The organism is Micromonospora sp. 067-2, assembly GCF_046549295.1.
In the GTDB taxonomy this organism is placed as follows: Bacteria; Actinomycetota; Actinomycetes; order Mycobacteriales; family Micromonosporaceae; genus Micromonospora.
The window spans coordinates 1-113,941 of the sequence record NZ_JAJPWB010000010.1 but is presented as its reverse complement, the minus strand read 5'-3'; the positions used below and the strand labels follow the sequence as shown (position 1 = coordinate 113,941).

The window sequence follows — 113,941 nt, the reverse complement described above, 5'->3', positions numbered from 1 at the left end:
AGAGCAACTCCCTGGAGATCATCCGGTCCGCGCAGGCGTACCTCGACCAGCGGGGTGACGCCGAGCCGCTCGGCCCGGTCATCAGCGGCTACCAGCCGCTGCCGACCGACGAACGGCGCCGTCGGGCCGCGGCGTTGTTCCCGGTGCTGCGGGGCCTCGCGTCCACCGACCGACCGCAGGTCGGCCACTTCACCGACAGCGACGTGGTGCTGGACTTCGTGTCGAGGGAGAAGCACCCCGCGCTCGCCGCGCTGGGCACCTCCTGCCCGGACCACTTCCTGCGCACCAAGGTCCGCCCGATGGTGCTGGACCTGCCGCCCACCGCCCCGCTCGAAGACGTGATCGCCCGCCTCACGGAGCTGCACGCCTCCTACCGCGACGACTACCGCGCCTACTACGAGCGGCACGCCGGCCCGGACACCCCCGCCATCCGTGGCGCCGACCCGGCCGTCGTCCTGGTGCCCGGCGTGGGCATGTTCAGCTTCGGCGCCAACAAGCAGACCGCCCGGGTCGCCGGGGAGTTCTACGTCAACGCCATCAACGTCATGCGCGGCGCCGAGTCGGTGTCGGCGTACGCGCCGATCGACGAGGCCGAGAAGTTCCGGATCGAATACTGGGCCCTGGAGGAGGCGAAGCTGCAGCGCATGCCGAAGCCGAAGGCCCTCGCCACGCGGATCGCGTTCGTCACCGGCGGTGGCTCCGGTATCGGCAGGGCGATCGCCCTCCGGCTCGCCGCCGAGGGCGCCTGCGTCGTGGTCGCCGACCGCGACCCGCAGTCGGCCGCAGCCGTCGCCGCAGAGATCGGCAGCACCGATGTGGCGATCGCCGTCGCCGCCGACGTCAGCCACGGCGACGCCGTGGCCGATGCCCTGCGCGAGGCGGTGCTCACCTTCGGCGGCGTGGACCTGGTCGTCAACAACGCCGGGCTGTCGCTGTCCAAGTCGCTGGTCGAGACGACCGAGGCCGACTGGGACATCCAGCACGACGTGATGGCCAAGGGCTCCTTCCTGGTCTCCCGGGAGGCCGTGCGGGTGCTGCTGGCACAGGGCATGGGCGGGGACATCGTCTACATCTCCAGCAAGAACTCGCTCTTTGCCGGCCCGAACAACGTGGCCTACGGTTCGGCCAAGGCCGATCAGGCCCACCAGGTCCGGCTGCTCGCCGCCGAACTCGGTGGCCACGGCATCCGCGTCAACGGCGTCAACCCGGACGGGGTGGTCCGCGGCTCGGGCATCTTCGCCGGTGGTTGGGGTGCGAAGCGGGCCGCCGTCTACGGCGTGCCGGAGGAGAAGCTCGGTGAGTTCTACGCCCAACGCACGCTGCTCAAGCGCGAGGTGCTGCCCGAGCACGTCGCCAACGCGGTCCTCGTGCTCACCGGTGGGGAGCTGTCCCACACCACCGGGATGCACATTCCGGTGGACGCCGGCGTCGCCGCGGCCTTCCTGCGCTGAACGCCGTCGACCGAGGATGAGGACGAGATGAGCACCGCCGTGCAGGTCGCCGCCGTCGATGTGGGCGCGTCCAGCGGACGGGTCATGGTTGCCAGCGTCGGCGACGGCAGGCTGGAGCTCGCCGAGGCGCACCGCTTCCGCAACGAGCCGGTGCGGGTGACGGGCACCCTGCACTGGGACGTGCTGGCGCTGCACCGGGGCGTCCTCGACGGTCTGCGCGCCGCCGGCCCGGTCGCCAGCATCGGCGTCGACACCTGGGCCGTCGACTACGGGCTGCTCGACGCGACGGGCGCGCTGCTGGGCAACCCCGTGCACTACCGCGACGGGCGGACCGACGGCGTCGGTGACCGGGTCGCCAAGCAGTTGGGGCAGGAGCGGTTGTACGGCACGACCGGGCTGCAGCACCTGCCGTTCAACACTCTCTACCAGCTCGTCGCCGCCGCCGGCACGCCGCAGCTGGAGATGGCGTACCGGCTGCTGCTGATCCCGGATCTTCTCGCGTACTGGCTCACCGGCGAGATCGGCGCCGAGGTCACCAACGCCTCCACCACCCAGCTGTACGACCTGCGTTCCCGCACCTGGGCCACCGACCTGATGGCCGAGGCGGGGATCCGCAGCGACCTGTTTCCGCCGCTGCGGGAGCCGGGCAGCAGGATCGGCCCGGTCCTGCCCGACCTGGCCCTGCCCGGAGACCCCACGGTGGTGGCGGTGGGGTCACACGACACCGCCTCCGCCGTGGTGGGTGTGCCGGCGGTCGGTGAACACTTCGCCTACATCTCCTGCGGCACCTGGTCCCTCGTCGGGGTCGAGCTCGACGCCCCGGTGCTCACCGAGCAGAGCCGGCTCGCCAACTTCACCAACGAGTCCGGCGTCGACGGCACGATCCGCTTCCTGCGCAACGTGATGGGTCTGTGGCCACTGCAGGAGTCGCTGCGCAGCTGGGGCATCACCGACCTGCCCGCCCTGCTCGGGCAGGCGGCCCGGGAACCAGCGTTCCGCTCCGTCGTGGACCCGGACGACCCGGCGTTCCTGCCACCCGGCGACATGCCCGCACGCATCGCCGAGGCCTGCCGCCGTACCGGTGAGCCGGTGCCGGCAACCCCGGCGGCCACGGTCCGGTGCATCCTCGACAGCCTCGCGCTGGCGCACCGGCGCGCGGTGCGTGCGGCGCAACAGCTCGCCGGCCGGCACGTCGACGCCGTGCACGTCGTCGGCGGCGGCGCCCGCAACGAGCTGCTGTGTCAGCTCACCGCGGACGCCTGTGGGTTACCGGTGCTCGCGGGGCCGGTCGAGGCCACCGCGCTGGGCAACGTCCTCGTGCAGGCCCGTGCCCTCGGCGTGGTCGGCGGCGACCTGGCGGCGCTGCGGGCGGTGCTGCGCGAGACCCAGCAGGTCGTCCGCTACGAACCACGCGCTACCGGGACGACGTGGCGGGCGGCCGCCCGGCGTCTCGGATGGGAGGACTGAGGATGCGAATAGCCCTGTTCGTCACCTGTCTGGCCGACACCCTGTACCCCGAGGCGGCCAAGGCCACCGTGCGGCTGCTGGAACGGCTCGGTCACGAGGTCGTCTTTCCGCGGGACCAGACCTGCTGCGGGCAGATGCACATCAACACCGGCTATCCGGACGACGCGCTGCGGCTGGTACGCCGGCACGTGCGCACCTTCGCACCGTACGACGTGGTGGTCGCCCCCTCCGGCTCGTGCGTCGGTTCGGTCCGGCACCAGCACGCGGTGGTGGCCCGCAGGGCCGGGGACGAGCGTCTGGCCAGTCGCGCCGAGGACGTCGCCGGCCGCACGTACGAGCTGTCGGAGTTGCTCGTCGACGTGCTCGGGGTCACCGACGTCGGTGCCTTCTATCCGCACCGGGTGACCTACCACCCGACCTGCCACTCGCTGCGGATGATCCGGGTGGGGGACAAGCCGCTGCGGCTGCTGCGTCAGGTCCGCGGACTGGACCTGGTGGAGCTGCCGCAGGCCGAGGAGTGCTGCGGCTTCGGCGGCACGTTCGCCCTGAAGAACGCGGACACCTCGACGGCGATGCTGGCCGACAAGATGCGTCACGTGCTGGCCACCCGGGCGGACGTCTGCACCGCCGGGGACGCCTCCTGTCTGATGCACATCGGTGGTGGGCTGGCCCGCCTGCGGGCCGGGGTACGGACGGTGCACCTCGCGGAGATCCTGGCCAGCACCGAGTCCACCGGCATCCCGCTCGAAGGGGCGCAGCGGCAGGCCGACGGGGTGACGGCGTGACCCGGACCTTCCTCGGCATGCCCGCCACGGCGCCGCGTGGTGTCGGAAACCTCCGCGGTGACGAGCCCTTTCCGGTGGCGGCACGTCGCGGCCTCGCCGACGCCCAGCTGCGCCGCAACCTGGGCCACGCCACCGCGACGATCCGCGCCAAGTCGGCGGCGGTCATCGATGAGGTCCCCGACTGGCAGGAACTGCGCGAGGCCGGGCGGGCCATCAAGGCCGACACGATGGCCCGCCTGCCCGAGCTGCTCGACCAGCTGGAGAGGGCGGTCACCGCCGCGGGCGGCACCGTGCACTGGGCCGCCGACGCCGTCGAGGCCAACCGGATCGTCACCGACCTGGTCAGGGCCACCGGCAGCGACCGGGTCATGAAGGTCAAGTCGATGGCCACCCAGGAGATCGGCCTGAACGAGGCGCTGGAGGCGGCTGGCATCGAGCCGGTGGAGACCGACCTCGCCGAGCTGATCGTCCAGCTCGGGCGGGACAAGCCCAGCCACATCCTGGTACCCGCGATCCACCGTAACCGGGCGGAGATCCGCGAGATCTTCCTGCGCGAGATGCCCGGTGTCGACCCGGCGCTGACCGACGAACCCGCGATCCTGGCGGCCGCGGCCCGCCGCCACCTACGGCGAACGTTCCTCAGCACCCGGGTCGCGGTCTCCGGGGCGAACTTCGCGGTGGCCGAGACCGGCACCCTCGCGGTGGTCGAGTCCGAGGGCAACGGTCGGATGTGCCTCACCCTGCCGGACACCCTGATCACGGTCATGGGCATCGAGAAGGTCATCCCCACCTGGGCCGACCTCGAGGTGTTCCTGCAACTGCTGCCCCGGGCCTCCACCGGTGAGCGGATGAACCCGTACACCTCGATGTGGACCGGTGTGACGCGCGGCGACGGACCACAGGACTTCCACCTCGTGCTGGTGGACAACGGCCGCAGCGCGGTTCTCGCCGACGAGGTCGGCCGTCAGGCGCTGCACTGCATCCGCTGCTCGGCCTGTCTCAACGTCTGTCCCGTCTACGAGCGCACCGGTGGGCACGCCTACGGCTCGGTCTACCCCGGGCCCATCGGCGCCGTGCTGTCCCCGCAGCTGACCGGCGTGGAGGACAACGCCTCCCTGCCGTACGCCTCCTCGCTCTGCGGCGCGTGCTTCGACGCCTGCCCCGTGAAGATCGACATCCCGTCGATCCTCGTGCACCTCCGCGCCGAACACGTGACGGCGTACCGCGACGAGCATCGCCTGCCGAGCGCCGAGGCGGTCGGCATGGCGGCAGCCGCGTACACCATGGACCATCGGCCCCTGTACGAGGCCGCGCAGCGCGCCTCGCGGGCCAGCCGCCTCGCCGGCCGGCGCGGACGCGGTCTGCCGCCGCCGTTGTCCGGCTGGACCGTCGGCCGCGACCTGCCGCAGCCGCCGCCGCAGACATTCCGTGAATGGTGGGCGCAACGATGACCTCCCGTGAGTTGATCCTCGGCCGTGTCCGGGCGGCTCTGGGCGCCACGCCGTCCGCCCCCGGTACGGTGCCGCGCGACTACCGGCCCGCCGGCGGCGCCGTGGACCTCGACGTGCTGGTGCACCGGCTCAGCGACTACCGGGCCACCGTGCACCGGTGCACCGACGGTGAGGTGGCGCAGGTCGTCGACGCGATCCTCGGTGGTGGACGCGTCGTGGTGCCGCCCGGGCTGCCCCGGCACTGGCTGCCGGACACCGTCGACGTGCTGACCGACGACAACCTGCCGAGGGACCGGATCGCCGCGGCCGACGGGGTGCTCACCGCTGCGGCGGTCGCCGTAGCCGAGACCGGAACGGTCATCCTCGACGCCTCCGCCGACCAGGGGCGGCGGGTTCTCACGCTTCTGCCCGACGTGCACATCTGCGTGCTGCGCACCGATCAGGTGGTCGCGGGGGTTCCGGACGCCCTCACGCGCCTCGACCCGCACCGGCCGCTCACCTGGATCAGCGGGCCGTCCGCCACCAGCGACATCGAGCTCAACCGCGTCGAGGGCGTGCACGGCCCCCGGCACCTGCACGTGGTGCTCGTGCCCGGCTGACCCCGCGCCGGCCAGCGGCCGGTACGGGTGCGTGCGGCGTTACAGCCCGGCCTGCGCGGTGAACGTCTGCCGCAGGTAGCCCTTGGGCCTGGACCCCACGGTCGACCCGACGACCTCGCCCCGGCGGAACACCAGGAGCGTCGGCAGGGACATGACGGCGTAGCGACGGGTGACCGTCGGGTTGTCGTCGGAGTTGAGCTTGGCCACGACCATCTGGTCGCCGAACTCCCGGGCCAGCTCGGCGAGGCTCTTCTCGATGGCCTTGCAGGGCGGGCACCACTCGGCCCAGAAGTCGACCACGACGGGCCGGTCGCTGGCCAGCACCAGATCGTCGAACGTGTCGTCGGTGACGGTGACTAGCGAACCGGTCTCCGTTTGGGGCATGTTTCCTCCCGGTGTGCGATGGCGTGACTGAGCTGAGTGTGTAGCTGCTGGCGTACCGCGCCGAGCCGGTCGATCACGGCGTCGACCTCGACGAGCTTGCGTCGCAGCACCAGCACCGAATCCGGGCAGACGTCGCCGGACGCGTTGCCGGCCCGCAGACAGGCGACGAACGGGCGGACGTCGTCGAGGCCGAAGCCGACGTCGAGCAGAGCCCGGATCTCACGGACGACCCGAAGCTCCGCATCGTCGTAGATCCGGTAGCCGTTGGCGGAGCGCTGGGCGCGTACCAACCCGTGCTCCTCGTAGTAGCGCAGGGCGCGCGTACTCGTGCCGGCTCGCTCAGCCAACTCGCCGATCAGCATCCGACCCCCTCCATCAGCCCGTCGCGACCACGCTAAACCTTGTCGCCGGCGTGAAGGCAAGGCGTCCGCGTCGTCACGACCCGCCGCACCCGGCCGCCGTGGTTCCGGACGGCCGACGCGCCGTCTGTCCGGCGGTGACACGGCGGCGGAAACGGTAGCGTCGGCGGGCACGCGTGCACGGCGCGCCGTCCCGGGTCCTGCCGTGCCTGACCTCCCGAGCCACGAGACGAGGAGTGCCCGGATGAACTGGACGCTGGAAGTGGTGATCGTGCCGGTCTCCGACGTGGACCGCGCCAAGGAGTTCTATGCCGACCGGCTCGGCTTCGTCGTGGACCACGACACCGTGATCAGCGACGACGCACGGCTGGTGCAGTTGACCCCGCCGGGCTCCGGCTGCTCCGTCGTGATCGGCCGTGGGGCGGTGCCGGACATGCCGCCAGGCTCGCTCAAGGGGCTGCAGCTGGTGGTGCCCGACCTGCGGAAGGCGCGGGCGGAGCTGGTGGATCGGGGCGTCGAGGTCAGCGAGATCCAGGTGGTGGGGGTCAATCCCCGGCCGGTGCCGGATCCGCTGGACAACGTCGGGTTCGTCTTCTTCTCGGACCCGGACGGCAACGCCTGGGCGGTGCAGCAGATCTCAAGCCGGGCCTGAGCCGTTGTGGCCGGTGAGCGCATCGAGTAGATTTCCCCGTACGCCGTCGAGCCGAGAGGAGGTCAGAACAATGTCCGATGTTCTGCGCCCCCTCCGCGCTCCGGCGTTTGCGCGGATCTGATCCGGGGCGTTCGCTTTCCGGAGGATCAATCCATGACTGACCTGGTCATCCGTCCGCTCGTCGCGGGCGAGGAAAACCTGTTCGACTCCCTGCCCGATCCGCTGCCGCAACTGCGCCAGATCGGTTACGCCGACGGGATCGCCGGCGGCGGTTACCGTCCCGAGAACACCTGGGTCGCCCTCCGCGCAGGCCGTGTGGTCGGTCGGGCGGCCTGGGCTCTCCCGCCGGGCGCCGTCGGTGCGCCCTGGCTGGAGCGGTTCGACCTGGACGCCGAGCCGGAGGTGGGTGCCGCGCTGCTGCGCGCCGCCCACGAAGCGTTCGGCGGTCCTGGTCTCTACCACGCGGCCATGCCGGCGCACTGGCGGCGCCGGCCGGAGGTGCTGGCCGTCATGCGGGCGCCGATGGCGGCGGCCCGGCTCGCCGGGCTGGTCGAGCGCGGGGAGCGGGTCAGATGCTCCTGGACGGGCACGCCGCTGCCGGCCACCCCCGGCCGGTACGGCCTGCGCCCGGCCGCCGACCTGGCGGAGATCAACGCCCTGGTCGCCCGGATCGCCGAGCCGGACGTGCTGACCGGCGCGGAGACGGCGCTGGCGGTCGCGGGCGTCGACCTGGCCACCGATCCACTGGCGTGGTTGGGCGGTCCGGCCGACGACTGGCGGATCGCGGTGGACGACGGCGAACCGGTCGGTCTGGTCGGAACGGCCGGGGACGCCTGCTATCCGCTCCTGGCCTACCTCGGCGTGCTCGACGAGGCCGTTCGTCCCGAACTGGTGGCCGAGGCGGTCCGGATGCTGGCCGCCGGGGGTGCCCGGGAGGTGATCGCCGACGTCGACGCCCACCGGGTGGCGGTGGTGGCGGAGCTGGAACGGACGGGTTTCCGGCAGTTGCGCTGCCGGGTCATCTTCGGCCCGGTGGCCGCCGCGCCGTCCGACCCGGTCGGCGCGCCCGGTCCGGTCGCCGTCGCGGATCGCCAGGTCTGATCGAGCGGATGCCCGCGGCCACGACCCGGTGGAAACGGGTACGTGGCCGCGGGCACGACCGGTCAGCCGCTGACGACCTCGCTGGGCGGAACGGCGCCGTTGAACACCGGCGGAGCGTAACCGGCCGGCTTGTCGCCGATGCCCAGGCCGGGGCTCACCACCCAGGACTGGTACTGCGGGGTGAACATCACGTGGGGCATTCCGACGTGCGGCGCGCTGGCCTGCTCGAGCCGGCGACGGGCGTCCGCCGGGATCTCGAAGTCGAGCGCGGCGAGGTTGCTGTCCAACTGCTCGGGGCTGCTCGCTCCGACGATCACCGATGCGACGGCGGGTTGGGTGGCCACCCAGTTGATGGCCACCTGGGCCATGCTGCGCCCCAGGTCGGCGGCCACACTCTCGAGCGCCTCGATCACCTGCCAGTCCCGCGGGTTGATCTCCCGCCCCGGGGCGTCCGGATTGGTCAGCCGGCCGGCACCGCTCATGCCGTCCCCGGTCCGTCGGTACTTGCCGGTGAGGAGCCCGCCGCTGACCGGGCTCCACGCGGTCAGGCCCATCCCCAGGGACTGGCCCATCGGTACGAACTCCGCCTCGATGTCGCGAAAGACCAGGGAGTACGGAAGCTGCAACGTGACCATCGGCGCCAGGGCGTGGGCCTCGGCGTAGCTCTGCGCCCGGGCCGCGTACCAGGCCGGCACGTCGGAGAGCCCGGCGTACCGGATCTTGCCGACGCGTACCAGGTCGTCGAAGGTCTGCACGACCTCCTCGACCGGGGTGATCCGGTCCCAGGTGTGCAGCAGGTACAGGTCGATGTAGTCGGTGCCGAGCCGGCGCAGCGAAGCGTCCAGAGCCCGGATGATGTGCTTGCGACCGTTGCCGCTGGCGTTCGGGTCGCTCGGGTCGATGGTGTTGGTGAACTTGCTGGTGAGCACGAGCCGATCCCGGACACCGGCCCGGTCGATGAGGCGGCCGAGGATCCGCTCGCTCTCGCCGGCGGTGTAGAAGTCCGCCGTGTCGATGAGGTTCCCGCCCGCCTCCACGTACCGCCGGAAGATCGGCTCCGCCTCTTCCTCGGTCTTGCCGTACGCGGCGTGGAACCCGTCGACGCCGAAGTTCATCGTGCCCAGGGCCAGCCGGCTCACCCGCAGGCCGGACCGCCCGAGCAGGTAGTAGTCGTTCACCGTGCGTCCTTCCTCTTTCCTCGTCGGGCCCGGAGCGGGCCGCGTGGATCAGACCTTTGCTCGGCAAAAATGGACCTGCAAGTCCAAAGGACGAGCTAGGGTTGGGCTGGCAGGTCCAGACGCACGGCGGGTGACGGAGGTCCCATGACACGCTCGTTGACCCGCAAGGGCGAGGCGACCAGGGCCAGGATCGTCGCCGGGGCGGCCACCGAGATCCGTGAGCGGGGTGTCGACGAGGTACGCCTCGAGGACGTGATGGCCCGCACCGGCACCAGCAAGGGCCAGCTCTTCCACTACTTCCCGCAGGGCAAGGACGAGTTGCTGCTCGCGGTGGCCGAGCACGAGGCCGACCAGGTGCTCACCGACCAGGAGCCCATGCTCAGCAACCTCACGTCCTGGCCGGCCTGGCTGGCGTGGCGTGATCGGCTGATCGAGCGCTACCTCGCGCAGGGCGTGCAGTGCCCGCTCAGCAGTCTGCTCGGTCAGACCGGTCGGCGTGCGCCGGGCGCGCAGGCGGTGGTGACCGGCCTCATGTCGCGCTGGCAGGGCGCGATCGCCGAGGGCATCCGGCAGATGCAGTCGACCGGCGACATCGCCCCCGAGGTGGACGCAGACCGCGCCGCCGCCGCCCTGCTGGCCGGCATCCAGGGCGGCGTGCTGCTGCTGCTGTCGACCGGACGGATCGACAATCTCGAGGCGGCCCTCGACCTGACCATCGACTCCCTCCGGGCGGGCGCCCACGCCGTCTGACCGTGTCAGGAGGTGCTCGTCCGGGTGCCATGGCGCCGGGGCGGCCGGTCGGTGTCAGGTCTTTCGGGGCGTACGCCGATTGCCGAACGACTCCATGGTGGTCGCCTTCTTGGCCGGCGCCCTGGTGGCGGTCGTGGTGCGGGCCCGGGCCGGCGCGGCCTTGCGCGCGGGTGCCTTCTTCGCCGCGGCCCTCGTCGCGGGCGCCTTCTTCGGCGGCGCGTTCTTGGCGGCGGCCGCCTTCGCCGTCGGCCTGCGGGTGGGCGTGGCCGTGGTGGCGGAGGTCTCCGTCTTCCGGGCCACGCGCGACGTGGTCGGCGTGGGCTTTCCGCCGGTCGTCTTGGCCGTGCTCGCGCCGGAGGCCCGCTTCGTGGCGGTCGCGACCTTCTTGGCCGCCACCTTCCGGCTCGGCGGAATCGTCTTCGCCTCGGTGCCCTTCGCCGGTCCGGGTGACCTACGCGCCGGGGCGAACGTCCTGCGTGGGCTCATCCTCGCTCCTCCTCGGGTGGTCGCCGGCATCGTCAGCGCTGCCGGATGACGGACGTGGCGGGTCGCCTTGGCCCTATCGGCGGGGTCTTCCCGTGCCTCCGGCCGCCAAACGCCGCACGAGGGGCCGCGTCCGGCACTCCGGACCGACATGGCCAGGTGGGGCAGCCCGCGAACATCGGACTACCCCACCCGTTCGGGACCGTGACATCAGAACCCGAGTACGGCCCGACCCCCGACGACCGGCAGACGCAGTTCGCTGCCGTTCGGCGCGACCCGCAGCTCGGTGCCGCCCAGCGGCAGCAGGGTGTATTCCTGGTCGCTGGAGAAGACGACCACCCCGATCCGGTGGCCCGCCGGGAAGATGTAGTCCTTCGGCTCCAGGGTCCACCGGTAGTCGTACAGCTTGCCCTGTTTCACCGGCTCGGTGCGGGCCGGGCCCTTGCGGTTCTGCGGGTCCATCCAGCCCCGCGTGACCACCGTCGGCGCGGCGGTCGAGCCGTCCGGACCGTAGTCGACCAGGTACGCGGTGAGGTTCGCGTCGGGCTTGTTGTCGATCGCCATCCGCAGCCGCATCTCGGGACGCCCGGAGATACGGACGTTCTGTGTCAGGGCGGGGGAGCGGTAGGCGAGTCGGTTCTCACTCGCCGTGTCCGGATTGGCCACCAGAGCGTCCGGGTGGATGGTCCGTCCCTCGTCGACGAAGCTCTGCTCGACCCTGGCCTTCGGCGACCTACCCGAGGTGAGCGCGCCCGGGGCGGTGGCGTCGGTGGCGGCGAACGTCAGCCCGACCGTACGGGCGGCCGGGTCGGGCCAGTTGGCGTAGGTGGTGTAGGCCCGGTCCTCCCGCTGTAGCACGGCCGTCGGCTCGTCCATGATTCCGTTCTGGACGTTCCACAGCCAGAAGTCGAACCAGCGGTTCTCGGTCTGCTTGTACGTCCACGTCCGGCCGTCCGGCAGGGTCACCGACGCGCTGCTGCCCGGCCCGCCGTGCCCGCCCTGGTGCAGCCAGATCTTGCGTGGTACGTCGCGCCTGGCCAGCTCATCCCACCAGCCGGCGAAGTGCTCGGTCTTCACGTTCCAGTCGTTGAGGCCGTGCACCACGAAGACGCTCGCTCGTACGTTCCGGGCGTCGAGATAGTCGCGATCCCGCCAGAAGTTCGAGTAGTCGCCGGTGACCCGGTCCTGCTTCTCGGTGATCTCGGCGATCTCGTCGGCGCAGCGACCCTCGGCCCGCGCCTGCCCGGCGGTGAACCGGGCCAGGATGTCGAGGTCCTCGCCCTGGAACGTTCCGGGAGCGACGACCAGGCCGTTGGCCCGGTAGTAGTCGTACCAGCTGCTGATCGCGGAGACCGGCACGATGGTCTTGAGTCCCCTGACCCCGGTGGTGGCCACCTGGTTGGGCAGCGTGCCGTTGTAGGAGACGCCGGTCATGCCGACCGCGCCGGTGGTCCAGCCGGCGGTGATCGGGGCGCCGTTGACGTCGTACGCCTTGGCCCGTCCGTTGAGCCAGTCGATCACGGCCTTGGTGCCGAGCGTCTCGGCCTGGTCGCCGCTGGTCGGGCAGCCGTCCGAGTCGCCGGTGCCCACGCTCTGACCGAGCACCACCGCGTACCCCCGCGGCACGTAGTAGTCGTCCAGCGAGCCGGGCAGGTTGGCCTTCGCCGTCGCCCGCTGGGCTTGCCCGTCGGGCGTCCGCAGGCCGGAGCGGTTCGTCGCGCCGTTCTGCGGCAGGTCGTCGACCAGCACGCTCGGGTACGGCACGTCGCCCCAGGTGCCCTTGCGGTACGGACTGTGCTCGAAGATGACCGGCACCTTGAAGCCCTGGGTGGCTGTCTCCCGGGGCCGGGAGATGTCGATCGCCACCCGGTCGCGGCGACCGTCATGGTCGGTGTCCAACGGCGTCTGGACGAACACCCGCTCCTCGATCGCGTCGGCGAGCGAGAACACCGGTTGGGTCATGCCATCGCTGACCACGATGCCGGTCGGTGATGTCGCCGCAGGTGGGGCGGCCGCTGCCACCGGGGCTGCGCTCAGCAGCAGTGCGCCGGACACGCCGACGCCGAGTAGTGCCAAGGGGGTTCGACGCACGCGCGTCTCCCTTCGGTCGGGCCGGCCGCCGGGGCGGCCGGGGGTCGGATCCAAAGATCCATTCGTCGCCATGCTAGGTCGGTACAGGCACTCCCGTCGATCCCTCGGTCGGCAGCGACAGCGGCTGCATCGGCAGGGTCTAGGCTGCGACCGTGCTGAAGGGACTGCTGCTCGACTTCTACGGCACCGTCGTCGAGGACGACGACGCCGTGATGGCCGACATCGCCGAGCAGGTGGCCGCCCGAGCATCGGTGCCCGTATCCGGGCACGCCGTCCTGGCAGCGTGGGCGCGGGAGTTCGAGGCGGTCGCGTCCGGGCCGCGGTTCCGATCGTTGCGGGACAGCGCGATGTCGAGCCTGACGTCGGTGATGGCCGAGGTCGGCTGTGCCGGCGACGCGGCCGCCCTGTGCGCGGCGCAGCTCACCTACTGGCGATCACCGCCGCTGCGCCCGGGCACCCGCGACTTCCTAGCCGGTGTGACCGTGCCGATCTGTCTGGTGTCCGATGTGGACAACGCCGATCTGGAGGCGGCGTTGGCTCATCACGGTCTGGCCTTTCACGCCGTGGTGACCAGTGAGATGGTCGGCGCGTACAAACCGGACCGGGCCATGTTCGACCGAGCGCTCGCCACGCTGGGGCTGACGGCGCACGAGGTCCTACACATCGGCGACTCGCTCACCGCCGATGTGGGCGGGGCACACGCGGCGGGCATCCGCACGGCGTGGGTCAACCGCCGGAAGCAGGCCCCGCCGGCGGACGCGCCGTTCACGTACGAGATCGCCGATCTGTCCGGCCTCGCCGGGATCATCCCTTAGTTCAGCCGGCCGGCGACCGCGCCGGGGCAGGACGGCACCCGGGCGGCCGGCGCCGTCAGCTGCGGGAGCGCGGCAGGCAGTCCTTCTTGTACTTGAGGCCCGAGCCGCACCAGCAGGCGTCGTTGCGCTCGGGCGGCCAGGCAATCCGCGCGGCAGGCCGAGCCGCCAGCTCACGCGCGTAGCCGGCCCGGGTCTCCCGGTCGGACGGATCACCGTCGCGTCGGCCGGCGAACCCGTCCAACCCGGCCACCGTCGCGCTGAGCACACCCAGTCCCACCTGGCCGGTGGCGGCCAGTCGGACCAGTTCCTTCTCCAGCCGGGCCCGGTGCGCATCCCAGTCCGGCCCGTACGTCCCGGTCAGCTCCGCGTGCGCAGCGAGCAGGCGGTCGAACTCGGCTCGGGGCCAGAAGAGCAGGTCCGGCTCACCGCCGTTGCGATCCCCGGCTCGGCGGACGAGTTGCGTTTCCAGCCGATCCGCCAGATCGTCGTGTCGGTCGTGCGGCAGGTTGAGATTCCGGCGTACCCGGTGGCGCTGTTGCAGCAGGAAGAACAGGACCCCGGGTGATTCCGCAGGGCCGACCTCCACCGCCGGCACGGCGGTGATGGCCTGAGTCGACGCTCCGGCGGCGGTGGCGCGCCCGCCGAGCAGGGTGTCGACCGCCTCACTCAGCCATGTCTCGGCGACCGACGAGCGACCAGCGGCGTCGAGCGCCGCGCTCACGTAGGCGGGCGCGTCGGGCTGCACGAGCAGGAACGGGCGTAGCGCCGTCAGCTCGGCCAGCGCGTCGTCCTCCCGGCCGCCGGCCTGGAACAGGGCCCGGGCCCGCAGCGCTCGGGCGAACCCGGCCAGGGGGTCCTCCCCGGACGGGTACGCCGCCAGGGCCCGTTCCGCGTACCGGAGGGCGGCGTCTGGCTTCCCCCTGATCTCGGCGATCTCGGCGGCCAGGGTCAGCGCACCGCCGGCGTCGTCCGGGTCCGCCAACCGGTTCTGCTCCACCGCGTCGGCCAACTCGGCCGCGACACCGAGCGGATCGGCCATCCCGAGTGCCGAGCGGCGGAGTTCGGCGATGTCTGCGCTGGTGAGTACGTCCTTCGTCGGCACGATCTCACGGTACGTCGGGGTGCTCCCGGTGTGCCGGCAGTTCCCGTGTAACGCCGATCTCACGTCGCGGGAAATGACGGCGGCTACCGCAACGCGGTAGCCGCCGTCGGGCCGTCAGGCGTACGGCGTCAGGAAGTCCTTCGGGCGTAGCGCCTTCGCGGTGACCCGGACGTCCCCGATCCAGCCGTAGAAGCCCTGGCCGTACTTGAGGTCGAACGAGGTCGCGCCGATCACGAACGGGAGGCCGAGGGTGGCGATGCCGGTCGACGGCTGGGTGGGATTACGGGCGATCTTCGAGCCGTCGATGTAGACGACGGTCTTCCGGCCGTCGTTCACCACGGCGATGTGTGCCCACCGGCCGGTCGGCAGGGCGTGACTCCACGAGGTCGGGTCGGCGTCCTGCTTGTCGGCGTACACGACGTACTGGAGGAAACGTTCGGAGGAGACGTTGAGGCTGCAGGTGGACTCCAGAGGAGACCAGCCGGTCGTCTTTCCGGCGTCGCCGCTGCGCCCCTCCCAACTCAGGATCCCCATCCAGGCGTGGTCTCCGTCGAACGGATCGGGCAGTTTGATGAACGCCTCAATGGTGTATCCGCTGATGAACTTCATGCTGTTGATCGGCGCGTTGGCGCCGGCCCGCAGGATGGCGCCGCGATCCGGACCCTTGCCGCCGTCGAAGCGGAGGCTGGCGTGTGCCGGCTGCCCGGGGTGGTGCTCGGCCGAGTAGGTCAGCGCCTCGGGCGTGCCCGCCCCGATCCGCTGCACCCTCAAATCGTTGCCGTTTCCGCTGAGGTCCCGTACGACCGTCCCGTCCGCCACCGGCTTGCCGGCCGCACCCGACGAGAGCCCGTACGAGTCGAACCGCCAGTATCCGACCGTGCCGCGCGGCAGCACCGCGACCGGAGGACGGGGCGCGGGCGGCGTCACCGGAGCGAACCCGTGGAACCGCTCGGCGAAGTCGATCTCCATGCTGAACCGGTCGACCGGCCCGGTCAGCTCGATCGTCTCGGCCTCCAGGGGCGTGCGCTTCTCCGGGTCCCGGGCGAGGAACCAGGGCGAGAAGGTCTCGACGTCGATGACGTTGCGCGCCAGGTCGACGTGGTAGAGGCGGATCATCGCCGCGCCACCGTAGTAACGGTCCTGGTAGTTGGTGATGTGCACCTGCACGTCGTTGCCGGCGGCGTTCTTGAGCGTGGTGCGGCCCGGCGGCCAGTAGTGGCCGTTGAGGGTGAGGAAGATCTGATCGTTGTCCCGGATCAGCCGGTCCCAGAGCCGCTGGCCGTTGTCCGAGAGTTGCGCCGCGCCAGCGTCGTCGGCCCAGGCGAGGTCGTGGGTGGTGAGGATGACCGGCAGGGTACGGTGCTCGTTGATCACGCTCTGTGCCCAGGTCAGGCCCTTGTCCGAGATCCGCCAGTCCAGTGCGAGCACCAACCAGTCGCGTCCACCGGCACGCAGCACGTGGTAGCTGTTGTAGCCGTCCGGCGAGGCGCCACCGAAGGTCGGCATCTTGGCGAACCGCTGCGGCCCGAAGGCGCGCAGGTAGACGCTGTCGCCGCGCTGGTCGTCACCGCCACGGATGTCGTGGTTACCGGCCAGGACGCTGTATGGCAGTTTGCCGTCGAGGGTGCGGAACGTCTCGCCGGCGAGCGCGATCTCGTGTTCACTGCCGTGCTCGGTCACGTCACCGAGGTGGGTCATGAACACGATGTTCGCGTCCTTGCGCTCCCGGTTGAGGTAGCGAAAGGTCGCCTTCAACGGCTCCGGGTCGGAGCTGTCCTCGTCGAAGAGATACTGCGTGTCCGGCAGCACCGCGAGCGCGAAGCGCGGGCTCTGCGCGTCGAACGAGCCCGCGGCCGCGGCCGCCGGGGTTGCGGGGCCGCCGAGCATCGCCACGGCGGCGCCGGCTGCGGGTGCCGCCACCATCGCCTGCAGGAGGCTCCGCCGCTCCACGTTTCGTTGGTCGCCGATGTCGGCCATCTGGTCTCCCCACAGGTGATGACGGGTTGAACGACGAACACTGTTCCGGCAGGCAGTGAGCATCCCCCGACGTCGGTCTGAACGGCGTCCGACAGCCAGCCAAAGATCAAATATGGCGAACGTGCTGCTCACGGGCTCGACGCCGGACGTCGAGAGGTTGCGGAAACAGCCAACGACGGCCACCTGCTGTCAACCCGCCGTCGGTATCGTCCGGTCGCCGGTTTCTCGAACAGGCCACCCGGAGGGGGAGCTATGGGCACGGTGGATCGCCGTACATTCCTCAAGGCGATGGGGGTTCCCGCGATCGGCGCGGCGCTTCCGCTGGACCTCAGCAAGGCGCTCGCCATCCCGGCGAACAACCGGACGGGCTCGATCAACGACGTCGAGCACGTCATCATCCTGATGCAGGAGAACCGCTCCTTCGACCACTACTTCGGCACGTTGCGCGGCGTCCGCGGCTTCGGGGACCCACACCCGGTGACGCTGCCGTCCGGCAACGACGTGTGGCACCAGCCGGACGGCGCCGACGAGCTGTTGCCGTTCCGTCCCGAGGTGAAGGATCTCGGCCAGACCTTCCTGCCGGATCCGCCGCACGGCTGGAACGACGGGCACGCCGCCTGGAACGACGGCCGGTTCGACAAGTGGGTGCCGAACAAGGGCGTTCCGGCAATGACCTACCACACCCGCCAGGACCTGCCCTACCACTTCGCGCTCGCCGACGCCTTCACGGTCTGCGACAGCTACCACTGTTCGCTGATGGGGCCGACGGACCCCAACCGCTACCACATGTGGAGCGGCTGGGTCGGCAACGACGGCACGGCGGGTGGTCCGGTCATCACCAACGCGGAGGCGGGCTACGACTGGTCGACGTACCCGGAGCGGCTGGAGCGCAACGGCATCTCCTGGAAGATCTACCAGGACATCGGCACCGGCCTCAACGCCGCCGGTTCCTGGGGCTGGACGAACGACCCGTACATCGGCAACTACGGCGACAACTCGCTGCTCTACTTCCATCAGTACCAGAACGCGCAGCCCGGAACGCCCCTGGCCGACAGGGCCAAGACCGGCACCGAGGTCAGGACCCAGGGCCGTGACCCCGAGTCGCTGCTGGCCGACTTCCGGGCCGACGTCGAGAATGGACGCCTGCCGGAGGTCTCCTGGATCACCGCGCCCGAGGCGTACACCGAGCACCCGAACTGGGAACCTGCCTACGGCTCGTGGTACATCTCCCAGGTCATCGACATCCTCGCCTCGAACCCCGAGGTGTGGAGCAAGATGGCGCTCTTCATCACGTACGACGAGGAGGGCGGCTTCTTCGACCACGTGGTCCCGCCGACGCCCCCGTTGACGCGCGCCCACGGGCAGTCGACCGTACCGACCACCAACGAGATCTTCCCGGGCGACGCCGACCACCCGGCCGGGCCGTACGGCCTCGGCATCCGGGTACCGATGATCATCGTCTCGCCATGGACCCGGGGCGGCTGGGTCAACTCACAGGTGTTCGACCACACCTCGCTGATCAAATTCCTTGAGGCGCGGTTCGGGCACGGCCGGAAGGACCTGGTCGAGTCGAACATCACCCCGTGGCGGCGAGCCGTCGTCGGTGACCTGACCACGGCCTTCGACTTCCGGCACCCCAACCGCTCGCAGCACCCCACCCTGCCGGACACCGACGACTTGAAGCCCGAGGACCTGGTCCGGCACCCCGACGAGGTGCCGGTCCCGCCGGTGGACCAGCGGATCCCGAAGCAGGAGCGCGGAGTACGCCCGGCGCGGGCGATTCCGTACACCCTGCACGCGGACGGTCGTCGCAGCGACGGCTCGTTCCGCATCGACTTCCGCAACTCCGGCGGTGCCGCCGCGGTCTTCCAGGTGCGCCAGGCCGGCAGCGCGGACGCCCCGCGCAGCTACACCGTCGAGCCGGGCAAGCGACTGACGGACACCTGGGCGGTCGAGTCCGACTACGACCTGTCGGTGCACGGGCCGAACGGGTTCTTCCGCCGGTTCACGGGCGGCCGGTCGCACCTCGACGTCACACCCTCATACGACGAGCGGGACTACAAGGTAGCCCTCGCGCTCACGAACCGCGGGTCGAAGCGGGTCGAGGTGACCGTCCGGGACGGGTACAACGCTCGTCCGGTCAAGCTGTCGCTGCGTCCCGGCGAGACCGAACGCGCGACGTGGGCGCTCGCCCGCACCCACGGCTGGTACGACCTGACGCTGCGCGTCGCCGGTGACGCCGACTTCGCGTACCGCTACGCAGGTCACGCCGAGAACGGCAGGGACAGCATCAGCGACCCGGCCCTCGGCGGGCTCGTCTGACCGACGTCGCCGTCACCCGGGCCGTTCTGGCCCGGGTGACGCGGCTCGGTGCCGCGGCGGCGGGTCTGCCCGGTCGGCGGCGAATGCGCCGACGAGCGTGATGACTCACCGGCATCTTGATGCCTCACAGTCATCACGCTCGTCACGGAGTCCTCAACTCGGGCCGGTCAGAACTCCTCGTACACCGCCGGGTCCTGGTCCGCGAGGCGCCCGTCCGGGCGGCCGAGCGCGGTGATGGCCTCGACCTCCGCGTCGGTGAGTTTGATGCCGAAGACGTCCAGGTTCTCGGCCTGCCGCTGCGGGGCGGCGGCCTTGGGCAGTGGGATCACCTGGCGGGTCACGTGCCAGGCGAGGATCGTCTGCGCCGGGCTGACGCCGTGGGCGGCCGCGATCTCCATGATGACCGGATGCTGCTGCAGGTCGTTGCCGCGGCCGAGTGGGCTCCAGGCCTGCACGAGGATCCCGTGTTCCCGGTGGTAGTCGATCGCTTCCTGCTGTGGGAAGTAGGGGTGCACCTCGATCTGGTTGACCACCGGGGCGACCCCGGTCTCGGCCACCAGCCGGTCGATGTGCTCGGGCAGGAAGTTGGAGAGGCCGAGGTGCGTGACCAGGCCACGTTCCCGGGCCTCGATCAGCGCCCGCCACGCCTGGACGTACAGGTCGACCCTGGGGTTCGGCCAGTGGATCAGGTACAGGTCGACCCGGTCGAGGCCGGTGCGGAACACGCTCTCCTCGATCGTGGTCAGCGCCTCGTCGTAGCGGTGGTGCCGCCCCGGCAGTTTCGAGGTGACGACCAGCTCGCCGCGTACGGCGTCCGCCGAACGGGCGGCCCGGCCCACCGCGCCCTCGTTCTCGTAGTTGACCGCGGAGTCGATCAACCGGTAGCCCGCCCGGATCGCCTGCCCGATCGCGTCGACGCCCGCCGAGCCGTTCAGCCGGTACGTGCCGAGCCCGATCGCCGGCAGCGTCGTGCCGTCGCGGGCCGTCAGGTGGGGGATCTCTTGAGTCACCGCAACATCCTGCCTGACAACTGGTCGTCACACCGGGACCAGTGCGGAACGTGTTCATGGAATCACGGTGGATACGGGGTCTTGACGTGCGCGAAACATCGGTCCACCATCTGACAACGTTGTCACGATGACCAAGGCTGACAACGTTGTCACGTCTGGAGGCACAGTGTCCGAGCTATCGCCCGTGTCGCGGCGCACGTTCCTCTCCGCCGGAGCCACGCTGCTCGCGTCCGTCGGGGTGACCGCGGTCCTACCGGACGCCGCGCTCGCCGCCGCGACGCCCGCCACCCCCGGCACGACCGCGAATCCGCAGGCCACCGACCTCGCCCGGTACCGCCCGGTGGCGGTCTCCTCGACCGACTACGCGCCGACCCCCGGGAGGTTCGCCGTGGACGGCCTTCAGCAGATCGGCGTGCGGGGCAGCGGATGGCGGGCCGCCACCGGCGATCCGCAGTGGATCTCGGTGGATCTGCAGGCGCCGTCTCGTATCGAGGCGGTCACCCTGGTCTTCGAAGCCACGCTCGCCGACGGGCCGTTCGACGGTAACTACACCGACACCGACGGCGACGAGATCCTCTCCAGCGCCGCGACGGCGTACCGGATCGAGGTCTCCACCAACGGCCAGGACTGGCGGGCGGTGTACGAGACGACCGAGGGTCAGGGTGGCGTCCAGGCCATCAAGCTGCCGGAGCCGGTCACCGCGCGGTGGATCCGCATGACGTCCACCAAACGCTCGAACGGCAATCCGGTGGGCCTCAACGGCTTCCAGGTCTATGGCAGGTCGCTGGCGGGCCGGCCGGCGGCCGAGGGCTGGACCAGCTGGGAGGGCGGCAACACCGCCTCGGTTCCGGAGCTGCGGGTGGCCGCCGACGGCACTGTCGCGTTGGAGTCCGGCTGGTCGTTGACGATGGACGACTTCGCCGGAACCGCCGACGGCGCCGAGCTGTCCCGCGCTGGCGTCGACGTCCGGTCCTGGCTGCCGGCGACCGTACCCGGCACGGTGCTGGGGACCCTGGTCGAGCAGGGACACCTGCCCGACCCCGTCTCCGGCTTCAACAACCTGCGCATCCCGGAGGCGCTGTCCCGGCACACGTGGTGGTACCGGCGCGCGCTGCGGCTGCCCCGCGACCTGGACGCCTCGGCCGGTCGCCGGATCTGGCTCGAGTTCGACGGCATCAACCACGAGGCCACGGCCTGGGTCAACGGCGTGCAGGTCGGCAGCGTCTCGCACCCGTTCGCCCGCGCGGCCTTCGACATCACCGCCGCCCTGGCCGGCCACCGCGGCGAGCACGTCCTCGCCGTCCGGGTCGACCCGATGCCGCACCCGGGCACCCCCGGCGACAAGGGCACCGACGGGCGTACGTTCCTCCAGTCGGCCCACCACTACCTCGACGCGCCGACCTACCTGGCGGTGTCCGGCTGGGACTGGATGCCCGCAGTCCGGGACCGGGTCACCGGCCTGTGGGACCACGTCCGCCTGCGCAGCACCGGCGCCGTGGTCATCGGCGACCCGCACGTCCAGACCACGCTGCCCGACCTGCCCGGCACCGACACCGCCGAGGTCACCATCCGCGTGCCGGTCCGCAACGCGGCGGCCACCGCCACCACCGTCACCGTGCGCGCCGAGTTCGACAGGGTACGGGTCGAGTCGACGGTGACCGTCCCCGCCGGCGGGAGCACCACTGTCACCTTCGCGCCGGAGCGTTTCCCCGCGTTGCGCCTGCGTAAGCCGCGGCTGTGGTGGCCCAACGGCTACGGCGAGCCGCACCTGTACGACCTCAAGCTCACCGCCACCGTGAAGCGATCGGTCAGTGACCGGCGCGAGCTCCGGTTCGGTGTCCGCCAGTTCGCCTACGACTGGCACCAGCCGATCGTGATCTCGCCGCCCGGCAAGCCCCCGCTGGATTTCGTCGACGGCGCCGCGACCCAGACGGTCCCGTTCGACCGGCAGCACGCGCGGTACGTACGGATCCAGACCGGTCAGCGCGCCACCGGGTGGGGCATCTCGATGTTCTCGCTGTCGGTGGCCGACGGCACCGGCGCAGATCTCGCCCGGGGTCGGGACGCGACCGCGTCGTCATCGGAGAACGACAGCAACGGACCCGGCAGGGTCGTCGACGGCGACGGAAAGACCCGCTGGGCGTCGGCGGCCGAGGACAACCAGTGGATCCAGGTGGACCTCGGCGCGGCGGCCGACTTCGACCGGGTCACGATTGTCTGGGAGCAGGCGTACGCCCTGGACTACCGCGTCCAGGTCTCCACCGACGGGGGCTCCTGGGCCGACGTCACGTCGGTCAGCAACGACACTCCGCTCGGCAGCCGCGCCACCCAGGTCGAGACGTTCGCGAGCCAGACCGCCCGGTATCTGCGCATCCAGACCGGCGCGCGGGTGACGTCGTGGGGGGTGTCGATGTGGGCGCTCTCCGTGCAGCGGCAGGCCGAACCGGGCGTCGACCTGGCCCTGCACGCCACCGCCACCGCCTCGTCGTCCGACGGCGACTCGAACGGCCCGGACCGGGCCGTCGACGGTAACCCCCGGACCCGGTGGTCCTCGCAGTTCGAGGACAACCAGTGGATCCAGGTCGACCTGGGCAAGCCGGTCAGCTTCGACCAGGTCACCCTGGTGTGGGAGCAGGCGTACGCCCGCGACTTCGTCGTCCAGGTCTCGGACGACGGGCAGCGGTGGGCCGACGTGAAGTCGGTGAGCAACGCCGTCACCCAACTCAAGATCAGTGTGAACGGTGTGCCGGTGTTCGCCCGGGGCGGCAACTGGGGCTGGGACGAGCTGCTGCGCCGGGTGCTGCCCGACCGGCTGGCCGACACGGTCGAGATGCACCGCGACATGAACTTCACGATGATCCGCAACTGGCTCGGCAGCAGCAACCGCGAGGAGCTGTACCAGGCCTGCGACGAGCAGGGCATCCTGGTGTGGAACGACTTCTGGCAGGCCGGCCAGTTCCTGCCCAACCCGCCCGGCTACGTGGACATCGCCGCCGACACCATCCGGCGGTTCCGCCACCACCCCAGCATCGTGGTCTGGTGCGGCGCCAACGAGGGCGACCCGCCGCCGATCGTCGACGCCGGTCTCAAGCAGGCCGCCGCCAGCGAGGACCCGGAGATCCTCTACATCCCCAACTCCGCTGGCGGCATCGTGAGCGGCCACGGCCCGTACCACTGGGTGGAGCCGGCGACGTACAACAACAGGAACTCGTACGACACCGGTGCGTTCGGCTTTCACACCGAGATCGGTATGCCGGTGATTCCGGTGGTCGAGAGCATGCGCAACCTCGTCGGCGACGCACCGCAGTGGCCGATCAGTGAGGTGTGGAACTACCACGACTGGTCGACGATCGGTAACCAGCGCGTCGGCACGTACCAGGCCGCGATCGACGCGCGGCTCGGCGAGTCCGACTCGCTCGACGAGTTCGCCACCCGGGCGCAGTTCGTCAACTACGAGAGCCACCGCGCCATGTTCGAGGCGTGGAACGCCAACCTGTGGCAGGACGCCACCGGCCTGCTGCTGTGGATGTCGCACCCCGCGTGGCACAGCACGGTCTGGCAGACCTACGACTACGACCTCGACGTGAACGGTGCCTACTTCGGAGCCCGCAAGGGCTGCGAGCCGCTGCACGTCCAGGCCGACCCCGGCACCTGGCAGGTGCGGGCCGTCAACCACACCGCCGCGGCGCTCAGCGGCGTCACCGTCACGGCCCGGCTCTACGACCTGAACGGCCGGTCGCTGGGTACGCCCCGGCGTCAGCGGGTGGATGTCGCCCGCTCGTCGACGACGGCGGTCTTTGCGCTCGCCGCGCCGGACGGCGTCGGCCTGCACCTGATCCGACTGGAGTTGCGGGACAGCCGGGACCGGCTTCTCGCGGAGAACACCTACTGGCGCTACGACAAGGCCGAGCAGATGCGGGCGCTCAACGACCTGCCGAGCACCCGACTGTCGACGTCGTCCAGCACCGTACGCGTCGTCGACGGCCGGTCCACCCTCACCACGACCGTCCGCAACCAGGGTCGGTCCGTCGCCGCGCTGGTCCGGCTGGCGGTGCGCGACCAGCGCGGTAACCGTGTCCTGCCTGCCCGCTACGACGACAACTACTTCTGGCTCCTGCCCGGAGAGACGCGCGAGGTGCGCATCTCCTGGCCCGCGCGGCCGGGCCTCGACCGCCAGGTCCGGGTGACGGCCCAGGCGTACAACTCGGCAGTCAGCTAGGAGATCCGGTGGGAAGCGCTCCCGCGGGAGTCGCTTCCCACCGGCGGGTGCCGGTGACGCTGCTCAGTACGCTCCTCGAATCGCACATCCGAGGAGCACCCCATGACGTTCACGACCCGACCGACGCTGCAGGGCACCTTCGGCATGGTGTCCTCGACGCACTGGCTCGCCAGCCAGGCCGCCATGGGGATCCTCGAACGTGGCGGTAATGCCTTCGACGCGGCGGTCACCGCCGGGTTCGTGCTGCACGTCGTCGAACCACACCTCAACGGCCCCGGCGGCGAGGTGCCGGCCATCGTGGCGACCGCCCAGGAGCCGGCCCCGAAGGTGCTGTGCGGCCAGGGGCCGGCACCGGCCGGCGCCACCATCGCGCACTTCCGGTCCCTCGGGATGGACCTCATCCCCGGATCCGGGCCACTCGCTGCCGCCGTGCCCGGCGCCGTGGACGCCTGGCTCCTCCTGCTACGTGAGCACGGCACGCTCTCCCTCGACGAGGTGCTGGAACCGGCCATCGGCTACGCCGGCGCCGGCCACCCGCTGGTGGGCCGGGTCGGCGACACCGTGGCGGCCGTACGGTCCCTGTTCGAGGAGCACTGGCCCACCTCCGCGCAGCTCTGGCTGCGCGGCGGCAGGCCACCGGCGGCGGGGGAGATGTTCGCCAATCCGGCGTACGCGCGGACCCTGCGGAGACTCGTCGACGCCGGCCGGTCAGCCGGCACCGACCGGGAGGCGCAGATCGAGGCCGCCCGGCGGGCCTGGAGTACGGGGTTCGTCGCCGAGGCGATCGACCAGTTCAGCAGGCAGCCATTCCGGGACTCCAGCGGGCGTCGGAACGCCGGGCTGGTCACCGGCGCCGACCTGGCCGCCTACTCTGCGAGCTGGGAGGTCCCGACCACGCTCGACTGGCACGGCTACTCGGTGGCCAAGACGGGCTTCTGGGGGCAGGGCCCGGTGCTCCTGCAGACCCTGGCCGCCCTCGACGCGCTCGACGACCCCGGCGCGTACGATCCGGCGACCGCGGCCGGCGTCCACGCCCAGGTCGAGGCGCTCAAGCTCGCCTTCGCCGACCGTGAGGCCTGGTACGGCGACGGCGACGGCGTCCCCGCCGAGGCGCTGCTCTCCAGGGAGTACGCGCGGGAGCGGGCCGCCCTGATCGGCACGGAAGCGTCGACGCGGCTGCGACCGGGGCGTCCGCACGGGTTCGAGCCCCGCCTGCCGGCTCACGTCCAACACGGTGCCGGACGTGGTGCCGCCCCGACGGATCCCACGACGGGGGAGCCGACGGTGCGGTCGGACGGGGTGACCCGCGGTGACACCTGCCACGTCGACGTGGTCGACCGCTGGGGCAACATGATCTCCGCTACGCCGAGTGGCGGCTGGTTGCAGAGTTCGCCCACCATTGCGGAACTGGGTTTTCCGCTGGGCAGCCGGCTGCAGATGTTCTGGCTGGAGGAGGGTCTCGCCTCGTCCCTCGCCCCGGGTCGGCGGCCACGCACCACGCTGAGCCCGACCATGGTGCACCGCGACGGGGTGCCGGTGCTGGCGTGCGGCACCCCCGGCGGCGACCAGCAGGACCAGTGGCAGCTGCCGTTCCTGCTTCGCCACCTCGTCGGCGGTCAGCCGTTGCAGGAGGCCATCGACGCGCCCGCGTGGCACACCCTGGGCCTGCCGGGCTCGTTCTATCCGCGCGACATGGAGCCGGGTGTCCTGGTGGTGGAGGACCGGTTCGGCGACGAGACGCTGGCGGCGCTGCGGGCGTACGGGCACGAGGTGCGACTGTCCGACGCGTGGAGCCTCGGCCGGCTCTGTGCCGTGACCCGTGAGCCGGGCACGGGTGTGCTCGCCGCCGGAGCGAACCCGCGGGGCATGCAGGGCTACGCCTGCGGCCGTTGACGGGCGCCGGCCGGGGACACCCGCAGGTCAGGCGCCGCGGGCGAACAGGGCCAGGCGTACGCGATTGGGGCTGTCGGTCTTGGCCATCAGGCTGGTGATGTGCGTCTTCACCGTGGTGACGCCGATGTGCAGCCGATCGGCGATCTCGGTGTTGGACAACCCCTCGGCCACCAGGTTCAGCACGTCCTGCTCGCGGGCGGTCAGCCCGCGCACCGGCCGGGGTGTCTCGGCGCGGGCGTGCACCGCGCGCTGGACCAGGCGTTGCAGCACCTCCGGGCTGAACGGGCTGTCACCCACGGCGGCCTTACGGATGCCGTCGAGCAGGTCGGCGGGGGGCGCGTCCTTGAGCAGGAACCCGCAGGCGCCGGCGGTCAGGGCGGGATAGAGGTGGTCGTCGTCGCCGAACGTGGTCAGCACCAACACGCGGGTGGCGGGACGCTCGGCGAGGATCCGGGTCGTCGCGGTGATCCCGTCGACGCCGGGCATGCGCAGGTCCATGACGACGACGTCGGGGAGGAGCCGCGCGGCGAGGGAGACCGCGTCGCGGCCGTTCTCGGCCTCGCCGACCACCTCGACGTCGGGCTGGGCGTCGCAGAGCATGCGCAGGCCCGCGCGGATGAGGTGCTGGTCGTCGACCAGCAGGACGCGGATCACGCCCGCTCCGGCGCGGGCGACCCGGCGGGGGCCTGGCGGCTACGGGCAACCGACCCGACCGGCGGGCCGCCGTCGGACGCGGCAGGAACGGCCGGTAGAACTGTGCGTACCCGCCATCCCGTGCCGGTCGGGCCTGCCTCCAACTGCCCTCCGAGGACGTTGACGCGCTCGCGCATGCCGGTGACGCCGTGACCGCCGCCGGACGGCAGCACCGCCGGCACCGCGTCGTTTCCGTTGTCCGAGACCTCCCAGTGGACGGCTCCGCCGCGAACGGCGACCACGAGATGAGCCAGCGCGGACGGCCCGGCGTGTTTGGCCACGTTGGTCAGTGCCTCCTGGGTCAGTCGCAATACGGCCAGGCCCCGTACCGCGTCGAGCGCACCGATGGCCGGATCGATGTCGGCCTCCACGGTGACACCGGCCTGGCGGGCCCGGTCGACCGTCGCACCGAGCGCCGCCGGAAGCGCCGCCGGCTCGATCGCGGTCAGCGCCGCGTCGCCGCGGACCCCGTCGGGGTTGCGAAGGACGGCGACCAGTTGACGCAGCTCTGCCAGAGCGGCGGTCCCCGTGCCGTGCACGTCGTCGAACACCTCGCTCACCCGGGGGTCCAGGTCGGTGAGCACGTGCCGCGCCACACCGACGCGCAGCACCATCGACGCCACGTGATGCGCGACGACATCGTGCAACTCCCGGGCGATGGCGCTGCGCTCGTCGGCGCGCGCCGCGCGGCTCTCCGACTCGTGCTGGCGCTGCTCGGCCGCCGCCCGTTCTTCGGCCTGCCGCGCGAGTTCCCAGTTGGTCCGGATGACGAGACCGAGCAGCAGCGGCACGCCGACCTCCAGGGTCAGCCCGAAGACACCGGAGGCGACGCGGCCGATCGGGTCACCGATCGAGTCGGTCAGATCGACCACGGCCAGCAGCGCGGCGCCCAGCCAGATGGTCCGCGCCCGACGCGTCCGCAGGGTCACCTCGAGCAGCGCCCAGCTGGCGCCAATCTGGTTGATCGTGATGTCGCCGACCAGGCAGATCGCGACCGCCAACAGTGCGGTCTGCACCACCAGGTTGACCACCGGTCGACGGTGGAACACCAGCGCCACGGCGAACGCGACCACCGCGAGGACCCACTGCGTCGCCGTCGGCGCGCGATCGACATGAGGGCCGAAGATCAGGTAACCGAACCCGCTGAGGTCGAGCAGCACCATCCGCACGAGGGTGTCCCGCGTGTCGAACAGTCGTCCCGACCACCTCACGGGAGTCAGCCTAGGCGTTGCGGCTCGGGGGAACGAACCACCGCCGGCCGCGACCACCTGGTCCGGACCCCGAGGTAGGCGGCCAGGCCGAGCGGCCCGAGCAGGATCGTCAGCACCAGCACCGGAGCGATGACCAGCGCCGGCACCCCCCGTTCCCGGCTGTCGAGCCACGCCCACCGTCCCACGAAGAGATCGAACGCGATCATGTGCGCCCAGCCCGCCGTCGCGCCGTCGGCGGTGCCGAGCAGGTCGCGCACGCCGTCCAGAGTCGGCGACGTCACGGCCGGCAGCACCTCGCCGAACGCCGGGATCACCAGCAGGCCGTAGATCACCACGACCGGCAGCACGATCAGCGGCGAGGCGATGATCCGAGCGGTCCACGACCAGTTGGGCAGCAGGATCATCAGTGCCCAGAATGGCGCGGCCACCGCGAACGTCAGCGAAAACAGCGTCGCGGTCATGCGGCCAGCGCCAGTTCCGCGCGGCGTCGGCGAGCCAGCACCAGGCCCGTGGCGGTCGCCGTCGCGACCACCAGAGCCGCGACGGCGACCAGCGTGAGCGCGTCCGGGCGCAGCAGCGGCTGACCGCGCAGAGCCTGCCAGGTCAACAACACCGTGAGTACGCCGTACGCCCCGCCGGCGACGACCACCAGCCGGGCCCGGGTGTGCTCGTCCAGCCGCGTCCCGAGGAACCGGGTCAGCAGGATCGCCAGGATCGGCAGCGCCTGCAACGCGTGCAGCCCCACGAAATGCCCGATCCGCAGGTCCCCGCCGGTGGTGCTCCAGCCGAGCAGCGGCAGACCCGGCCCGCCGTCCGCGACGCCGACACTGTGCGCCCCGCTGATCCCCTCGATCCCCGGGTCCTGCATCGGTAGCGCCATCGGCACCGCCGCCAGCATGCCCAGCAGCGACAGGCCGAGCCCCCACCCAACCGCGCGGGCGGCCACCCGGTCGGGGATCCGCCGGATCAACACCACGATCCCGATGGCGACGTGCGCGAAGAACAGGACCATGATCGCCAGGCCCATCGCCGCGAAGAGGGCGCCGTCCAGGGCCGTGTTGCCGTTGAAGTGGCTGGTCCGCCCGCGCAGCACCTGCCCGACGATCACCACCATCTCGATCAGCGCCATCGCGACGATGACCGTGGCCGCGCGCTCCGCTGCCCGACTGCGGCGCGGCAGCAGGGAGAGCATCCAGGCGATGGTGGTGCCGTACAGCACGAACGACACGGCGAACTTCAACGGCTTGGCCCAGATCGGTGATCCCGTGAGGACGCGGGAGTCGACGACTGTGCCAACGGCCGAGACGACGGCGAGAGCCGCCATCGCGGCGACGAAAATCATCAGTGGACGGTGCCAGGAAGCCGCCCGGCGCAGCGTGATAGCCATGCCTGTAGATACTTCTGGCCGCTCCTCGCTACTGCGTCCGACCGGAAGCCCCGGCCGCGGCCAACGGTCGGAGCGGACCTCCTCCCAGGGTAGGAGGCGAGACGGGTCGGATCTGATCGTCGGCGCTGGCACAATGGCCGGCCTGTCCAGGAGACCGGGGGTGGCGATGACGACCAACGAGGACCGTGTCCGACCGAACGAGACCGCCGTGCCGCTACTGCACTGCGTGTCGCCGGAGGCGACGCTGGCGTTCTGGCGTGCGCTCGGGTTCGAGGTGACCTACGAGCAGATCAAGCCGTACGTCTATCTGGCCTTGCACTTCAGCGGCTTCGACCTGCACTACGGTCACGCGCCGGTCGGCGTGGACCCGTCGGCGGAAGCAACCGGCGGCTGCCTGGTGATGGTCGACGCCGTCGCGCCGTACCACGCGGTGTTCACCGAGGCGATGCGCCGCACCTACGGCAAGGTGCTCGTCAGGGAGCAGCCCCGGATGACCCGCTACCGAGCCGGTGCGTCGCGGTTCAGCATCGTCGACCCGTCGGGCAACACGATCATCTTCATCCAGCGCGACGAGCCGGCGGACCTGGAGTACGGCGGCTCGACGGCGTTGTCAGGGCTGGCCCGGGTGCTCGACAACGCGCGGATCCTGCGTGAGTTCAAGATGGACGACCGGGCGGCGTTCCGGGCGCTCAACTCGGGGCTGCGCCGGCACGGCGACGACGCGCCGACGGTCGAACAGGCGCTGGCGCTCGCCGGGCTGATCGAGCTGTCGGTCGCACTGGGTGAGCCGGAGCGTACCCCCGACTGGGGGAGTCGCCTCCGGGAGCTTCCGCTGACCGCCGAGGAGCGGAAACGGGTGCGGGACGCGGTCGCCGATCCCGCCGTGCTGGAGCCGTGGCTTCCCGACGGGAGCTGATCAGGGCGTCCTTCGGCCGGTCGGGACACCGGCACTCGCGGCGCGCCATGGTCCCGTAGCCTCCCGGCATGGACCTCGATGATCTCCCGCTCGCCGAGTTCGGCTTCCCCGGGCCGCTGCGGGACAGTCTGGTGGCCGCGATCCTCTCCGGTGCGAAGACCTCCACCTCAGGTCTCCTGGTCGGTTACGAGCGCGCGGGCGAGTCGTTGCCCGAGGTCGGCGAGTTGTCCGCGGTGGTGGACTCCGAGGGTCGGCGGGTCGCGGTTATCGAGCTGACCGAGGTGCGGGTGGTCCGGCTGGTCGACGTCGAGCTGGGACATGCCCTCGCCGAGGGTGAGGGTGACGAGTCGGTGGCACAGTGGCGAGCGGGGCACGAGTCGTTCTGGCACAGCCCGGACGTGCGCGCCGAGCTGGGCGATCCCGATTTCACGGTCGACGACGACACGCTGGTGGTCACCAAGCGCTTCCGGCTGGTGGACCTCAGCTGAGCAGCCCTGCTCGCGATTCACCAGTCCAGGACGCCGACGATCTCACCCCCACTCTGCTCGCCGGTCGGTCGGAAGCCCAACGTCAGGTAGAACTTCTCCGGCCCTCCGGCCCGGGGTTCCCAGGTGACATATGCCCGGCTGCCGCCGCGCTCACTGATCTCCGCGCACAGGGCCTCGACAGCGAACCGACCGTAGCCGCTTCCCTGGGCATCGGCTGCGATGTTCAGCCGCCAGAGGCCGGAGCGCCGGTCGTCGGGATGGCGGTCGGGATCCCAGGGTAGGTCGAAGAACCCCATCAGGAAGCCGACGAGCCGGTCGCGGTCGTAGATCAGCCTCGGCCAGGCATGGTCCGGAAAGACGTACGCCTCGGCCAGCGACTTGACCACCGGTGCGACCAGGTCATTCTGATCCGGACGCACGGACAGCGCGAGCGCCGACTCGTAGTTCTTCGGGGTGACCCTCTCCAGTCGCACCGGGAAACCATAGCGAGCACGTGCTCATCTTCCGGAACCGATCAACCGATCCAGGCCACCACCGCCACGCCGACCATTCCGAGTGCCAGAGCCCCTAACATGACGACCAGCACCCGGTGACGCCACCCGTGTCGTGCTGGGTCGTTCGCAGGAGGGCGTGGCCCGGGCCGGTCGGGGCTCCGGGCGATGGCGCTGGCCAGCCGCTCAAGATCTGCGACCTGACCAGCCGCCGTCAATCCCACGGTTTCCTGCGCCTCCGGCAGCGGTGGCGGCGGGGAGACGTCGTGCGTCTCGTACAGAGGCTCGATGCGTGGCGGCAGCCGCCGGAAGCGATCGTTCACCGGACCAGAGTCGCAGACGCAGCCCAGATGCTCCGACAGTCAGCTCCGCCCTGCTGGGGGCAGCGCCGGGGCGCAGCGGTGTCCTAGTCTCGCAGTCATGGGAGCGATCAAGCCGTGGCACCTGTCCATCCTGGCCCTGTGCTGTCTCGTGTCGACGGCGGTGGCGATCGCTGCGGGGATCTGGGCGGTGCGCCGAGGGCGTAACCGCCGCTGAACGTCGCCGTGGTCCGGCTGGGGTCCGTCAACAGCCCGCCACGCGGTCGCCGAATCGGCACGGGGGAGCTGAGCGTGGAGAGCACTTGCTAGAGATTTCTTTCTAAAGCATTCTCTAGGATGTGACCGACGGGATGCCTGAGCGTTCGATCAAGCTCACCGACCCACGAAGCCTGCGGGCATACGCGCATCCGCTGCGGATGCGTCTGATCGGGCTGCTGCGCAGCGACGGCCCGATGACCGCGACCCAGGCTGCCACCCGGCTCGACGACAACGTACCGAACTGCTCGTTCCACCTGCGACAGCTCGCCAGGTACGGGTTCGCCGAACGCGTTCCGGGCGCGGACGGCCGGGAACGGCCGTGGCGGGCCACCGCGCGAAGCACGTCCTGGGACGACGACTCGGACGACCCGGCCATGAAGGCCGCCACGGACCAGTTGAACAGCGTGTTGCTCGCGCTGTTCGTGCAACGCGCGCAGGACTATCTCGCGGTCCGTAGCGACGAGCCTGTCGAATGGCGGGCCGCCGCCGGCTTCGGTGACGCGATGCTCCACGTCACCGCCACTGAGCTGCGCGAACTCACGGAGGAGATCGACGCGCTGCTGGCCCGGTACGACGATCGCGCTGGCGACCCGACGAGACGCCCTGTCGGGTCCCGCCCGGTGCAGATCATCCAGATGGCGGTGCCGCGTGGACCCGTACCACTCGGGGATGAGCAAGCGGGCACGGACCGTGACTGAACCCCTCGTCCTGGCCGACCCGGCACCGCCGCGCCGGCCGCGCATCCCGCGGCTGCTCCAGCAGCGGGCCTTCCGCCGCTACTGGTCCGCGCAGACCGTCTCGCTCTTCGGCGACCAGATCACCATGCTCGCCGTGCCGCTGCTGGCCGTGCTCGCGATCGGTGCCGGGCCTGCCGAGATGGGTTACCTGACCGCCGCCGCACTGCTGCCGAACCTGTTCTTCTCCCTGCCGGCCGGCGCGTGGGTGGACCGGTACCCGCGTCGACGCCAGATAATGATCGTCGCCGACCTTGGCCGGGCGGGCCTCCTGCTCGCCGTGCCGCTGCTGTGGTGGGCGGGCGCACTGAACCTGCCGCTGCTCTGTGGCGTGGTGTTCCTGATCGGGACCCTCTCGGTGTTCTTCGAGGTGGCGCACAGCAGCCTGTTCGTCGCCCTGGTCCGGCGACCCGACTATGTGGACGCCAACAGTCTGATCAACGGCAGCAGAGCCATGTCGTACGTGGCCGGCCCGAGCGTCGGTGGCGTGCTCGTACAGGTGCTCAGCGCTCCGGTCGCACTGGTCGCCGACGTGCTCACCTACGTGGCGTCGGCTGTCCTCCTGACCCGGACGAAGGTCGCCGAGCGTCCCGTACCAAGTGGATCCGGCCTGGGCATGGCCGGTGGCGTACGGTACGTGGCCCGCTCCGCGGTGCTACGGGCGATCCTGCTCGGCACCACCACGCTCAACCTGTTCAACTACATGTTCGCCGCGCTCTTCGTGCTGTACGTGACCACCGAACTGGGCGTCTCCGCCGGCCTGTTGGGCCTGATCATCGGGGCCGGCGCGTTCGGCGGACTACTCGGCGCGGCGATCAGCGGCCCGCTCAGTCGCCGGATGGGCATCGGCCCCGCGCTCATCCTCGGCCTCGTCGTCTTTCCGGCCCCGCTGGTCCTCGTGCCGCTGGCTGAGGGACCTCGGCCGCTGGTGCTCGCCCTGCTGTTCGCCGCCGACTTCGTCTCCGCGCTGGGCGTCATGGTCCTCGACATCGCGGCCGGATCGGTGCAGATCGCGGCCACACCGCAGGAGATGCTCGCCGTCGTCTCCGGCTTCAAACGCGCCGTCAACTACGGCATCCGGCCGATCGGTGCCCTGATCGGCGGGGCACTCGGCGCCGCGATCGGGGTACGTCCCGCCCTCTGGATCGCCAGCCTCGGTGCCCTGCTCGGAGTGTTCTGGGTCGTCTTCTCCCCGGTGAGCACGATGCGGAAGCTGCCCGAGGAGTGATGTCGTTACGACGGGCAGAGGACACCGAGACCGTGCCGTGCCGCCGCTAGCTTCTCGACCGCGGTCCCTGGGCGCTTCAAGGTGTGCCTCTATGTCTGCGGAGGGGGCGGTGCCAGCCAGGCGAGTGGTTGCCCCGCGAGAGCGGCGTCGGCGAGGCGGTGCGCCGAGGCCGTCTTGAGGCCAGCACGCGAGCTGTCGATCCAGCGTTGAACGTTGTCGATGCCCTGGTGGCGGTACTCGACGGCTTGAACGAGGCATTCGAGTTTGTCGGCGTCGCGAGCGACGACGGCCTCCAGCGTGTCCTGGGCTTCGTACTCGTTCACGGCGCCGGCGATGGCGTCGGCGACAGCGGGTGGACACGCGGCAACCTGATCGGCGGTGACAGCGGTGTTTGGCACGGCCGTGAGGTACCGCCGAGCGATGTGCGGGATGTCGGTGATGCGGGACTCTTGGGTGTCGTGCAGGACGCACATCATCGACACTCGGGCGGGGTCCGCGCCTTCCATGGCGGCGAGCATCATCCCGATGAGGGCGGTGCGAAACGAGTGCTCGGCAATGGATTCGGGGTGCTTGACGCCAGCGAACCACCAGCCGGTGCGAGCCGCGCGCTTGAGGACACCGGCTTCGAAGATGAAGTTCATGGCGCCGGTGGCGTCGTCGTGATCGTCGCTCATCTGCCCGTCCCTGTGCCGGTGATTCCTTCGGTGCGCAGGCTGTAGAGGATAGACGTCAGTTCGCGCCGGGACTGCGCCGAGACTGCGTCGCCGTCGAGGAGAGCGGTGCCGCGTTCAACGAGTTTCCGTCCGACCGTGGGGTCTTCAAGCGTGAGGTGACGCCGGGCGGCGAGTAGTGCCCAGGTGTTGTGGATGTTGAGGTCCACGAAGGGGTGGCCGTCATTGAGGCGTTCGACCAGGTGTCGGAGGAGTCGAAAGCCGCGCCACTCCGAGAGGTGTGCCGGCATGAAGGCGCGGTTGGCGAGCACGTAGAGGTGCGTGAAGAAGACGGGGCACTCGGCGTCGATGTGCGGCAGCGTCGGGCCTCGCCCACTAATCCGCCACGAACACTCCAACGCCCGGCAATGTCTCGGTCCTGCCTTTGATCCGTAACACCTGCATGGCGCGATCGATCACCGGCTCTGTCACGCCGTAGTGCTCGATCAACTCTCGTCGACTGGGCAGCTTGGAGCCGGGCGGGAACTCGCCGGTCGCGATCCGTTCGGCGAGGTCGTCGGCTATCTGCTCGTAGCGGTAACGCGGTGGCACGGTGTTCCCCTCGGTTGGCAACACGAGTAGACCACCTACCTCAGCCCTTGACTACCCAACGGTACCTGTGGGAGCTTGGGGAGGAGGTCGGTTCTCCTCGGTTGGCGCTGCGGGCCGCCCTCGTCGGTGTGGATGTCCGAGCGCGTCCCCCGCGTTCGGACATCCACATCCCCTCGATAGACACGGTGCGAGGAGGAAGCCTTGTTCCCTTCGACCCGGCCATTTCGCCGGCACCTGGCCCTGACGGTGGGAGGGGCGGGCCGATGAGGCGCGTCTCTTACGACGAGTACGTGTTGGCGGCTGCGTTGACCCTCGCTCGTCGGCACCGGCCGGTCTGGTCCTGGCGACTCTGGCGACGCGTGTGTCGCTGTGGTGGGGACCTTCCTTGTCGGGTATGGCACCGCATTCCGATCAACCGCGGGCACTGGCCGAGGGGGGAGTAGCGGTGAACGACGGCCAGGAGCAGGGCACCGTCAGCGTGCAGCTGCGTGGGCTATCCGATTGGTGCGGCGACTGCCGGGTCTGGCGGTCACGGCTGGTTCCGTACCCGTGCCGGCAGGTGCAGTGGGCGACCGGCTGGCAGGTCCGGTCGCTCGCGGCGTGGCTGCTCGGTGGTCGACGGTGACCACCCACGGCCCGGTGTTGCCAATCTGGAGCTGCGGCGGATGCGACGCTCCGTGGCCGTGCCCGTCCAGGCGGCGGGAGTTGACCGCGGAGTTCGACCAGGCACCGGTGTCGCTTGCCCTCTACATGGGTGCTCAACTGGTCCGTGCGTCGGCGGACCTGACCTGGGCGCCTGCCGGCCTCCTGCACCGACGCTTCCTCGGCTGGGTGCGGTGAGCATCCTGCGCGCAGGCGATGAGAAGTTCCACTACAGCGACGGGTCGCACAGGTGGATCCCGCCGGACCCCGACTACGACCAGGAGGTCTGGAACGAGCAGGTCCGCCAACACAAGCACGGCCACCTGAGAAACGAGCGCCCGAAGGTACGCATCAAACGACTGATCTGATGGGAACTGCGCCGTCGCATACTCCACGCCGCTCACCATCTGGTGCGGCGCCTACGGCATCGCCAGCAGAGCTACTGGGATGTTTTCCGGGGCGGCGCAGCCGCGCATGATCATGGCCATGTGGCTGGCCTTCGTCGGCGGGATCCGCGAGACTGCGCGGTATGCGTGAGCGTTCCCGCCGGTGGTCGTGGGTTGCGGTCCTCGCCATCGGGCTGATCCTTTACCTGGCTGTGCTGCGGACCCTCGTCCGTACGCAGAATCCGAACTTCGTGCCGGCTCTGATCCTGCTCGGGGCGACCCTGGTCCCCCTGACGTTCCTGACGTTCGCGCAAGCCCGGACCGGGCGGTGGCAGGTGCCGGCGTCGGTGCTGGTGGCGTCGGCGTTCTTCGGCGGCGTGATCGGTACGGTGGTCGCCGGGACACTGGAGTACGACACTCTTCGCGGCCTCGGCGCCCTGCCCATGCTCTTCGTGGCGCTGATCGAGGAGTCGGCGAAGCTGATCGTGCCGGTGGTGCTGCTGTTCACGGCCGTCGCCCAGCACCGCCGCCGGGTGCCCTCCGACGGGCTGATCATCGGGGTGGCCGCTGGGATGGGCTTCGCCGCGCTGGAGACGATGGGCTACGCCTTCACCGCTCTGTTGAGTTCGCAGGGCAACATCGGTGCGGTCGAGCAGACGCTCTTCGTCCGTGGCCTGACCGCGCCCGCCGGTCACACCGCCTGGACCGGGCTCACCGCCGGCGCGCTGTGGGCGCTGTTGGCGAGCCCGAGCGTCGGACGCCTGTTCGGTTTCCTCGGCACGTTCGCGGGTGTCGTCGTGCTGCACACCCTCTGGGACACGTTCTCCGGTTCGCTGGTCTTCGTCGTCCTGGCGATCATCAGCATCGGTTGGCTGTTCTGGGAGCTGCACCGCTACAAAACCTTCAGCGATCACGCCATCGGCCGGCTCCAGCCGAGCTGACGACCGCGGGGCGACCCCGCCGAAGCATGGCTCTTGTGATCCGCTGCGAACCGGCTGACAGCTCATCTAATGTCAGGCTGTTCGTATTTTGTCGCTTTGGGTGGGGAAGGTGCGACGATGGGGGTGCGCCGCTGGGTCGAAAGCTGGCCGCTCTACCGTCAGCTCACCGGCACCGACCCGCTCGGTCGGGGTGCCGCGGCGCAGTCCGCTCGAACGGCTGGGTTGACCGCGCGCACCGAGACGGCCGATTCGGTGGCGCGTTCGGTGTGTCCGTACTGCGCGGTGGGTTGTGGTCAGCGGGTGTTCGTCACCGACGGGCAGGTCAGTCAGATCGAGGGTGATCCGGACAGCCCGATCTCGCGGGGTCGGCTCTGTCCGAAGGGTTCGGCCAGCAAGAGCCTGGTGACCAGTCCGCTGCGCCAGACGAAGGTCCGCTACCGCCGGCCGTACTCGACGCAGTGGGAGGACCTCGATCTCGACACGGCGATGAACATGATCGCCGACCGGGTGTTGGCGGCCCGGGAGGAGACGTGGGAGGACGTCGACGCGCAGGGTCGGCCGCTGAACCGGACGCTGGGTATCTCCAGTCTGGGTGGGGCGACGCTGGACAACGAGGAGAACTACCTCATCAAGAAGTTGTTCACCGCGATGGGGGCTCTCCAGATCGAGAACCAGGCGCGTATTTGACACTCCGCCACCGTCCCCGGTCTGGGGGCCAGCTTCGGTCGTGGCGGCGCCACCCAGTATCAGCAGGACCTCGCTCACTCCGACGTGATCGTGATTCAGGGTTCGAACATGGCCGAGGCGCACCCGGTGGGTTTCCAATGGGTGATGGAGGCCAAGCGGCGCGGTGCGAAGGTGTTCCACGTCGACCCGCGGTTCACCCGCACCAGCGCCGTCGCGGACTCGTACCTGCCGATCAGGGCGGGCACGGACATCGCCTTGCTGGGTGGGGTGGTGCGCTACATCCTGGACAACGAGCTGGACTTCCGGGAGTACGTGATCGCCTACACCAACGCCGCGGCGATCCTGAGCGAGGACTACCGCGACACCGAGGACCTGCACGGTCTGTTCTCCGGCTTCCAGGAGGACAACGCCAGCTACGACCCGAGTTCCTGGCGGTACGCGGGGGAGAGCCAGCACGCCACGCCCCGCGACACCGAGACGCAGCGGGAGACCGCGGCGGGGCTGGAGCACGAGTCGCACGGCGCACCGGTCGGCGGCCAGACCGAACGTGACGAGACGTTGCAGCATCCGCGCTGCGTCTACCAGATTCTCAAGCGGCACTTCGCCCGCTACACGCCGGAGATGGTCGAGCGGGTCTGCGGCATAGCGCCGGAGAAGTTCCTCGAGCTGTGCGAGGCGTGGACACAGAACTCCGGCCGGGAACGCACCGGCATGCTCGTCTATTCGGTGGGTTGGACGCAGCACACCGTGGGCGTGCAGTACATCCGCGTCGGCGCGATCATCCAACTGTTGCTGGGCAACGTGGGTCGTCCCGGTGGTGGGGTGATGGCCCTGCGCGGGCACGCCAGCATCCAGGGCTCCACCGACATCCCGACGTTGTTCAACCTGCTGCCGGGTTACCTGCCGATGCCGCACCACGCCGACCATCCGACGTTCGACGAGTGGGTGGACAGCATCCGGCACCCGGGGCAGAAGGGTTTCTGGGGCGACGCCCGCACCTACGGGGTGAACCTGCTCAAGGCGTACTGGGGGGACGCGGCGACGGCGGAGAACGACTACTGCTACGGGTACCTGCCGCGGATGACCGGGGATCACGGGACGTACCAGCAGGTGCTGAACATGATCGACGGCAGGATCAAGGGGTACTTCCTGCTGGGGCAGAACCCTGCGGTCGGTTCGGCGCACGGCCGGGCGCAGCGCCTCGGGATGGCCAACCTGGACTGGCTGGTCGTCCGGGACCTGTTTCTGGTCGAGAGCGCGACGTTCTGGCGCAACGGCCCGGAGACCGAGACCGGTGAGATCGTTCCGGAGGAGTGCCGTACCGAGGTGTTCTTCCTGCCGGCGGCCTCGCACGTGGAGAAGGAGGGCAGCTTCACCCAGACGCAGCGTCTGTTGCAGTGGCGGGAGAAGGCCGTCGAGCCGCCGGGCGACGCCCGTTCCGAGCTGTGGTTCTTCTACCACCTGGGCCGCATCGTCCGGGAACGCCTGGCGTCCTCGACCCAGCCCCGAGACCGGGCCCTGCTCGACCTCACCTGGGACTACCCGACGCACGGCCCGAACGCGGAGCCGAGCGCCGAGGCCGTGCTCTACGAGATCAACGGCTATGACGTGGCCAGCGGCCGGCCGCTGTCGACGTTCACCGAGATGAAGGACGACGGCTCCACCGCCGGCGGCTGCTGGATCTACACCGGCGTGTACGCCGACGGCGTCAACCAGGCGGCCCGGCGCAAGCCCGGCGCCGAGCAGTCCTCGGTGGCCCCGGAGTGGGGTTGGGCCTGGCCGGCGAACCGGCGGATCCTCTACAACCGTGCCTCCGCCGACCCGGACGGGCGGCCGTGGAGTGAGCGCAAACGCTACGTCTGGTGGGACCCCGAGAAGGCCGAGTGGACCGGCTACGACGTGCCGGACTTCGAAAAGACCAAACCACCGTCGTACCGGCCGCCGGAGGACGCCTCGGGCGTGGCGGGCATCGCCGGTGACGATCCGTTCATCCTCCAGGGCGACGGCAAGGGCTGGTTGTACGCGCCCACCGGCATCCTGGACGGGCCGTTGCCCACCCACTACGAACCGGTCGAGTCGCCGGTGCGCAACCCGCTCTACCGGCAGCAGGCCAACCCGACCCGCAAGGTCTACACCCACCCGATCAACACGCTCAACCCGAGCCCGCCCGAGCCGCACAGCGGGGTGTTTCCGTACGTCTTCACCGTCAGCCGTCTCACCGAGCACCACACGGCCGGCGGGATGAGTCGGACCGTGCCGCAGCTCGCCGAGCTGCAACCGGAGATGTTCGTCGAGGTGTCCCCGGAGTTGGCGGCCGAACGCGGGCTCCACCACCTGGGGTGGGCGCACGTGGTCAGCACCCGCGCGGCCATCGAGGCGAGGGTGCTGGTGACCGACCGGCTCACTCCGTTGCGGGTGGACGGTCGGATCATCCATCAGGTGTGGCTGCCGTACCACTTCGGGTTCGAGGGTCTGGTGACCGGTGATTCGGCCAACGACCTGTTCGGCATCAGCCTCGACCCGAACGTCCTGATCCAGGAGAGCAAGGTCGGCACCTGCGACGTCCGGCCCGGCCGGCGCCCGAGAGGACAGCAACTGCTGGACCTCGTCGCCGACTACCGGCGGCGGTCGGGAGATCTCAGGCCGCTCTATCCGCCACGAGTCACGACCGACGTCGCCGACAGCGGCCCCGACCAGGAGGTCTGACCGATGCCCCACGCCAACAGCCTGTCCGGCCCGCTCGACCCGGCATCCGACGCCGGCTATGTCGATGCCCCTCCCCGGATGGGCTTCTTCACCGACACGAGCGTCTGCATCGGCTGCAAGGCCTGCGAGGTGGCCTGCAAGGAGTGGAACGGGGTCCCCGGCTCCGGCCTGGACCTGCTGGGTATGTCGTACGACAACACGGGCGCGCTGACCGCGAACTCGTGGCGGCACGTCGCGTTCGTCGAGCAACCCCGTCCGGTTGGTGGGGCGAGCCCGGCGTTTCACGGCACTCCGGACGGGCCGTCGGTCAGCCCGGCCACGGCAGCGGTCGCCGCGCACACCAGCACCGACACCGGAACGTTTCCGGGTCTGCCGACCGGGTCGCCTTCCGCGGCCGCCCGGATGGCCGCCGGGCCGGAGTTCCTCGGGATGCCGGGGGCGCAGCCGCCGGGTCGGGGGACCGGTGTGCAGGGGCGTGGTGATTTTCGGTGGTTGATGATGTCGGATGTGTGTAAGCACTGCACGCATGCGGCGTGTCTAGATGTGTGTCCGACGGGGTCGTTGTTCCGGACGGAGTTCGGCACGGTGGTGGTGCAGGAGGACATCTGCAACGGGTGTGGTTACTGCGTTTCGGCGTGTCCGTACGGGGTGATCGATCAGCGCAGTGGTGATGGTCGGGTGTGGAAGTGCACGTTGTGTTATGACCGGTTGGGTGCGGGGATGACGCCGGCGTGTGCGCAGGCGTGTCCGACGGAGTCGATCCAGTATGGGCCGGTGGAGGAGTTGCGGGAGCGGGCGGCGGCGCGGGTGGCGGCGTTGCATGGGCGGGGGGTGCCCGAGGCGCGGTTGTATGGGCATGACCCGCATGACGGGGTGGGTGGTGACGGGGCGTTCTTCCTGTTGTTGGACGAGCCTGAGGTGTATGGTCTGCCGCCGGATCCGGTGGTGACCACCCGGGATCTGCCGGCGATGTGGAAACGCGCCGGCCTCGCGGCGCTGGCCATGGCGGCGGCAACCGTCGCCGCGTTCGTCGGTGGGCGGCCATGAACGACGGGCAGCGCCACCGCACGTCCGGCCGGGGCGGTGAGCAGCTCACGGTGCCGCCGGCCGACTTCACGTCCTACTACGGCAGGCCCATTCTCAAGCCGCCGGTGTGGAAGCACGACATCGCCGGCTACCTGTTCACCGGTGGCCTCGCCGCCGGGGGTGCGCTGATCGGCGCGGGCGCCCAACTGACCGGGCGGTCGGGCCTGCGCAGAGTGGGACGCTGGACGGCGCTCGGCGCAGTGGCCGCCAGCGCGTACCTCCTGGTCCACGACCTCGGACGGCCGAACCGGTTCCACCACATGCTCCGGGTCGCCAAGCCGACCTCGCCGATGTCGGTCGGCACCTGGATCCTCACCGCGTTCGGGCCGCTGGCCGGCGTGGCCGCGGCCGCCGAACTCGCACGGCTGCTTCCACGGCACGGCGCGCTCGGCGTCGCCCGCCGGATCGCACCGCCGATCGGCGACATCGCCGGCCTGGCCGCCGCGGCGACCGCGCCGGCGCTGGCCACGTACACCGGCGTTCTGCTCGCCGACACGGCCGTGCCGTCCTGGCACGACGCCTACCCGTCGCTGCCGTTCATCTTCGCCGGCAGCGCGCTCGCCGCCGCCTGCGGCGTCGGACTGGTCGCGGCGCCGGCCGCGCAGAGCGCTCCACTACGGCGACTCGCCCTGGCCGCGGCGGCTCTCGAGGTCGTCGGCGGCCGGCGGCTGGAGCGGCTGAGCGTGACCGGTGAGCCCTACCGGTACGGCCGCAGCGGCCGCCTGGTCACGGCGGGACGAGCCCTGCTCGCGGTGGGCACCGCCGCGGCGCTGGTCAGCCGTCGCAGCCGGCTCCTGTCGGCCATCTCCGGCGCGGCCCTCGTGGCATCGTCGGTCGCGACCCGGTTCGGTGTCTTCGAGGCGGGTGTGGCGTCGGCCCGCGACCCGAGGTACACGGTCGTGCCACAACGGGCGCGGCTCGCGGCCCGACCGTGACCCGAAGCGGGTCACCGCGCCGACGGGCGTGCACGGTCATCACCGCTTCCCCACCGAGGTCCTGCCGAAGGAACGCCCGAGCTGGCGCACCTCGTCCTCCAACTGGCCGACCATCTCCTGGCCGCCGAGTCGACCGACCAACGCGTCCGCGAGGCCGCTCAGCATCACCGGGCGCAGAGCCTGCACCACGGCGAGCGAGCGTGGCACGTACACCTTGCGTTTGCGGCCCTCGACGCCGCGCAGCAGGGCGTCGGCGCACTGCTCGACGGACACGACACTGGACAGCGGCCTCGGTAGCCGGCGCAACGTGTCGCGGAACGACGCCAGGTCGTCGCGGATGTCGCGGACCAGGTCCGTGTCGGTCCAGATCGGGTGCGCGGTCCCCACGGTGACACCGCGTGCGCGCGTCTCCAGGCGTAGCACGTTGGCGAACTGCTCCACGCCCGCCTTGGACGCGCTGTAGGCGGCCATGCCCGGCATCGCCGTGAAGGCCGCGGCCGACGAGACGACCAGGACGTGGCCGCGCGCGGCGGTGACCTGCGGCAGCGTCGCGCTGACCGTGCGGATCGCGCCGCAGAGGTTCACCTCGACGGTACGCACCAACGCCTCGACCGGCCCCACGGCGACGGTGCCGAGACTCGCGATGCCGGCGTTGGCCACGACCACGTCGATGCCGCCGTAGCGCGCCACCGTGGACGCCACGGCCGCGTCCAGGCCGGCCTGGTCGGTGACGTCGCACTCGTACCAGTGGGCGTCGAGGTCGGCGCCGAGCCGCTCGAGCAGCTCGCCTTCCAGGCCCACCAGGGCTACCCGCGCCCCGCGGGCGACGGCCGCACGGGCCATCTGTGCCCCGATGCCACGGGCCGCGCCGGTGATGAACAGAGTCCTGCCCGCCAGGTCGAACCGCATCATTCCTCCGAAGGCTCGTTCGCCGACGGCCAGGGCGGATCGCCCACGCCGGTGATCCGTACGCCGCCCCACGGGTCGATCTCGGCCAGTCGGGCGAGCCGGGTTCGGTCGGCGATCCGCAGCTGCACGTCACGCCGGCCCGAGCGCAGCAGGTGGGCCACCTGCGGCTCGGGCTCGATGCGTCCGCCCCAGTGGTAGCGGCCGTCGACCGGCTCCCACCGTCCGGCGAGGTGCACCCGGACCGAGGTGCCCTCGACGACCGCCGGCCCGTGATAGCTCACGGCACGATCCGCTCGTGGGCGCGGGTGAGCTGGCGCGGCAGGTCGGCGCTGGCGCGTACCCCCTCGATGCCGCTCCACAGCAGCGCGGTCAGGTAGTCGGTGAGGGCCGCCCGGCTGATCGGCTGGCCGTGGGTGGTCCACCACTCACCGACCGCCTGCACGAAGCCCACCAGGCCGTACGCCCACGGCTCGGCGGGACCGGCGTCCAGGCCCAACGAGCGCAGCCGGTCGCCGATCACCCGGGCCAGCCCGGCGGCCACCTGACGGCTGGTGCCGGCGACGACCTGGTGGATGCCGGGGTCACCGGACTGGTGCGCGAGGAACTGGTAGAGCCTCGGCTCAGACTCGATCACCCCGAGGTACGCGTCGATCGTCGCCTCGACCAGGTCGCGCTCCTCACGGACCTGCTCGATGGCCGGCGCGATGGTGTCGACCATCCGGGCCGCCACCACCTCGCTGACCGCGACCCAGAGCTGCGACTTGTCGGCGAAGTAGCGGTAGAGGACCGGCTTGCTGACGCCCGCGGCGGCGGCCACCTGGTCCATGTCGGCCTCCGGCCCGTGCCGCAGCAACGCCTGCACGGCGGCCTCGACGAGCTGGTGTCGCCGTTGCTCCCGATGGCCGGCCCAGCGGTCCCGCCGGCCGTTGCCCCCCGGCTTGCGGCCGTCGGCGGGGGGCGGGGCCGGGGAGTCCGATCCATTGACATCGTTGAGCGGCGATTGCATGCTACTACTCGTAACAGTTACCGGACGTCACGTCAATATGGAGGGGTCATGGAGGCGACACGGGCGCGATCCGAGCAGGCGGCGGTCGCCGAGCGACTGCTCACGTCCTCAGTGCGGAGCAGCTACGACCCGACCATCGACATCGACTGGGACGCCCCGCACACCCCCGGCGCCTACTGGCTTCCACCGCGCCGCAGCAGCCTCTACGGCACCGCGCTGTGGGAGCAGCTCGGCGAGGAGCAGCGCGTCGAGCTCACCAAGCACGAGGTGGCCAGCGCGGCCAGCGCCGGTGTGTGGTTCGAGACGATCCTCATGCAGCTGCTGATCCGGGAGTACTACGACTCCGACCCGACCAGTCGCCAGGCCCAGTACGCCCTGACCGAGGTCGCCGACGAGTGCCGGCACTCCATCATGTTCGGTCGGCTCATCGAGGCCCTGGGCTGCCCGGTCTATCGGGCCAGCACCAGGGACCACCTGCTCGGGCGATTCCTCAAGACCACCGCGAGTGGCCCCCGGATGTACGCCGCGATCCTCATCGCCGAGGAGATCCTCGACTCGTTCCAGCGCGAGATCATGGCGGACGAGTCACTGCAGCCGCTCATCCGGATGGTCTCGCGTATCCACGTGGTGGAGGAGGCGCGACACGTCCGGTTCGCCCGCGAGGAGTTGGCCGAACAGGTCGCGGCCGCCGGCCCGCTGGGCATGGCGTACGCCCGGCTGTTGGTGGGCCGTGCCGCTCACACGATCGCCAACCGGCTCGTCCATCCGGACGTGTACGAGGCGGTGGGCATCCCGCCGGCGGTCGGCCGGGCCGCCGCCCGCGCCAACCCGCACTGGCAGGCCACCCTGCGCTGGTCGGCGGCGCGGGTGCATGCCCATCTGGCGGGCGTCGGCCTGGTGGGCGGGCCGGGTCGTCTGCTGTGGACGCGCGCTGGGCTGATCTGACACATCGTGCCGGGCGACCCGCCTCATGGGCTCAGGCCGTCAGGCCCGCCCGATTCGTGGCTCCTGCCGATCGGTCAGCCGTAACCCGACACCCCGTACCGCCTCGATCGTGGCACCGGTGCCGAGATCCCGCAGTTTGCGCCGCAGGCGCTTCACCAGGGACTGGATGTCCGCCCTGGCCCCGCGCCCCTCGTCCCGCCAGACCGACCGGTGCAGCTCGGCGTAGCTCCAGACCCGGAGCGGCTGGGTGGTGAGGCAGGTCAGCAGGTCGCGCTCCAGCCGGGTCAGGTCGACCTCGCGATCGCCACAACGGGCGGTGGACCGGGCCGAGTCGATGACCAGGGCGGGCTCGTTCGCGGCGGCGCGTTCAGGCGTCCGGGTCAGCTGGCGTGGAGCGGCGATCAGCCGGCGCAGCTCATCGAGGTCGGCCACCAGCAGCAGCGGCGCGATGCCGTCGAGGCGCTCCGCGAGCCGGATGCGCTCGGTCGGCGACGGGGTCACGGCGATCAGGAGCGGGAACGGCTCCTCGGCCGGATCAGCCCCGTCCAGCGTCGCTTCGTCGTCCTCGGCCACAGCACCGCCCGGGATCGAAGGGCGTCCCTGCCCTCATCTTGTCACCGCATTGACAATGATTGGCAGGCAAGCCGCCCAGCCTGACAACCGTTAGCGACAAGTTGCTCACGGCAAGTTCTTGATCGTCCTTTCTTCTCGATCATATTGTCCATTCGGGCAACCGGCGTGACCCGCGCGGTGCATGGGGGGGCATGGAAGGGGGTTCGCTCCGGCGAGCCTCCTGAACCCTTGCATGGCCCACTTGATCCTGGGTCGTTCTGAGGGAGGCAGCACCGATGTTCAGACGTCCACAATGGCGGCGCACAGCCAGATCACTGGTGAGCGCCGGCGCGGCGATGATCCTCGCCGCGACATGCCTGGCCAGTGTCGGCTCGGCCGCGCAGGCCGCGCCGGGCGGCGGGATGGGGGCGGGCGCCCCGGCGGGCGAGAAGATCCGACCGGAGCTCGCGAAGCAGTTCCAGGCCAAGAACGAAGGGGACTTCTGGATCCGGTTCGGGGCCCGGGCGGACCTGAGCAAGGCCAGTGCCATCAAGGACTGGACCAAGCGTGGCGCGGCCGTCGCGGACACCCTGCGCAAGACCGCCGCCGAGAGCCAGGGCAAGATCCGGGCCGAACTCGACGGCTCGGGTGCGAAATACCAGACCTTCTGGGCGACCAACGCCATCAAGGTGAGCAGTGGCTCCCTGGCGATGGCCCAGAAGTTCGCGGGCCACCCGGAGGTCGAGGGCCTCTACGCCCCGGTCGCCTACAAGATCCCCGAGCTGACCAAGGGCACCGACGAGAAGACGGCGAACGCCCTGGAGTGGGGCATCGCGAACATCAACGCCGACGACGTCTGGTCCCAGTACGGCGTCACCGGTGAGGGCGTCACCGTCGCGAGCATCGACTCCGGCGTGCAGTTCGACCACCCGGCGTTGGTCAACTCCTACCGCGGCAACAACGGCAACGGCACGTTCGACCACAACTACAACTGGTTCGACGCCGCCGGGACCTGCCCCACCGCGCCGTGTGACGGCGACGGCCACGGTACGCACACGATGGGCACCATGGCCGGCTCCGACGGCGCGAACCAGATCGGTGTCGCGCCCGGGGTCAAGTGGATCGCGGCGAACGGCTGCTGCCCCAGCGACGCGGCTCTGGTCACCTCCGGTCAGTGGATGCTGGAGCCGTTGGACCTCAACGGCCAGAACCCGGACGCCAGCAAGCGGCCGAACATCATCAACAACTCGTGGGGCACCATCAATCCGTCCAACGAGCCCTTCATGGAAGATGTGACGCTGGCCTGGACGGCGTCGGGAATCTTCGGGGTGTGGTCCAACGGCAACAGCGGGCCAGCCTGTCAGACCAGTGGCTCGCCGGGCAGCCTGGTCAGCAACTACTCGGCCGGCGCGTACGACATCAACAACACCATCGCCGGCTTCTCCGCCCGGGGTGCCGGGCAGAACGGCGAGATCAAGCCAAACATCTCGGCACCCGGTGTGAACGTCCGGTCGAGTGTTCCGGGCAACGCCTACGCCAGCTACAGCGGCACCTCGATGGCAGCGCCGCACCTGGCGGGTGCGATCGCTCTGCTCTACTCGGCGGCCCCGTCGCTGGTCGGTGACGTCAACGCGACCCGCGCGCTGCTCAACGGTGCCGCCGTCGACAAGGCCGACGACCAGTGCGGTGGCACCCCGGCGGACAACAACGTCTACGGCGAAGGCCGACTGGACGCCCTCGCGCTGCTCAACGCCGCTCCGACCGGCGACACCGGCACCCTCGCCGGCACGGTCACCGACGCGGCCACCGGCGCCCCGATCGCCGGTGCGACCCTGACCCTCACCGGCCCGACCACACGCGAGGTGACCACCGGGCCCGACGGCAAATTCTCGACCACGCTTCCGACCGGTGACTACCAGGTCGCCGTGGCGGCGTTCGGCTACGCCAGCACGACGAAGCCGGCGACGGTCACCGACGGCGCGACCACGACGCTCAACGTGGCACTGGCGGCGGTGCCGAGCGTCAACGTCACCGGATCGGTCACCGACGGCTCCGGCCACGGCTGGCCGCTGTACGCGAAGGTGACCGTGCAGGGTGTCCCGGGCGTCTACGACTACACCACACCGGCCAACGGCCGTTACAGCATCAAGCTGCCGGCCGGCCAGACGTACACCCTGAGGTACGAGTCGCAGTACCCGGGCTACGAGATCGTGACCAAGGAGGTCGTGGTCGGCTCGGGCAACGTCACCGCCAACGTCGCGGTGCCGGTCAACACCACCACCTGCACGACGGCTCCCGGATACACGACCGGTTCCGACGGAGAGTACGAGACCTTCGACGGCACCACCGTGCCGGCCGGTTGGTCCGTGGTGGACAACAAGGGCAGCGGCCAGGTCTGGAAGTTCACCGACGACGGCAGCCGTGGCAACCTGACCGGCGGCAGCGGCAACTTCGCGGTGATCGACAGCGACGACTACGGTGCGGGTGGGCAACAGGACACCTCGCTGGTCAGCCCGGTGGTCAACCTGACCGCCGTCACCGCCCCGGTCATCCGGTTCAACCAGGACTTCAACCAGTTGTCCGAGGACACCGCCGACGTCGACCTCAGCATCGACGGGGGCGCCACCTGGGAGAACGTGCTCCGGCAGGAGACGGACGTCCGGGGGCCGAAGGTCACCGAGATCCCGATCCCGCAGGCCGCCGGCAAGGCGCAGGTCCAGGTCCGGTTCCACTTCTACGAGGGCTCGTACGACTGGTGGTGGGAGGTCGACAACGTCCTGATCGGCAGCCAGGTCACCTGCGTGCCGGTCGACGGCGGCCTGGTCGTCGGCAACGTCCGCGACAAGAACGACAACAGCTACGTCAACGGGGCGACCGTCACCAGCGACGACCGGCCCGCCGAGAAGGCCGTCACCGTGGCGACCCCGGACGACCCGGGTCTGCCGGACGGCTTCTACTGGCTGTTCTCGTCGCTGACCGACACGCACCCGTTCACCGCGAAGGCCGGCAACTACGTCAGCCAGACCAAGCAGGTCGACGTCCAGGCGGACTGGGCGACCACCGCCAACTTCCAACTCGCGGCCGGCCGGCTGTCGGTGACCCCGACCCAGCTGAGCGCGACGGTCCAGATGCCCAACGGCAAGGCCACCAGGACGTTCACGGTGACCAACACCGGCGGCGCGCCGGTCGAGGTCGAGTTCAGTGAGCGCGACAACGGGTTCGAGATCCTCCGGGCGGACGGCTCCCGGGTGAGCAGGCAGCAGGTGCTCGGGGCCACCGGCGCACCGGAGCAGCGGCTCACCGTTGCGACGTCGTTCGCCGCCAGGGCGTCCGGCAAGGCGGCGTCGGCGACCCCCGCGGCGGCCGGCCCGCAGGCCGCACCGTGGACGGACATCACCGACTACCCGACCAACATCATGGACAACCGGGTGGTGAGCCTGAACGGCAAGGTCTACTCGATCGGCGGCGGTGACGGGACCGCCTCCACCGCGAAGAACTACGCCTACGACACGGTGGCGCAGACCTGGACGGCGATCGCCGATCTTCCCGGCGCCCGCAACGCCCTGACGGTGGGCGTCGTGGACGGGAAGATAATCGCGACCGGCGGCTGGGGGGCCAGCGGCCCCGACGCCGCCACCTGGTCGTACGACCCGGCAGCCAACACCTGGACGACGCTGGCCGCCAACCCGGCACCGCGAGCGGCGGCCGCGCAGGCGGTCGTCGACGGCAAGCTGTACGCCGTCGGTGGCTGCACCACGGCCGCCTGTACGCCGATGTCGAACAGCGTGGTCCGGTACGACCCGGCCAGCAACGCCTGGGAGACGCTCGCCAACTACCCGAAGTCGGTGGCCTTCGCCTCCTGCGGGGGGATCGACGGCACGGTCTACTGCACCGGCGGCAACGACGGCGCCGCCGCGCAGAAGGTCAGCTACGCCTTCGACCCGGGCGCCAACACCTGGACCGCCATCGCCGACGCGCCGGTCGACAACTGGGCCAGCTCGTTCGCGGTCGCCAGCGGCAAGCTGCTCGTCGTCGGTGGTTCCCAGGGTGGGGCCATCAGCAACGCCGGCTTCGCCTACGACCCGGCCACCAGCTCGTGGTCCAACCTGCCGAACGCCAACACCGCGCGGTACCGCGGAGGCGCGGCCTGCGGCTTCTACAAGATCGGTGGTTCGTCCGGCAGCTTCAACGCCGCGCCGGACAGCGAGGTGCTGCCCGGGTTCGAGGGCTGCGCCGAGGCGGCCGCCGATGTCAGCTGGTTGACGATCGACAAGTCGGCCGTCACCCTCGCGCCGGGTCAGAAGGTCACGGTCACCGTCGGGTTGACGGCGAACGTCGACCAGCCGGGCACCTACTTCGGCTCGATCGGGATCAAGGAGAACACCCCGTACACGGTGGCGCCGGTGGCGGTGACCATGACCGCGACGCCTCCGAAGACCTGGGGCAAGCTGCTGGGCACGGTGACCGGGACCAGCTGCCAGGGCGCCACCTCGCCGATCACCGGCGCGCTGGTCCAGGTCGACTCGTGGGCGATGTCGTGGACCTTCACGACCGACGCCCAGGGCAAGTACGCCTACTGGGTGGACCGTCGGAACAACCCACTCACCCTGATCGTCGCCAAGGACGGCTGGAAGCCGCAGACCCGTCAGACGAGGATCAACGCCACCACGCCGACCGTGGAGGACTTCACGTTGTCTCCCGTCCGGTGCTGACGTCGCAGCGGTAACACGAACAGATCCGGCCCGTCTGGTCACCTGACCAGGCGGGCCGGCTCGGTTTCGCCGGCGCTGGGCCGGCGCGACACGATCCCGGGGGACGCTGCGGCCGCGGTGCCTGCCGGGCCGGCGTCGGCGGTCAGACGGAGGCGAGCCGGAAACCGACGCCGCGCACAGCGTGGATCGTCGCCGCCGCGTTCAACCGGGCAAGTTTGCGGCGTACCCGGCGGATGACGGAGTGCATGTCGGAGCCCCGACCGAGATGCCTGTTGCCCCAGACCTCGAGGTGCAGGCGCTCGTAGGTCCAGACCTGCCCGGGCGCGTCGACCAGGCAGAGCAGGACGTCGTGTTCCAGCCGGGTCAGGTCGATCTCCTGGTCGCGCCACCGCAGCACCCTGCGGTCGGAATCGACGGCCAGGTCCGGTGGCGGAGGCGGGTGCTCGCCCTGCGCCGCCTCGACGATCACCGCCGGGGCGTCGGGCGTCGCCGGAACGACGGGAGGCATCTCGACCACCCCGAGGAACTCCCGTGCCTGCTCGACACTCGAGACGATCAGGAAGGCGTCGCTCCCGCCGAGCAGCCGCGCCAGTTGCCGGCGTTGCGCCGGCGAGGACGCGATGCCGATGACCAAGGAGGCGACCGGAATCCCCTGCATGTCCCCAACCCCTTCCGGTTCCCCACATCACTCCGGATGGTTTCTTCGCAGTGTCGGCCGAGACATCGACCGATCAGTGTCCTGACCCTAGTGCTGACTTCGTGCCGGCAGGGTAAAACATCGTTGCAGGTGAGCAGATGAATGACCGTTCACGCTGCGTACGCCGCCCGAGTCGGCTTCGTCGTTTTCGCCGGGAATCCGCTCGGTGGGTCCAGCGGAAGTTGTGACAGAACGAAGACAGTCCGCGGACGGTGCCCGGATCTGGCGAGCCGAGCATGGTCGGCATGTCCTCGCTGCCACACCCGCGCGCGACCGCCCCCCTCGGCCGGGTTCTGCTCGGTGCGGCCCTGGGTCATCTGCTCGCCCTGGGCCTCACCTGCGCCGTGTTCGTACGGACCTACCCCGGCCAGTGGCTGGACGGCCTGCTCCTGCCGCGCGCCGAGCGGGGCGGAGGGTACGAGCAGCAGACCGACCTGGTGGGTCCGTCCAAGACCGTGCTGGCCGTCTTCGGCAGCCCCGTGCTCCTGGCCGTCCTACTCGGCGCGGTGGTGCTGGTGGGTCTGCTGAACCGGCGGCTGCTGGCGGGGGTGGTGGGCGTCGGCATGGTGCTGTCCGCGGTCGTGGTGGCCGGGGCGATGAAGTCGGCGCTTTCCCGTCCGGAGTTTCCGATCGAGAGTTCAACCACCCACAACAGCTTTCCCAGCGGTCATGTCGCGGTGGCGACGGCCCTGCTGCTGGCGTTCATGCTGGTCCTGCCCCGCTGGGGTCGACGATGGCTGGCGGTGCCGGGCGGCATGGCTGTCTCGGTGATCGCCGCCGCCACCATGATCGCCGGCTGGCACCGGTTCAGCGACGCGCTCGGTGGTGTCCTCGTGGGTGTGGTGCTGTTCTGCCTCGCCGCCGCCGGGCTCGGAGGTTGGCGTCGGGACTCCGATCGGATCGACGGCACCGTTGCCGACAGCGGCACCGTCTGGCGCAGGCTGACCGAGGGAGTGGTCGGGCTGGTCGTCCTGGTCTGGGCGCTTCTGGTGGTCGGGCCGGGTCTGGTGGCATCCGTGCAGCGGGGCACGCTCGTCGCCGTGGTGGCGGCGGCCGGGTTGACGATGCTGTCGGTGGTGTCGGTCGTCTTCCTGGTGCGGTCGGCGGATTTCGTGGGCCCGCTCCGGAGACAGGAACCCCGGACATCGACAAAAAGCGAATCTAATTCATGATGCGATACTTGGCGACATGTCCCAGGTCCTGCTGATCGAAGATCACCAGACGGTACGCGACGGACTGCAGCTGGCGCTGACGCGGCAGGGCCACACGGTCGATGCCGTCGCGACCGGTGAGCAGGGGCTGGAACGACTCCGGACCGCCTCGTCGGACGTCGTGATCCTCGATCTCATGCTGCCCGGGATGGACGGGTTCGAGGTCTGTCGCCGGATTCGGCGGCTCGGCGACCTGCCGATCATCATGCTGACCGCCCGCAACGACGACATGGACGTGGTGGCGGGCCTGGAGGCCGGCGCCGACGACTACGTGGTCAAGCCGGTGCAGGCCCGGGTGCTGGAGGCGCGCATCCGGGCGGTGCTCCGGCGGACCGCCGGCGAGTCTCGGCGTGCCGGCGGCGAGCGGTCCGGCGCGGAGCAGCACGGTGCCCTGACCATCGACCGGGCGGCGCTGGTGGTCAGCAAGGAGGGGCTGCCGGTCAGTCTCGCCCCGACGGAGCTGCGCCTGCTGCTCGAACTCTCGCACACTCCGGGACAGGTGTTGAGCCGGCAGCAGCTGCTGTCGGCCGTGTGGGAGCACGAGTACCTGGGCGACTCGCGGCTGGTGGACGCCTGCGTGCAGCGGGTACGTGCCAAGATCGAGGACGACTCCGCGGCACCGGTCTTCATCCAGACGGTGCGCGGTTTCGGGTACCGGTTCGGGCCGCTGTGACGCTGTGGCGCTGGGCCGGCGGCCAGGCCTCGAGCCTGCGGGTGCGCCTGCTGCTGGCCTTCGCGCTGCTGGGCGTGATCACCACCGCCGCGGTGGCCAGCGGAAGTTACTTCCAGGCTCGGACGGTGATCCTCCAGCAGGCGCAGGACGCAGCCGTGGCGGCGCTGACCGATCAGCTCGCGGAGGTCTACCCGATACGCCAGCTCCCGCCGACTCAGGACGAGCTCGAGACACTGGCCCAGCGTCTCACCGACCGCGAGGGTTACGCCGTGGTCTTCTACCGTGACATGCGGGCGCAGAGCGGCCTCACCGCCGAGCCTCTGACCCCGGAGCTGCGGCAGGCGGTGTCCAGTGGCGTCATCGCCTGGCAACGCGTGACGCGCGACGGTGAACCCATGCTGCTCATCGGGACCCAGCTGACGCTCGACGGGCCCGACGGTGTGTCCCTGCCGTCCGGGCTGGAGGTCTACGCGGTGCGCAGCCTCGCCTCCGAACAGCAGAGCATCGACCGGCTCGCCACCCTGGCGTGGCTGACCGGTGGGCTGTCCCTGGTCCTCGCCGTCCTGCTGGCCCTCCTGGCCGCCCGGGGCGTGCTGCGACCCGTACGCGAGCTGGGCCGGGCGGCGCGGCGGCTCGGCGAGGGCGACCTGACCACCCGGCTGACGGTGCGGGGCGCCGACGAACTGGCCGACGTGGCGCGGACCTTCAACGACACCGCCGGGACGATCGAGCGGCAGGTCGGTGAGCTCCGGCGGATGGAGGCCGACGCCCGACGTTTCGTGGCCGACGTGTCCCACGAACTGCGTACGCCGTTGGCCGCGATGACGGCGGTCACCGACGTGCTGGACGAGGAGGCCGCCCTGCTGCCCGGAGATGCCGGCCGGGCCGCCCGGCTCGTCAGCCAGGAGACGCAGAGCCTCACCCAGCTCGTCAACGACCTCATCGAGGTCAGCAGGTTCGACTCCGGCACGGCGCGGCTCGCCCTCGACGACGTCGACGTGGCCGCGGCGGTGACGGCCACCCTGCGGATCAGATGCTGGACGGACCGGGTGCGGGCGGAACTGCCGCCCGGAGTCATCGCCCGGCTGGACCCCCGCCGGCTGGACGTCATGGTGGCCAACCTCGTCGGCAACGCCTTCCGGCACGGCACCGAGCCGGTGTCCGTACGTCTGCGCGCCGAACCGGACTGGATCAGCATCGAGGTCCGTGACCAGGGGCCGGGACTGGACCCGGAGGTGCTGCCGCACGTCTTCGGCCGCTTCTACAAGGCAGACACCGCGCGGACCCGCTCCGAGGGCAGCGGTCTGGGCCTCGCCATCGCCTGGGAGAACGCCCGCCTGCACCGGCACGCCGGGCAGCCGGGCAGTCTCGTCGCGGGCAACGACCCGACCGGCGGGGCGGTGTTCACACTGCGCCTGCCCCGGGTGGCGGCGGAGACGGCGAACACCGGAGCCGTACGGTGACGGCGCGTCGGGCGGCCCGGGCCCTGCTCGTCGGCGGGCTCCTGCTCGCGTTGCTCGTGGCGGGCTGCGGGGTCCGACCCAGCGACGTCATCACCGGCCGTCCCGCGACGGCCGGCCCGTCCGAGGGCATCGGGCTCTACCTGCTCCGGTACGGGCAACTCGTGCTGGTCATCACCCCGATCGACCCGGCAACCCCGCCCGAGAAGACGCTCGGTTGGCTGGCGGCGGGTCCGGACGACGAGATGCGCCGGCAGGGGCTCACCAGCGAGGTGCCGGAGGGGGTCATCCCGGCGTCACCGGTGACGGTGACGGCCGACCGGTCCGGCCTCACCGTGACGATGACGGGTCCGGTGCTGCCGTTGTCGGCAGCCGCGGCCGACCAGATCGCCTGCACCCTGGCCGATGCCGCGGCGCGCACCGACCTGGCGGACACCTTCGCTTCGGTCACCATCGCCGGGCCTGACGGCGCCCGCCCGCCACGGGTCTGTCCGGTCGTGAAGTGACCGGAGCGGGAGGCGGTCACACCAGGTCGACCGCCCGGGCCGGCCGGGGCAGCCCGCCGGAGCGCACCCAGCCCTGATCGGCGAGCGCACCGGCGATCAGGATGTCGAGCAGCTCGGCGAACCCGAGCCCGGCCTGCCGCCAGATCTGGGGGAACTGTGACGCGGTCGTGAACCCGGGGAAGGTGTTGACCTCGTTCACGATGGGCTCCGTGGACCCCTGTGCGGGCAGGAAGAAGTCGACCCGGAGCAGCCCTCTGCAGTCGAGGGCGTGAAAGGCGCGGATCGCGCGGTCCTGGAGCATCTCGGTCGTGGCCGGGTCGAGCGGGGCGGGGATCTGAAAGTCCGCACCGCCGTCGTACTTGGCGTCGTAGTCGAAGAAACCCGCCCCGGTCACCCGGATCTCCAGGGGTGGGCCGGCCTGCACCCGGCCGTCGGGATACTGGAGGACGGCCACATCGATCTCCCGTCCCCGCGCCCCCTGCTCGACCAGCACCTTCGGGTCGACCTCCCGGGCCTGCTCCAGTGCGGCCGGAAGTGTCGCCCAGTCGGTCACCTTGACGACGCCGAGGCTGGAGCCGGCCCGCGCGGGCTTGACGAAGACCGGCAGACCCAGCCGTTGCCGGTCGGCCGGGGACAGGTCCTCGCCGGGACGCAGGGTCGCCCCGGGGCTGACCCGCAGGCCCTCCGCGGCGAGGAGTCTCTTGGTGACGCCCTTGTCCATGCCGGCCGCGCTGGCGAAGACGCCGTTGCCGACGTACGGCACGCCCAGCCACTCCAGCAGCGACGCCACGGTGCCGTCCTCGCCGTACGGGCCGTGCAAGGCGGGAAACACCACATCCTGTACGCGCAGGACGCGCAGCGCCTGGGGCAGTGGCATCGGGCGGCCGTTGACGTGCCACTGGCCGTTGCGGTCGATCAGCACCTCGGTGACCTGGTAACGGCCGCCGTCCAGCCCGGCGATGATGCTCGCCGCCGAGCGGAGGGACACCTCGTGTTCGCCGCTCTGCCCGCCGTACAGCACCGCCAGTTGGATAGTCATGACACGTCCGTCCTCTCGTGGAGATAATCGCGGGCCACCCGGGCCCCGATGCCGGTCAGGATCTCGTGCGGGTTGGTGCCGGCCCACCGGGCCCACTCGGCGACCGTCGGTTGGCCGGGGTCGCCGCCGTCCGGGCCGAACAGCACGACGGGGTCGCCGATCGCCACGGGAAGGTCGCCGGCGTCGACCACGCACTGGTCCATGGCGATGCGCCCGAGGATCGGGCAGCGCCGGCCGCCGAGCCACACCTCGGCGCGGCCCTCGACGGCGCGGGTCAGGCCGTCGGCGTAGCCGAGCGGCAGCAGGGCCAGCGTGGTCGGCGCCGGGGTCACGTACCCGGGTCCGTAGGAGACGCCCGTGCCCGCCGGCACCCGCTTGACGTTGACGACGGTCGTGCGCAGGGTCATCGCGGCGCGCAGCCCGAACCGGTTCGGCCCGGTCGCGCCGAACGGGTCCACGCCGTACAGGGCGAGCCCGATCCGGCAGAGGTCGAAGCGGGTCCGGGGCGCCGTCAGCGCGGCCGCCGAGTTGGCCAGGTGGACCAGGTCGGGGTCGAGACCGGCGGAACGGGCGCAGCGCAACGCCTCCTCGAAGGTGGCCACCTGCCGGGCCAGCCCGGGGGTGCCCGGTACGTCGGCGTCGGCCAGATGGGACCAGAGCGCCCGCACCCGGATCCCGCCCTCCCGCTCGTACTTCCGGGCCCAGGCGACCAGTTCGGGCCAGTCGTCCCCGCCGGCCCCGTTGCGGGACAACCCGGTGTCGGCCTTGAGCTGCACCATCGCGGGTACGCCGAGCCGATGGGCCGCGTCGACGACGGCGCGCAGGTGCGTGGTCGTCGACACGCCGACGTCGATGTCGGCGCCGATCAGCCCGGCGAAGTCGTCGTCCGGGCGGTGCAGCCAGCTCAGCGTGGGCGCGGTGATGCCGGCGCTGCGCAGCGCCAGCGCCTCGGACGCCGAGGTCACCCCCAACCACCGGGCCCCGGCGCGCAGCGCGGCCCGGGCGACCATCACCGCGCCGTGGCCGAACCCGTCGGCCTTCACCACCGCCATCACGTCGGTGCCGGTGAGCGACGTGATCGTCCGGACGTTGCTGGCGACCGCTCCCAGGTCGACCACCGCCTCGGCCAACGCGCTCACCCGTTCGCCTCCACCCGGCGCAGGAGCGGCAACGAGTGGCGCTGGCGCAACCGCACGCGCGTCGCGGCGGGTCCGCGCACGGCGGGCCGGGAGTCGGTGGAGGTCGGCTGTCGGGTCACTCAGCAGAAGGTGTCAGCCGGATATCCGCGCCTGATCCTCGGATTGTCATGATCCGGTAATGGAAGTCGTCGGACCACGCGGAGGCGGAAGCACTCCCGCGGCGGCGCGGACCACTAGGCTCGGCTGCGGAGGTGTCCGCAATGAAGCTCGGGCTGCACTACTGGAGTTTCTCGATCCCGGCCGACACGGCCGCGATCGCGCCCACCCTGGCCGAGGCGGCCACCATCGCCGAGCAGGCCGGCGTCGCCTCCTTCACGGTGATGGACCACTTCTTCCAGATGGAGGCGGTGGCCGCGGCCGAGGAGCCGATGCTGGAGGCGTACACCGCGTTGGGCTTCGTCGCGGCGAAGACGCGGCGGATGACGCTGGGCGTGCTGGTCACCGGCGTGATGTACCGGTATCCGGGGCTGCTCGCCAAGACCGTGACCACCCTCGACGTCCTCTCCGGCGGCCGGGCCCGGCTCGGGATCGGCGCCTCGTGGTACGAGCGGGAGCAGCGCGGCCTGGGCGTGCCCGTGGTGCCGGTGGCCGAGCGGTTCGAGCGGCTGGAGGAGACGCTGCGCATCTGCCTGCAGATGTGGAGCGACGACGACGGGCCGTTCGACGGTCGCCACTACCAGCTCACCGAGACGATCAACTCGCCCCGGCCGTTGAGCCGTCCGCGTCCGCCGATCATGATCGGTGGCGGCGGCGAGAAGAAGACGCTGCTGCTGGTGGCCCGGTACGCCGACGCCTGCAACCTGTTCGGGACGAGCGCCGGCACCGGCGAGGTGGCGCGCAAGCTGGAGGTGCTGCGCGGGCACTGCGCCAGCGAGGGCCGCGACTACGACACCATCGAGAAGACGGTGGTCGCGCACCGGCCGCCGCTGGTCGACGTCGACGCGTTCCTCGCCGAGGTCACCGAGTACGCCGCGCTCGGTGTCACGGAGGTGCAGGTCACACCGGATCGGCATCCGGTGGAGTTCGCCCAGCGGCTCGGCGACGAGGTGCTGCCCCGGCTGGCCGACATCGGTTGACAGCCAGGCAGGGGCTGCCCTCCGCGGTGAACGGAGGACAGCCCCTGTCGAGGTGACGCCTCAGGCGACCGTGGCGGGGAACCGTTCCCACACCCGGTGGGCGGCCATCAGCTGCCGCACCGCGGTCAGGGCCTCGGCACCGGAGTCGGCCGTCACGACGCCGGGAGTGCCGTTCACCCCGGTCTTCTCCAGCACGGTGACGCCGGCGCCCCAGGCGCCGATCGTCTTGGCGTGCCGCCAGCTCTCCTCGACGAGGAGCAGCACGCGGGGATCCACCGCCGCCGCCTGCCTCTTGCCCGCCTTGCCGTCGCGGGCGGGGAGGGCGTCCGGCGCGGGTGCCGGAGCCCCGGCCAGCAACACGGCGTCGACCTCGACCGACCGACCGGTGGCGAAGGTCCGCTGCACCGGCATGTCTCCCACCAGGCCACCGTGCGGGGCGATCAGCAGCGGCACCATGCCCGCCTCGAAGACGGCCCGCCGCACCTCGTCGACGCCATCGAGGTCGCCGTCGGGGTCGACCACGATCCCGATCGTGCGACCGTCGGTCGGCCACTCCCTGCCGACCTGCGACAGCGCCGGGCTGGGCTCGACGTCGGCCAACGGCACGGTCGGCTGCGGAGCGGGCAGACCCAGACCGGTGGCGACCTGCTCGCACAGCACCGGGTCGATGTTGGCGAGGCTCTGCAGCTGACGCTCCTTGATCGCCTGGTGGTAGCACTTGCCGAGTTCGAAGGTGTAGGAGCGGATGATGTGCTCCTTCTCGACCGGCGACATGCTCGACCAGAACAGACGTACCTGGCTGAAGTGGTCGTCGAAAGAGGCCGGGTTCGCCCGCACCTTGGGTGCCTCCGCCACCGTCACCGGCACGTCGAGGAACGCGTGCTCCTTGTCACCCGCCGGGAAGGGGTTGCCACCGTCGAGCGAGTTCGGCCGGTACGGCGCCACCCCCGCGTACACGGCGTGCTGGTGGAAGCCGTCGCGGAGCATGTCGTTCACCGGCGCGTGCGGACGGTTGATCGGGATCTGCGAGAAGTTGGGTCCGCCCAGGCGGGTGAGCTGCGTGTCGACGTACGAGAACAGCCGGCCCTGAAGCAGCGGGTCGTTCGTGACGTCGATGCCGGGCGGGAGGTGGCCGAGGTGGAAGGCGACCTGCTCGGTCTCGGCGAAGAAGTTCGTCGGCGTCCGGTTGAGGGTCAGCCGCCCGATGGGCTGCACCTCGGCCAGCTCCTCCGGCACGATCTTGGTCGGATCCAGCAGGTCGATCCCGGCGAAGGTCTCCTCGGGAGTGTCGGGGAAGACCTGGATGCCGAGCTCCCACTCCGGGTACGCGCCGGCCTCGATCGCGTCGTAGAGATCCCGACGGTGGAAGTCCGGGTCGAAGCCGCTGAGCATCTGCGCCTCCTCCCAGGTCAGGGAGTGCACGCCCAGCTTGGGCTTCCAGTGGAACTTGACCAGCGCCGTCTCCCCGGCCTCGTTGGCGAGGCGGAAGGTGTGGACGCCGAAGCCCTCCATCGTCCGGTACGACCGGGGAATGCCACGGTCGGACATGTTCCAGATCGTGTGGTGCTGCGCCTCGGTGTGCAGGGAGACGAAGTCCCAGAAGGTGTCGTGAGCGCTCTGTGCCTGTGGGATCTCACGGTCCGGATGTGGCTTCGCGGCGTGGATGATGTCCGGGAACTTGATGGCGTCCTGGATGAAGAAGACCGGCATGTTGTTGCCGACCAGGTCGAACGTGCCCTCGTCGGTGTAGAACTTCGTCGCGAAGCCGCGGGTGTCTCGGACCGTGTCGGCCGAACCGCGCGAGCCGAGAACGGTGGAGAAGCGTACGAAGACCTCCGTCTCGCGCCCCTTCTTGAGGAAACCGGCGCGGGTGACCCGCTCCGCGGTTCCGTAGGCGGTGAACACGCCGTGCGCGCCGGCGCCGCGCGCGTGCACCACCCGCTCCGGAATGCGCTCGTGGTCGAAGTGGGTGATCTTCTCGCGCAGGTGGTGGTCCTGCAGGAGGGTCGGACCGCGTGAACCGGCCTTGAGCGAGTGGTCGGTGTCGCGCAGCCGCGCCCCCTGCGAGGTGGTGAGGAACGCGCCCTGCTGACCCTTGGCGGTCGCCGGCACGCCGGTTTCCGCGCCGGTCGGCGTACGCGTCTGCGGAGCCCCCTGTTCGCCCCTCGGCGGCAACGGGTCACGCGGCGTCGTCGGCTCCTCGACCGTCGGCGTGGCGCTGCCCGGTGCGCCGGGAACGTCTGGCGTCAGGGCGTCGGCGATCTTCTTCGAGGCTGTCTTCACGGCGCTCTTGGCCGCCTTGGCGGGCTTGCTGGAATTCACTGAACGAACCCTCCATGGAGCGTTTTGCGAGCAGGCCCAGAAAGTCCTACCCCTGCTCAGAGGGCCAAAACACCACGGATGGCCGGTCAGTCGGCCGTGCAGCGCGAGACATCGAAGGTCTTGACGCCGTACCCGAGAAACGTACACTGCGAGTGTAAATTACACCCGCCACGGCAGAGGGATGGGTGAATGGAGCTCGGCCTCGCACTGCACCACATCGGCGTACGCTTCGGCGGCCTCACCGCCCTCGACGACGTCTCGCTGGGGGTGGCACCCAACCGGGTGGTGGGCGTGATCGGGCCCAACGGCGCCGGCAAGACCACGGTGTTCAACGTGATCTGCGGCTTCGTCTCGCCGGGAACGGGTTCGCTCACCCTCGACGGCACGCCGCTGCGGCCACGGCCGCACCGCCTGACGCGCCTCGGCATCGCCCGGACCCTGCAGGGGACCGGGCTCTTCGCCGGGCTCTCCGTGCTGGAGAACGTGATGACCGGCGCCTCGCACACCGCACGGGCCGGCTTCGTCCCGGCGCTGCTCGGCCTGCCCGGCAGTGATCGCGACGAGCGGCGGCTGCGCCAGCACGCGTTGGGCATCCTGGACGACCTGGGCATCGCCGGGCATGCCGACGCCGCGCCGACCACGCTGCCCTTCGCCGTACGCCAAAGGGTCGCCCTGGCCCGCGCGCTGGCCGCCCGGCCCCGGCTGCTCCTGCTGGACGAGCCGGCCGGCGGCCTCGGCGGCGACGACGTAGCCGAGCTGGCAGAGCTGATCCGGCAGCTGCCCCGACGCGACGACGACCCCTGCGCGGTGCTTCTGGTGGAGCACCACATGGATCTGGTGATGGCGGTCTGCGACGAGATCGTGGTCCTCGACTTCGGCCGGGTCATCGCCGCCGGCACACCGGACGAGATCCGCGACGACCCGGCGGTCACCGACGCCTATCTCGGGGCCGCCGTCGGCGAGGATGTCTCATGAGTGCGCAGGACCTGCTCGTGGTGCGTGGACTGGTCGCCGGTTACGGTGCCGCGCCCGTGCTGCAGGCCATCGACCTCACCGTTGCGGCCGGCACCATCGCCGCGGTCGTCGGCGCGAACGGCGCCGGCAAGACCACCCTGCTGCGCGCGCTGTCCGGCATGATCCGCCCGGTGGCCGGGCAGGTGCTCCTGGACGGGGACGACCTGCGCGGCACCCCGGTGGAGCAACTCGTCCGGCGCGGCATGGCGCACGTGCCGGAGGGGCGGGGCGTGATCAACGAGCTCACCGTCGACGAGAACCTGCGGCTCGGCGGGCTGTGGCGGCGTGACCGGGCCGACGCCAGGCGTGCTCTCGACGAGGTCTACGAGCTCTTCGAGCCGCTGGCGCGGCGCCGCCGGCACCTCGGTCACCAGCTCTCCGGCGGGGAGCGGCAGATGCTCGCCCTCGGCCGGGCGTTGGTCGGCCGACCCCGACTGCTGCTGCTCGACGAGCCGTCGCTCGGGCTGGCGCCGCGGGTGGTTGCACGGACCATGGCCCTGCTCCGGCACCTGCGTGACCGAACCGGCCTGACCGTGCTGCTGGTCGAGCAGAACGTCCGGGGCGCACTCGCCGTCGCCGACCAGGGCGTGGTGATGGCCCTCGGCCGGGTGGTGATCGCCGCCCCGGCCGCCACGCTCCGCGACGACGTCGACCTGCGGCACGCGTACCTCGGTTTCTGACCACCACCTCGTCTGCAGAAGGGAGGACCGAGTGGACCGGTTCCTCTTTCTCACCGCCGACGGCCTGTCCCGGGGTGCCGTGTACGCCGCCTTCGCGCTCGCCCTGGTGCTCATCTGGCGGGCGGCGCGGGTCGTCAACTTCGCCCAGGGGGCGATGGCCGTCGCCGCCGCGTACGTCGCCTACACCGTGTCCGCGGCGACCGGCTCGTACTGGCTGGGCTTCGTGGTGGCGATCGGCACCGGGCTGCTGCTCGGTGCGGTGGTGGACCGTGCCGTGATGAGTTTCGTCGACCACACCTCGCCGCTCAACCCGGTGATCGTGGCGCTCGGGCTGGTGCTGCTGATCCAGGCCGTCCTGGGCATGGTGTACGGCAGCGAGTTCCGACCCGCCGAGGCGCCCTTCAGCCGGTCCGCCCTCACGGTGGGCGGGGTCGCGGTGCTCTCACCGTACGACCTGTTCGTCTTCGCGACGATCGGGGTGGTGGTCAGCGGGCTGGCCTGGATCTTCGCCCGGACCCCGGTCGGGTTGCGGATGCGGGCGGCGGCCTTCGCGCCCGAGGTGTCCCGGCTGCTCGGGGTCAACGTCGGCGGCATGCTGACCCTGGGCTGGGCGCTCGCCTCGGGCGTGGGCGCGCTGGCAGCCATGCTGGTCATCCCCACCGAGCTCGGATTGCATCCGCACGCGATGGACCTGGTCTTCGTCTCGGCGTTCACCGCGGCGGTGGTCGGCGGGTTGGACAGCCCACCCGGGGCGGTGGTCGGAGGGCTGGTGGTGGGTCTGCTGCTCTCCTACGTCAGTGGTTACGCCGGCAGCGACCTCACCCCGCTGGCGGTGCTGGTGCTACTGCTGGCGGTGCTGCTGGTCCGGCCCGGCGGGCTGTTCGCCCCGGTCGCGGCGAGGCGGGTGTGAGCGCCACCGGGGCGGTCCTGCCGCCCAGGCAGCAGCTGGCCGGCGCCGGTGACCGTCCGACCGGACGGCGGAGCGGTTCGACGCTGCTGCGGCACCTCGCCGTCGCGCTGGCCGCCGGGTTGCTGCTGGTCGGGGTCAGCTACGCCGTCGAGCCGTTCCGCAACTTCCAGCTCGCGACCGTGGCGGCGTACCTCTGCGCCACCGCCGGACTGACCGTCCTCACCGGTCTCAACGGGCAGCTCTCGCTCGGGCACGGCGCGTTGATGGCGACCGGGGCGTACACGGTGGCCTTCTGTCAGAACGCGTTCGCCGACCGGGGGATGACCGGCGGCTGGCTGCTGCCGCTGTCGCTGGGCGCGGCGGTGCTCAGCACGGTCGGCCTCGGCGCGGTGGTCGGTGTGGCGGCGGCGCGGCTGCGTGGCCCCTACCTGGCCGGCGTCACCCTCGCCGTGGCTGTCGTCGTGCCGGCCCTGGCCGTCACGTTCGACGGCGTCTTCAAGGGGGAGCAGGGGCTGTCGGTCGCGGTGGCGCCGCCGCCGCTGTCGCTCGGGCCGTACTTCCCCTACGAGCGGTGGCAGCTCTGGCTTGCGGGCGCGGCAACCCTGCTCGCCCTGCTGCTGCTGGCCAACCTGATCCGCAGCCGGTACGGGCGTAATTTCCGGGCGGTCCGCGACGACGAGGTGGCCGCCCGCCTGGCCGGCATCCACGTGGCCCGTACCCAGGTGCTCGCGTTCGTGGTCAGCGCCGCGACGGCCGGGCTCGGCGGTGCCCTGCTCGCGGTGCTGGCGCAGAGCGTCTCGCCGGGGGCGTTCTCGCTCACCCTGTCGCTCTACCTGTTGATGGCCGTGGTGATCGGCGGTCTCGGTCGCCTCAGCGGTGCGCTGTGGGGGGCCGTCCTGCTGGTCGCCCTGCCCGATCTCACCCACTCCGCGACCGAGTTGCTGACCCTGTCGCCCGCCGTGGCGCAGCGGCTGGAGGGCAACCTCCCGCTGGCGATCTTCGGTAGCACGCTGATCGTCGTCATGATCGCCGCACCCGGCGGCGTGCAGGGTCTGCTGTCGCGGCTCGGTCGGGCGCTGCTGGCCCGGTGGCCGGCACGTCGATCCTGAGCTGTCCCTGTCCGGCCTCGGCCGGGCGCGCCACCACCACGGAAGTTGGAGAAAGAACCGGACCGAGAAAGGTCGGTGTTTCCGATGCACCGTACGGCACGACGCGGTCTCGCGATCGCCAGCACCATAGCCCTGCTGATCAGCGCCGCCGGTTGCAGCGGCGACGACGGTTCTCCTACCGGCGGGGGATCGGTGCCGGGCGTGACCGACACCGAGATCGTCGTCGGCACCCACATGCCGCTCACCGGGCCGGCCTCCGCCGGCTACTCCAAGATCGCCCCGGCGACGAAGGCGTACTTCGACTTCGTCAACGCCAACGGTGGCGTACACGGACGCAAGATCACCTACAAGATCATGGACGACGGCTACAACCCGGCGAACACCCAGCAGGTGGTGCGCCAACTCGTCCTGCAGGACAGGGTCTTCGCCATCCTCAACGGCCTCGGTACGCCGACGCACACCGGCGTGCTCGACTTCCTCAAGACCAACCGGGTGCCCGACCTCTTCGTCGCCTCCGGCAGCCGCAACTGGGACCAGCCCGACAAGTATCCCGGCACGTTCGGTTTCAACCCGGACTACACGGTCGAGGGCAAGATCCTGGCCAGCTACGCGAAGTCGAGCCTGGCCGGTCAGAAGGTCTGCTTCCTCGGCCAGGACGACGACTTCGGCCGGGACAGCCTGGCCGGCGTCGAGAAGGTGCTCGGCGCAACGGCCGTGGCGGTCAAGCAGACGTACGTCACCAGCAACACCAACGTGGCGCCGCAGATCGGCGCGTTCAAGGCCGCCGGCTGCCAGGTGGTCGTGCTCGCCACCGTGCCCGGCTTCACGGCGCTGTCCATCGGCACCGCCGCGCGGCTGGGCTTCAAGCCACAGTGGCTGGTCTCCAACGTCGGCGCCGACCATCCCACCCTGTCCAAGCAGCTCGGTGCCGCCGCCCCCCTGCTGGAGGGCGTGGTCGGCACCAACTACCTGCCGATGCAGAACGACACCTCGAACCCGTGGATCCAGCTCTTCATGAAGGTCAACAAGTCGCACAACGGGGACGCGCCGTTCGATGGCAACATCGTCTACGGCATGTCGGTCGGGTACCTGTTCGTGCAGGTGCTGTTGGGCGCCGGTAGGGATCTCACCCGGGAGAAGGTGCTCCAGACGGTGCAGAAGGGCGGCTTCCAGGGCCCCGGGCTGGTTCCGCTGCGCTTCTCCGCCACCGACCACTCCGGCTACGGCGGGCAGCGGTTGAGTCGGGTCAGCGGGGGAGTGCAGAGCTACTTCGGGCCGACGTACGAGACCGACGAGGCGGACGGGCCGGTCAACGAGTACGCGGCCACCCCGGTGGCGCCGCCGGCGAACGGGGTGCCGACCGTCTCCTAGTATCTGCACTGTGAATGCCTACTCGGATCGGGCTGTCAGGGGGCGGATGGACGGGGTCACGGTCCCGGGCCGGGTCGACGGGCGGACCGCCCGAGCCGAGCGCACCCGCGCGGCAATCGTCGAGGCCCACCTCGCGCTCATCTCCGAGGGCGACCTCCGGCCGACCGGGGACCGCATCGCGGAGCGGGCCGGCATCTCGTTGCGCACGCTCTGGACCAACTTCAAGGACATGGAGACCCTCTTCGAGGCCAGCGGCGCGGAGGTGCTTCGCCAGCAGGACGCCGTCCACCGGCCGATCTCGACCGGGCTGCCGCTGGCGAAGCGCGTCGACGCGTACTGCCGGCAGCGGGCCCGGCTACTCCAGCTCATCGCGCCGTCGGCGCGGGCCGCGCAGATGCGCGAGCCGGTCTCCGACCAGTTGCACCGCAACCGGCTCACGCACATCGCCCGGGTGCGCGACGAGGTCGAGGAGCTCTTCGCCGCCGAGTTGGCGCAGGCCGGGTGGGGGCGCGAGCAGTTGGTCAACGCGCTGGTGGCGGCCAGCATGTGGCCGGCCTGGTCGATGCTGCGCGACGGGTTGGGGCTGGGCGTCGACCAGGCCCGCGCGGTGATGGCCCGGACGGTGGGCGCGCTGCTGGCCGAGGTGCCGGTCGACTGAGGCCGGTTTGCTGCATCAACAGTGCAGCTAGTCGTGCCCCCGGTACGTCGGGGTGACGATGGTTGCCCCCGGAGTCTTGACAATCGAGAGTGCTCGATTGAGGCTGGCATGGTCTCGCGAGCCGCGGTCACGGTCGGGTGAAGGGCAGTCCTCGACCTGGTCACCGTCATGGCGTTCGTGATGCTGGCCGCTGCCGCGCTCACCCACCCGGGGATCCATCGGTCGAGCAGCCGCAGCAGCCTGTGTTCACCACCAGAGCTGGAGTCACACGATGAGAAACGCGCACTGGAGGGCGGCATCGAGAGCCGCGTTCGCGCTGACCGGGGTGGCTGTCCTCGCCGCCGGTACGGCGATGCTCCTGGCAACTCCCGCCGCCGCCGGCAGCACACTCGGCGCGTCCGCGGCCGAGCGGGGTCGGTATGTCGGCACGGCGGTGGCCGCGAACAAGCTCGCCGACAGCGACTACACCACGATCCTGAACCGTGAGTTCACCTCGGTCACGCCCGAGAACGAGATGAAGATCGACGCGACCGAGCCGCAGCAGGGTCAGTTCAGTTACGGCGCGGCGGATCGGATCGTCGACCACGCCCGCAGCAGGGGGATGAGCGTACGCGGTCACACCCTGCCTGGCACTCGCAGCAGCCGGGCTGGATGCAGAACATGGCCGGCGCCGCGCTGCGGCAGGCGATGCTCCACCACGTCACGCAGGTGGTGACCCACTTCCGGGGTCAGGTCGTGGCGTGGGACGTGGTGAACGAGGCGTTCGCCGACGGAGGCGCCGGCGCGCGGCGCGACTCCAATCTCCAACGCACCGGCAACGACTGGATCGAGGCGGCGTTCCGGGCCGCCCGTGCCGCCGATCCCGGCGCGAAGCTCTGCTACAACGACTACAACACCGACGACTGGTCGCACGCCAAGACCCAGGCCGTGTACGCGCTGGTGCGGGACTTCAGGCAGCGCGGCGTGCCCATCGACTGCGTCGGTTTCCAGTCGCATTTCAACAGCGGTTCGCCCTACCCGGGCAACTACCGCACCACCCTGTCCAGCTTCGCGGCGCTCGGCGTCGACGTGCAGATCACGGAGCTGGACATCGAGGGGGCGTCGGCGACCACGTACCGCAGCGTGGTCCAGGACTGCCTCGCCGTGCCCCGCTGCAACGGCCTCACCGTCTGGGGCATCCGGGACAGCGACTCGTGGCGCGCCCCGCAGAACCCGTTGCTGTTCACCGGTGGCGGTGCCAGGAAGCCGGCGTACGACGCGGTGCTCGCCGCGCTCAACAACGGAACGACCCCACCGCCCGCGACCACACCACCGCCTTCCACGACTCCGCCTTCCACGACTCCGCCTCCCGGGTCCGGTGGTTGCGCCGCCACCGTGTCGGTGAACCAGTGGACGGGCGGCTTCGTGGCGACGGTGCGGGTGACGGCCGGATCGTCGGCCCTCACCGCCTGGGCGGTGACGATCACGTTGCCGGTGGGCGCGACGGTCACCAACGCCTGGAACGCCAACCGCAGCGGTGACACCGGCGCCACACGCTGGACGAACGTGGCCCACAACGGTCGGGTCGGCGCGGGCCAGTCCACCGAGTTCGGCTTCCAGGCCACCGGCAGCGCCACCGGCCTCAGCCCGACCTGTACGGCGGGCTGAGCTAACCGTCGATGCGAGTGATGTTGCGGATCTTGTTGGAGGCGTCCAGGGCGGCCACCTTGTACGCCTCCGCCAACGTCGGGTAGTTGAACACCGCGTCGACCAGGTAGTCGATCGTGCCACCGCAGCCGATCACCGCCTGGCCGATGTGGACGATCTCGGTGGCCGCGGTGCCGAACACGTGCACGCCGAGCAGCCGACCGTCGTCGGGGGAGACGAGCAGCTTCAACATGCCGTACGAGTCACCCACGATCTGACCGCGGGCCAGCTCGCGGTAGCGGGCGATGCCCACCTCGAACGGCGTCGAGGTGTCGGTGAGTTGGGCCTCGGTCTGCCCGACGAAGCTGATCTCCGGGATCGTGTAGATGCCGATCGGCTGCAGGCCGTGCATCTCCCGGATCGGTTCGCCGCAGGCGTGCTGCGCGGCCAGCCGGCCCTGCTCCATCGACGTGGACGCGAGCGCCGGGAAGCCGATCACGTCACCGACGGCATAGATGTTGTCCACCGGGGTGCGGTAGTTGGCGTCGACGGCGATCCGGCCGCGCCGGTCCGCCTCCAGCCCGGCCGCCTCCAGGGCCAGGTCGTCGGTCTGACCCTGCCGGCCGGCCGAGTACATGACGGTGTCGGCGACGATCTTCTTGCCGCTCCGCAGGATGCACAGCGCCGCCGTCTGGTGTTTCTCGACGGCGGCGACCTCCTCGCCGAAGCGGAACGCCACGGACAGGTCACGCAGGTGGTACTTGAGCGACTCGACGACCTCGTCGTCGCAGAAATCGAGCATCCGGTCGCGGCGCTCCACCACCGTCACCTTGGTGCCGAGCGCGGCGAACATCGACGCGTACTCCATGCCGATCACGCCGGCGCCGACCACCACCATGCTGCGGGGTACGGCCTGGAGGTTGATGACGCCGTCGGAGTCCACGATGGTGCGGTCGTCGAAGTCGACGCTGTCCGGGCGGGCCGGGCGGGTGCCGGCGGCGATGACCATCTTGTCGAACGTCACCCTGGACTCCCGCCCGGAGCCGCTGTCCACCCAGATCGTGTGCGCGTCGGCGAACCGGCCGGTGCCGGTGATCATCGCGACCCGGTTGCGGGCCAGTTGGTTGCGGATGACGTCGGTCTGCCGCGTGATCACATGCTGGGTTCGGGCGGCCAGGTCGCTGACCGTGATCTCGTCCTTGACCCGGTAGCTGCTGCCGTAGAGGTCCCGCTGACTCAGCCCGGTCAGATAGAGCACGGCCTCGCGCAGAGTCTTGGAGGGGACGGTGCCGGTGTTGATGCACACCCCACCGATCATGTCGCGGCGGTCCACGATGCCGACCCGCCTGCCGAGCTTGGCGGCGGCGATCGCGGCCTTCTGACCGCTGGGTCCAGAACCCAGCACCAACAGGTCGTAGTCATACACGTTCGTCAGCCTCGCGGAATGTCGCGACGTGCGCCAGACCTGGAGGGCCGCGACCTAGCCGAGTAGGCGGCGTTCCCAGGCCCAGGCGGCGATCTCGACGCGGTTGCGGGCACTCAGCTTCATCTGCACGCTGGCCAGGTGGGTCTTGACCGTGCCGACAGCGATGAAGAGCCGGGCCGCGATCTCGGCATTGGTGAGGCCCCGGGCGACGAGCCGCACGACGTCGAGTTCCCGCGGCGACAGCCCGGCGTCGTCCCGCGCCGCCACGGGCGAGCTGAGGTGTTCCAACAGCCGTACCGTGATGGACGGGCTGATCAGCGCGTCGCCGGAGACGGCCGCGCGGACCGCCTCGACCAGTAACGCCGGGCCGGAGTCCTTGAGCAGGAAACCGCAGGCGCCGTTGGAGAGCGCGGTGTGCACGTACTCGTCGAGATCGAAGGTGGTCACCACGACCACCCGGAACGGATCGGCGACGCCCGGCCCGGCGAGCAGCCGCAGCGCCTCGAGGCCGTCGAGGCGGGGCATCCGGATGTCCAGCAGCAGCACGTCCGGACGCAGCCGACGGGCCAGTTCGACGGCCACCACCCCGTCGGCGGCCTCGCCGACCACCTCCATGTCCGCCTGCGCCCCGATGATCATGCCGAAGCCGGTCCGGACCATCGCCTGGTCGTCGGCGATCAGAACCCGGATCATCGCCCGACCACCACGCGCAGCGGAAGTGCCGCGTCGAGCACCCAGCCGCCGGCGACGCCAGGCCCGGCGGTGATCGTGCCGCCGAGGGCGCGTACCCGCTCGGTGAGGCCGATCAGACCGAAGCCGTGCCCCCGGCCCGGCGCGGTGCGCCCGGACGCGCCGTCGTCGGCCACCCGGACCAGCAACCAGTCCGGCGTACGCCGCACGGCCACGTTCACCGACCGGGCATCCGGCGCGTGCTGGCGGGTGTTGGTCAGGCCCTCCATCACCACCCGGTACGCCGACGTCGAGACCTCCACCGGCAGCCCGTCCAGGTCGCCGTCGACGTCCAGTCGTGCCGGCGCGCGCGCCGTGCCGTTGAACCCCGTCAGCAGCGGCTCCAGCTCGGTCACACCGGCCAGCGGGGCCAGCGGCGCGTCCGGCGGGGCATCCGGGTTCCGCAGGATCCCCACCATCCGTCGCATCGAGGCCATCGTCTCCGCGCCGGCCCGCTCGATCTGCTCCAGGGCGACGATCACCCGACGCGGGTCCTGCTCGGCGACGAACCGGGCGCCCTGCGCCTGCACCACGATGCCGGTCACGTGGTGGGCGATGAAGTCGTGCAGGTCACGGGCGAACTCGGCGCGCTGCTCGGCCCGGACCAGCGCGATCGCCCGCTCCCGACCAGCGGCCATGATCCGCAGGTAGAGCCCCACCCCGGCGGCGCCGGCCGCGGCGAGCACCTGGAGAAGGCCGAAGATCACGAGCAGGCTGTCGGTGCCGGCACGCAGCGGCATCGTGGCGACCGCGAGCCCGGCGGCCACCGCCGCCCACGGGGCGAGCCGGGGCGCTCCCCAGCGGGTGACCACGAAGACCACCCCGATCAGCCCGGCCGACTCGGCGAGCCCCCAGCTGCCCCCGACCCAGTAGTCGTCGATGCCGAGGACCAGGAACGCCACGGTCACGACCAGTGAGGCGGACGCGAGCACCAACGCGGCCAGCGGCAGCAGGCGCGACCCGAGCCGGTGCACCGGCAGCCAGAGCGGCACCGTCGCCACCGCCAACCCCATCCGCACCAGCAGGAGCAGGAGAGCCGCCATGCTCTCGGGTGCGCCGAACCGCAGATCGAAGAGGGCGAGCAGGCCAATGGCCACCAGCCCGGCGGCCTGGGCCAGGCGTACCCACCAACGTCGAAGATCCGGCGCGCTCATGATGACCCAGCGTAGCCAGGCGGGCGGAGGTGGCAGATCGGCCGAAAGGCAGACCCCTCACCGTCGAGACCCGACGCGGGGCGGATGTGCCCACCCGCTGCGGGCGGCGAGGCTTCCCGGGCCACATCGCAGCGAACTGGAGGAACGATGACAACCCACGCCCCGCCGGGAACCAGCCACGCCGCGGTCGCCGCGGTCGATCTGGAGAAGGTGTACGGCAGCGGGGACACCGCCGTCCGCGCCCTGGACGGGGTCTCGGTCAGCTTCGGCCGGGCCGAGTTCACCGCGATCATGGGCGCATCCGGGTCCGGCAAGTCGACCCTGATGCACTGCCTCGCCGGCCTGGACACGGCCACCTCGGGCCGGGTGATCCTCGGGGGGACCGAGCTCACCGGGCGGTCCGACCGGACGCTGACCCGCGTACGCCGGGACCGGGTCGGGTTCGTCTTCCAGTCGTTCAACCTGCTACCGCAGCTCACCGCCGCGCAGAACATCACCCTGCCACTGGATCTCGCCGGCCGGCAGCCCGACACCGACCTGCTCGCGCACCTGGTCGACGTGCTGGGTCTCGGCCAGCGACTCGGTCACCGGCCCGGCGAGCTCTCCGGTGGCCAGCAGCAGCGGGTGGCGCTGGCCCGGGCGCTGGTGTCGCGTCCCGAGGTGGTCTTCGCCGACGAGCCGACCGGCAACCTCGACTCCCGCTCCGGTGCGGAGGTGCTCACCATCCTGCGCGACTCGGTACGCGACCTCGGCCAGACGGTGGTCATGGTCACCCACGACCCGATCGCCGCCGCGTACGCCGACCGGGTGGTGCTGCTCGCCGACGGCCGGGTCGCCGGCGAGATCGACGAGCCGAACCAGGTGTCGATCACCGAAGCGCTGCGCGAACTGGCGGCCGGCGCATGAGGGCGACAGTGCTGCGTACCCAGGTGAGCGCGGCGGCGCGACGCCCCGGCCGGCTGATCCTGACCGGCCTGGCCATCCTGGTCGCGTCGTTCGTCGTCTTCGGCACCGTCCTGGCGCGGGAGATCACCGTACGGACCGCGGTGGACAACCTCAGCGGCACCCCCGCGGCAACCGACCTGGTGATCGGCGATCAGCAACGGCCACCGCCCGGCGGAGCGGCGTTGCCCCGCGTCCGCGCGGTGCCGGGCGTCGCCGAGGCGGTCGGCCGGCTGACCGTCGGGGTGTCCCTCGGCGAGGGGTACCTGAACCTCCGGGCCGACCCGGGAACCGGCCCGCTGGCCACCGTCCGGCTGCGTGCCGGCAGCTATCCCGACGGCCCCGGCGAGATCGCGGTCACCCCGCGCACCGCCGAGCGGCTGGGTCTTCGGATCGGCACCGTGACCAGCGGGAAGGGCGGTGGGCTGACCACACCCGCCCGGCTCACCGTCACGGGCCTGGTCGACACCCCGACGGACGGAGGCATCGACGCGTACGCCCCGGACAGCGTCGTGACCGCGTGGGGCGGTTCGGCCGGGTTGGAGTGGATCGACGTCCGGGTGGCCCCCGGCGCGTCGGCGGAGAAGGTGCGGGAGCGGGTGGCCGCGACTCTGCCGGCCGACGTGGCGATCCGTACCGGCGAGGAGGTCCGCCGGGCCGAGGCCGACGCGCAAGCCGAGCAGGTCGGGCGATTGTTCGCCCTGGTCGGCATGTTCGTCGCGGTCGCGGTCATCGCCGCGGCGTTGGTGGTCACCTCGACCTTCCGCATCGTCTTCGCCCAGCGGATGCGGCAGCTGGCACTGCTTCGGGCGGTCGGCGCGAGCCGGGGCGCGCTGACGGGCGCGCTGATCGCCGAGGGCGCCCTGACCGGGCTGGTCGCCGGCGTCGTCGGGGTCGCCGCCGCCCTCACGGCCGGATACGCCCTCCCGGCGATCCTGCGTGCCACCGGAACGGCGGTCTCGTCGCCGGGTCTGCCACTGGCGGCGGCGGTCGCGGTGGTGCTCGGTGCCGTCGTCCTCACCGTGCTGGCGGTTCTGGCGCCGGCCTTCTCCGCCGCCGGGGTCTCTCCGCTGGAGGCGCTGCGGGCGGCGAGCGTTCTCGCCGCCCGGCGCGGCATCGGGATGCCACGTCTGGTGTCCGGGCTGCTCCTGGGCGTCGGCGCGACACTGGCGGGCGGCGCCACGTTCAGCCGGCTGCCGACGCCACAACAGGAGGTCTACGACCCGGTGCCCGGGTTGCTCCTGCTGGTCGGGTCCGGCGCGCTGGCGTTCTGCGCGCTGGTGGCCCTCGGACCGCTGCTGGTGCGCCCGGTCCTGTCCATTGTGGGCTGGCCGCTGCGCCAGTTCGGGCCGCTCGGGCGGCTGGCGGTCGGGGGAGTCGGAGGAACGCCGCGTCGCGCCGCCGCCATCTCCGTCGTGGTCGCGCTCGGCGTGACCCTGATCTCCGGGGTGGTGATCGGCGGCGCGTCGATGCGGATCCTCGCCGACCGCGAGATGGCCCTGTCCGCCCCGGCCGACTTCGAGGTCACCGCCGGCAACGGTGCAGCGCTGCCGGCCGCCGTCGTGACGCGGGCCGAGGCCGCCCGCGGGGCGCTGACCCGCGTGGTGCCGTACCGCCGGGTCGACGACGTCACGCTGCTACGCGGCGGCGACCGGCTGGGCAGCGCCGAGTCCGGTTACCCTGCGCTCGACCTCGACCTGCGGGCGTTGCCGACCACCGAGGACCTGGACGTGGCGCAGGGCACGCTGGCCGACCGTGGCCCCGGCCGCATCGTGCTCGGCAGCTGGGTCGCCCGCGACGCCGGTCTGCGGGCCGGCGACGCCGTCACCATCGGCCTGGCCGGAAAGACCGTCGGCGTACGGGTGGCCGCTGTCCTGCCCGACCACGCTCCGCTGTACGCGGGCATCCTCACCGACCGCGCCGACCTCGACCGGCTCGGTGCGCCGGCGACGTACAGCGGTCTGCTGGCCAATGCGGCCGGCCCCGGTGAGGGTGGCCGCACCGCCGGCGTGCAGGCGCTGCGGCAGGCGATCGGCGGCAGTGACGGTGTGGGCCTCACGGTGCTCGCCGACGAGCGGGACCGCAACGGCGCGGTGTTGGACAGCCTGCTCCTGATCGCCGTCGGCCTGGTCGGCCTGACCGTGCTGATCGCGGTGGTCGGGGTGGGGTCCACGACCGCGCTGTCGGTGGTGGAGCGGGTACGCGAGTCCGGGCTGCTCCGGGCGGTCGGCCTGTCCCGACCCGGACTGCGCGGCATGCTCACCGTCGAGGCGGGCCTCTACGGGGTGATCGGTGCGACGATCGGCCTGCTGCTCGGCGTTCCGTACGCCTGGTTGGCGGTTCAGGTCCTCGGGCTCAACGCGCCGCTGACCCTTCCGGTGCTGCCGCTGGCGGGGCTCTTCGCGGCGCTGGTCGTGCTGACCGCGCTGGCGGGGGTGCTGCCGGCCCGGCGGGCGTCCCGGGTCAGCCCGGTGCAGGCGTTGGGGATCGAGGGCTGAGCCTACGGGCCGAGGTCGGAACGCGCCGCCGCCGTCGTTAAACCGACGGCGAATCGTCGGTGCCTCCGGTTAGTCTTCCTCCGCGCGTTTCCCCTCGGCGCGTCGCGCCCGCGCCTGGTCGGCGCGGCACCGCCACCACCGCTCACCAAACGCCGGCTCAACCGACCTCAGGAGAGTTTGTGACCCAGCAATCTGTCGCGACATCGGACAAGCTCGACGCCGCGGTGCTCAAGGTGGCGGGCGTCGTCGTTCTCGGCGCGATCATGTCGATCCTCGACGTGACGGTGGTCAGCGTGGCGCTGCCCAGGTTCCAGATCGAGTTCGACGCGTCGTACGCCCGGGTGGCGTGGACGATGACCGCCTACACCCTCGCGTTGGCCACGGTGATCCCGCTCAGCGGGTGGGCGGCTGACCGGTTCGGCACCAAACGCCTCTACATGGTGGCGCTGGCCCTGTTCACGATCGGGTCCGGGCTCTGTGCCACCGCCGACTCGATCGGTGAGCTGATCGGTTACCGCGTCCTGCAGGGCCTCGGCGGCGGCATGCTCATGCCGCTGGGTATGACCATCATGACCCGGGCGGCCGGTCCGCACCGGATCGGCCGCCTGATGGCGGTCCTCGGCATCCCGATGCTGCTCGGGCCGATCGGTGGCCCGATCCTCGGCGGCTGGCTGATCGACACCGCGAGCTGGCACTGGATCTTCCTGATCAACCTGCCGATCGGTGTCGTCGCCCTGGTCTACGCACAACTGGCGTTGCCGAAGGACGCGCCCGAGCCGTCGGAGTCGTTCGACTTCCTCGGCATGCTGATGCTGTCACCGGGGCTCGCCCTCTTCCTCTACGGCGTCTCCTCGCTGCCGGAGGCGGGCACCTTCACCGAGGCGAAGGTGTGGGCTCCCATGCTGGTGGGCGCCGCGCTGGTGGTGGCGTTCGTGCTCTACTCCTTCAAGCCCCGCCATCCGCTGCTCGACCTGCGGCTGTTCGCCAACCGCAACCTGGCCATCGCCTCGGCGACGCTCTTCGTCTTCATCATCGCGTTCATGGGCGCCGGCCTGCTGTTCCCGAGTTACTTCCTCCAGGTGCGCGGCGAGACGACGCTGGCGGCCGGTCTGTTGATGGCGCCGCAGGGCATCGGCGCGATGATCACCATGCCGATCGCCGGCACGCTTGCCGACCGGGTGCCCATCGGTCGTACCGTTCCGTTCGCGCTGGCGCTCATCGTCGCCGGGTTCTTCAGCTTCACCCAGGTCGACCCGCAGACCTCGTACTGGCTGCTGGGGGGCTCGCTGTTCGTGATGGGCCTGGGCATGGGCGGCACGATGATGCCGATCATGACGTCGGCGCTGCGGACGTTGCAGGCCAGCGACGTCGCTCGCGGCTCGACGCTGGTCAACATCCTGCAGCAGATCGGCGGGTCGATCGGCGCCGCGGTGATGTCGGTGATCCTCACCAACGAGCTGAACGGCTCCCGTCCGGTTCCGGGCCTGGTGGGTCCGAACGGCGAACCGGCCACCGAGGCCGGGCTGGCCATCGCCGCCCAGCAGAACCCACAACTCGCCCAGCAGGTCGAGCCGTCGCTCATCGAACGGGGGCTCGCCTTCGCCGCGTCCTCGTTCGGCACCACGTTCTGGGTGGCGTTCGCCCTGGTGCTGGCCACGTTCATTCCGGCCGCCCTGCTGCCGCGCCGACGTCAGCCGGCGCAGTCGGGCGACGACCGACCGGCCGAGCTGGCCACGGCAGCCGCCGTCGTGCACTGAGCGGCGCGTCCGCCGCGCTCAGCGCCCGTCGTGGTGCTGAGCGCGGCGGTCCGTCGACCGGCGGGGCGTCAGCGCAGCGGACCGTCCCCGGGCCCGTCGGGGTCGTCGATCACGTGGACCGCGGCCTCCTCCGCACTGGCGGCGCCGGCGTCGATCCCGGCGTCCCACGCCACGGCTTCGGCGTCCTCGTCCTCGCCGACGCCCTCGTCGTAGGCGACCAGGCGGCCCGCGCGCGCCTCGCGCTCGTACCCCCGCCGGGTCAGCTCGTCCTCGTCGTCGCCGCCCTCGGCGTACGGGTCGACGTCCGGTTCCTCCTGAGCGAGGTACTGATCCAGCGACTCGCCCGCGCGCTCCTCGGCGGGAGTGGTGCCGAACCGGTTGGCGCCCGTCCAGTGATCCTCGGCGATGATCCCGGTGTCCAGAGGGTCACCGACGCGGTCGTCGTCCAGGGTGTCCGAGGCGTCCAGGACCCCGTCGTCCTCCGCCACGTTCCACTCATCAACGGAATCGATCCGCTCGGTCTGGCTCACAGCGGTCTTCCCTTCGTCACGGTGCAGCGATTGTCCAGCCTAGGACCGTACACCGCAGCCGAGGGAGGATGCGGGCATGGACATCGAGCCCGCGCCCCAGCTGGCGTTCCCCCGCGCCACCCTGCGTCAGCGCTGGGAGGATCTCACCTTCCTGCACTGGGCCGTCGCACCGGAACTCGTCGCGCCGCTGCTGCCCACCGGCACCCGCCCCGACACTCTGAACGGCGTGAGCCACGTCGGTCTGATCGGCTTCCGGATGGTCGGGCTGGGCCTCGGCCGGGGCCCCGGTGTGCCGTACTTCGGCACCTTCTGGGAGACCAACGTCCGGCTCTATTCCGTCGACGACACCGGCCGGCGGGCCGTGGTGTTCCGGTCGCTCGACGCGTCCCGGCTGGTCCCGGTGCTGGTCGCCCGGGCGACGCTGCGCCTGCCGTACCTGTGGTCGTCGATGCGCCTGGACCGCGACGGCGACCGGCGCACCTATCGGTGCCGGCGCCGGTGGCCCGGCCCTGCCGGTACGACGAGCCGGATGTCGGTCCGGGTGGGGGAGCGGATCGCCGATCCGACACCGCTGGAGCACTTCGTCACGGCCCGCTGGGGGCTGCACACCCGGGCGTACGGCCGCACGCTGCACCTGCCGAACTGGCATCCGCGCTGGCCGCTGCACCGGGCCGAGCTGCTGCATCTGGACGATGAGCTGGTCACCGCCGCCGGGCTGCCGGCGCCGGCCGAGCCGCCGGTCAGCGTGCTGTACTCCCCCGGTGTTCCGGTCCGGTTCGGTTCGCCGGTCACCGTGGGCCGGCCCGGCTGACCGGGTTGGCCGGTCTGGTCGGGCCGGACGGCGGCTCCCGGGCCTCAGTAGCGGCCACCCTCCGGCGTGGGCAGGGCGTCGAGGTCGGCCAGGTCCTCGGCGCTGAGCTGTACGTCACCGGCGGCGATGTTGTCCACCAGGTACCGGGGGGTCTTGGTGCCGGGGATCGGGACGACGTGCCGGCCCTGGGCCACCACCCAGGCCAGCGCGACCTGCGCGGGGCTGAGGCCGGCCCGGTCGGCGACCTCGCGGACCCGGGCGACGATGGCGAGGTTGGCGCGCAGCGCGTCCTGCTGGAATCGCGGCAGGCCGCGTCGGAAGTCGTCGGTTGGCAGGTCGTCGAACGAGGTGAACCGGCCGGTCAGAAAGCCTCGGCCCAGCGGGGAGAACGGCAGAAAGGCGATGCCCTGCGTGGCGCAGTACGGCAGCACCTCGGTCAACGGGTCGCGTGTCCACAGCGACAGCTCGGACTGCACCGACGCCACCGGGTGGACCGCCTGGGCGCGCACGATCTGGGCCACCGTCACCTCGGACAGGCCGAGCTGCCGGGCCTTGCCCGCCTCCACGACCTCCGCCATCGCACCCCAGGACTCCTCGATCGGCACCTCGGGGTCGACGCGGTGCAGCTGGTAGAGGTCGACGTGGTCGGTGCCGAGCCGGCGCAGGCTGTCGTCGATCGACGCGCGGATGTGCTCCGGGCGGCCGTTGTTGCGGATGGTCGGTGAGTTGCCGGCACCGCCGGTGGGGGAGGTGACCACCAGCCCGACCTTGCTGGCCAGGACGGCGCGCTCCCGGTGGCCGCCGCCCAGCGCCCGGCCGACCAGTTCCTCGTTGGTGTACGGCCCGTACACGTCGGAGGTGTCGAGGAGGGTGGCGCCCAGGTCCAGGGCCTGTCGGATGACCGAGATCGAGGTGTCGTCGTCCCGGGGGCCGGTGATGTCGTATCCGTGGCTCATGCCCATGCACCCGAGGCCGATGACGCCGACCTCGGGGCCCGCACTGCCCAGCGTGGTGGTTCGCATGCCCCCCACGCTACGACCGGCACGGGTGTCCCGCGAGGGCGGCCGACCCGGCGCGGGTGGGTCGTCGGAGCACCGGGCGTTACTTAGGTCTTGACCTAAGCAAGAAGGGACGGGTGCGCACCTACCGGCTCGCACCCCAGCCGCTCGAACATCTGGACACCTGGCTCGCCGTGCAGCGTGCGCGGTGGACCCAGCGCCTCGACCAACTCGACTCGCTTCTCCACGACCTGAAGGAGCAACAGCGATGACCTACACCACGAACCCCGAGCTCGACCTCGTCCTTGAGCGCACCGTCGACGTGGCGCCCGAGCTGGTCTGGCGGGCCTGGACCACGCCCGAGCTGCTTCTGCAGTGGTTCACGCCGAAGCCCTGGTCGACCACCGCCTGCGAGATCGACCTGCAGCCCGGTGGCCGGTTCGACACCACCATGCGCTCGCCGGAGGGTGCGGAGCATCCGAACAGGGCTGCATCCTGGCGGTTGAGGAGGGCAGGACGCTGATCTTCACCTCCAGCCTGAGCCACGGCTTCCGCCCACAGATCGCCGGGGACGGCTTCCCGTTCACCGCGGTCATCCGGATCGAGCCGGACGGTGCCGGCACGAGGTACACGGCCATCGCGATGCACGCGGAGGCGTCGACGAGGAAGTCACACGCCGAGATGGGCGTCCACGAGGGCTGGGGCGCCGCGCTGGACCAGCTCGTGGACCTGATGAAGGCTCACTGACCGATGGTCGTTCCGGGCGCTGGCCGCGCACGCGGTCTGCTCGAAAACTTTTCCGGCGCAGGTGTCGAGGGCGGTGATGCCGGGTTCGACCACAGGACGAGAGCCGGCTTTGCCGGGCTGACGGAGACCGAGGAGCAGATCGATGACGAAGGTGACGACCGGAGCGACGATGTCGTTGGACGGCTACATCGCGGACCCGTCCCACGGTGGCTTCGACTACCTGTTCCAGTGGTACGGCAACGGCGAGGTCGAGACGGCGACGGCCACTCCCGGGATGACCCTGCGCACCTCCGCCGCGAGCGCCCGGCATCTGCGCGACCTCAACGAGCGGACCGGGGCGCTGGTCGTCGGCCGGCGACTCTTCGACATGACCAACGGGTGGGGCGGCAGGCATCCGATGGACGTGCCCGTCGTGGTGGTGACCCACAGTGTCCCGGACGGTTGGGACGCGGAAAACGCCTCGTTCGTCTTCGTCACCGACGGCATCGAGAGCGCCATCGACCGAGCGAAGGCACTTGCCGGTGACAAGGAGGTCGGCGTCAACGGCGGCACGATCGCGGCCCAGGTCATCGAAGCCGGCCTGCTCGACGAGGTGCACGTCGACCTCGTCCCGGTGCTGCTCGGTGCCGGCATCCCGCTCTTCGTCGACCTGAAGATCGCGCCGCTGCAGCTTGACGGGCCCATCAGCGTCGTCGAGGGCAGCGGGGTCACCCACCTGGCCTACCGGGTACGCCCAGCAGTCTGACCACCTCGGGGCCGGCCTGGACCGGGCCGGCCCCGATCCCCGGCCGGCGGGTGGCCCGAGCTTGCGGACCATAGCCGGCGATCGATATGGTGCGCGAAGGCGCCGCCCCGCCTGAGTCCATCACTGTCGATCGACCGAAGCGGGTTCAGCATGCGCACACTGAGACTTGTCACGGCCCTGGCCGTCGCCGGCCTGCTCGCCGGTGCGGTGGCGGTCACCGCCACACCGGCCAGCGCGGCGAGAGCGGTCTTCTCCGTGACCAACAACTGGGGCAGCGGCTATCAGGGCCAGGTCACCGTCACCAACAACACGTCCGTAGAGACCACCGGCTGGCGGGTCGAGTTCGACCTGCCATCCTCCTCGACCGTCAGCCAGTCGTGGAACGCGCAACAGGCGACCGCCGGCAGTCACTACACCTTCACCAACGTGTCCTGGAACGGCACCCTGGCTGCCGGCGCCTCGACGTCGTTCGGCTTCATCGTCGCCGGCTCCGGCACCCCGGTGAACTGCACGGTCAACGGCTCGTCCTGCGGCGGCGGGACGCCGCCCACGCCCACCCCGACCACTCCGACACCCAGACCGACCCCGACCCCGACCCCGACCCCGACCCCGACCCCGACTCCGACGCCGCCGCCGCCGCCGGCCTCCGGCACCCCCGTCGAGCGGCACGGGCAGCTGCGGGTCTGCGGCACCACCATGTGTGACAAGAACGGCGCGCGGGTGCAGCTGCGCGGCGTCAGCAGCATGTGGCTCAACTGGGAGAGCGCCCCCTACGCGGAGAACCTCTCGGCGCTGACCTGGATGCGGGACAACTGGAACCTCCAGGTGATCCGGGCGGCGATGGGCGTGGAACCGGCCGGCGCGTACCTCAGCGATCCGGCCAGGGCGCGCGGGCAGGTGGAGACCATCATCAACAACGCCGTCCGCGCCGGCGTGTACGTGATCGTCGACTGGCACGCGCACGAGGCGCAGAACAACCAGGCCCAGGCGGTGGCGTTCTTCGGCGATCTGGCCCGGCGCTACGGCAACCTGCCCAACGTGATCTGGGAGACCTGGAACGAGCCCTTGCAGTACAGCTGGACCGGCGTCATCAAGCCGTACCACCAGGCGGTGCTCTCCGCGATCCGCGCCGCCGACCCGGACAACATCGTCGTGCTCGGCACCCCGACCTGGTCACAGGGCGTGGACGCCGCGGCGGCCAGCCCGGTCTCCGGCACCAACCTGATGTACACCCTGCACTTCTACTCGTGCTCGCACGGCGCGTGGCTGCGGACCAGGGGTGACGCCGCGATGCGGGCCGGGCTGGCGCTGTTCGTCACGGAGTGGGGAGCGAGCAACGCCGACGGCGGTCTCGACGGCCAGGCCTGCCTGCCCGAGGCACAGGCCTGGATCGACTGGATGAAGGCGAACGGCATCTCCTGGACGGCCTGGAAGCTGGACGTCGGCAACGACACCACCAACCTGCTCAGCCGGGGGGCGCCGGTGACCGGAGGTTGGACCAACTACCTGCACGGCCACGCGCCGTTCGTGGTGGCGAACATGAGGTGACCCGGGGACGCGGGCCCAGCTCCGACCGGGGCCGGGCCCGCGCGGGCGCCCACGTCGAGGCGTGCCGGTCGTGGTCGTCGGCGACGCGTTATCCTGCGCCGGTGGAGGTCACGACGGACGGCGAGCGCCTGGCCGCCGACCTGGACCGCTGGCTGGCCGACCTGACCTTCAACGACCTGGACGCCGACGCGGTCACGATGCGTGTCATCGACTCGGTGGTGCGGTGGGCCGAGACCCAGGGTTGGCGGGTCTACCGGCGGGCGCCCAGCGTGGTGCCGTTGCCACCGCCGCTGGAGCAGCGGCACTCGGTCCTCGACGTGGCGTGCGCCCGCCCCGACGGCCCGCCGGTGGTGCTGGAGATCGACCACACCGATCGGGCGCGGACGGTGCAGAAGCTCCGGGCAGAGGCGGACGCCGGCCGGATTCCGATCTGGGTGCGGTGGGGCACCGGACGATTCGCCGCGCCACCACCGCCGGTGCGGATGGTGACGGTCGAGGTGACCAGGCGCGCCGGGCCGGCGGGGCGCGGACGGCTGCACAGCCGCACCGGCGACCGCCCCGCGCCGGCGCACTCGCTGGGTGGCGGCACGGCGGCCGCGCAGGCGCTGCCGATCCCGCTGACCGACCCGGAGCAGCCGACCTGACCGACGCGCCCCCGGTGCGGGGTAAGGGCACCTGAAGCGAATCGTCAGCGGGACCGTACTTCGACGAGGAGGCCGCTGCCCTCGCCGGTGCCTGGTCGAGCATGGACCAGAAAGCCCCGAGCGCTGGCGGGGCGTACTGTTCGCACCCCGGTGGATCGAAGTTCGTCGTCGGCGGTCATGGCGTGCGGGCGATTTACCGGGTAGAAACATGCCAACCCCTGCGCCGGCCCCGACCGCCGCCCGGAGGGATCAGAGAGCGCTCTCGCCGCACGGCTGCGCCGGAGCAGGTTCCGGCCAGTGGAGAGGACGAACCGCATGACAACCCAGTCCCGACGGGTACGCCGGCGATCCGGTCGCACCCTCCTTCTCGCCCTGGCGCTGACCACCTGCGTCACGATGACCAGCACCGCCGCCAGCGCCGGACGGCCGACGCATCGCGGGCCGGACTTCGGGCCCAACGTCACGATCTTCGACCCGGCCATGCCGGTCAGCCAGATCCAGCAGACGCTCGACGCCGCGAACGCCGCACAGGTCGACAACGAGATGGGCACCGCACGGCACGCCTACCTGTTCAAGCCCGGCACGTACGGCACGGCGGAGCAACCGTTGCAGGCGAAGGTCGGCTACTACACCGAGGTCTCCGGTCTGGGCGCCTCGCCAACCGACGTCACCGTCAACGGCAAGCTGGAGGTCTACAACCGCTGCCTGGCCGACGGCGGCACCGGCAACTGCCTCGCGCTTGTCAACTTCTGGCGCACCCTGTCCAACCTCTCGCTCACCATCGACGCGGCGGGCCAGGACGGCTGCCGGTCGTCGGCGAACTTCTGGGCGGTGTCCCAGGCGGTGTCGATGCGTCGGCTCGACATCAGCGGCGGCGGGCTGTCGCTGATGGACTACTGCACCGCCGGCCCCCAGTTCGCCAGCGGCGGCTTCATCGCCGACTCGCGACTGCCGGCCACCACCAACGGGTCGCAGCAGCAGTGGTTGACCCGCAACAGTGAGATCGCCGGCTGGTCCAACGCGGTGTGGAACCAGGTCTTCGCGGGTGTCGAGGGCGCACCGGACGACGCGGCGTTCCCCGACCCGGCCTACACCACCCTGGAGACCACCCCGCTGAGCCGGGAGAAGCCGTACCTCTTCGTCGACGGCAGGGGTGGCTACAACGTACGGGTGCCCGCCGCGCAGCGCGGCAGCCGGGGCGTCTCGTGGGCCGACGGCCTCACGCCGGGGCGGACGATTCCGATCCGCGACTTCTTCATCGCGAAGCCGTCCGACCCGGTACGCGTCATCAACAGCCAACTCGCGCGCGGCAAGCACCTGCTGCTCACCCCGGGCACATACGACATCGCGCGCAGCATCGAGGTCCGGCGTGCCAACACGGTGGTGCTCGGCATCGGGCACGCCACCCTCACCGCGGGGAACGGCGCCATCCCGCTGGACGTCGCCGGCGTTCCCGGCGTCATCGTCGCCGGCGTCACGATCGACGCCGGTCCGGTCGAGTCGCCGGTGCTGCTACGGGTCGGTCGGCAGCACGGGCACAACGCCAGCAGCGCCGCCAATCCGACCACGCTGTCCGACGTGTACTTCCGGGTCGGCGGCCCGCACATCGGCCGGGCGGACACGGCACTGGAGGTCAACAGCGACAACGTGCTCATCGACCACACCTGGGTGTGGCGCGGCGACCACGGCGTCGAGGGTTTCACCGAGGGCGTCAACGGCGACACGGATCGCTGGCGCACCAACACCGGTCGCTACGGTGCCGTCATCAACGGCGACCACGTGACGGCCACCGGCCTGTTCGTCGAGCACTTCCAGCGGTACAACACGGTCTGGAACGGCGAGCACGGCACGACGATCCTCTACCAGAACGAGCTGCCGTACGACCCGCCGACGCAGGCGGACTGGAACAACGGCACGGTCGAGGGGTGGGCCGGCTACAAGGTCGGCGACCGGGTGCGCCACCACAGCCTCTACGGCGGTGGGGTGTACGTCTTCAACCAGAACAACCCGTCGATCCACACCGAGAACGGCTTCGAGGTCCCGAACAGGCCGGGCGTGCGGCTGCACCACATCATGACCGTCAACCTCAGTGCCGGCACGATCGACCATGTGGTCAACGGCGTCGGCGCGGCGGCCGACACGACGAAGATCGGGCTTCCGGTCTACGTCGCGCAGTACCCGCTGCCGTAGGACTGGTGGCGTTTCCGGCGGGGCCGCGGGCACTGGTGCCCGCGGCCCCGCCGGACGTGCACCGTCACCGAGTCGGGTAATTAGTAGCTTCTTCTTGAAAGTCCGTTTTATAGGCTTTAGATGAGTTAGCGTTTCCCCGGCAGCCCTGTGCCGCAACGGGTCGACCGACCCGTCGTTGCGAGGAGATTCCGACGTGGACCTTCCAGATCGTGCCGTCGCCGCCGACCTGCCGGCGGACCGCACGCCCCGGCGCGTCCTGGTGACCGGAGGCGCCGGCTTCATCGGCGGCCACGTGGTGGCTCGACTGATGCTGATGGGTAGCCAGGTCCGGGTGCTCGACAACTTCTCGACCGGACGGATGGAGAACCTCACCGACGCCGTCTGCGGCGGATTGACCGAGTCGGACGTGCTGGTCGGCGACATCCGTACGCCCGAGGGGGTGGAGGTCATCCACCAGTGGCAGCCGGACGTGGTGGTGCATCTCGCCGCCCAGCCCAGCGTCTCCGCGGCTGGTCGTGCCCCGTTGTACGACGCCGACGTGAACATGTTCGGCACCGTCAACGTTCTCGAGGCCTGTGTCAGTGGTGGGGTGCGCCTGGTCGTCGACGCCGCCGGCAGCGCCATCTTCGGCAACGTCGCGCCGGACGAGTTGCCGGTGGGGGAGACCCACCCGATGGCGCCGGTGGGTCCGTACGGGATCAGCAAGGCCGCCGCCGTCCATTACCTGGACTGGTACGCCCGCGAGCGCGGTCTGGCGTACACCTCGATGGTGTTCGGCAACGTCTACGGGCCTCGGGATGCCGGCGGCGGCGACTGTGGCGTGGTGTCCCTGATGGCCGACGGGCTGCTCGACGGGCGTCCGGTGACCATCTACGACGACGGCGCCCAGACCCGCGACTTCATCCACGTCAGTGACGTGGCCGAGGCGGTGGCCATCGCCAGTCACCACGACGGGGTGGGGATGGTCAACATAGCCTCGGGCCGGCAGACGGCCGTCAACGAGGTGTACCGCGCCGTCCAGGAGGCGGTCGGTGTCGCGGACGCACCCCGCTACGAACCACTGCCGTGGCCGGGCGAGGTCCGCAACATGGCGCTCGACACCAGGAAGGCCCGCGAGGTGCTGGGGTGGCAGCCGGCGATCGGCTTCGTCGAGGGTGTCCGGATGACCGTGCGGGACGCCCGTCGCCGGAAGGCCGGCCCGCGCATCCTGCCGCCGATGCGGGATGCCGACCGGGTGATGAGCAGCCGTTAGCGGCCGGGGCCGAGGGAGCGGCATTTTTCGCGCGACCACTCGTCTCCTGCCGGCCGGCTGGCAATTAATTTCATCGATCAGTCGTACTCTTGCGGCGTGGCATTCGCTACTGCCACGATGACCGTCAATGCCTTCCGTCCCGAAGGAGTGGTCGTCATGGCGGTCTCCCGCCGTAGGTTCGTCTCGTCGGTGGTGGCGGGGTCCGCCCTCGCCGCCGCCTCCACCACCGAGCTGCTCACCGCCCTCACCGGCCCGGCCTCCGCGGCCAGTCCTGCGGGGGACGTGGTGGGCAAGGTGACGGTCGGCTACCAGGGCTGGTTCAGCTGCCCTGGCGACTCCGCACCCATCGGCGGCTGGTGGCACTGGAGCCGCGAACGGTTCCAGCCGCCCTCGCCCGCCAACACCACGATCGTGTCCTGGCCGGACATGCGCGAGTACACGCGCAGCTACCCGACCGCCTATCCCAACCTGGGCAACGGCTCGCCGGCCACCCTCTTCTCCTCCTACGACCAGCAGACGGTGGACACCCACTTCCGGTGGATGCAGGAGCACGGCTGCGACACGGCCGCCCTGCAGCGGTTCAACCCGACGGGCGACGAGGGGCCGACCCGCGACGCGATGACGCAGAAGGTGCGCTCCGCCGCCGAACGCTTCGGCCGCAAGTTCTACGTCATGTACGACGTCACCGACTGGTTGGGCATGCAGTCGGAGATCAAGACCGACTGGACGACGAAGATGTCCGCGTACACCGCCTCCAGCGCGTACGCCCGACAGAACGGCAGGCCGGTGGTCTGCATCTGGGGCTTCGGCTTCGCCGAACCCAGCAGGCCCTTCGCGCCGGCGCCCTGCCTGGAGGTCGTCAACTGGTTCAAGGCGCAGGGCTGTTACGTCATCGGTGGCGTTCCCACCTGGTGGCGCCAGGGCATCGAGGACTCCCGCCCCGGCTTCCTCGACGTCTACCACGCGTTCAACATGATCTCGCCGTGGATGGTCTACCGGACCACCACCCTGGAGGGGCTCGACTCGTACTACAACAACGTCAACATCGCGGACCTGGCCGACTGTGTGGCGCGGGGCATCGACTACCAACCCTGCGTGATGCCCGGTGACCTCGCCGGGGGGCACCGCCGGCACGGCGACTTCTACTGGCGGCACATCTACAACATGGTGCGGCTCGGCTCGCAGGGCCTCTACGTCTCGATGTTCGACGAGTACAACGAGGGCAACCAGATCGCCAAGACCTCCGAGACGCAGGCCACCACCCCGGCCGGCGCGAACATCCGGGCGCTGGACGAGGACGGCGTGGCCTGCTCCGCCGACTACTACCTGCGGATCACCGCCGACGGCGGCCGGATGCTCAAGGGACAGTTGGCGCTCACCCCCGTCCGTCCCACGCCACCGATGACCGGCACCCCGCCCCCGGCCGGCGGAAACCTGGCCGCCGGCCGGCCCACCTCGGCGAGCAGCCAGGGTGGCGGGTTCCCGGCCGGCAACGCGGTCGACTCGAACGTCGGCAGCTACTGGGAGAGCGACAACGGCGCCTTTCCGCAGTGGTGGCAGGTCGACCTCGGTGCCAGCTACCAGGTCACTCGACTGGTGGTGCGGCTGCCATCCGGCTGGGGGACCCGCACCCAGACCATCACCGTGCAGGGCAGCGTCGACGGTGCCTCGTTCACGACCATCACCCCGGCCGCCGGGTTCACCTTCGACCCGGCCACCGGCAACACCGTCACTCGTACGCTGCCGACCACCGCCGCCCGCCACATCCGGCTGAGCTTCAGCGGCAACACCGGCTGGCCGGCCGCGCAACTCGCCCAGGTCGAGGTGTACGCCGGCACCACCGCACCGGACAACCCGCCGACCGCGCCGAGCGGCCTCACGGTGACCGGACGGACCGCGACCAGCGTGTCACTGGCGTGGGCGGCGTCGACCGACGACACCGGGGTGACCGGTTACCAGGTGCGTCAGGGCGGCACGGTGGTCGCCACCGTCGCCGGCACCACGGCAACCGTCAGCGGGCTCAGCCCGTCCACCGCGTACACCTTCACCGTCACCGCGCGCGATGCCGGGGGCAACACCTCCCCGGCGTCCAACACCGTCTCGGTCACCACGGACGCCCCGGCCAACGCGGACCTCGCCCGGGGACGGCCCACCACGGAGAGCAGCCACGTCCAGAGCTACGCGTCGGGCAACCTGGTCGACGGTGACCCGAACAGCTACTGGGAGAGCGCCAACAGTGCGTTCCCGCAGTGGGTACAGGTCGACCTCGGCGCCTCGCGCACGGTCGGGCGGGTGGTGCTCAGGCTGCCCCCGGCCGCCGCCTGGGCCACCCGGACGCAGACGCTCGCCGTGCAGGGCAGCGCCGACGGGGGCAGTTTCGCCACGGTGGTCGCCTCGGCGGGACGCACCTTCGACCCGTCCACCGGCAACCAGGTGACCCTCACCTTCACCGCCGCGCAGACCCGCTACCTACGGATCACCGTCACCGGCAACACCGGGTGGCCGGCCGGGCAACTGTCGACCCTGGAGGTCTACCAGAGCTGACCGACGGTCGGGCGGCCGCCGGACGCCGACCGGCGGCCGCCCACCCCAGGCGTCCACCCGGTCGGCGTACGCCCCGGTCAACTGCGACGGGTTTCGAGCACGTGCAGCACCTCGCGAAGGTGGTCGGCGAGCTCCCTGCTGCCGGCGTCGCCGAGTTGGTCGGCGACGAACGACTGCGCGTCGACCCCCGCGACCACGGCGGAGTCGATGACGTCCAGGCCGGCCTCGGTGAGCTGTGCGAAGACGCCCCGCTTGTCGGTGGGGTGCGGGACCCGCTCAACCAGGCCGGCCCGGACCAGCCGATCGAGCCGCCCGGTCATTCCGCCTGTCGTGATCATCATCGAACGCGCCAGATCGGTCGGGGCCAGGCGGTGGGGAGCACCGGCCCGTCGCAGTGTCGCCAGCACGTCGAACTCGGCGCGTGAGATGCCGTGCTTGCCGTACGCCCGCTCCAGGCGATCGCCCATGAGCCCGGCCAGCCGGTAGATGCGCCCGAAGATCTCCATCGACCGCGTGTCGAGGTCGGGCATCTCGCGGGCCCACTGGTCGACGATCACGTCGACGTCGTCGGGGCGTCCGGTCGGCTTCGCGGCGGGGGTTGTCGTGGCCATGGGGCTAGTCTACCTTGAAGGTCGCTTAGCAGTAAGTTACCTCTAAGGAGATGTCATGTCAGACCGGGCTTCTCGCCGCTGGCTCCTGGGTGGCACCACGGTGAGATCGAGCGCGGCATGACACGTCTCCGCGTGACCCTCCTCGCCGCCGTCGCGCCCATCACCTGGGGCACCACCTACTCGGTCACCACCCTGTTCCTGCCGCCGGACCGCCCCATGACGGCCGCACTGCTGCGCGCGCTCCCCGCGGCACTCGTGCTGCTGGCCCTCGCGCCCGGCCGCCCCACCGGTCGGTGGTGGCTCCGACTGGCCGTCCTCGGCGTACTCAACATCGGAGCGTTCTTCCCGCTGCTGTTCGTGGCTGCCTATCGGCTGCCAGGCGGGCTGGCGGCGGTCGTCGGGTCGCTGCAACCGCTCATCGTGTCCGGCGTGATGTTCGTCCTCGGCTGGGGTCGTACACCGCGAACCCAGCTCCTCTGGGCGCTGACCGCGGTTGCCGGCGTCACCCTCACGGTGCTCGGCGCAGACGCGCACGTCGACGGTCTGGGCATCGCGGCGGCGCTCGCCGGCACGTCGGTGATGGGTGTCGGCATCGTGCTGACCAGGCGGTGGGGCAAACCGCCGGACATGAGTGGGCTCACCGCGACCGCGTGGCAACTGCTGATCGGGTGCGTCCTCATCGCCGCACTGGTGCCGCTGGTCGACACCGGCAGCTTCGTGGTGACCAGCCGGATGCTCGTCGGCTGCGCCTGGTTGAGCCTGGTCGGCACCGCGCTGGCGTACTCCGTGTGGTTCCTCGGTGCCCGCGAGCTGCCCTCGACGAACCTGTCGCTGCTCGGCGTCCTGAGCCCGGTGACCGCGGCCCTCGCCGGCCTGGCCCTGCTCGGCGAGGTCTTCACACCCCTGCAGACCGCCGGCTTCGTCCTGGCGTTGCTCGGCGCGATCGCCGGCCAACGCATCGACCTGACCTCGCTGCTGCGTCCCCGTCGTGCCCTGCGAGGCCCCGAACTCCTGAGCAGGAGGTGACGGAAACCATGGGCACCCGTCAGCTACGCCGGTTGTTCCATCCGGCGTACGTCGTCGGCGGGGTGGATGGTGCGGACCGGGTCGGGCACCGGCCCCCGCCGTCGCCACTCGCGCGGATAGCCGAGCGAGACCTCCTCGAAACGCACGCCGTCGTGGAACGTCGTGCGGGGAATGTGCAGGTGCCCGTAGACCATGGTGGCCGCGCCGAAGCGCAGGTGCCAGTCCCGGGTGCGGACGGTGCCGCACCACTGGGCGAACTGCGGGTACCACAGGACGTCGGTGGGTTCGCGCACCAACGGGTAGTGGTTGACCAGCACGGTCGGCAGGGTCGGGTCCCGCTCGGCCAGCCGGCGTTCGGTCTCGACGACCCGGGCCTCGCACCACGCCTCACGGCTCGGGTACGGATCGGGGTGCAGCAGCGCCTCGTCGGTGCACACCACGCCGGCCTCGTACGCCAGCTTCAGCGACTGCTCCTTGGTGTGCGCCTCGGGAACCCGGAACGTGTAGTCGTAGAGCACGAAGAGCGGGGCGATCGTGGCCGGCCCGCCGTCGCCGTCCCACACCGGGTACGGGTCCTCCGGGGTGACGACCCCCAACCGGCGGCACAGTCGTACCAGCTCGCGGTAGCGCTCCTCACCGCGTAGCTGCACCGGATCGTCGGGCGGCGTCCACAGCTCGTGGTTGCCCGGCGCCCAGACCACCTGCGCGAAGCGGCTGCTGAGCAGCGTGAGCGCCCACTCGATGTCGGCGAAGCGCTCGGCCACGTCGCCGGCGACGAGCAGCCAGTCACCGTCGTTGTCGGGGTGCAGCTCCCGCACGAACGAGCGGTTCTCGGGATAGCCGATGTGCAGGTCGCTGACGGCCCGTAGCCGGGGTGGAAGGCTCACGCCCCGAGGCTAGGCCGGCGCGGTCGGGTCGGGACACCCCTGTCCGGCCGGTGTCGCGGTGCACCCGGCGACCGGCTCAATCAGCAGAACCAGCCATCCTGCACCCAGCCGCGCCGGTTGATGTGACCGTAGGCGAAGCCGTAGACGTAGCCGCCGCTGCCGGGACCCTCGACGAGGAATGTCTGGCCCTGGTAGAGCGTGCCCATCCAGGCCCCGTTGGGCTGGGTGCGGACGAACAGGTCGCTCGCGCACACCGTCTCCCGCTGGCCGATCGTGCCGTTGGCGGCCTGTGCCGGGGCCGGTGCGGCGAGCATCGCGGCGATGATCCCGGCCAGCAGGCTGGCCGCAGCGCGGGTGACACCGCGACTCACCACGAGTCGTACCCGCCGATGCATTCGGCCCGGAGGTAGCCCCAGTCGTTCGGACCGAAGTCGAACGAGGCCGCCCATCCGTTGTAGACCGGGTGTGCACCTGGCGTGTGGCCGATCCTGTTGCCGTAGCCGAGCGTGCGCTTCAGCCCGGTGGGCCCGCCGGCGGAGTCGTAGTTGGCGTAGAAGCTGGAGCTCTGACAGACCACGATAGCGTGCCGGGGCACCACTGGGTCGGCGTGGGCCGGCGTGGCGCCCAGGGCGGCAGTGGCCGCTCCGATGGCTAACGCGGCGACCCCCGTGCGGATCCGTCGAGGCATGCCCACCTCCCGTGTGCCGAAACTTTCTACCGGCGAACCTAGCATCGCCGTTGATAAATGTCGATGAATGTCGGCGACCGGGTTTCGGTACGGCATATCCCGCAGTGAGGCGGGAATGCGCGCGGCGACCTGCCACGGAGCCCGACTTCCGACTTCAGGAGACGACATGCCCTTCATCACCGTGGGGACGGAGAACTCCGCACCCATCGACCTGTACTACGAGGACCACGGGGCCGGCAAGCCGGTCGTGCTGATCCACGGCTTCCCCTTCAACGGGGCGACCTGGGAGAAGGAGACCAACGCGCTGCTCAACGCCGGATACCGGACGATCACCTACGATCGGCGCGGCTTCGGCAACTCCGCCCAGCCGGCGTTCGGGTACGACTACGACACCTTCGCGGCCGACCTCGACGTGCTGATGACCGAGTTGGACCTGCGCGACGCGACCCTGGTGGGTCACTCGATGGGCACCGGTGAGGTGGTCCGCTACCTGGCCAACTACGGCTCGCAGCGAGTGAGCCGGGCGGTGCTGCTCAGCCCGCTGGAACCCATGCTGGGCAAGGCCAAGGACAACCCCGAGGGCGTCGACACGAATCTCTTCAAGGGCTTCCAGCAGGCGATCATCAAGGACCGCTTCGCCTACCTGACCCAGTTCTGCGACACGTTCTTCAACTACAGCGAGAACAAGGGGAAGCTGGTCAGCGAAGAGGCGTACCGGGCGCACTGGCAGATCGGAGCGATGGCCTCCGGCAGGGCCACCCACAACTGTGTGGACGCCTGGCTGGAGGACTTCCGGGGCAACCTGCCGAAGATCGACGTGCCGGTCCTGATCGTGCAGGGCGACAAGGACAACGTGCTGCCGTACCCGGTGACCGGTCAGCGGCTCGCGCCGATGATGCCGACCGCCCAGCTCGTCACGCTCAAGGGTGCCCCGCACGGTATTCCGTGGACGCACGCCGACGAGGTCAACAAGGCGATCATGGACTTCATGAAGCAACCGGCGAAGGCTCGCGCCTGACCGGCGCCGGATCGGATCGGAGGCCGGTGCGGCACGAACACGGCGACACCTGGCCCGCTCTGGGCCGGGTGTCGCCGTGCGTCGGGCCCGGCGCTCGGCTGGCCGGCTGGTCAGGCCCGGATCAGCGTGACCAGCCCCGCCGCGACCAGCACGCCGGCCCAGAGCCGGTCGACGTTGAACCACGCCCGACGCAGCACCCCGACCCCGAACACCTGATAGACCAGCATCGCCACGACCAGGGCCGTCCCGAGCATGGCGACGGTGTGCACCCCGGCCGCGGCCAACCCTGGCAGCGCGCCCACCGGCGCGGCGGCCAGGTGCCCGGAGTGGCCCGTGGGCACCGGTTCGGCGACCAGCACCGGCAGCAGCATCAGCCCGGCGCCGTGCGCCGACGACATGAGGAACGACCAGCCGGCGAGCTGCGCCGCCGACAGCCGCATCCCCGCCCAGCGGAAGTGCCGCTCGGAGAGCAGCCGCCACAGCCCGAAGCCGACCAGCAGTACGCCGCCGACCACCGCCAGGGCGGTGCTCGCCGTCACCGACCGGGTGGCGGTGACCAACGCGGCGATGATCGCCACCGAGGCGAGATGCCCCGCCGCGATCGGCGGCAACGCGCGGAGCAGGGCCGAGCGGCTGCGCTCCTGCAGCCCACGGGCCACCGCGAACAGCCAGCCCATGGCCGGGTTGAGGCCGTGGAACGCGCCGAGCGCGGCGAGCGTCGCCCAGGTGCCGACGGTCACGGAAAGCAGTACGAGTCGGAGGAGGCGTCCCCGCCCTGCAACCGGGTCTGGTGCACCCGCAGGCCCCGGAACTCCTCCCCGTGCGGAAAGAACCTCTCATCGGGGGTGAGCCCACCGGCGTCCACGTCGACGTCCAGCTTGGCCAGCCAGGCACCGACCCCGTCGGGATAGAACTGGTCGTCCCACGCGCCGTAGAGCGAGTTGCTGACGTAGACCCGCCGGCCGTCCCGGCTCACCTCCACCATCTGCGGGCCGCCGGCCAGCGCCTCGTCCGGCGCCGACGGGTGTGCCGCGCGACGGACGATCCCGCCGAGGTGCACCGAGCCCGTCTGCACCGGGTGCAGTGGGTCACTGACGTCGTACTGGCGTAGCTCTCCGGTGCCCCAGCAGGAGACGTAGAGGAACCGGTCGTCGACCGACAGGTCGATGTCGGTCACCAGCGGCGGCACCGCTCCGAACGGCTTGAGCAGGTCGGGCAGGTCGGCCGGATCCGCCGGCTCGGCCGGGATGTCGATCACCTTGGTGACCGCCCAGGCGTCACCGTCGCGGTGCCAGAGCCAGACCGAGGCGGACAGGTCCTCCACACTGATCACCACCCCGACGAACCCGTACGACTTCGTCGGGTCGTGCGCCGGGCGCAGCTCCAGCGGCATCTGATATTGATCGCCCAGGTCGACCCGCTGCACGTGCCGACGTTTCGCGAGGTCCCAGAAGTGGATGGCGTGGCCGTAGCGCTTTCCCAGCAGCAGCTCGCCGACGATGCCGTCCTCGATCATCGACGGGGTGCCCCACTCGCTGGTGACCAGCACGTCCTGGGTGAGGTGCCACCACAGGTCGTACGCCAGGAACTGCGGGCCCCGGTCGGCCTCCCACGCCCCGCGCACCTCGAACGTGGTGTGGTCCAGGATGGCGATGCCCCCGGGCCCCTCGGCGCCGTCCGCGCCACCGAGCGCGGAGAGGTAGATGCCGTCCGGGCCACAGTGCACGGTGTGCGGACGGGAGTAACCGGCCCGCTTGGCCAGCTCCTCCGGGCCGATCACCTTGACGACCTGCGGTTGGCGCGGATCGGGCTTCGTGTCGAGGACGTGGATCCGTGACGAGCGCAGGCCGGGCACGATCAGGTAGCGCCGCTCGACGTGCGGGTGTGGAGCGGTCGGGCAGAGCGCGCTGCTGCACGCGTTCCAGCCGAAGTGGTGCAGCTCGTCGCCCAGGTGCGGCAGGTCGGTCCACCCGACGACCCGACCGTAGTCGGGGGAGTCGGGGTCGGTGTCCAGCACCACGATGGCGTCCGGACGGCTGGCCGTACGGTCGAATGCCGCCACGTAGGCCAGCTTCTCGGCCGGCGCGGTCCCCGCCTCGCGGGCAGAGGGGTAGAAGGTGGGATCGGGGGTCCAGCGGGTCATCGGGGGTCTCCGCTCGTCAGATGGTGGGAACGCCGAGTCGGTCGAGCAGGTGGCGACGCAGCGCGCCGAAGGCGGGCTCGTCCGGGGTACGGGTGGGTGCGAGGTCGACGGGCAGGTCCGCGGCGATGCGACCGGCGTCGAGGAGCAGGATCCGGTCGGCGAGGAGCAGCGCCTCCTCCACGTCGTGGGTGACCAGCAGCGCCGCGAACCCGTGCTCGGCACGTAGTCGGCGTAGCAGCACCTGCATCCGCAGCCGGGTCAGCGCGTCCAGGGCGCCGAACGGCTCGTCGAGCAGCAGCAGGTCGGGCTCGCGGACCAGGGCGCGCGCGACGGCCACCCGCTGTGCCTGCCCGCCGGACAGCTCGGCCGGCCAGGCCCGGTGCCGGTCGGCCAGCCCGACCTCGGCCAGCGCCCGCTGGATGCGCCCCGCGGTGCCGGGACCGGACAGCCCGAGCCCGACGTTGGCGGCCACCCGCTTCCAGGGCAGCAACCGGTGTTCCTGGAAGACCACGGCGGCGGTGCCGTGCACGACGGTCTCGCCGTCGGCCTCGCCGTCCAGGCCGGCCAGAATCCGCAGGAGGGTGCTCTTGCCCGAACCGCTGCCGCCCAGCAGAGCCACCACCTCGCCTCGCGCGATGGTCAGATCGACCCCGGCCAGCACGACCGTCGGCCCGAATGCCCGGTGCACCGCGTGGGCGGTCAGCACCGGCCCCGTGCTGGTCAGGTGGCCCGCAGTCCGCGACGCCATGTCAACATCCTCCTCTCCAGGACGCGCAACGCGAGGTCGGATATCAGCCCGAGCAGCGCGTAGACGAGCAGGCCGAGCACCACCACATCGGTCTGGCTGAACTCCCGCGCCTCCATCATCAGGAAGCCGATCCCGGTCTGGGCGTTGACCTGCTCGCCGACGACGAGGCTGAGCCAGGCCGCCCCGATCGCCAGTCGCAGGCCGAGGAACAGCGCCGGCAGCGCGCCGGGCAGCACGACGTGACGCAGTCGGGCGGCCTGCCCGAGCCCGCAGGTGCGGGCCGCCTCCACCAACCGCTCGTCGATGTCCCGGATGCCGGCGTAGGTGTTGAAGTAGATGGGAAAGAACGACCCGAGTGCCACCAGGCTGATCTTGAGCGGTTCGCCGATGCCGACCCAGATGATCAGCAACGGGACCAGGCCGAGGTGGGGCAGCATCCGGGCCATCTGCACCGGTGGATCGACCAGATCGTCGCCGAGCCGCAACAACCCCGCCACGGTGCCCAGGATCAGCGCCAGGACGCCGCCGATGAGCAGCCCCGCGCCGGCGCGGGTGAGCGAGTCGACCAGGTGGACGGCGAGCGTCCCGTCGCGCGCCAGCCGCCAACCGGCGGCGAGCACGTCGCTGGGCGCGGGCAGCTTCTCCGGCGGCAGCAACCCGGTGCGGGCGGCCAGTTCCCAGCCCAGCACCAACCCGACCGGGCTGGCCAGGCGCCGCCACCGTCGGGCCGGCCCCTGACGCCGCGACACGGCCGGCGCGACGGCCTCGGCGTCGGCAGGGGCCTGGACGAGAGTGGTACGGCTCACTGGAAGACCTCACTGAACCGGCCATCCACCCGGGACCTGATGTCGACCGGACCGGGGATGAGGCCCAGGGCGATGAAGCTGTCGGTGATCGCCTGCAGTTCGTCGCCGATCGCCGGAGTGACCGGGGCGAGGGGCCGGGCACTGCGGGTGAGGGCACGGCTGGTGACGTCCTCCGGGATCTTCAACTCCGGTGCCAACGTGCGGGTCCGATCCTCGGGGTGCGCGATGCCCCAGTCGGTCACCTCGCGGTACCGCTGGAGGAACGTCCGGATCTCGCCCGACCGCTTGTCGACCGCGTCGGGAGCGGCCAGGACGTACTCGCGGTTGCTGGCCAGGCCGGTCGCGTCGGCGAGCACCTGGACACCCGGCTGCTCGGCCAGGGCGAAGTACGGATCCCAGATCACCCAGGCGTCGATTTGCCCGCTGTCGAACGCCGGCCGCCCCTCGGCGGGTTTGAGGTACTTCACCTCGATGTCCTTCAACGTCATCCGGTTCGCCTCGAGCAACCGGACCAGCAGCCAGTGCACGTTGGAGCCCTTGTTGAGCGCGACGGTCTTGCCCTTCAGGTCGGCGAAGCTCCGGTAGCCGCGATCGGCCTTGACCAGCACCGCCTCACCCTGTGGAATCGGCACCGAGGTGCCGATGATGGAGAACGGGATCTTGCCGGCCGCGGCGAAGACGGGCGGGGCCTCGCCGACCTGCCCGATGTCGATGGACCCGGCCTTGAGCGCCTCGGTCAGCGCCGGGCCGCTCTCGAACAGCGACCACTCGACACCCGGTGTGGCGCCACGTGCCTTGACCAGACTCAACCCTCCGAAGCGCTGGTAGCCGATCCGGAGCTTTGCCGTCTCGCCTCCGGCGTCGGCGGATCCGCCGCAGGCGCTCACCCCCGCCGTGGCGAGCAGGGCCACGGTCGCGAGGGCGGCTGTCAGAAGGCGACGACGGTACGGCGGACGGCTCGTCAAGGGGGTGCGCATGGGAACTCCTCGGGGTCGCACAGCTGTGCCGATCGCATCGACCGGCGTGAGCGGTGACAGGTAGCCTACTAACCCGATAGGTTTTATGGGTAGGCTGTCGGCGGGATCGTCCCACCCCTCAGGAGGTGCCCGCCTAGCCGCGTGCGCCGCCGCACCTGCTCCCGCCGCGCTCTGGAGGAAAGAACCGAGATGACCCTGACCTTCCACTGGTTCCTGCCGACCAACGGCGACAGCCGGGACATCGTCGGCGGCGGACACGGCGTGCCGACCGGTGCCGCCGGAGGCGCCCGCCCGGCCAGCGTGGCCTACCTGGGGCAGATCGCCCGCACCGCCGAGCAGCTCGGCTTCGTCGGGGCGCTCACCCCGACCGGCGCCTGGTGCGAGGACGCCTGGTTGAGCACCGCCATGCTCACCGAGGTGACCGAACGTCTCAAGTTCCTGGTCGCCTTCCGACCCGGGTTGGTCGCGCCCACCCTGGCCGCCCAGATGGCCTCGACCTTCCAGCGGCTCTCCCGGGGCCGTCTGCTGCTCAACGTGGTCACCGGCGGCGAGTCGCAGGAGCAGCGGGCCTACGGCGACTTCCTGGACAAGGACGCCCGGTACGCGCGGGCCGACGAGTTCCTGCACGTCGTACGCGCGCTGTGGCGCGGCGAGACGGTCGACCACGCCGGCCCCCACGTACGCGTCGAACAGGCGCGGCTGCACCGCCTGCCCGACCCGGCCCCGCCGGTGTACTTCGGTGGCTCATCCGCGGCCGCCCTGCCGGTGGCGGTGCGGCACAGCGACGTCTACCTCACCTGGGGCGAGCCGCCCGCCCAGGTGGCCGACAAGCTGGACCGGGTCCGAGCGCTGGCCGCGGACGCCGGGCGTGAGCTGCGCTTCGGCATCCGACTGCACGTCATCGCCCGGGACACCGCCGAAGAGGCCTGGACGCAGGCCCGCCGCCTGCTCAACGGCATCGCCGAGGCCGACATCCGGGCGGTGCAGGACGGCCTGCGCCGCAGCGAGTCCGAGGGCCAGCGCCGGATGCTCGACCTGCACGGCGGCTCCCGCGACAGCCTGGAGGTGTCACCCAACCTCTGGGCGGGGGTCGGCCTGGTCCGTGGCGGGGCCGGCACCGCCCTGGTGGGCAGCCACAGCGAGGTCGCCGACCGGATCGCCGAATACCACGCACTCGGCATCGACGAGTTCATCCTCTCCGGCTATCCCCACCTGGAGGAGGCGTACTGGTTCGGTGAGGGCGTACTGCCGATCCTGGGCGCCCGCGGGCTGTGGCGGCACCCCGACGGGCAGGCGGAGGCGGCGGAACACGTCGACATCCCGTTCGCCGGGTCGCCGGCACCCCGCCCGGCAGCGGAGCCCGCCGCGGCCCGCTGACCGGAGGCCGCCCGCCGGGACGGCCGTCACGGCTGACCGGGTCGGCCGGCCAGCCGCCGGCCGACCCTCCGCGCGGCGAGACTCACCGCGACACTGCCGGCCGCCATCCCGGCCAGCACCAGGACCGCCCCGACGGGCCACAATCCGCTGTCGTCGGCCGACGCGGCCCGCCACGACCAGGCCACCGTGAAGGCCACCGTCATCACCGGCGCCACCAGCCACGGGCTCAGTCGCGTACCGGCGAGGGCGGCGAGCAGCGCGAGTGTCAGCACGCAGCCGATCACCTGCCACGGCTCGTACGGGCCGCTGGTCGCGCCGGTTTCCTCCTCGACCGTGTAGTGGGTGTCCCGTCCCAGCCACAGCAACCACACCCCGACCGTGGCCGCCGCCAGGAACAGAGCACCGAGCAGTGCGTGCGTACCCCTTGTCGCCGTCATCCAGCGATCATTCCTCGCTTGTCGCCGTAGGGAAATGAGCACCGGTACCCGACTCGACCACGGGCGCCGGTCAGGGCTGGACGCGGGCGAGGAAGTCGCGGGCCAACCGCACCACCTCGTCGAGGTGCGTCTCGAGCAGCCAGTGGCCGCCGTCGAGCAGGTGCAGGTCGGCGTCGGGCAGATCCCGCAGGTAGGCGCGTGCCGCGCCCGCCGGCATGTAGCCGTCGTGTGGCCCCCAGACGATCAACGTGGGCGGCCGGTGGGTGCGCAGGTACTCCTGCTGCCGGCCGAACCAGGCGACCGTGCTGCCCTGGTCGGCGAGCAGGCGCAGCCAGGCGTCCCGACGACTCCGATCCGCGACCAGCGCCCCGGAGAGCCGCCACAGGTCCGGGCTCACCCGGTCGGCCAGCCGGTCCGGCAGGTCGCCCAGGAACTCGCGTCGGAAGCCCTCCTCGGTGATCGCGGCCGCCAGTTGCGCCCGGCCCTCCTCGGTCGGATCGCGCCAGAACCGCTTGAGCGGCTCGTACCTGGGCCCGTGCTGGTCCGGGTAGATGTCACCGTTCTGGATGATCAGACCGGCGACCCGCTGTGGCGCGGCCATCGCCAGGCGCAATCCGAGGTGGCTGCCGTAGTCCTGCAGATAGATCACATAGCGGGTCAGCCCCAACACCTCGGTGAACCGACGCAGTAGCTCGGCGTGCGCGTCGAAGGTGTAGGCGAACCGGCCGGGATCGGGCGTGTCGCTGTAGCCGAAGCCCGGGTAGTCGGGTGCGACGCCCCGCCACCTGTCGGCCAGCGCGGGCAGCAGGTGGCGGAACTGGAACGACGACGACGGGTAGCCGTGCGGCAGGAGCACCACGGGCGCGTCGTCGGCGCCGGCCTCCCGGTAGAAGATCGTGATGCCGTCGACCTCGACCGTCCGGTGCCGCACAGCGTGCTCGGTCATGGCCCCTCCTGGCCGGCTGCGGGGTGGCCGGACCCCTCGACCGTGCCAGAAGCGGCGCGGGATCGTGGCGGAATCTGACCGGCCGTGCCGCCCGGTCGGGCCGCCGGCGCGGGGCCGGTCGAGTCGCGGACGACCAGCAGGTGCCCGGTGGCGCGACGCCGGGGGCGCGCCGAGCGGGGTTTGAGCGCGAGGGTGAGCGCCGTCCGGCCCATCTCCGCCATCGGCAGCCGGATGGTGGTGAGGCTGGGCGCGAGGTCGGCCGCCACGGAGACGTCGTCGAAGCCGACGACGGACATCCGCTCGGGCACCGCGACGCGGCGCGACCGCAGCGTCGACAGCACTCCGATGGCCATCGCGTCGTTGAGCGCGATGATCGCCGTCGTTTCCGGGTGCTCGTTCAGGATCTGCTCGGTGGCCGCCCGGCCACCGCCGCGGGTGAAGTCGCTGTGCACGACGGCGAGGTCGGCGGGGGAGAGTCCGCGTTGCCGCAGCGCCGAGGACACGCCGGCGAGCCGGTCGGCGACCGTGGTGAGACCGGCGCTGCCCGCGGCCACCGCGATCCGCCGGTGACCGAGATCGATCAGGTGTTGGGCGAGGGCCCGGCCGCCGGCCTCATTGTCCGGCAGGACGGCGTCGACGCCGAGCGTGTGCCGTCCGATGGCGGCGACCCGCCCGCCGTGGTCCTGGAACGCGGCCAGTTCGTCGTGGGCCTCGGCCTCCACCCGGGGGTCGCCGTAGCCGGAGCCGCCGATCAGGATGATGCCGACCCGCTGGGCGATGAGGTGGCGTAGTTGTTGCAGCTCGTAGTCCGGGTCCCGACCGGACTGGGAGATCTGCACCAGCAGCCCCCGCCCGGAGGCGACCTGGATGACCCCGCTGGCGATCTCGGAGAAGTAGGGGTCGTCGACCTGGTGGACGATCAGCCCGACGGTGGAGCTGGCGCCGCTGGCGAGGGTGCGGGCGTACGGGTTGGCGACGTACCCCAGCTCGCGGGCGATCCGACGAACCCGGTCGGCGACCTCGGCGCTGACCCCGTCGCGGCCGGCGAGGGCGCGGGAGGCGGTCGCCAGCGAGACGTCGGCGCGGACCGCCACATCCACGAGGCGGGGTCGCTGGCCGGCCCTGGGCATTCCACCTCCCAAAGACATCCATGTCACCCGATCTATTGCCAGTGACGATCGTCGAAGCCTAGGGTACGTAAGCGCTTACGTAAGCGCTTACGTGGTCGGCACCGGCTTGCCGCGAAACGAGGTGAACGCGATGTCCAGGGCCAGCAGAGCCGCCGTCGCCACGGTCTCCCTCCTGGCGGTCGGCGCGCTGACAGGTGCGGAGGCGCCACCGGCACAGGCGGAGCGGAACCGATCGTCCGATGTCCACCCGGCCCTGCGAGCGCACCTGGTCGCGGCGTACGACTTCGACCACCCGGTGCCGGGCGACTCCGCGCTGGAGCGCGACCGGGGCCGCTCCGGCACCGAGATCGAGCTGATCAACGGCGGCCCCGCCATGCGGGTGCCGGACCACGCCTACCGGGGCAGCGGCCGGGCGCTGCAGACCCGGCAGGTCGAGCCGGCGGTTTCCGGCAACGACGACTGGAAGGCCGGCACCTGGTCGGCCAGCGGGGTGCGCACGCTGCGCGCATTCAACGCCACCGCGGGCACCACCGTGATGGGCTGGTTCAAGCTGCAGATGGACAGCCCGCTGCCCAACTCCACCACCGCCGACCCGAACGACCGGTTCAACGCCATCGGCCTGGCCGGGGTGCTGACCGGCGACTCCGACGGCCACGGTGTGCGGGCGTTGCTGGAGCTGATCGACGTCAACGGTGAGCTGCGTCTGGTCGCGCTCGGCCGGCGGCTCGACGGCGGCAACTCGCAGACGTTCGCCGCGAGCCAGGACTGGCGGGACCTGCTGCCGGCGGGAGAGTGGGTGCACCTCGCCGCCACCTTCGACTTCGCCACCGGCGCCCTCGCCCTCTACCGCGACGGCGAACCGGTGGACGGCTTCTACACCCGTACCGACGATCCGTGGCTCGTGTCGGGGCCCGGCCCGCACGTGACCACGGCCTCCGACCCGCGTGGCATCAAGATCGGCGGAAGCTTCCCCCAGGACACCCGCGAACAGAACCCGTGCGACTGCCGCATGGACGGCCTGATGTTCCTCGACAGCGTGGTCTCCGCGAGCGACGTGCGGAGGCAGTACCGCCACCTGGCCCGCTGACCACCCTCGGCACTCCTCCCACCGAGAAGGAGACACGCGTGCTCACCCTCCACGACCCCGCCCGCGGTATCCGCAGATCCGTGCTGACGGCCGGTCTCACCGCCGTCGTACTGGTCCTGTCCACGCTGCTCGCGACACCCGCCCACGCCGCCGACGCGGTCTACGACCCGGTGCCCGAGATGCCGATCCAGTCGCGGCTCGGGCTGGTCCTCAACGAGTACGCCAGCTTCCCGCAGTCGAGCCCCACCCCGGCGCCGACCGATCAGCGGCTTCTGCGTACGGCCCGGATCAACACCATCATGGAGCTGCCGGACGGCTCCGGCCGGCGGGCCGTACCCGACCTGAACGGCAACCTCTACCTGGTCGAGGGCGGGGTGCCGCACGTCTACCTCGACGTGGCGGCGACCTTCGCGCCGCAGTTCTTCTCCGGCCGCGGCCTGGGCCAGGGCTTCGGGTACGTCGCCTTCCACCCGGAGTTCGGCGCCAACGGGCGGTTCTACACCATCCACACCGAGTTGGCGTCGACGACGACCACCCCGCCGGACTACGCACAGCCCGGCACGATCTACCACGGCGTCATCACCGAGTGGACGGCCACCGATCCGGCCGCGGACACGTTCGCGGGCACCCGGCGGGAGGTGCTGCGGATCGGCTTCGGCGGCCAGGTGCACGGCATCCAGGAGATCAACTTCAATCCCACCGCGAAGCGCCACGACCGCGACTACGGCCTGCTGTACCTCGCGGTCGGCGACGGCGGCCTGGGTGTGCGCACCACCGACCCGCAGAACCTGGGCCTGCCGCACGGCAAGCTGCTGCGCATCGATCCCCGGGGCACCACCTCCCCCAACGGGCGCTACGGCATTCCCGCCTCGAACCCGTTCACCGGCCGGGCCGGCGCGCTCGGTGAGATCTACGCCCTGGGCTTCCGCGACCCGCACCGCTTCAGCTGGGACCGGGCCACCGGCCGGATGTTCCTCGGACACATCGGTGAACACGCCGTCGAGGCGATCTACGAGGTCCGCGCCGGTGACAACTTCGGCTGGAGCGAGCGCGAGGGGTCCTTCGTCTTCGACAAGGCGTCCACGAACCCCTGCGACCGGCTGTTCCCGCTGCCCGCCGACGACGACCGGTACGGATACACGTATCCGGTCGCCGCGTACGACCACGACCCGGCCGCGGACTGGAACTGCACGGCGGACGTGGGCGTCGCGGTGGCCGGCGGGTTCGTCTACCGGGGACGCGCCGTGCCCGCGCTGCGCGGGAAGTACGTCTTCGGTGACCTGGTCGACGGCCGGGTCCTCTACACCGAGGCCAACGAGATGCGTCGCGGCAGAGCTCTGGCTCCGATCCACCAGCTCGCCCTGTTCGACGCCGCGGGCGGTCCGGTCCGGATGCGCGACCTCTCCGGGCCCGGCGCCCCCGGTGACCCCAACCGCGTCGACCTGCGCTTCGGCACCGACGCCGCGGGCGAGCTCTACCTGCTCGCCAAGGCCAACGGGAAGATCTGGAAGGTCACCGGCACCCGGGAGTTCGCCAGCGACGACGTCGGGCACACCACGCTGCGTCGCACCGCCGGCGCCTCGAACTGGGCGCCGGTCACCCCGGCGAAGTGGCAGTTCACCCGCGACCAGGTCATCCTGGCCGAGGCCGGGGTCAGCCGTCCCGGGCCACGCCGACCCTTCGAGTACGCCGTACTGACCGCCGGCCCGGCATGGTCGTCGGTGGAGGTCGAGGCACGGGTACGGCTCGACACACCGGTGGAGGTCAGCAACCGCGACGTGATCGTCGTCTTCGGCTGGCGCTCGGACACCGAGTTCTACTACGCCCATCTCTCGACCGACAACACGATCTACCCGCACAACGGCATCTTCAAGGTCAACAATGCGGACCGGGAACGCATCGACCACCAGTGGAACGGCCGTTCGCGCGGCGCCAATCCGGCGATCACCGATGCCGACTGGCACCGCGTCCGCGTCGTGCACCTGCCGGCCACCGGCGAGATCGCGGTGTACGTCGACGGGCGCAGGGACCCGCTGATGACCGCGAAGGACACCACCTTCGGATCCGGGCGGGTGGGTTTCGGCTCCTTCGACAACGTGGGCCGACTGCGGAACCTGACCGTCACCGGCACGCCGGCCTGACCCGTTCGCGGTGGGGAGGGCGGCGCCGTGCCGCCGTCCCCACCGTTGCGGCCGCTGCACCGCGCGGCGGTCGGGTCCGCCGAGCCGGCCCGGAGGGTGCCGTCCGGTTCGTAGAATCCCTGCCATGCCGCGGATCGTCGAGTTGCTGGCCTCGCCCGTGCACCGCTTCCTGGGCCGGCCCGCCGACGGGCCGGCGCCCGCGCCGCCCGGTGAGCTGGTCGACGTCGTCCGGATCCGGGCCGGCCTCGGCATCGTCGGCGACCGCTACTTCGGCCAGGCGGCACACCGCGACGCCAGCGTGACGGTGATCGCCCAGGAGTCACTACCACCCGGTGTCGGCCTGGCGGAGGTGCGGCGCAACGTCCTCACCACCGGCATCGCGGTGGACGAGCTGATCGGCACGGTGCTGACTCTGGACTCCGGCGACGGCCCGGTCAGCCTGCGGGTGAACCGGGCGGCTCGACCATGCGCGTGGATGGACGTGACGGTCGGCCCGGGGGCGTGGAAGGCGCTGCGCACGACGGGCGGCATCCGCTGCACGCCGCTCACCGACGGCAGCCTGCGTGTCGGCCCGCTCGAGGTCGTCGTCGAGCGGGCGCCGACGTCGTAGCCGGACGGCACCCCATCCAGGAGTTCCGAGCCGCGGGCCGGCGGGCAGGTCAGACCGGGCTGATGTGTGCGGCGAGCACCCGCCAGCCGTGTGCGTCGTCGTGGACCCAGGTCCGGGTGTAGCGCAGGCGCCGCGCGAACGGCGCCCCGTCGAACACCCCGGCCACCCGGCCCAGGAAGAACGTCACCCCGGTCGAACCGACGACGAGCAGGTCCAGTTCCTCCTCCACCAGCTCCTCGACGACCGAGGTCCGGTCCCGGTGCGCGGTCAGGTCGTCCCGCTTGGTGTGCTTGCCGCCGTCCGGGCCGATGGCGATCAGCTGGTCGACGAGCAGCTGGTCGAGAGCGGCGACGTCGCCGGCCCGCTGCGCGGCCTGCAGGGTCCGCTCGGCATCGAACAGTTCCGCCTCACGTTCGCTGTCCGGCATGGGTGCCGTCCTCCTGATCGGGATCCCTCCGGCGACCGCCACCGGACTGTCCGCATTGTGGCAGCCGGCGTGGCCCCGACGGGTGCGGATCGGCCCGGTGACCGGTCCCCGTCGGGCGCGGGTCGCACCCGCGCCACGTCGCGTCGAGCGGGCGCGTCGCGCCGATGCGGCGGCGGTTGATGGCGGTCGGCCGGTGGCTAGGCTGCTGGCATGGCAGACCAGGGCGGGCACACCGCCGGGGCGGTGCGCCCGGTCGAGGCGGTCGCGCGGGAGATCCTGGCGGTCGTCCCGGCGGGCTGCACGTGGCTGCTGCCGGTGCCCGACGACGGCCGACCGGTCGCGGACTTCCGGATCGCCGCCACCAGCGGCCCGGGTCACGACATCCACGCCCGGGGGATCGACCGGCTCGGCGGGCGGCTCAGCGAGCTCTACCCGAGCATGGTCGACGGTCCGCTCTGGCGGATGTACCACGACGTGTTGGCCACCGGGTCGCCCGGCCGGCTGGCCGACTTCCGGTACGCGGAGAAGCGCTCCGGCGTCGTCGCCGACTCGCTGTTCGACGTGCACGTGCACCGGGTGCTCGGTGGCCTGCTGGTCACCTGGGAACGGCTCGACGAGGACCAGCGTCGGCTGGAGCGCACCGAGCTGTTGGGCAGTCTCGGCTGGGCCGAACACGAGCTGGCCACCGGGGTCAGTCAGTGGTCACCCGGGATGTACCGGATCTTCGAGCGCGACCCGGCGCTCGGCCCCCTGTCCCGAGCCGAGCAGGCCGCCGCGCTGCTTCCCGACGACCACCTGCTGAGCGAGGCGGCCTGGCAGACGCTGGACAGCGGTTCGTCCTCGGACGTGACGGTCCGGTTCCAGGCGGCGGGCTCGGTGAAGTACCTGCGGATCCTCTCCGACGTCTCCCGGGACGCCGACGGCGCGCCGCTGAAGATCCATGCCGTGGTGCAGGACGTGACGGCCCGGGTGGACTCGCGAACCGCCATCGAACAACTCAACGACCAACTGCGGACCAGGGAGATGACGGCGCTGGCCGAGCACCGGCTGGCCGGGCAGTTGCAGAACCTCATCCAACCGGTGCCCCGTGAGCCGTTTCCACTCGCCGGCCTGGAGGCGATGGTCAACTACCTGCCGGCGGAGAGCGCGACTCGGGTCGGCGGGGACTGGTACCACGCGCAGACCCTGCCGGACGGGCAGGTCGTGCTCGCCGTCGGCGACGTGGCCGGTCACGGGTTGGACGCCGCCAGCGGGATGGCCCACCTGCGCTTCGCGCTGGTGGCCTGGCTCTCGATCGGCATCCGTGACCCGGCGGTGCTGCTCGGGCACCTCAACCGGCTCAGCGGTCAGCTCGCGATCACCGGGACCGCGGTGATCGCGGTCTACGACCCAGCTGCCCGGGTGCTCCGCTGGGGACGCGCCGGGCACATGGCGCCGCTGCTGTCCCGCAACGGCGAGACCGGCCCGCTCGACCACCCGCCGGGCCTGCTGCTGGGCGCCTCCGCCGACTCGGCGTACCCCGTGCTCACCCCGCGACTGCGCCCCGACGACCTGGTGCTCTTCTACACCGACGGGCTGGTGGAGCGGCGTACGCCCGACGACGACCTGCTGGAACAGGTGCGGACGACGCTCTCCGCGCTCTCCGCCGCGCCGGGGGAGCAGACCCTCGGCCGGCTGCGGGGCCTGCTGCACCACCCCAGCCCGGACGACGACACCTGCACCCTGGCGGTGCGTGTGCTGCCCTGAGCCGCCCGGCTCACAGGCCGAGCCGGATGCGCACCACGGTCCCCTCCGGCCGGCTGAGCACCGCGACCTCGTCGCAGATCCGCTCGACGATCGCCAGCCCTCGACCCCGTACGGCGTCGGCTGCCGGCATGTCCCGGCCGAACGTTCGTGCCGGCCCCTGGTCGACGACGTCGCAGAACAACTGGTCCGCCTCGGCCCACAGCCGGACCTGACCGCCGCCGGTGGTGTGCTGCAACGTGTTGGTGGCCAACTCGCTCACCGCCAGCGCCAGCAGCTCCACCCGGTGCGGAGCAAGGCCCTGTGCCAGGGCCTGGGTAGAGACGAAGCCGCGCAGCTCCCGTAGATCGGTCGCCACCTCGTACGCCATGGTGTCCTCGACGCGGTCGGCCATCAGCCCGCCAGCCGCGGATCGTCGGCGGGTGCACGCAGCAGGTTGCCGACGCCGGTGACCTCCAGCACGGCGGCGACCGGCCCGCCGGCGTTGACCACGTACAACCGTCGGCCGTCGGCGCGGGCGCGGTGGTGGGCGGTCACGAGGCTGTGCAGGCCGCTGGAGTCGAGAAACAGCAGCCCGCCCACGTCGACCGTCACCACCGCGGCGTCGCCTGTCGCCGCGGTCAGCACGGTGGTCAGCTCGTCCCGGACGGCCAGGTCGCACTCGCCGGTCAGCGTGACCACGATCTGGCCTCCAGCGGTGGATGTCCGGGCTTCGAAGTGCGCCATCGGGCAGCAGCACCCTTTCTCGTGACGACAGCCGTTGCCGGCACATCATGTCACCCGCCGCCCGGTCGACCATGCCGTCCGTTCGGCGGCGATCGGGACCGTGCCGATCTGATCCGACAGCCGCTCGCCCGGCGGCGTCCGGGTGCCGGCGGGCACCGGACGGAAGCCGGTCAGATCTTGATGACGATCCGACCAATCCGCGGGTCCGACCGCGCCGAATCATCGGTACAAGCACCACTGCGGTGTCCCCAACCAGAGGAGTTCGAATGAACCGGCGTCTGTTCGCCACCGTTGGCGCGATCGCCATCCTGACCCTCGCCGCTGGCTGCGGCGATGGTGACACCGACACCACCGCCAGCGGCGGGACCAGTGCCAGTGCCTCGGCCGACGCGCCGATGCCGTCGGCGTCCCCGTCGATGTCGATGACGAGCGCCCAGTTCGGCCCGGGCTGCGCGGCCGTGCCGACCGACCCGACCAACGCGGGCAGCTTCGAGGCCATGGCGAAGGTGCCGGTTGCCACCGCCGCCTCCGGCAACCCGCTGCTGTCGACCCTGGTCACCGCCGTGAAGAAGGCCAACCTGGTCGACTCGCTCAACGGTGCGCAGGGCGTGACGGTGTTCGCGCCGACCAACGACGCGTTCGCCAAGCTGCCGAAGGCTGACCTGGACAAGGTGCTCGCCGACGACGCCCTGCTGAAGAAGGTCCTCACCCACCACGTGGTGAAGACCCAGCTCTCTCCGGACACTCTGGCGGGCGCGCACGAGACCCTGCTGGGTGACCAGGTCACGGTGGCCGGCAGCGGAAGCTCGTTCACGGTCGACGGCAACTCGATGGTGGTCTGTGGGAACGTCTCCACCGCCAACGCCACGGTGTACATCGTGGACACCGTGCTGATGCCGAAGAGCTGATCCATGTCCACCAGGACCACGCCCCGGCCGGTCGATGACCGGCCGGGGCGGCCCCCCGTCGCGCACCCCCGCCGCGTCGGCGCCCTCGTCGGCGTGCTCACCGCCGCGGTCACCCTGGGCGTCGCCCACCTGGTCGCCGCCCTCACCGACCCGGTGGGGGATCCGGTGCTCGCCGTCGGCGGCGCCGCCATCGACCTGGCACCCCAGTCGGTCAAGGCGTTCGCCATCCGTACCTTCGGCACCAACGACAAGCTCGTTCTGCTCAGCGGCGTACTCGCGGTCCTGGTGCTGGTCGCGGTCGGGCTCGGCCTCGTCGCGGCCCGGCGGACCCGGGTCGGCCTGGCCGGTCTCGCCGGGCTGGGCGCCGTCGGCCTCGCCGCCGTGTTGGCCCGCCCCGCCGCGACAGTGGTGGACGCTGTTCCCGCCCTCGTCGGCGTCGCCGCCGGCGTCGGCACCCTGCTGGCGCTGCTGCGCGGCGCCCGACCCGGGCCGACCGCCGGGGCCGGTCGGCCCCGGTTGCTCAACCGACGGCAGTTCCTCACCACCGCCGGAGCGGCCACCATCACCGCCGCGGCGACGACCACCGTGGGCCAGGCCGTCGGCGGAAGCCGGGCCGCCGGCACCCGCTCCCGGGCGACGGTACGCGTACCACCGCCGGCCCTGCCGGCACCGCCGCTGCCGCCCGACGTGGCGGTGCCGGGAGGCGTCCCGTTCATCACCGCCAACCGCGACTTCTACCGGGTGGACACCGCGCTCAGCGTTCCGCAGATCGACGTCGACACCTGGCGTCTGCGGCTCGGCGGCGCCGTCGAGCGGCCCCGCACCTGGAGCTTCGACGACCTGCTCGCCCGCGACCTGATCGAGCGCGACATCACCCTGAACTGCGTGTCCAACGAGGTGGGCGGTCCCTACATCGGCACCGCCCGGTGGACCGGCGTGCCGCTCGCCCCGCTGCTGCGGGAGGCCGGGGTGCGGCCGGGGCAGGACCAACTTCTCAGCCGCTCGACCGACGGCATGACCATCGGCACGCCGCTGACCGCGATCATGGATGGCCGCGACGCCATGCTGGTGGTCGCCATGAACGGTGAGCCGCTGCCGGTGGAGCACGGCTTTCCGGTCCGGATGCTCGTACCCGGCCTGTACGGCTACGTCGGAGCCTGCAAGTGGCTCACCGAGCTGCGGGTGACCACCTTCGACGAGGTGGACCCGTACTGGGTGCAGCGCGGATGGGCCGCCGACGCGCCGGTGAAGACCGCCTCGCGCATCGACACCCCGAAACCGTTCGCGCGGCGCCCCGCCGGCCCGATGATGATCGCCGGAGTGGCCTGGGCGCAGCGCCGCGGCATCAGCGCCGTCGAGGTGCAGGTCGACGACGAGGCCTGGCAGCCGGCCCGGCTCGCCGCGGGCCCGTCGGCGGATCTGTGGCGGCAGTGGACCTACCGGTGGGACGCCCGACCGGGCAGCCACACCGTCCGCGTCCGCGCCACCGACGGCACCGGGGCGGTGCAGGCCGAGGCCCGGTCAACGCCCTTCCCGAACGGAGCGACCGGCTGGCACAACGTCACCATCACGGTCACCTGAGCTCGCCCTGGTCGTAGGCGATCGACCCGCTCAGCTCGCGCCACCGCGCGTCGGACGCCGCGAGGGCCTCGGCTGCCGCGGCGGCGACCGTCACCGCGTCTGCGCCGAGCAGCAACCGGGCGGGCGGATCGTCGACCCGGGTGATCCGGATGATCGCCTGGGCGGCCCGGACGGGATCACCCGGCTGGCTGCCGTTGGCCTGTTCCATCCGCTGCACGACCGGCTCGATCACCGGCCGGTACGGCTCGCTGATCGGGAGCATGCGCATCGAGGACCCTGCCCAGTCGGTCCGCAGACCACCCGGCTCGACGGTGGTGACCCGGATCCCGAAGGGCGCGATCTCCTTGGCGAGGACCTCCGAGAAGCCGCCGACCGCCCACTTGGCGGACTGGTAGGCACTCAGCCCGGTGCTGCCGACCCGACCACCGACGCTGGAGATCTGGACGATGTGCCCGTGCCGCTGCTCCCGCATCGCCGGCAGCGCGGCCCGGGTCAGGTTGACCACTCCGAAGAAGTTGGCCTCGATCTGGGCCCGGAAGGCGTCCTCCGGCATGTCTTCGATCGCGGCGATGTCGGCGTACCCGGCGTTGTTGACGAGGATGTCCAGGCTTCCGAACGCCTCCACCGCACCCCGCGCCGCGGCGCGGGCGGCCGTGGCATCGGTGACGTCGAGGGCGACCGTCCGGATCCGGTCGCCGTACCGCTCGGTGAGGTCGGCGAGCTGCGCCGGGTTGCGAGCGGTGGCGACCAGGTGGTCCCCGTCGGCCAGCACGGCCTCGGCGAGGCAGCGACCGAGACCTCGGGAACTGCCGGTGATGAGCCAGACTCGTGGCACGTCGTCTCCTCCCGCCGATCGGATCGGACGGCCGCTACGGGCGGATGGCCAGGGCGCCGATCAGGTTGTCGCGCAGCGTGAACCGGTAGCGCAGCTCGATCGGGCTGCCGGGAAAGCTGCCCGACACCCGGGTGAGGACCAGGTACGAGTCGCCCGCCTGCGGCGTGACCCCCACCGGCTCGGCGGTGTACGAGTAGGCCGCCGTGGTTCGCTGCCGCCAGGCGCGGATGGCGGCCCGTCCCTCGTGCAGCCGATCCTCGTCGGCGACGCTCGCCGTGTCCGCGAAGCAGGCGACGAAGGCGTCGAGGTCGCCCTCGTCGACGGCCCGAAAGTATCGCTCGATCACGTCGGGCAGGTCGACCGCCATCTGCTCCTCCTGCCGCACGGGCCGCCGTCGGGCAGCCGCCGATTTCCCGTCCGCCCCACCGTACGAGAGGCGGCCAGTGCCTCGCGGACCATCGGGAGAACCTCTCCGGTCGGCCCAGCGGTCAGGGTTTGCCGTCGGTGCGCCCGGGTAGCCATGCGTCTCCGGATCGGGAGGGGCGAGGGCATGGCCGAACTGGCGTTCGTCGACAAGGTTGCCGCACGAGCGGGAGTCCCGCCGGAGCAGGCGCGCCCGCTGACCGAGGCCGTACTGCGCACTCTCACCGAGCGGCTCAGCGGTGGTGAGGCGGCCGAGCTGGCTCCCCATCTGGCTCCCGAGTTGAGCCCGCTGCTGGTCAAGGCGGCCGAGCCGCCGGAGGCGTTCGGCTATGACGAGTTCATGCGGCGGGTCGCCGACCGCGCCGGGACCGATCGACCCACCGCGGAGCGGGGCGTCCGGGCCGTACTCCAGACGATGCACCGGGTGGTGGGGCACCGGGAGCTTGAGGATGTGCTGTCCCAGCTACCGGCGGACCTGCGGGCGCTGGCCCAGCCGCTGCCGCACGGCCCCTGACCGGCCGCCACGCCGCCTGCCCGCCACGCAGCCTTGCCGTCTGCCCGCCACGCGCCCTGCCCGCCTCGCCGCGCGGGAAGGGGGGCGGCGATTGTCAGTGCCCTGTGCAAGGCTGCTACGCGACACTGGCGATGCAGACCGAGGGGCGCAGCATGAGCACAAAGGCTGGCGGGACGTTCGACCTCACGTCGTTCGAGCCGGAGGTGATCGACGAAGGCCCGGGCGCGGCGCTCGGCCGAGTACGGATCACCAAGACCTTCCAGGGCGGCCTGGTCGGCACCAGCACGGTGCACATGCTCTCGGCCGCTGATACCGAGGGCGCTCCCGCCGCCTATGTGGCGGTGGAGCGTTTCACGGGCGAGCTCGACGGTCGGAAGGGCTCCTTCGTCCTCCAGCACAGCGCACCGGGTAGCCACGGTGAGCGGCTCGCGATCCGCGTCGTCCTGGGCACGGGCTCCGACGACCTCGTGGGGATCAGCGGGTCCTTCGAGATCATCCAGTCCGAGGACGGCAGCCACTCCTACCTCCTGGACTACACGCTGGGCTGACGACGTCCCGCCGGTGCCGGGGGAGTGGCCTGACCGGTTGCCGGTCAGACCACCCCCCACATCTGGCGTCAGGCAGCTACCCGCTGATCACCCACTTCTGGTGGGCGCCGCCCGCGTACGTGCCGAGCTGGATCTGGGTGCCGTTGGCGGTGCCGGCGCCGGCGGCCTCCAGGACCTTACCCGACTGCGGGTTGAGGATGGAGCCGTTGGCCTGTGGCTGCCAGATCTGCGCGCCACTGCCGTTGCAGGTCCAGAGCTGGACCTTCGTGCCGTTGGCGGTGCCGCCGTTGTCCACGTCGAGGCACTTGCCCAGCGCCCGGTAGGTGTCGCCGACCCGGCTCCAGTTCTGCGCGCCGGTGCCGTTGCAGGTCCAGAGTTGGATCTTCGTGCCGTCCGCGGTGCCGGAGTTGCTGACGTCCACGCACTTGCCGCCGATGCCGGTGATGGCTCCGCTGGTCGGCGGCGGGGTGCTGCCGGGGATGGCGTTGAGGGTGTACCAGGCCTCGGTGCTCCACAGCGACTGGCCGCTCTCGGAGGTGAAGGGGCGCGGCGAGCGCAGGTACACCACGCGTCCCGCCTTACGCCCGTCAACGGCGAGGGTGACCTTCTTCCGGTCGGCCGAGAGGGTGGCCGAGGTGACGGTCAACGTCTCCTCGTCGACCTTCGGGCCGCCGTAGCTGGCGGTCGGCACGTACCGCCACTGCTTGACCTTGTAGTGCGCGGCCAGGTTGGCGGCGGTGTCCGCCGAGACCGGTTGGGTGTACTCGACCTCGAAGCCGCCGGCGGTGGCCCGCATGGCCTGCATCTCGAACGTCGTGGTGCTGTTCGGGGTGAGTTTCTGCAGCCCGTATGTCAGTTTGCCGTCCTGGCCCCAGTTGCCGCCGGCGCCGAGGCCGCCGACGTAGATGGCGCCGTCGGGGCCGATGTTGACCTCCGAGATGCCGGCTTCGAGGC

General features: G+C 71.2%; 104 protein-coding genes and 3 pseudogenes (1 of these 107 cut by a window edge). 61 read left to right on the top strand and 46 right to left on the bottom strand.

Features of this window, described 5'->3' with window-relative positions:
- The 5 genes in view from ACLJN9_RS23865 to ACLJN9_RS23845 are tightly spaced (at most 27 nt apart) and all read left to right on the top strand, a layout consistent with a single transcriptional unit that may run on beyond the window.
- On the top strand, positions 1-1,451 hold the 3' portion of the coding sequence (locus ACLJN9_RS23865) for a bifunctional aldolase/short-chain dehydrogenase (protein ID WP_410814001.1). Its footprint begins 583 nt before the window's first position; only the last 1,451 of its 2,034 coding nucleotides appear in the window; its start codon lies beyond the left edge, outside the window; it ends in the stop codon at positions 1,449-1,451.
- A 27-nt stretch (positions 1,452-1,478) separates the two neighbouring features.
- On the top strand, positions 1,479-2,918 hold the full coding sequence (locus ACLJN9_RS23860; protein ID WP_410813743.1) for a rhamnulokinase: 1,440 nt from the start codon (positions 1,479-1,481) through the stop codon (positions 2,916-2,918).
- Between the two features lie 2 nt (positions 2,919-2,920).
- Positions 2,921-3,703, top strand: a complete 783-nt coding sequence (locus tag ACLJN9_RS23855) for a (Fe-S)-binding protein (protein WP_410813742.1) — start codon at positions 2,921-2,923, stop codon at positions 3,701-3,703.
- Between the two features lie 17 nt (positions 3,704-3,720).
- Positions 3,721-5,154, top strand: a complete 1,434-nt coding sequence (locus tag ACLJN9_RS23850) for a LutB/LldF family L-lactate oxidation iron-sulfur protein (protein WP_410814000.1) — start codon at positions 3,721-3,723, stop codon at positions 5,152-5,154.
- Positions 5,151-5,753, top strand: coding sequence for a LutC/YkgG family protein (locus ACLJN9_RS23845; protein WP_410813741.1), 603 nt, complete (start codon positions 5,151-5,153; stop codon positions 5,751-5,753). Before ACLJN9_RS23850 ends, ACLJN9_RS23845 begins: the two co-directional genes overlap by 4 nt.
- Positions 5,754-5,792: 39 nt before the next feature.
- Here ACLJN9_RS23845 and trxA read toward each other — a convergent pair whose 3' ends face one another.
- Together trxA and ACLJN9_RS23835 are read right to left on the bottom strand one after the other, a co-directional pair.
- Complete coding sequence (trxA, locus tag ACLJN9_RS23840) at positions 5,793-6,137, bottom strand: thioredoxin (protein ID WP_410813740.1); 345 nt, start codon at positions 6,135-6,137, stop codon at positions 5,793-5,795.
- Entirely contained in the window at positions 6,110-6,499 is a 390-nt protein-coding gene (locus ACLJN9_RS23835) for a MerR family transcriptional regulator (protein ID WP_410813739.1), read from the bottom strand. The genes trxA and ACLJN9_RS23835 overlap by 28 nt, the downstream gene beginning before the upstream one ends.
- A gap of 241 nt (positions 6,500-6,740) precedes the next feature.
- Between ACLJN9_RS23835 and ACLJN9_RS23830 the strand changes: the two genes are divergently transcribed.
- Positions 6,741-7,148, top strand: a complete 408-nt coding sequence (locus tag ACLJN9_RS23830; protein ID WP_410813738.1) for a VOC family protein — start codon at positions 6,741-6,743, stop codon at positions 7,146-7,148.
- 153 nt (positions 7,149-7,301) lie between these two features.
- Positions 7,302-8,249 (top strand): acetyltransferase, encoded by a 948-nt coding sequence (locus tag ACLJN9_RS23825; protein WP_410813737.1) that lies wholly within the window; start codon positions 7,302-7,304, stop codon positions 8,247-8,249.
- Positions 8,250-8,311: 62 nt separating this feature from the next.
- On the opposite strand, the gene ACLJN9_RS23820 is transcribed toward ACLJN9_RS23825, so the two are convergent.
- On the bottom strand, positions 8,312-9,427 hold the full coding sequence (locus ACLJN9_RS23820; protein WP_410813736.1) for an aldo/keto reductase: 1,116 nt from the start codon (positions 9,425-9,427) through the stop codon (positions 8,312-8,314).
- A gap of 144 nt (positions 9,428-9,571) precedes the next feature.
- On the opposite strand from ACLJN9_RS23820, the gene ACLJN9_RS23815 reads away from it, so the two are divergent.
- Both ACLJN9_RS23815 and ACLJN9_RS23810 read left to right on the top strand, forming a co-directional pair.
- On the top strand, positions 9,572-10,177 hold the full coding sequence (locus ACLJN9_RS23815; RefSeq protein WP_410813735.1) for a TetR/AcrR family transcriptional regulator: 606 nt from the start codon (positions 9,572-9,574) through the stop codon (positions 10,175-10,177).
- A 79-nt stretch (positions 10,178-10,256) separates the two neighbouring features.
- Positions 10,257-10,712, top strand: coding sequence for a hypothetical protein (locus ACLJN9_RS23810; RefSeq protein ID WP_410813734.1), 456 nt, complete (start codon positions 10,257-10,259; stop codon positions 10,710-10,712).
- 158 nt (positions 10,713-10,870) lie between these two features.
- Here ACLJN9_RS23810 and ACLJN9_RS23805 read toward each other — a convergent pair whose 3' ends face one another.
- The gene (locus tag ACLJN9_RS23805) at positions 10,871-12,751 is read right to left on the bottom strand and encodes a Xaa-Pro dipeptidyl-peptidase (protein WP_410813733.1); all 1,881 of its coding nucleotides are present in this window, start codon (positions 12,749-12,751) and stop codon (positions 10,871-10,873) included.
- A 152-nt stretch (positions 12,752-12,903) separates the two neighbouring features.
- Between ACLJN9_RS23805 and ACLJN9_RS23800 the strand changes: the two genes are divergently transcribed.
- Complete coding sequence (locus tag ACLJN9_RS23800) at positions 12,904-13,566, top strand: HAD family hydrolase (RefSeq protein WP_410813732.1); 663 nt, start codon at positions 12,904-12,906, stop codon at positions 13,564-13,566.
- 55 nt (positions 13,567-13,621) lie between these two features.
- Here ACLJN9_RS23800 and ACLJN9_RS23795 read toward each other — a convergent pair whose 3' ends face one another.
- Positions 13,622-14,668, bottom strand: coding sequence for an SEC-C domain-containing protein (locus tag ACLJN9_RS23795; protein WP_410813731.1), 1,047 nt, complete (start codon positions 14,666-14,668; stop codon positions 13,622-13,624).
- A 114-nt stretch (positions 14,669-14,782) separates the two neighbouring features.
- Positions 14,783-16,645, bottom strand: coding sequence for a LamG-like jellyroll fold domain-containing protein (locus ACLJN9_RS23790; RefSeq protein WP_410813730.1), 1,863 nt, complete (start codon positions 16,643-16,645; stop codon positions 14,783-14,785).
- A gap of 252 nt (positions 16,646-16,897) precedes the next feature.
- Here ACLJN9_RS23790 and ACLJN9_RS23785 point away from each other — a divergent pair, with 252 nt between their 5' ends.
- The gene (locus tag ACLJN9_RS23785) at positions 16,898-18,967 is read left to right on the top strand and encodes a phosphocholine-specific phospholipase C (protein ID WP_410813729.1); all 2,070 of its coding nucleotides are present in this window, start codon (positions 16,898-16,900) and stop codon (positions 18,965-18,967) included.
- Between the two features lie 167 nt (positions 18,968-19,134).
- Here ACLJN9_RS23785 and ACLJN9_RS23780 read toward each other — a convergent pair whose 3' ends face one another.
- Positions 19,135-19,977 (bottom strand): aldo/keto reductase, encoded by an 843-nt coding sequence (locus ACLJN9_RS23780; protein ID WP_410813728.1) that lies wholly within the window; start codon positions 19,975-19,977, stop codon positions 19,135-19,137.
- A gap of 184 nt (positions 19,978-20,161) precedes the next feature.
- Between ACLJN9_RS23780 and ACLJN9_RS23775 the strand changes: the two genes are divergently transcribed.
- Together ACLJN9_RS23775 and ACLJN9_RS23770 are read left to right on the top strand one after the other, a co-directional pair.
- Entirely contained in the window at positions 20,162-24,196 is a 4,035-nt protein-coding gene (locus ACLJN9_RS23775; protein WP_410813727.1) for a discoidin domain-containing protein, read from the top strand.
- A gap of 102 nt (positions 24,197-24,298) precedes the next feature.
- Positions 24,299-26,089 carry a gamma-glutamyltransferase family protein gene (locus ACLJN9_RS23770; protein ID WP_410813726.1) on the top strand — a complete coding sequence of 597 codons (1,791 nt, stop codon included), beginning with the start codon at positions 24,299-24,301 and terminating at the stop codon, positions 26,087-26,089.
- Between the two features lie 27 nt (positions 26,090-26,116).
- Here the strand turns inward: ACLJN9_RS23770 and ACLJN9_RS23765 are convergent, their stop codons facing one another.
- From ACLJN9_RS23765 to ACLJN9_RS23750, 4 genes are read right to left on the bottom strand one after another with little or no spacing between them, the layout of a single operon-like run.
- Positions 26,117-26,743 carry a response regulator gene (locus ACLJN9_RS23765; RefSeq protein WP_410813725.1) on the bottom strand — a complete coding sequence of 209 codons (627 nt, stop codon included), beginning with the start codon at positions 26,741-26,743 and terminating at the stop codon, positions 26,117-26,119.
- Positions 26,740-27,993: a sensor histidine kinase gene (locus ACLJN9_RS23760; RefSeq protein WP_410813724.1), complete on the bottom strand. Its 1,254-nt coding sequence runs from the start codon at positions 27,991-27,993 to the stop codon at positions 26,740-26,742. The genes ACLJN9_RS23765 and ACLJN9_RS23760 overlap by 4 nt, the downstream gene beginning before the upstream one ends.
- Positions 27,994-27,998: 5 nt before the next feature.
- Complete coding sequence (locus tag ACLJN9_RS23755; protein WP_410813723.1) at positions 27,999-28,454, bottom strand: ABA4-like family protein; 456 nt, start codon at positions 28,452-28,454, stop codon at positions 27,999-28,001.
- A complete protein-coding gene (locus ACLJN9_RS23750; protein WP_410813722.1) occupies positions 28,451-29,335 on the bottom strand; it encodes a hypothetical protein in 885 nt (294 codons plus the stop codon). The genes ACLJN9_RS23755 and ACLJN9_RS23750 overlap by 4 nt, the downstream gene beginning before the upstream one ends.
- Before the next feature lie 211 nt (positions 29,336-29,546).
- Here ACLJN9_RS23750 and ACLJN9_RS23745 point away from each other — a divergent pair, with 211 nt between their 5' ends.
- Both ACLJN9_RS23745 and ACLJN9_RS23740 read left to right on the top strand, forming a co-directional pair.
- Entirely contained in the window at positions 29,547-30,296 is a 750-nt protein-coding gene (locus tag ACLJN9_RS23745) for a glyoxalase (RefSeq protein ID WP_410813998.1), read from the top strand.
- A 68-nt stretch (positions 30,297-30,364) separates the two neighbouring features.
- Entirely contained in the window at positions 30,365-30,784 is a 420-nt protein-coding gene (locus ACLJN9_RS23740; protein ID WP_410813720.1) for an ASCH domain-containing protein, read from the top strand.
- Positions 30,785-30,801: 17 nt separating this feature from the next.
- Here the strand turns inward: ACLJN9_RS23740 and ACLJN9_RS23735 are convergent, their stop codons facing one another.
- Positions 30,802-31,257 carry a GNAT family N-acetyltransferase gene (locus ACLJN9_RS23735; protein WP_410813719.1) on the bottom strand — a complete coding sequence of 152 codons (456 nt, stop codon included), beginning with the start codon at positions 31,255-31,257 and terminating at the stop codon, positions 30,802-30,804.
- 676 nt (positions 31,258-31,933) lie between these two features.
- On the opposite strand from ACLJN9_RS23735, the gene ACLJN9_RS23730 reads away from it, so the two are divergent.
- Positions 31,934-32,551: a winged helix-turn-helix domain-containing protein gene (locus ACLJN9_RS23730; RefSeq protein ID WP_410813718.1), complete on the top strand. Its 618-nt coding sequence runs from the start codon at positions 31,934-31,936 to the stop codon at positions 32,549-32,551.
- On the top strand, positions 32,544-33,815 hold the full coding sequence (locus tag ACLJN9_RS23725) for an MFS transporter (protein WP_410813717.1): 1,272 nt from the start codon (positions 32,544-32,546) through the stop codon (positions 33,813-33,815). Before ACLJN9_RS23730 ends, ACLJN9_RS23725 begins: the two co-directional genes overlap by 8 nt.
- A gap of 89 nt (positions 33,816-33,904) precedes the next feature.
- On the opposite strand, the gene ACLJN9_RS23720 is transcribed toward ACLJN9_RS23725, so the two are convergent.
- The 3 genes from ACLJN9_RS23720 to ACLJN9_RS23710 all read right to left on the bottom strand — a co-directional run bounded on the left by ACLJN9_RS23720 (position 33,905) and on the right by ACLJN9_RS23710 (position 35,101).
- Entirely contained in the window at positions 33,905-34,489 is a 585-nt protein-coding gene (locus ACLJN9_RS23720) for an HD domain-containing protein (protein ID WP_410813716.1), read from the bottom strand.
- On the bottom strand, positions 34,486-34,797 hold the full coding sequence (locus tag ACLJN9_RS23715) for a hypothetical protein (RefSeq protein ID WP_410813715.1): 312 nt from the start codon (positions 34,795-34,797) through the stop codon (positions 34,486-34,488). The genes ACLJN9_RS23720 and ACLJN9_RS23715 overlap by 4 nt, the downstream gene beginning before the upstream one ends.
- A 64-nt stretch (positions 34,798-34,861) precedes the next feature.
- Positions 34,862-35,101, bottom strand: a complete 240-nt coding sequence (locus tag ACLJN9_RS23710) for a winged helix-turn-helix domain-containing protein (protein WP_410813714.1) — start codon at positions 35,099-35,101, stop codon at positions 34,862-34,864.
- 421 nt (positions 35,102-35,522) lie between these two features.
- On the opposite strand from ACLJN9_RS23710, the gene ACLJN9_RS23705 reads away from it, so the two are divergent.
- From ACLJN9_RS23705 to nrfD, 7 genes are all read left to right on the top strand, one after another.
- Complete coding sequence (locus tag ACLJN9_RS23705; protein WP_410813713.1) at positions 35,523-35,702, top strand: hypothetical protein; 180 nt, start codon at positions 35,523-35,525, stop codon at positions 35,700-35,702.
- 80 nt (positions 35,703-35,782) lie between these two features.
- Complete coding sequence (locus ACLJN9_RS23700; RefSeq protein WP_410813712.1) at positions 35,783-35,917, top strand: hypothetical protein; 135 nt, start codon at positions 35,783-35,785, stop codon at positions 35,915-35,917.
- Positions 35,914-36,087: a hypothetical protein gene (locus tag ACLJN9_RS23695; RefSeq protein ID WP_410813711.1), complete on the top strand. Its 174-nt coding sequence runs from the start codon at positions 35,914-35,916 to the stop codon at positions 36,085-36,087. Before ACLJN9_RS23700 ends, ACLJN9_RS23695 begins: the two co-directional genes overlap by 4 nt.
- 161 nt (positions 36,088-36,248) lie before the next feature.
- Entirely contained in the window at positions 36,249-37,046 is a 798-nt protein-coding gene (locus ACLJN9_RS23690; RefSeq protein ID WP_410813710.1) for a PrsW family intramembrane metalloprotease, read from the top strand.
- Positions 37,047-37,163: 117 nt separating this feature from the next.
- A complete protein-coding gene (gene fdh / locus ACLJN9_RS23685) occupies positions 37,164-40,439 on the top strand; it encodes a formate dehydrogenase (RefSeq protein WP_410813709.1) in 3,276 nt (1,091 codons plus the stop codon).
- Between the two features lie 3 nt (positions 40,440-40,442).
- On the top strand, positions 40,443-41,486 hold the full coding sequence (locus ACLJN9_RS23680; protein ID WP_410813708.1) for a 4Fe-4S dicluster domain-containing protein: 1,044 nt from the start codon (positions 40,443-40,445) through the stop codon (positions 41,484-41,486).
- On the top strand, positions 41,483-42,460 hold the full coding sequence (gene nrfD, locus ACLJN9_RS23675) for an NrfD/PsrC family molybdoenzyme membrane anchor subunit (RefSeq protein ID WP_410813707.1): 978 nt from the start codon (positions 41,483-41,485) through the stop codon (positions 42,458-42,460). Before ACLJN9_RS23680 ends, nrfD begins: the two co-directional genes overlap by 4 nt.
- A 39-nt stretch (positions 42,461-42,499) precedes the next feature.
- Here the strand turns inward: nrfD and ACLJN9_RS23670 are convergent, their stop codons facing one another.
- Genes ACLJN9_RS23670 through ACLJN9_RS23660 form a run of 3 tightly spaced genes read right to left on the bottom strand, consistent with a single transcriptional unit; the run spans position 42,500 to position 44,375 of the window.
- Positions 42,500-43,369: an SDR family oxidoreductase gene (locus ACLJN9_RS23670; protein WP_410813706.1), complete on the bottom strand. Its 870-nt coding sequence runs from the start codon at positions 43,367-43,369 to the stop codon at positions 42,500-42,502.
- A complete protein-coding gene (locus tag ACLJN9_RS23665) occupies positions 43,369-43,650 on the bottom strand; it encodes a DUF4873 domain-containing protein (RefSeq protein WP_410813705.1) in 282 nt (93 codons plus the stop codon). Before ACLJN9_RS23665 ends, ACLJN9_RS23670 begins: the two co-directional genes overlap by 1 nt.
- Positions 43,647-44,375, bottom strand: a complete 729-nt coding sequence (locus ACLJN9_RS23660) for a TetR family transcriptional regulator (protein WP_410813704.1) — start codon at positions 44,373-44,375, stop codon at positions 43,647-43,649. The genes ACLJN9_RS23665 and ACLJN9_RS23660 overlap by 4 nt, the downstream gene beginning before the upstream one ends.
- 48 nt (positions 44,376-44,423) lie before the next feature.
- Between ACLJN9_RS23660 and ACLJN9_RS23655 the strand changes: the two genes are divergently transcribed.
- The gene (locus ACLJN9_RS23655; protein WP_410813703.1) at positions 44,424-45,320 is read left to right on the top strand and encodes an AurF N-oxygenase family protein; all 897 of its coding nucleotides are present in this window, start codon (positions 44,424-44,426) and stop codon (positions 45,318-45,320) included.
- 39 nt (positions 45,321-45,359) lie between these two features.
- On the opposite strand, the gene ACLJN9_RS23650 is transcribed toward ACLJN9_RS23655, so the two are convergent.
- Positions 45,360-45,893 (bottom strand): winged helix-turn-helix domain-containing protein, encoded by a 534-nt coding sequence (locus ACLJN9_RS23650; protein WP_410813702.1) that lies wholly within the window; start codon positions 45,891-45,893, stop codon positions 45,360-45,362.
- Positions 45,894-46,210: 317 nt separating this feature from the next.
- Here ACLJN9_RS23650 and ACLJN9_RS23645 point away from each other — a divergent pair, with 317 nt between their 5' ends.
- Entirely contained in the window at positions 46,211-50,584 is a 4,374-nt protein-coding gene (locus ACLJN9_RS23645) for a S8 family serine peptidase (protein ID WP_410813701.1), read from the top strand.
- 142 nt (positions 50,585-50,726) lie between these two features.
- Here ACLJN9_RS23645 and ACLJN9_RS23640 read toward each other — a convergent pair whose 3' ends face one another.
- On the bottom strand, positions 50,727-51,242 hold the full coding sequence (locus tag ACLJN9_RS23640) for a winged helix-turn-helix domain-containing protein (RefSeq protein WP_410813700.1): 516 nt from the start codon (positions 51,240-51,242) through the stop codon (positions 50,727-50,729).
- Between the two features lie 284 nt (positions 51,243-51,526).
- Here ACLJN9_RS23640 and ACLJN9_RS23635 point away from each other — a divergent pair, with 284 nt between their 5' ends.
- The 4 genes from ACLJN9_RS23635 to ACLJN9_RS23620 are packed head-to-tail and all read left to right on the top strand — an operon-like array spanning position 51,527 to position 55,131.
- The gene (locus ACLJN9_RS23635) at positions 51,527-52,453 is read left to right on the top strand and encodes a phosphatase PAP2 family protein (protein WP_410813699.1); all 927 of its coding nucleotides are present in this window, start codon (positions 51,527-51,529) and stop codon (positions 52,451-52,453) included.
- A gap of 16 nt (positions 52,454-52,469) precedes the next feature.
- On the top strand, positions 52,470-53,165 hold the full coding sequence (locus ACLJN9_RS23630) for a response regulator (RefSeq protein ID WP_410813698.1): 696 nt from the start codon (positions 52,470-52,472) through the stop codon (positions 53,163-53,165).
- Complete coding sequence (locus tag ACLJN9_RS23625) at positions 53,162-54,628, top strand: ATP-binding protein (protein ID WP_410813697.1); 1,467 nt, start codon at positions 53,162-53,164, stop codon at positions 54,626-54,628. The genes ACLJN9_RS23630 and ACLJN9_RS23625 overlap by 4 nt, the downstream gene beginning before the upstream one ends.
- Positions 54,625-55,131: a hypothetical protein gene (locus tag ACLJN9_RS23620; protein ID WP_410813696.1), complete on the top strand. Its 507-nt coding sequence runs from the start codon at positions 54,625-54,627 to the stop codon at positions 55,129-55,131. Before ACLJN9_RS23625 ends, ACLJN9_RS23620 begins: the two co-directional genes overlap by 4 nt.
- Before the next feature lie 16 nt (positions 55,132-55,147).
- Here the strand turns inward: ACLJN9_RS23620 and ACLJN9_RS23615 are convergent, their stop codons facing one another.
- The gene (locus ACLJN9_RS23615) at positions 55,148-56,170 is read right to left on the bottom strand and encodes a D-alanine--D-alanine ligase family protein (RefSeq protein ID WP_410813695.1); all 1,023 of its coding nucleotides are present in this window, start codon (positions 56,168-56,170) and stop codon (positions 55,148-55,150) included.
- The gene (gene alr / locus ACLJN9_RS23610; RefSeq protein ID WP_410813694.1) at positions 56,167-57,309 is read right to left on the bottom strand and encodes an alanine racemase; all 1,143 of its coding nucleotides are present in this window, start codon (positions 57,307-57,309) and stop codon (positions 56,167-56,169) included. The genes ACLJN9_RS23615 and alr overlap by 4 nt, the downstream gene beginning before the upstream one ends.
- Positions 57,310-57,569: 260 nt before the next feature.
- Between alr and ACLJN9_RS23605 the strand changes: the two genes are divergently transcribed.
- Positions 57,570-58,445, top strand: coding sequence for an LLM class F420-dependent oxidoreductase (locus tag ACLJN9_RS23605; RefSeq protein ID WP_410813693.1), 876 nt, complete (start codon positions 57,570-57,572; stop codon positions 58,443-58,445).
- Between the two features lie 60 nt (positions 58,446-58,505).
- On the opposite strand, the gene ACLJN9_RS23600 is transcribed toward ACLJN9_RS23605, so the two are convergent.
- On the bottom strand, positions 58,506-60,767 hold the full coding sequence (locus ACLJN9_RS23600; RefSeq protein ID WP_410813692.1) for a catalase: 2,262 nt from the start codon (positions 60,765-60,767) through the stop codon (positions 58,506-58,508).
- Between the two features lie 189 nt (positions 60,768-60,956).
- Between ACLJN9_RS23600 and ACLJN9_RS23595 the strand changes: the two genes are divergently transcribed.
- From ACLJN9_RS23595 to ACLJN9_RS23565, 7 genes and pseudogenes are all read left to right on the top strand, one after another.
- Positions 60,957-61,742, top strand: coding sequence for an ABC transporter ATP-binding protein (locus ACLJN9_RS23595; RefSeq protein WP_410813691.1), 786 nt, complete (start codon positions 60,957-60,959; stop codon positions 61,740-61,742).
- Positions 61,739-62,461: an ABC transporter ATP-binding protein gene (locus tag ACLJN9_RS23590; RefSeq protein ID WP_410813690.1), complete on the top strand. Its 723-nt coding sequence runs from the start codon at positions 61,739-61,741 to the stop codon at positions 62,459-62,461. The genes ACLJN9_RS23595 and ACLJN9_RS23590 overlap by 4 nt, the downstream gene beginning before the upstream one ends.
- A gap of 31 nt (positions 62,462-62,492) precedes the next feature.
- Complete coding sequence (locus tag ACLJN9_RS23585; protein ID WP_410813689.1) at positions 62,493-63,371, top strand: branched-chain amino acid ABC transporter permease; 879 nt, start codon at positions 62,493-62,495, stop codon at positions 63,369-63,371.
- Positions 63,368-64,480, top strand: coding sequence for a branched-chain amino acid ABC transporter permease (locus tag ACLJN9_RS23580; protein WP_410813688.1), 1,113 nt, complete (start codon positions 63,368-63,370; stop codon positions 64,478-64,480). The genes ACLJN9_RS23585 and ACLJN9_RS23580 overlap by 4 nt, the downstream gene beginning before the upstream one ends.
- An 84-nt stretch (positions 64,481-64,564) precedes the next feature.
- On the top strand, positions 64,565-65,851 hold the full coding sequence (locus ACLJN9_RS23575) for an ABC transporter substrate-binding protein (protein WP_410813687.1): 1,287 nt from the start codon (positions 64,565-64,567) through the stop codon (positions 65,849-65,851).
- 46 nt (positions 65,852-65,897) lie between these two features.
- On the top strand, positions 65,898-66,509 hold the full coding sequence (locus ACLJN9_RS23570; RefSeq protein ID WP_410813686.1) for a TetR/AcrR family transcriptional regulator: 612 nt from the start codon (positions 65,898-65,900) through the stop codon (positions 66,507-66,509).
- A gap of 271 nt (positions 66,510-66,780) precedes the next feature.
- Positions 66,781-68,156, top strand: a pseudogene (locus ACLJN9_RS23565) (endo-1,4-beta-xylanase).
- Position 68,157: 1 nt separating this feature from the next.
- Here ACLJN9_RS23565 and sthA read toward each other — a convergent pair.
- The 3 genes from sthA to ACLJN9_RS23550 are packed head-to-tail and all read right to left on the bottom strand — an operon-like array spanning position 68,158 to position 71,444.
- Positions 68,158-69,561, bottom strand: coding sequence for a Si-specific NAD(P)(+) transhydrogenase (gene sthA / locus ACLJN9_RS23560; RefSeq protein WP_410813685.1), 1,404 nt, complete (start codon positions 69,559-69,561; stop codon positions 68,158-68,160).
- A gap of 54 nt (positions 69,562-69,615) precedes the next feature.
- Positions 69,616-70,254 carry a response regulator gene (locus tag ACLJN9_RS23555; RefSeq protein WP_410813684.1) on the bottom strand — a complete coding sequence of 213 codons (639 nt, stop codon included), beginning with the start codon at positions 70,252-70,254 and terminating at the stop codon, positions 69,616-69,618.
- Entirely contained in the window at positions 70,251-71,444 is a 1,194-nt protein-coding gene (locus ACLJN9_RS23550; RefSeq protein WP_410813683.1) for a sensor histidine kinase, read from the bottom strand. The genes ACLJN9_RS23555 and ACLJN9_RS23550 overlap by 4 nt, the downstream gene beginning before the upstream one ends.
- Before the next feature lie 147 nt (positions 71,445-71,591).
- On the opposite strand from ACLJN9_RS23550, the gene ACLJN9_RS23545 reads away from it, so the two are divergent.
- The 3 genes from ACLJN9_RS23545 to ACLJN9_RS23535 all read left to right on the top strand — a co-directional run bounded on the left by ACLJN9_RS23545 (position 71,592) and on the right by ACLJN9_RS23535 (position 76,641).
- Positions 71,592-72,350, top strand: a complete 759-nt coding sequence (locus ACLJN9_RS23545; RefSeq protein ID WP_410813682.1) for an ABC transporter ATP-binding protein — start codon at positions 71,592-71,594, stop codon at positions 72,348-72,350.
- Entirely contained in the window at positions 72,347-74,884 is a 2,538-nt protein-coding gene (locus ACLJN9_RS23540; protein ID WP_410813681.1) for an FtsX-like permease family protein, read from the top strand. Before ACLJN9_RS23545 ends, ACLJN9_RS23540 begins: the two co-directional genes overlap by 4 nt.
- A gap of 179 nt (positions 74,885-75,063) precedes the next feature.
- The gene (locus tag ACLJN9_RS23535; RefSeq protein WP_410813680.1) at positions 75,064-76,641 is read left to right on the top strand and encodes a DHA2 family efflux MFS transporter permease subunit; all 1,578 of its coding nucleotides are present in this window, start codon (positions 75,064-75,066) and stop codon (positions 76,639-76,641) included.
- 68 nt (positions 76,642-76,709) lie between these two features.
- On the opposite strand, the gene ACLJN9_RS23530 is transcribed toward ACLJN9_RS23535, so the two are convergent.
- Entirely contained in the window at positions 76,710-77,171 is a 462-nt protein-coding gene (locus ACLJN9_RS23530; protein ID WP_410813679.1) for a DUF5709 domain-containing protein, read from the bottom strand.
- A gap of 76 nt (positions 77,172-77,247) precedes the next feature.
- On the opposite strand from ACLJN9_RS23530, the gene ACLJN9_RS23525 reads away from it, so the two are divergent.
- The gene (locus ACLJN9_RS23525) at positions 77,248-77,982 is read left to right on the top strand and encodes a YqjF family protein (protein ID WP_410813678.1); all 735 of its coding nucleotides are present in this window, start codon (positions 77,248-77,250) and stop codon (positions 77,980-77,982) included.
- A 44-nt stretch (positions 77,983-78,026) separates the two neighbouring features.
- On the opposite strand, the gene ACLJN9_RS23520 is transcribed toward ACLJN9_RS23525, so the two are convergent.
- Positions 78,027-79,004, bottom strand: coding sequence for an aldo/keto reductase (locus tag ACLJN9_RS23520; RefSeq protein WP_410813677.1), 978 nt, complete (start codon positions 79,002-79,004; stop codon positions 78,027-78,029).
- 113 nt (positions 79,005-79,117) lie between these two features.
- Between ACLJN9_RS23520 and ACLJN9_RS23515 the strand changes: the two genes are divergently transcribed.
- From ACLJN9_RS23515 to ACLJN9_RS23480, 8 genes and pseudogenes are all read left to right on the top strand, one after another.
- Entirely contained in the window at positions 79,118-79,252 is a 135-nt protein-coding gene (locus ACLJN9_RS23515; protein WP_410813676.1) for a hypothetical protein, read from the top strand.
- A pseudogene (locus ACLJN9_RS23510) lies at positions 79,249-79,727 on the top strand (SRPBCC family protein). The gene ACLJN9_RS23515 and the pseudogene ACLJN9_RS23510 overlap by 4 nt, the downstream one beginning before the upstream one ends.
- 142 nt (positions 79,728-79,869) lie before the next feature.
- Complete coding sequence (locus tag ACLJN9_RS23505; protein WP_410813675.1) at positions 79,870-80,472, top strand: dihydrofolate reductase family protein; 603 nt, start codon at positions 79,870-79,872, stop codon at positions 80,470-80,472.
- A 150-nt stretch (positions 80,473-80,622) separates the two neighbouring features.
- Complete coding sequence (locus ACLJN9_RS23500) at positions 80,623-82,020, top strand: cellulase family glycosylhydrolase (RefSeq protein ID WP_410813674.1); 1,398 nt, start codon at positions 80,623-80,625, stop codon at positions 82,018-82,020.
- Positions 82,021-82,121: 101 nt separating this feature from the next.
- Positions 82,122-82,664 (top strand): hypothetical protein, encoded by a 543-nt coding sequence (locus tag ACLJN9_RS23495; RefSeq protein ID WP_410813673.1) that lies wholly within the window; start codon positions 82,122-82,124, stop codon positions 82,662-82,664.
- Positions 82,665-82,979: 315 nt separating this feature from the next.
- Positions 82,980-84,854 carry an adenylyl cyclase gene (locus tag ACLJN9_RS23490; RefSeq protein ID WP_410813672.1) on the top strand — a complete coding sequence of 625 codons (1,875 nt, stop codon included), beginning with the start codon at positions 82,980-82,982 and terminating at the stop codon, positions 84,852-84,854.
- Between the two features lie 193 nt (positions 84,855-85,047).
- Complete coding sequence (locus ACLJN9_RS23485; RefSeq protein WP_410813671.1) at positions 85,048-86,106, top strand: NAD-dependent epimerase/dehydratase family protein; 1,059 nt, start codon at positions 85,048-85,050, stop codon at positions 86,104-86,106.
- A gap of 96 nt (positions 86,107-86,202) precedes the next feature.
- Complete coding sequence (locus ACLJN9_RS23480) at positions 86,203-88,650, top strand: discoidin domain-containing protein (RefSeq protein ID WP_410813670.1); 2,448 nt, start codon at positions 86,203-86,205, stop codon at positions 88,648-88,650.
- 77 nt (positions 88,651-88,727) lie between these two features.
- Here ACLJN9_RS23480 and ACLJN9_RS23475 read toward each other — a convergent pair whose 3' ends face one another.
- Positions 88,728-89,261: a MarR family winged helix-turn-helix transcriptional regulator gene (locus ACLJN9_RS23475; RefSeq protein ID WP_410813669.1), complete on the bottom strand. Its 534-nt coding sequence runs from the start codon at positions 89,259-89,261 to the stop codon at positions 88,728-88,730.
- A gap of 117 nt (positions 89,262-89,378) precedes the next feature.
- Between ACLJN9_RS23475 and ACLJN9_RS23470 the strand changes: the two genes are divergently transcribed.
- Positions 89,379-90,287: an EamA family transporter gene (locus ACLJN9_RS23470; RefSeq protein WP_410813668.1), complete on the top strand. Its 909-nt coding sequence runs from the start codon at positions 89,379-89,381 to the stop codon at positions 90,285-90,287.
- A 23-nt stretch (positions 90,288-90,310) separates the two neighbouring features.
- Here the strand turns inward: ACLJN9_RS23470 and ACLJN9_RS23465 are convergent, their stop codons facing one another.
- The 3 genes from ACLJN9_RS23465 to ACLJN9_RS23455 all read right to left on the bottom strand — a co-directional run bounded on the left by ACLJN9_RS23465 (position 90,311) and on the right by ACLJN9_RS23455 (position 91,862).
- On the bottom strand, positions 90,311-91,174 hold the full coding sequence (locus tag ACLJN9_RS23465) for a metallophosphoesterase family protein (protein WP_410813667.1): 864 nt from the start codon (positions 91,172-91,174) through the stop codon (positions 90,311-90,313).
- An 80-nt stretch (positions 91,175-91,254) separates the two neighbouring features.
- The gene (locus ACLJN9_RS23460; RefSeq protein ID WP_410813666.1) at positions 91,255-91,545 is read right to left on the bottom strand and encodes a hypothetical protein; all 291 of its coding nucleotides are present in this window, start codon (positions 91,543-91,545) and stop codon (positions 91,255-91,257) included.
- The gene (locus ACLJN9_RS23455) at positions 91,542-91,862 is read right to left on the bottom strand and encodes a hypothetical protein (protein WP_410813665.1); all 321 of its coding nucleotides are present in this window, start codon (positions 91,860-91,862) and stop codon (positions 91,542-91,544) included. Before ACLJN9_RS23455 ends, ACLJN9_RS23460 begins: the two co-directional genes overlap by 4 nt.
- A 166-nt stretch (positions 91,863-92,028) precedes the next feature.
- Here ACLJN9_RS23455 and ACLJN9_RS23450 point away from each other — a divergent pair, with 166 nt between their 5' ends.
- Entirely contained in the window at positions 92,029-92,880 is an 852-nt protein-coding gene (locus ACLJN9_RS23450) for an alpha/beta fold hydrolase (protein WP_410813664.1), read from the top strand.
- Positions 92,881-92,990: 110 nt separating this feature from the next.
- On the opposite strand, the gene ACLJN9_RS23445 is transcribed toward ACLJN9_RS23450, so the two are convergent.
- From ACLJN9_RS23445 to ACLJN9_RS23425, 5 genes are read right to left on the bottom strand one after another with little or no spacing between them, the layout of a single operon-like run.
- A complete protein-coding gene (locus tag ACLJN9_RS23445; protein ID WP_410813663.1) occupies positions 92,991-93,620 on the bottom strand; it encodes a hypothetical protein in 630 nt (209 codons plus the stop codon).
- Entirely contained in the window at positions 93,617-95,023 is a 1,407-nt protein-coding gene (locus ACLJN9_RS23440; protein ID WP_410813662.1) for a selenium-binding family protein, read from the bottom strand. Before ACLJN9_RS23440 ends, ACLJN9_RS23445 begins: the two co-directional genes overlap by 4 nt.
- Before the next feature lie 16 nt (positions 95,024-95,039).
- Positions 95,040-95,771, bottom strand: a complete 732-nt coding sequence (locus ACLJN9_RS23435; RefSeq protein WP_410813661.1) for an ABC transporter ATP-binding protein — start codon at positions 95,769-95,771, stop codon at positions 95,040-95,042.
- On the bottom strand, positions 95,744-96,577 hold the full coding sequence (locus ACLJN9_RS23430; RefSeq protein WP_410813660.1) for an ABC transporter permease: 834 nt from the start codon (positions 96,575-96,577) through the stop codon (positions 95,744-95,746). The genes ACLJN9_RS23435 and ACLJN9_RS23430 overlap by 28 nt, the downstream gene beginning before the upstream one ends.
- Complete coding sequence (locus ACLJN9_RS23425) at positions 96,574-97,554, bottom strand: aliphatic sulfonate ABC transporter substrate-binding protein (RefSeq protein ID WP_410813659.1); 981 nt, start codon at positions 97,552-97,554, stop codon at positions 96,574-96,576. Before ACLJN9_RS23425 ends, ACLJN9_RS23430 begins: the two co-directional genes overlap by 4 nt.
- 189 nt (positions 97,555-97,743) lie before the next feature.
- Here ACLJN9_RS23425 and ACLJN9_RS23420 point away from each other — a divergent pair, with 189 nt between their 5' ends.
- Entirely contained in the window at positions 97,744-98,931 is a 1,188-nt protein-coding gene (locus ACLJN9_RS23420; RefSeq protein ID WP_410813658.1) for an LLM class flavin-dependent oxidoreductase, read from the top strand.
- Positions 98,932-98,957: 26 nt separating this feature from the next.
- Here the strand turns inward: ACLJN9_RS23420 and ACLJN9_RS23415 are convergent, their stop codons facing one another.
- From ACLJN9_RS23415 to ACLJN9_RS23405, 3 genes are all read right to left on the bottom strand, one after another.
- Complete coding sequence (locus ACLJN9_RS23415) at positions 98,958-99,368, bottom strand: hypothetical protein (RefSeq protein WP_410813657.1); 411 nt, start codon at positions 99,366-99,368, stop codon at positions 98,958-98,960.
- Between the two features lie 70 nt (positions 99,369-99,438).
- Entirely contained in the window at positions 99,439-100,314 is an 876-nt protein-coding gene (locus ACLJN9_RS23410; protein WP_410813656.1) for an alpha/beta fold hydrolase, read from the bottom strand.
- On the bottom strand, positions 100,311-101,444 hold the full coding sequence (locus tag ACLJN9_RS23405; RefSeq protein ID WP_410813655.1) for a LacI family DNA-binding transcriptional regulator: 1,134 nt from the start codon (positions 101,442-101,444) through the stop codon (positions 100,311-100,313). The genes ACLJN9_RS23410 and ACLJN9_RS23405 overlap by 4 nt, the downstream gene beginning before the upstream one ends.
- Positions 101,445-101,574: 130 nt before the next feature.
- Between ACLJN9_RS23405 and ACLJN9_RS23400 the strand changes: the two genes are divergently transcribed.
- The 3 genes and pseudogenes from ACLJN9_RS23400 to ACLJN9_RS23390 all read left to right on the top strand — a co-directional run bounded on the left by ACLJN9_RS23400 (position 101,575) and on the right by ACLJN9_RS23390 (position 105,282).
- On the top strand, positions 101,575-102,531 hold the full coding sequence (locus ACLJN9_RS23400) for a LamG-like jellyroll fold domain-containing protein (protein WP_410813654.1): 957 nt from the start codon (positions 101,575-101,577) through the stop codon (positions 102,529-102,531).
- 179 nt (positions 102,532-102,710) lie between these two features.
- Positions 102,711-103,841, top strand: a pseudogene (locus ACLJN9_RS23395) (PQQ-dependent sugar dehydrogenase); the annotation flags it as partial.
- Positions 103,842-104,796: 955 nt separating this feature from the next.
- A complete protein-coding gene (locus tag ACLJN9_RS23390) occupies positions 104,797-105,282 on the top strand; it encodes a molybdenum cofactor biosysynthesis protein (protein WP_410813653.1) in 486 nt (161 codons plus the stop codon).
- Between the two features lie 49 nt (positions 105,283-105,331).
- Here the strand turns inward: ACLJN9_RS23390 and ACLJN9_RS23385 are convergent, their stop codons facing one another.
- Positions 105,332-105,709, bottom strand: a complete 378-nt coding sequence (locus ACLJN9_RS23385; RefSeq protein WP_410813652.1) for a nuclear transport factor 2 family protein — start codon at positions 105,707-105,709, stop codon at positions 105,332-105,334.
- A gap of 210 nt (positions 105,710-105,919) precedes the next feature.
- Between ACLJN9_RS23385 and ACLJN9_RS23380 the strand changes: the two genes are divergently transcribed.
- The gene (locus ACLJN9_RS23380) at positions 105,920-107,455 is read left to right on the top strand and encodes a PP2C family protein-serine/threonine phosphatase (RefSeq protein ID WP_410813651.1); all 1,536 of its coding nucleotides are present in this window, start codon (positions 105,920-105,922) and stop codon (positions 107,453-107,455) included.
- Positions 107,456-107,465: 10 nt separating this feature from the next.
- On the opposite strand, the gene ACLJN9_RS23375 is transcribed toward ACLJN9_RS23380, so the two are convergent.
- Complete coding sequence (locus ACLJN9_RS23375; protein WP_410813650.1) at positions 107,466-107,846, bottom strand: ATP-binding protein; 381 nt, start codon at positions 107,844-107,846, stop codon at positions 107,466-107,468.
- Entirely contained in the window at positions 107,846-108,178 is a 333-nt protein-coding gene (locus ACLJN9_RS23370; RefSeq protein WP_410813649.1) for an STAS domain-containing protein, read from the bottom strand. Before ACLJN9_RS23370 ends, ACLJN9_RS23375 begins: the two co-directional genes overlap by 1 nt.
- Positions 108,179-108,444: 266 nt before the next feature.
- Here ACLJN9_RS23370 and ACLJN9_RS23365 point away from each other — a divergent pair, with 266 nt between their 5' ends.
- A complete protein-coding gene (locus tag ACLJN9_RS23365; RefSeq protein WP_410813648.1) occupies positions 108,445-109,086 on the top strand; it encodes a fasciclin domain-containing protein in 642 nt (213 codons plus the stop codon).
- A 3-nt stretch (positions 109,087-109,089) separates the two neighbouring features.
- The gene (locus ACLJN9_RS23360; protein WP_410813647.1) at positions 109,090-110,667 is read left to right on the top strand and encodes a molybdopterin-dependent oxidoreductase; all 1,578 of its coding nucleotides are present in this window, start codon (positions 109,090-109,092) and stop codon (positions 110,665-110,667) included.
- Here ACLJN9_RS23360 and ACLJN9_RS23355 read toward each other — a convergent pair.
- A complete protein-coding gene (locus tag ACLJN9_RS23355) occupies positions 110,660-111,502 on the bottom strand; it encodes an oxidoreductase (RefSeq protein WP_410813646.1) in 843 nt (280 codons plus the stop codon). The two genes, ACLJN9_RS23360 and ACLJN9_RS23355, sit on opposite strands and share 8 nt — an antisense overlap.
- Before the next feature lie 34 nt (positions 111,503-111,536).
- A complete protein-coding gene (locus tag ACLJN9_RS23350) occupies positions 111,537-111,869 on the bottom strand; it encodes a nuclear transport factor 2 family protein (protein ID WP_410813645.1) in 333 nt (110 codons plus the stop codon).
- 183 nt (positions 111,870-112,052) lie between these two features.
- On the opposite strand from ACLJN9_RS23350, the gene ACLJN9_RS23345 reads away from it, so the two are divergent.
- Positions 112,053-112,439, top strand: a complete 387-nt coding sequence (locus ACLJN9_RS23345) for a DUF2267 domain-containing protein (protein ID WP_410813644.1) — start codon at positions 112,053-112,055, stop codon at positions 112,437-112,439.
- Positions 112,440-112,591: 152 nt separating this feature from the next.
- Positions 112,592-112,987, top strand: a complete 396-nt coding sequence (locus ACLJN9_RS23340; RefSeq protein WP_410813643.1) for a DUF3224 domain-containing protein — start codon at positions 112,592-112,594, stop codon at positions 112,985-112,987.
- A gap of 76 nt (positions 112,988-113,063) precedes the next feature.
- Here ACLJN9_RS23340 and ACLJN9_RS23335 read toward each other — a convergent pair.
- On the bottom strand, positions 113,064-113,941 hold an 878-nt coding region (locus ACLJN9_RS23335), incomplete at its 5' end, for a ricin-type beta-trefoil lectin domain protein (protein WP_410813642.1).

Coding starts and splice junctions, on each gene's coding strand:
- ACLJN9_RS23850 (WP_410814000.1), top strand. CDS start 3,721: ATGCCCGCCACGGCGCCGCGTGGTGTCGGAAACCTCCGCGGTGACGAG.
- ACLJN9_RS23740 (WP_410813720.1), top strand. CDS start 30,365: ATGGACCTCGATGATCTCCCGCTCGCCGAGTTCGGCTTCCCCGGGCCG.
- ACLJN9_RS23785 (WP_410813729.1), top strand. CDS start 16,898: ATGGGCACGGTGGATCGCCGTACATTCCTCAAGGCGATGGGGGTTCCC.
- ACLJN9_RS23605 (WP_410813693.1), top strand. CDS start 57,570: ATGAAGCTCGGGCTGCACTACTGGAGTTTCTCGATCCCGGCCGACACG.
- ACLJN9_RS23640 (WP_410813700.1), bottom strand. CDS start 51,242: ATGCAGGGGATTCCGGTCGCCTCCTTGGTCATCGGCATCGCGTCCTCG.
- ACLJN9_RS23350 (WP_410813645.1), bottom strand. CDS start 111,869: ATGGCGGTCGACCTGCCCGACGTGATCGAGCGATACTTTCGGGCCGTC.
- ACLJN9_RS23855 (WP_410813742.1), top strand. CDS start 2,921: ATGCGAATAGCCCTGTTCGTCACCTGTCTGGCCGACACCCTGTACCCC.
- ACLJN9_RS23750 (WP_410813722.1), bottom strand. CDS start 29,335: ATGATTTTCGTCGCCGCGATGGCGGCTCTCGCCGTCGTCTCGGCCGTT.
- ACLJN9_RS23435 (WP_410813661.1), bottom strand. CDS start 95,771: ATGGCGTCGCGGACTGCGGGCCACCTGACCAGCACGGGGCCGGTGCTG.
- ACLJN9_RS23525 (WP_410813678.1), top strand. CDS start 77,248: ATGGACATCGAGCCCGCGCCCCAGCTGGCGTTCCCCCGCGCCACCCTG.
- ACLJN9_RS23470 (WP_410813668.1), top strand. CDS start 89,379: ATGACACGTCTCCGCGTGACCCTCCTCGCCGCCGTCGCGCCCATCACC.
- ACLJN9_RS23415 (WP_410813657.1), bottom strand. CDS start 99,368: ATGACGGCGACAAGGGGTACGCACGCACTGCTCGGTGCTCTGTTCCTG.
- ACLJN9_RS23660 (WP_410813704.1), bottom strand. CDS start 44,375: ATGCAATCGCCGCTCAACGATGTCAATGGATCGGACTCCCCGGCCCCG.
- ACLJN9_RS23400 (WP_410813654.1), top strand. CDS start 101,575: ATGTCCAGGGCCAGCAGAGCCGCCGTCGCCACGGTCTCCCTCCTGGCG.
- ACLJN9_RS23570 (WP_410813686.1), top strand. CDS start 65,898: ATGGACGGGGTCACGGTCCCGGGCCGGGTCGACGGGCGGACCGCCCGA.
- ACLJN9_RS23500 (WP_410813674.1), top strand. CDS start 80,623: ATGCGCACACTGAGACTTGTCACGGCCCTGGCCGTCGCCGGCCTGCTC.
- ACLJN9_RS23455 (WP_410813665.1), bottom strand. CDS start 91,862: ATGCCTCGACGGATCCGCACGGGGGTCGCCGCGTTAGCCATCGGAGCG.
- ACLJN9_RS23405 (WP_410813655.1), bottom strand. CDS start 101,444: ATGCCCAGGGCCGGCCAGCGACCCCGCCTCGTGGATGTGGCGGTCCGC.
- ACLJN9_RS23745 (WP_410813998.1), top strand. CDS start 29,547: ATGACGACCAACGAGGACCGTGTCCGACCGAACGAGACCGCCGTGCCG.
- ACLJN9_RS23375 (WP_410813650.1), bottom strand. CDS start 107,846: ATGGCCGACCGCGTCGAGGACACCATGGCGTACGAGGTGGCGACCGAT.
- ACLJN9_RS23635 (WP_410813699.1), top strand. CDS start 51,527: ATGTCCTCGCTGCCACACCCGCGCGCGACCGCCCCCCTCGGCCGGGTT.
- ACLJN9_RS23815 (WP_410813735.1), top strand. CDS start 9,572: ATGACACGCTCGTTGACCCGCAAGGGCGAGGCGACCAGGGCCAGGATC.
- ACLJN9_RS23790 (WP_410813730.1), bottom strand. CDS start 16,645: ATGGCCGACATCGGCGACCAACGAAACGTGGAGCGGCGGAGCCTCCTG.
- ACLJN9_RS23680 (WP_410813708.1), top strand. CDS start 40,443: ATGCCCCACGCCAACAGCCTGTCCGGCCCGCTCGACCCGGCATCCGAC.
- ACLJN9_RS23505 (WP_410813675.1), top strand. CDS start 79,870: ATGACGAAGGTGACGACCGGAGCGACGATGTCGTTGGACGGCTACATC.
- ACLJN9_RS23490 (WP_410813672.1), top strand. CDS start 82,980: ATGACAACCCAGTCCCGACGGGTACGCCGGCGATCCGGTCGCACCCTC.
- ACLJN9_RS23385 (WP_410813652.1), bottom strand. CDS start 105,709: ATGCCGGACAGCGAACGTGAGGCGGAACTGTTCGATGCCGAGCGGACC.
- ACLJN9_RS23545 (WP_410813682.1), top strand. CDS start 71,592: ATGACAACCCACGCCCCGCCGGGAACCAGCCACGCCGCGGTCGCCGCG.
- ACLJN9_RS23380 (WP_410813651.1), top strand. CDS start 105,920: ATGGCAGACCAGGGCGGGCACACCGCCGGGGCGGTGCGCCCGGTCGAG.
- ACLJN9_RS23830 (WP_410813738.1), top strand. CDS start 6,741: ATGAACTGGACGCTGGAAGTGGTGATCGTGCCGGTCTCCGACGTGGAC.
- ACLJN9_RS23720 (WP_410813716.1), bottom strand. CDS start 34,489: ATGAGCGACGATCACGACGACGCCACCGGCGCCATGAACTTCATCTTC.
- ACLJN9_RS23440 (WP_410813662.1), bottom strand. CDS start 95,023: ATGACCCGCTGGACCCCCGATCCCACCTTCTACCCCTCTGCCCGCGAG.
- ACLJN9_RS23555 (WP_410813684.1), bottom strand. CDS start 70,254: ATGATCCGGGTTCTGATCGCCGACGACCAGGCGATGGTCCGGACCGGC.
- ACLJN9_RS23825 (WP_410813737.1), top strand. CDS start 7,302: ATGACTGACCTGGTCATCCGTCCGCTCGTCGCGGGCGAGGAAAACCTG.
- ACLJN9_RS23575 (WP_410813687.1), top strand. CDS start 64,565: ATGCACCGTACGGCACGACGCGGTCTCGCGATCGCCAGCACCATAGCC.
- ACLJN9_RS23420 (WP_410813658.1), top strand. CDS start 97,744: ATGACCCTGACCTTCCACTGGTTCCTGCCGACCAACGGCGACAGCCGG.
- ACLJN9_RS23410 (WP_410813656.1), bottom strand. CDS start 100,314: ATGACCGAGCACGCTGTGCGGCACCGGACGGTCGAGGTCGACGGCATC.
- ACLJN9_RS23835 (WP_410813739.1), bottom strand. CDS start 6,499: ATGCTGATCGGCGAGTTGGCTGAGCGAGCCGGCACGAGTACGCGCGCC.
- ACLJN9_RS23655 (WP_410813703.1), top strand. CDS start 44,424: ATGGAGGCGACACGGGCGCGATCCGAGCAGGCGGCGGTCGCCGAGCGA.
- ACLJN9_RS23590 (WP_410813690.1), top strand. CDS start 61,739: ATGAGTGCGCAGGACCTGCTCGTGGTGCGTGGACTGGTCGCCGGTTAC.
- ACLJN9_RS23340 (WP_410813643.1), top strand. CDS start 112,592: ATGAGCACAAAGGCTGGCGGGACGTTCGACCTCACGTCGTTCGAGCCG.
- trxA (WP_410813740.1), bottom strand. CDS start 6,137: ATGCCCCAAACGGAGACCGGTTCGCTAGTCACCGTCACCGACGACACG.
- ACLJN9_RS23615 (WP_410813695.1), bottom strand. CDS start 56,170: ATGACTATCCAACTGGCGGTGCTGTACGGCGGGCAGAGCGGCGAACAC.
- ACLJN9_RS23365 (WP_410813648.1), top strand. CDS start 108,445: ATGAACCGGCGTCTGTTCGCCACCGTTGGCGCGATCGCCATCCTGACC.
- ACLJN9_RS23390 (WP_410813653.1), top strand. CDS start 104,797: ATGCCGCGGATCGTCGAGTTGCTGGCCTCGCCCGTGCACCGCTTCCTG.
- ACLJN9_RS23345 (WP_410813644.1), top strand. CDS start 112,053: ATGGCCGAACTGGCGTTCGTCGACAAGGTTGCCGCACGAGCGGGAGTC.
- ACLJN9_RS23360 (WP_410813647.1), top strand. CDS start 109,090: ATGTCCACCAGGACCACGCCCCGGCCGGTCGATGACCGGCCGGGGCGG.
- ACLJN9_RS23550 (WP_410813683.1), bottom strand. CDS start 71,444: ATGAGCGCGCCGGATCTTCGACGTTGGTGGGTACGCCTGGCCCAGGCC.
- ACLJN9_RS23860 (WP_410813743.1), top strand. CDS start 1,479: ATGAGCACCGCCGTGCAGGTCGCCGCCGTCGATGTGGGCGCGTCCAGC.
- ACLJN9_RS23540 (WP_410813681.1), top strand. CDS start 72,347: ATGAGGGCGACAGTGCTGCGTACCCAGGTGAGCGCGGCGGCGCGACGC.
- ACLJN9_RS23670 (WP_410813706.1), bottom strand. CDS start 43,369: ATGCGGTTCGACCTGGCGGGCAGGACTCTGTTCATCACCGGCGCGGCC.
- ACLJN9_RS23595 (WP_410813691.1), top strand. CDS start 60,957: ATGGAGCTCGGCCTCGCACTGCACCACATCGGCGTACGCTTCGGCGGC.
- ACLJN9_RS23425 (WP_410813659.1), bottom strand. CDS start 97,554: ATGCGCACCCCCTTGACGAGCCGTCCGCCGTACCGTCGTCGCCTTCTG.
- ACLJN9_RS23450 (WP_410813664.1), top strand. CDS start 92,029: ATGCCCTTCATCACCGTGGGGACGGAGAACTCCGCACCCATCGACCTG.
- nrfD (WP_410813707.1), top strand. CDS start 41,483: ATGAACGACGGGCAGCGCCACCGCACGTCCGGCCGGGGCGGTGAGCAG.
- ACLJN9_RS23630 (WP_410813698.1), top strand. CDS start 52,470: ATGTCCCAGGTCCTGCTGATCGAAGATCACCAGACGGTACGCGACGGA.
- ACLJN9_RS23370 (WP_410813649.1), bottom strand. CDS start 108,178: ATGGCGCACTTCGAAGCCCGGACATCCACCGCTGGAGGCCAGATCGTG.
- ACLJN9_RS23755 (WP_410813723.1), bottom strand. CDS start 28,454: ATGACCGCGACGCTGTTTTCGCTGACGTTCGCGGTGGCCGCGCCATTC.
- ACLJN9_RS23475 (WP_410813669.1), bottom strand. CDS start 89,261: ATGGCCACGACAACCCCCGCCGCGAAGCCGACCGGACGCCCCGACGAC.
- ACLJN9_RS23770 (WP_410813726.1), top strand. CDS start 24,299: ATGACGTTCACGACCCGACCGACGCTGCAGGGCACCTTCGGCATGGTG.
- ACLJN9_RS23845 (WP_410813741.1), top strand. CDS start 5,151: ATGACCTCCCGTGAGTTGATCCTCGGCCGTGTCCGGGCGGCTCTGGGC.
- ACLJN9_RS23520 (WP_410813677.1), bottom strand. CDS start 79,004: ATGCGAACCACCACGCTGGGCAGTGCGGGCCCCGAGGTCGGCGTCATC.
- ACLJN9_RS23690 (WP_410813710.1), top strand. CDS start 36,249: ATGCGTGAGCGTTCCCGCCGGTGGTCGTGGGTTGCGGTCCTCGCCATC.